This window comes from Spirosoma montaniterrae (assembly GCF_001988955.1).
In the GTDB taxonomy this organism is placed as follows: domain Bacteria; phylum Bacteroidota; class Bacteroidia; order Cytophagales; family Spirosomataceae; genus Spirosoma; species Spirosoma montaniterrae.
On the sequence record NZ_CP014263.1, the window covers coordinates 115344 to 230686 of the forward strand.

Below are 115343 nucleotides of genomic sequence, written 5' to 3' on the forward strand. Positions count from 1 at the left end.
TTTACCGTATTGATCGGCGGTAAATCAATTTTTTGGCAGTATTCTTGTTAGGCAGATTGCTGTCGACACGTTAATTTTGGTAGATTAGCCAGTCTAATCAGTTGAGTACATGCAGCATCTGGTCAAACTTTGGAGCAAAAGGCTTACGGAAACTAAATCCGCAGGCTCAATTACATACAATAACCAAACAGAATTTCGTTTCTAAATCGGTCTCGCACAAGAAGCAGGAAAAAATAGCCTACAATGATGAAGTATAATTGGTTTACAAATAGCTCGGCCCGTGTGGTGTTGGTTGCGGCAGTAGTTCTGCTAATGCAAGGTTGTGGCTTTGTGAAGTCAAAATTCGGCGGCAAAGGCGGCAAAGGCGGGGAGGTTGGTGTAACAAACGGCGAAGTTACGGCTACAGGCCGCAAAGGCTGGAAACAGCCGACGCCGTATGGTATGGTGCTGGTGCCGTCGGGATCGTTTGTTATGGGGCAGGCCGACGAAGACGTAGCGGCTACGCAGATTAACATGAACCGGCAGGTGACCATTAGCTCGTTTTACATGGACGATGCCGAAATTTCGAACCATGAGTACCGCCAATACGTAAACGCGCTCCTGGCCGACTCGGTAGCAACATTAGGTGAGGAAGAAATCATGTCGAAGTATTACCCCGATACGACGGTATGGAAAAACGACTTCACGTACCACAACGGCGACCCCATGCTGGAACACTACTACGCGCACCCGGCTTTCGACACATATCCGGTAGTGGGCGTAAGCTGGCTTGCTGCGAAGCATTTCTGCAAATGGCGTACCAACACGCTCGATGATTTCCGGAGCAAAGATGGTGGCTATCGGTCGTTCGGCTTCCGGTTGCCTTCAGAAGCGGAGTGGGAGTGGGCCGCTCGTGGTGGCAAACAGGGCGCAAAATACCCGTGGGGCAACCCCTACGTAGCCAATGGTAAAGGCTGCTATCTGGCAAACTTCAAGCCGCAGCGTGGTAACTTCGATGCCGACGGCTATCCATATACGGCTCCGGCCAATGCGTACAGCCCCAACGAATACGGTCTTTACAACATGGCTGGTAACGTGGCCGAGTGGTGCCGTGATGCCTACGCCGATAACTCGAACGCTATTGTATGGGACATGAACCCCGACAACCAAAATGCCGACGAGCCGCGCAAAGTGGTTCGGGGCGGTTCGTGGAAAGACATTGCCTACTACCTTGAAACAGGTACGCGTTATTACGAATACGAAGATCAGAAACGTTCATACATCGGTTTTCGCTGCGTGATGGATAACCTCGAAGGACGCACGGCATCGGGTCGGGCGGGCCGCGTAGGTGGTAGCAGCAAAAGCAAAACAAAAGCGTCTAAATCGTCTAAAGCCTCAAAGGGCCGGGCCTAATTAATTACATCACTAAATACCACACAAACCCAATTACCCATTACAATCAATAATCGCTATCATGGCAGCACAAAAAGTTAATTTCTTTTGGGATCGGCTGGTCCCGACCATCTACAGCGTAGGTGCCGCAATCGTTGTGACCGGTGCCATGTTCAAAATTAACCACTTACCGGGCGGTACTGAAATGTTGTTCATCGGTCTGGGAACCGAAGCCATTATCTTCCTGATTTACGCTGCCCAAAGCTTTCTTTTTCCGCCAACATCGTCTGATTATCAGTGGGAGCGGGTATATCCTGAACTGGCTGATGAGTATAAAGGGGAGGCCCGCAAGCCTGTTGCTCAACCCAATGGCCTGACCGCCAACATGGATCAGATGCTGGCGCAGGCGAAAGTTACGCCCGACGTGTTTGAGAAACTTGGTACGGGTTTCCGCAGCCTCAACGATACAGTGTCAAAATTGAGTGACTTGACTGACGCCACGGTAGCGACCAACGATTATGCGCGAAACGTGAAAACGGCTTCGCAATCGCTGACCGAAATGAATAAGTCGTACAATACAGCAATTACGGCAGTGAGTTCGATGGCCGACGCTACGGGTGATACGAAAGCACTTCGCGATCAGACGCTGAAAGTTACGAACAGCATGACCGCGCTGAACGCCGTCTATGAACTGGAATTGCAGGATGCCAACAAGCACCTCAAAGCCATGAACGCGTTCTATGGTAGCCTGACCTCGGCAATGGAAAACATGGCCGACGCCAGCCGCGATACGCAGCAGTTTAAGAGCGAACTGGCTAAACTTACCGGTAATCTGGCATCGCTCAACAACGTATATGGCAGCATGTTAACTGCCATGCGGGGAAATTAAGCACTTTACAACTCACCGAATAAAATGGCAGGAGTAAAAGAGACACCCCGTCAGAAAATGATCGGGATGATGTATCTGGTATTGACCGCTTTGTTGGCCTTACAGGTCACGTCGGCCATTCTGGAGAAGTTTGTCCTATTGAATAATAGCTTAGAACAGTCTACTGTATCGGCAAATCGGGTTAACCAATCTACGGTCGACAACATTCGGGCGACTGTTGAAAAATCAGGTAACCGGGCAACTGATTTAGTTATTGTTAAACAAGCCGACGAAGTGCGAAAGCAAACGGCGGACGTGATCGCCCAGATCGATGGCCTCAAACAGCGCATTATTGAGCAGGCTGGTGGCGGCTTAGACGAGACCGGAAACATCAGAAACCTGAGCGAGGAAGAAAAAGTAGCTCAGATTATGATTGCTGGTGGTCGGCGAGGTGAAGCCTACAAGCTGAAAAAGACATTGGACGATTATTTACAGGGCCTGACCAAGTACAGCCCCGCAAAGTACAACACGCTGGCAGCCGACGGAAAAGAAGATCCAATTTCGAGCCGTTCGCCTGAGCAGCGTCAGAAAGATTTTGCTGAACTGAACTTTGCTCAGACGCCCGTTCCGGCAGCGTTGGCCGTGCTCACACAGCGGCAAACCGACATCCGGCGCATTGAAGGTGAAGTGCTGAACGTACTCGCCAGCAAAGTAGGTGCGCAGGATGTGAAATTCGACAAAATTCTGGCAATGCTTAGTATGGAGTCGAAAGTGGTTGTAGCTGGTACGAAGTTCAAAGGACAGATGTTTCTGGCCGCGTCGTCGTCGGGAATTCAGCCACGCATGAGCCTGAATGGTGCGCCCGTGCGTATGCAGGATGGAACAGGTATCGTTGAGTTTACAGCACAGGGCGGGGCTTATGACAAAACGGGTTTAGCTCGTCGGGTGCTGACAGGTTCGATTTCGTACCAAACCGCTGCGGGCATGAAAACCGTACCGTTGCAGGCTGAATACTTTGTGGCGAAACCATCGTACCAGATTGAAACTGGTACAATGCCTCCGCTATATTTAGGTTGCGCCAACAAGCTGAGTATTCAAAGTCCGCAGTTGGGCGCACTCTGGAGTCCGAGCTTTTCGGCAGACGGAGCGAGTGTAGTCTCTTCGGGTGAGAAAGGGAAAATTACGATTGTGCCAAATTCGGCACAGGTATCGCTCAACATCAGCAACGGTGGAAGCCTGTTGGGTACAGAACGGTTTCGGGTGAACCGGGTGCCACGTCCAACGCTCGAATATTTTGTCGGTGGAACGAAAGTAGGCGACCCGCGTGGTGTGCCGGTAGGGCAAGCCCGCAGTGTGCGCGTACAGGCAGTTGCCGACGAAAGTTTCCGCAACTACTCGCCCGATGATGCTAATTTCCGGGTAACGGGGATTACGGTCATTCTGGCGCGTGGTACGCGTAAAGTTGGTCAGGTCAACTTAGGTCCGGGCGGTGGTTCGCTGGGTTCTTTGGCGGCTGAGATTCAACCGGGCGACCGAATCGCGATTACAGTTGACGGTGTGCAACGGCGGAATTTCCAGGGTAACATCAGTGATGTGCCGATGGGTAATCCAATGCAGAGTGTGCCACTGTACTAAACATAACGCAACTGCGTTAATTAGTGGAACAGAAAACGCAGCAAAACGAGAATGCAACCAATGAAACAGGCAAGAACGATGGCCGTAGCCGCAGCCATGCTGGCGGTGGCTGGTGGAGGAGCGATGGCGCAGGAGAAACCAAGCACCGGCACAAACGCGCTGTCGGTACGGGCCATTAATGAGAACGACATTATGATGAAGAAGACCCTTTGGCGTCGAATCGACCTGAAGGAGAAACAGAATCAGTCGATGTTCTCAAAGAACAACGAAATCTCGAAGTACCTGATCGAAGCTGTAAAAGCAGGGCTTTTAGATGCCTATGAAAATGATTCGGTAGCTACGAAACTTACACCGGAGAAGTTTCAGCAGCGCATGATTATGCCCAACTCGGCTCCGCAACTGTCGGCAGAAGAAATTGCCGCTGGTTTTGGCAATGAAGCAACCAACAATAGTGGCGACGGTTGGGGCGACGCAAAAAAGACTGATCCCAAGAAGCCTGCTGCCAAGCCGGCTGAAGATGGCTGGGGCGCACCGAAAACGGCAGCCAAACCTGCTGATGATGGCTGGGGAGCACCTGTGAAGAAGAAAGCAACGGCGAAGAACAGCAAAGGTAAAAAAGGCGCGAAAACAGCCGCGCCTATCGAAGAACCTAAAGTTGACACTGTTGCGGTGGCAAAAGCTCCGGCTGTACCGGCTGGCGATGAGTACTTTGCGAAGGAGTTCAACGTCATGGAGATTAAGGAAGACTGGATCTTCGACCGTAAGCGTTCGCGTTTATATTACGACGTTCAAACGGTTACGATCTACCTGCCCTCCGACAAAAACACAGCGGGTGTAGAAACACCTTTGGCTACGTTCAAGTACAAAGATTTGGATAAGCTGTTCCGGTCAGACCCGAAAAAATTTATCTGGTACAATCCACAGAATCAGGCTCAGCACAAAAATCTGGCTGATGCATTCGATTTGCGCCTGTTCTACGGACGGATTACGAAAGTTGCCAACCCAGCCGATCAGGCTTTGGTTGATATGTACGGAGACCGCGATGGTCTTCTGAAATCATACCAAACCGAATATGAGCTGATGGAAACCGAACACGGTTTGTGGGAGTACTAAAATAAAGCAGTCAAGTAACGCGGCTGGAAAGCCGCCCTGGATTGAGTCAGTATTTTGCTGACGCACAGGGCGGCTTTCCAGCCGCGTTACTGTTCTACCGTATCAAAATATTGCTTCAACTTCGTAGCCCGGTCTTTGCCAACGACCTCAACCACTTCGTCGAACGACGCTTCGCGTATTTTGGTAACTCCTTTGAAGTGCTTTAGAAGCTTTGCGGCTGTTTTTTTACCGATGCCCTCCACGTTTTCGAGTTCGCTGATAAGGCTGTTACGGCTGCGCTTGTCGCGGTGGTAGGTAATAGCGAAGCGGTGCGCTTCGTCGCGAATACGCTGAATTAACTTTAGAGATTCCGACTTTTTGTCGATGTACAGCGGGAGGTTATCTTCCGGGAAATAGATTTCTTCGAGCCGCTTGGCAATGCCAATAATGGGCACTTTGCCGTATAAATCAAGTGCCTTCAGCGCGTCGCAGGCGGCACTCAGTTGCCCCTTCCCACCATCGATCACAATCAAGTCGGGCATGTCGGTGCCTTCTTCCAGCACACGAGTATATCGGCGCGTTACAACCTCGTGCATACTGGCGAAGTCGTTGGGGCCAATAACTGTCTTAATCGAAAAATGCCGGTACTCCTTATTTGCCGGTTTGCCGCCAATAAAGCACACCATTGCTGATACCGGATTTGTACCCTGAATATTCGAGTTGTCGAAACACTCGATACGGTTCGGGATAGTTTTTAGCTGCAAGTCCTGCTTGAGCCGAATAAGTACGCGGTCTTTTTTGCTGGCGTTGGCCGTAGCTTCAGCGGCTGCACGTTCCTGTCGTTCACGCCGAAAATACAGCACGTTTTTCAACGACATATCGAGCAGTTTTTTCTTGTCGCCGATCTGCGGAATGGTGATTTCGGCTTTTAAATCAACGTCGAGCGGGATATTGGTAATGATTTCTTTTGATTGACTACCATACTGTTCACGAAACTCTACAATCATTATCGTCAGCAAATCAGGGTCGGTTTCGTCCAACTTCTTCTTGACTTCAACCGTATGCGTCTGTACGATAGTGCCGTTAACTACTTTCATAAAGTTGATATAAGCACAAGCTTCATCTGAGGCAATCGTAAATACATCGGCGTCGGCAATTTTAGGATTTACCACTGTCGACTTGCTTTGGAATCGCTGGAGTACATCCATCTTTTCCTTGTATTTCTGCGCCTGCTCAAACGCCAATTCACCGGCAGCCTCAACCATTCGATTTTTGAAGTACTCCTGCGCCGGTTTCAAATTACCCTTCAGGATGTGATGAACCTGCTCGATGTCTTTGTTGTAGTCTGTTTCGTTTTGTTTGCCTTCGCAGGGGCCTTTGCAGTTGCCGATGTGGTATTCCAGGCAAACTTTATATTTGCCAGCTTCTATATTTTCGGGAGCCAGATTGTACGTGCAGGTGCGAATGGTAAACAGTTGGCTGAACATATCCAGCACCGTGTACATCGGTTTCAGATTGGCGAACGGGCCATAAAACGTGCCAAGTTTCCGGTCGATGCGCCGGGTCGTAATCACGCGTGGAAAATGCTCATTCGTAACACATACGAACGGATATGTTTTGTCGTCGCGTAATAAAATATTGAATTTGGGCTGGTATCGCTTGATAAGCTGGTTTTCCAACAGCAAGGCATCAAATTCAGTATGTACAATAGTAAATTCAAGCTTCCGAATCTGGCTGACCAACCGAAGCGTTTTGCGGTCATGGCCTTTCGAGTTGGTGAAATAGCTGCTGACCCGGTTTTTCAGGTCTTTGGCTTTTCCTACGTAAATGACTTCGCCCGACGCATCGAAATACCGATATACACCCGGTTCATGCGGCACCTTGGCTAACTCTTGTTTATAGTCGAATTCTGGCATAGGTAAAGCCGCCCGTACCAGCCGGCGGTTTGACTTTCTTTACGAGACAGCCGACCGGGACGGCGGCTCTACAAAAACAACCGACATACGTTAAAGGTTGCCCGAACCACATCATCGTAGGCTGTTTGCATGGCTTCACGAAGCGATTGTGGCTGATTTAGTACAGAGAAGGCGGCTTTTAAACCCATTTGCCGAATAGCCTCAGGGGCAAGGTCGAGTGTGCCGCAAAGCGCGATAACCGGCGCATTGGCGTGTTTAGCCCGGTCAGCAATGCCTTGTATTAATTTCCCCTGTGTAGTTTGCCGGTCGAGTTTGCCTTCGCCCGTTAGCACGAGATCAGCGTTTGCCAGATTCAGATCAAAATCGACGGTTTCCAGTACCAGGTCGACGCCCGGCTGTAGGGCTGCATTCAGGAAAAAAAACGCCCCTGCGCCCAAACCACCAGCCGCTCCCGCACCCGGAATCTGCGCAAGGGCTATGCTGTATTGCTCGTCGACCAATCGGGCAAAGCGACGAAGGCCAGCATCTAACGTAGCAACTGCCTGCTCATCGGCTCCTTTCTGCGGACCGTAAATATAGGCGGCACCTTCGGGGCCAAACAGCGGGTTTGTCACGTCGCAGGCAACGGCTACCCGAATGCCATCAGCTATGTTTGTATCGGGCCGAATTAGTTGGGCAATGTGCAGAAGATTGGCCCCTGTCGGCTCAAGAAGCTGACCGTTGGCATCCAAAAACTGCCAACCTAATGCTGCGGCCATACCAATACCGGCATCTGTCGTGGCACTGCCGCCAATGCCTAATACAATCTTCTGAACGCCTTTTTTTGCAGCTTCCCGAATCAGTTCGCCCGTTCCATACGTGCTGGTATAGAGTGGGTTGCGCTCTTCTGTTTTTAACAAACCCAACCCCGACGCCAGTGCCATTTCGATGAATGCTGTAGTGCCATCACCCGAAATACCAAATCCGGCTTCGACAGACCGACCAAGCGGATCGTAGACAGTGGCCGTGTGCCAGATGCCTTCCGTGGCTTCGGTCAGTACCTGCGCCGTGCCTTCGCCCCCGTCGGCTAATGGCAGGGCCGTAACCGTTGCCGTGGGCAGGGCCAGCCGTATGCCCTCGGTCATGGCGTTGGTTACTTCACGAGCCGTCAGGGAACCACGAAATTTATCGGGAGCGAGCAGGATATGCATGTGAGGTAACTACTGTAAAATTTCTTCCGCGTCTTCGGGAGCGACTTTGGGCGGGATGTATCGCTGCGAGGAGTCGATGTGGTAGCCGCCACAGTCGATGCGGAAGTTATTGGGTTTGCGAAACGGCTCAGGCCGATACTGCGTCAGGGTCGGGTCTTTGTACACTTTCTGCATATACATGGCCCAGGCGGGCATTGCCTGTCGGCCACCCTGCCCCAGTTCGATGGTACGGAAGTGAATGCTCCGGTCGTCGCCACCCACCCACAAACCCGAAACGAGGTGCTGTGTCAGGCCCATAAACCAGGCATCCGAATAGTTAGACGTTGTACCCGTTTTGGCCGCAATTTCATTGCCTCCTTCCAGCAGTTTGTATTGGGTCCGTAGCCGTTGGGCCGTACCATTAGGCTCCTCAACCGCCCCGCGCATCAGGTGCAGCATTTCATAGGCCCGGTTTGAACTGATCACCTGATTGGCATCGGGCGTGAAGGTTTTCAGCATGTTGCCGTTTTTGTCGGTAATCCGCAGTAGCATCATAGGTCGAACCCGAATACCACCATTCGCAAAGGCACAATAAGCTGCCACCATTTCATAGACTGAAACGTCGCCTGTCCCGAGGCAGAGCGTCGGATTTTCAGGCAGGTCTTCGCTCTGAATACCCATCTCGCGAGCGTACTTTATCACCGCAGCCGCACGCGTCTTCTTAATCAACTGTGCGCTGACGGTATTGATGGATTGCCCCAATGCTTCGCGCAGCGATAAACTTCGACCACTATAACGGCCCGTCGAGTTCTTAGGCATCCAGGCCGGGCCGCCGTTGTTGTCTTCACCATGTGCAAATACAACCGGGCGGTCGACCACATGGCTACAGGGAGTCACAAAGCCCTGATCCATAGCCGTTAAATACACAAACGGTTTAAACGTTGACCCCGGCTGTCGGCGGCTTTGGCGCACATGATCGAACTTCATGTGTTTGAAGTTGATACCACCTACCCACGCTTTTACGTGCCCGTAGCGCGGGTCCATCGACATAAAGCCCGTGTTCAGCAGTCGCTTGTAATACCGAATCGAATCCAGCGAACTCATGGTGGTATCTTTCTCATTGCGCTTGCCGCCGTACACGAACACCTTCATTTTCACTGGCTTGCGCATTTCACGCCAGATGGCTTTTTCGTCTTCGCCGTATTCGGCTTTGAGCTGTTTGTAGCGGGCCGTTCGGCGGGCTACGTTCTCGATGAAGCCCGGTATTTCAACGTATTTTTTCGTGCGTCTGTCCTGCTGTACCCACGGATTGCGGCCCCGCCAGTGTTCGTAAAATTTACGTTGCTGATCGCGCATATTCGTCATAATGGCCTCTTCGGCATACGCCTGCATCCGCGAGTCGATGGTGGTGTAAATTTTCAGACCACTCGTATAAAGGTCAAGCTCGGCGCCGGGATTCTCTTCGTTATACTGCCGAATCCATCGCTTGATGTCGTCTTTGATAACCGACCGAAAATAAGCCGCCATGCCTGTATTCTGGTTCTCGATATTAAAGTCAAGTTTAAGCGGCTTACGCTTGTAGGCGAAAAACTGTTCGTCGGTCAGGAATTTGTATTTTTTCATTTGCGACAGTACCACATTCCGGCGTTCGCGGGTGCGGTCTTCATACAGGCGCGGGTTATACAGCGTCGGGTTTTTGAGCATACCGACCAGCATAGCCGCTTCTTCAACGTCTAACTGCCAGGGTTCTTTATCGAAATACGACTTAGCCGCTGTTTTGATACCATACGTATTATTGCCAAACGACACCGTGTTCAGGTACATCATAATGATTTCCTGCTTGGTGTAATTGCGTTCGAGTCTTACGGCCAGAATCCACTCTTTCGTTTTGGCAATTACCAGCCCAATAACCGGAATGCGGCCCAGCGGCCCACGCAGTTCTTCCCGGCGTGTATCGAACAGGTTTTTGGCCGTTTGCTGCGTCAGCGTACTGCCCCCCCCGAACTCGACGCATTCCGAAACGTCAGAAAACCACTCACTGCCCGAAACAGCGAGCGTGGGTCGATGCCGGAATGTTTTACAAAACGGGCATCTTCAGTAGATAACAATGCCGACACCACATTGGGAGATACCTGCGAAATTTCGATGGGTGTCCGGTTTTCAACGTAGTACTTGCCGAGCAGTTGATTATCAGCCGTATATACCTCCGATGCTTCTTCGCTTTTCGGGTTCTCAAGTGCCTTCAAACTGGGCATTCCGCCAAACAGCCACAGAAAATTATAGCTGACGGCCAATATATACAGCACCAGTAAACCAATGCCAATCAGCGTATACCGCCAGATATTTCGAATAAAATTGCGGTATGTACCAGAAGCAAAGTCGAACATTTGAAGAGAGTGATGTAAAATATCGAATACTGATTACCTGCGTCGGACTGATTCAATAGTCAGCGTTCAACAGTTTATAATTCATTTTCTATTGGCGGTTGGCTGATCGGCTGCTGCCTGCATTTCTTTGGCACGCGACAGTAGCGCACTCGCCGGGTAGTCACGAACGAATTCGTTGAGTGCCTGCCGATAAGGCCCAACGCCCTGCACCTTACCAATCAAAATAGCGCGTAACAAGGCCAATTTATCTTCAAACTGCGTACCGGCCAACAGGCTCATCGACGTCTCGGCGCGGCCAGGGCTTCGGTTGGGTTGTTGCCTTTATACAGTTCGTAAATGTCGGTGTAAACCCTCAGTGCTTTAACTTCCGAGTCGTTGGTATGTTCGGCGGGTTTGCCCACCAGCCGGGCGTAAGACGTGTTTGGGTAGTCGACAATCAGCTTATCTTTCCAGACGGATGTTTTTCCCAACTGCTCATTCGACAAATGGAGCAAATAATACACCTCTGGCTTTTGAATCGTATTGGATAGCTGCTCAATAACCGTTCAAACACCGGGATAGCATCGGCAGGTTGATTCAACTGAAATTTGTAGAGCTTTCCCAATTTGTAAAGCGCGTTTTCGATCTGCTGATGTGCCTGCGCCTGTGCAGCCTGACCAAACGGAATCTGCGCCATCAACGCATCTTTCTGTGCGCGTCGGCCCGTAGTAGCTCCACCCGGCAGACCCGGCGTAGCGTTGATGGCATCGGTCTGCCGAAGGGGAGCGTTAGGATTTTGTGCGTTAGCGGGTGAGTTGCCATTAAGAGGGCTATTCACAGCGGCCACTGCATCGGCAGCTTCTTTGTTACTCCGTCGCCAGTTGTCTTCGAGCGGACGATTGCCCCAGCGCACCGAAAACTCCTGCCGCCCCTGACTCAGCGCAACCGGATTATAGAGCACCCACCGTTCGTTGGGCGGGAGATTGGAGTTCACTGCGCCCGGCACCATGCCAACATTGCCACCCGATGCACGGTCAACGATTTGCTGCGCCAGTGCGGCCTGTTCTTTATCGCGTTTTGCCCGCTCGTCCAGCACATTGTCTAACGCTTTGTCGAGTGCTGCCGGGCTTAGCTGCGCCAGTGCCAGCAGACTGTCGTTAGTACGGATGGTGTTTTTATACAGTACAAACTCATCCAGCGTTTTCTTACGGGCGAGCAGCGTTGCGTAGTTGGGCGATTGTTGCGGCAGCAGGGCCAACGCGCTATCGTGATATGCTTTCGCATTGGCGTAGTCGGCTTTCTTCTCAAAATAGAGCCGACCAATTTCCAGGTACGTACCCGATACCTGCGCCGAGCCCGGCCCCGCTTCCCGAATAGATTGCCGATAGTAATCAATGGCTTTATCGATGCGTCCGCTACGGGCTTCGAGCAAACCCATCGTATAATAAATTTTATCTTTCAGGTCGGCGTTTTTTTGATCGTTCAATAGCCGCTCGAATGTTTCGGCTGACTGCGCCATACGTTTCTGATCGCCGGTCAGGCCATTGCTTTGAATGGCATACAGATTGGCGTAAAACGTCTGATCGTAGGAGGGGTGGGAGCGAAGCACTTGCCGGTACTCGTCAACGGCCTTTTGGGGTTGCCCAATCTGGTCATACAACTGTCCTGCAATCAGGTGTAATCGGGCCGTTGCTTCGTTCTTTTTCAGCATTGGAAAAGTGGCCTCCAAAATACCAGCCGCTGTTGGATATTCCCCTTTCTGCTGGTGCAGATACGCTTTGGTTAAATAAAAATCGCGGGTATTTTCTTTGTTGAGCGGTTGCGTACGCAAGTATTCGGCCACGTTCAGTGCGTTCGTGAAATCACCGGCTTCTGTATACGCCCGCATCAGATAGACCAAAGCCGTGTGTTTATCGTCTTCATTGGTGCCTTTGGTATTCACGTACTTGAACACCTCGATAGCGTTCGGTAAATCCTGTTTCAGCAACCGCGCCCGACCAATCAGAATATAGGCATTATCGAGCCATTTGCTGTTCTGATGCCGCTCTGGTATAATCGATGCTTTTTTGATGGCATCGTCTAACTGCGGCTTCACAGGCGTTACGGTGTTGGAATCGACAGGCAACAGAATCGGCAAAAGCTGATTATAGTTATCCTGCCGGGTTTTAAACAACATTTGTTCGGCACCGTCGATTTGGTCGAGGGCAATGTAGTAAGCGTTAAAATGGGCCGTCAGATTATGATAGCCTTTGCTAACGGGTTTGTTGCTATACTGCGAACACGAAACCAGCCCGCCGGTCAGCCAGACGAAGACCGTTGCACGTAAAAATGGGCGGTTACGAAAATTGAGAAGCATTTGAAAAAAACGCGTAGACACTATAGCCAAAACGTTGCAGACGGGTTCAGTCATATAGAACGTTAGCCCAAATTAACGAAATTTGCTCCTAACCAACATCAGTTACCCCAACGACATGGAAAACCAGCCGGAAAAGTCTGACATAAACAGTGCCAAAAAAGCGGGGCCTGAAACTGATGTAAAGAAAGAAGCCGAGCGCACAACCTCATTTGCGCAATACAGCGGCATCGCCTTTCAGATGCTGGGCACTATCGGGCTGGGTGTTTATGCGGGTCTGAAACTCGACGAATGGCAACAAAATGAACGCCCCATCTGGACCATTGTTTTGTCATTAACGGCAATTGGAGCGTCGCTGTATCTCTTCATCCGGCAATTGACCAATAAATAATGCTCTATTCTACACTCTTTACAGCTTTTGTGGCAATTGTATTTTTTGCAGTTGATCAATACGCACCCGTTGCCTGGCTCCACGCCAAATGGCCGGTGCTGCTGGTCTTTTACCTGACGATTTCGTTTCTGACGCACCGGCTGGTCGATACGGGTTTACAGGGGAATCGGGAGCGATTTATACCCCTGTTTTTAGCCAGCACCGTAGCACGGTTGGTACTCGGGTTGGCTTTTGTCGGTTTTTTCCTCTATCAGGGCATCGATGCCCGCCGAACGTTCGTACTAAACTTTCTGGTGCTTTATATAATTTATACTGGCTTTGAGATGTGGGCCATTAATCGTAAATTGCGCCAAAATTCGTAAAAACGATCAGTACCATCACATGATGCGTTCGACTCTTCATAGATTGTTATTAGCTATTGCGCTCATTTTGAGTCCGGTAGCTTTCTCGCAGGCGCAAGAACACGGGCACGACGACCACGCAGCGGCTCAACACGGCGAACAGAAAGGGAAATTTGATGTGGGTGGAATGATTATGCACCACATTAAAGACGACCACGGTTGGGAATTTGCTCATGGCGTTACGCTGCCGTTGCCAATTATTTTGTACTCGCAGGACCGGGGTCTGGAAGTATTCTCATCGTCGCGGCTGGCGCATGGTCAGGTTTATAACGACTATAAACTTGAGCACGGCAAAATTCACCGGGTCGATGCGGCTGGTAACGAGAATCACGAAGCGCATTTTTATAATTTTTCGATTACGAAGAACGTAGCGTCGCTCATGTTGAGTGCCGTTATTATGTTGCTAGTATTTACGTCGGTTCGGCGGGGTTATGAGAAGAACAAAGGCAAGGCACCCAAAGGATTACAGTCGTTCTTAGAGCCAATTATTCTGTTTGTTCGCGACGAAATCGCCAAACCGAGCATTGGTCCGAAATACACGAAGTTTTTGCCGTATTTGCTGACGCTGTTCTTCTTTATTCTTATCAACAACCTGCTGGGGCTGCTGCCTGGCGCGGCCAACCTCACAGGTAACATTGCCGTTACGCTCGTACTGGCCCTGATTACGTTCCTGATTGTGACCTTCAGTGGTAATAAACATTACTGGATGCACATTTTTAAGCCGTCGGGCGTTCCGGTGGCGTTGTTGCCAATCATGGTGCCGGTCGAAATTGTGGGCGTGTTCATGAAACCGCTTTCACTGATGATCCGATTGTTTGCCAACATCACGGCGGGGCACATCATTATTCTGAGTTTGCTCGGCCTGATTTTTATGGCGAACAGCCTCGGCGGTATGACTACAAGCATCGCAATCAGCCCGGTTGTGCTGTTCTTTACCCTGTTTCTGAACCTGATCGAACTGCTGGTGGCGTTTCTCCAAGCGTTCATCTTTACGTTGCTGACGGCCATGTACATTGGCAGCGCGGTTGAGGAACATCACGAAGCCGATCACGGTATCGGTTACGAAGGCGCGGAAGCGCATTAATTAGCAATCTTTTGTTTCACTAATAAATAGTTAAGTACATGTTCGCAATGTTGTTTGCTTTGTTGCTGGAGGCCACGGGTAGCGTAGCCGTTATGGGTGCTGCCGTTGGGGCTGGTCTGGCTGCTATCGGTGCAGGTCTGGGTATCGGTCGTATCGGTGGTAGTGCGATGGAAGGTATTGCCCGTCAGCCCGAAGCTGCTGGCCGTATCCAAACCGCCATGCTGATCATCGCGGCTCTTATCGAAGCCGTGGCTCTGTTCGCAGCCGTTATCTGTCTGCTGGTTGCTACGGCCTAATTCGCCGTTGCTGCCACAGCAAATCAATTAGGTACGTCGGCTGCATTAGGCGTCGGCACCTGTACCGACCAAGTACACGATGCAGACCCGCCCGATTTGGGATTGCCAGCAGGTGGGTCTGCATCAAACAAAAGATTGATCAGAATCGTACATCATAAATCGTAAATTCATGGATTTGCTTACTCCTGACCTTGGCTTGCTGTTCTGGCAAGTTATTGTGTTTGTCGGTCTGTTCCTCATTTTGCGTGCGTTTGCCTGGGGGCCGATTACGGCCAGCCTGAACGAGCGCGAAAACAATATTCAGTCGGCTCTGGATCTGGCTGAGAAAACAAGGGCTGAAATGGCCGCGCTGAAAGCCGACAACGAAAAGCTGCTGGCACAGGCCCGCACAGAACGCGACGCTATTCTGCGCGGTGCAAAAGAAACCGCCGATAAAATGGTGGCCGATTCGCGCGAGAAAGCCGAAGCCGAAGGCAAGCGTATGCTGGAACAGGCCCGCGAAGCCATGCAGAACGAGCGGCAGGCGTTGGTAGCCCAAATGAAAAAAGAAGTGGTTACACTTTCGCTCGACATTGCGGAGAAAGTACTGCGTAAAGAACTGAGCGACAAAGGCGCACAGGCAAAATTAGTTGCGGACCTTGTGTCGCAGTCACGTTTAAACTAATCGACTATGGCTGTTGCTACCGTAGCATCCCGATATGCCAAGTCGCTGCTGGATTTGGCGAAAGAGCAGGGCATTACTGATACGCTCTATGCCGACATGAAGTTTTTTCGGAATACGCTGACCGATAATCGGCAGTTGAACCTCATTCTGAAGAACCCCATTGTACGGGCCGAAAAGAAGAACGCTATTGTAAAAAGCGTTTTTGGTAATCGGTTGAGTCCCGTTATGATGTCGTTTCTGGGCATTGTAGCTCGTAAAAACCGCGAAGCCATCGTTGATTCGATTGCTGATGAATTCATCAGTCAGTACGACCGAATGAAAGGCATTCAGCACGCGGTTGTAATTACGACCATGCCACTGACCGAATCACTGCGCGAGACGTTTAAAGCGATGATCGCTAAAGAAACGGGACTGACGCAGATTGAACTTGAAGAACGAATCGATCCTAAATTGATTGGTGGTTACGTGCTACGTATCGGCGACCGGCAAATCGATGGGTCAATTCGGAGCCAACTGAATAATATCCGGTTGCAGTTTATGAATTAATTTCCTGTAGAGAGGAACAGAAATGACAAAAGCCATTACTCGACGTAATGGCTTTTGTCATTTCTGTTCCTCTCGAACGTCAGCTCGTTTTGATAGATCGACAGATTAGCGAATGAATCATAATCTTCACCACCACTTTTCATGACCTACGGCTGGTTTCCAGGTGGACTTTGGTTCGAAATGCCGCCACAGCAGGGCCGAAACGGTACGGAGCAGTGTGAAGCCTTCGTTGGCGCGTTCCCAGCTTTCGTCCTGTTGGTTTTTGGTCATCAGGCAAAAAACGTACTCGCCGTGGGGCGCATGAACCAGCACCACTTCTGACCGAGACCGGTTTACGGCCCCGTTTTTAGTTGCCACTTTTATGTCGGGCGGTATCTGTGAAAGGGCGTCGTTGTCCCAATATTGTCGCCCCAGATTTCGGTACATTTCCTCGCTGGCGTCGGGGCTAATGGCGCGGCCCTGCCGGATATAGACCATCAATTCGGCTAACTCGCGGGGGGTGGTTTGGCCCCAGCCGTAGCGCGACCGGAAAGCTTCGCGGCCCGGCGTTCGGGAGTTGACACGCGTTTTCGGGAACCCGTTGGCATCGAGCCACGCGTTAATGGCTGTTCCTCCCCCGGCAAGTGCCTGACACCACAAACTGGCCGTGTTATCGCTTACGGTTTCCATCAGCATTACCACTTCACTCAGCGGAATTTTAGCCCCGTCGCGTAATTGGCCCGTAATGCCATCATCGTAATGCAGCGAGTCTTTGTAGACCAATTCCTGGCCGTATTTGAGTTCGCCTTTGTGAATTTTATCGAACAAACCGCACATGATTGGGACTTTGATAGTGCTGGCGGTTGGGAACAGTGTGTCGGCGTTGATGGCTACGGTTTCGCCTGTGCGCAGGTTGCGGACATACACGCCTGCGTCGCCCCGGAAGCCAGCGAGGGCATCCTTCAATTGCAGGTCGAGGTTGGTTTTGCGTTTGGTGTGTTGGGCTGAAATAGGGTTATTGACGAATGTTAAACAGCACAGAAACAGGTATGTAGATAAGTAGCGCATCAGATTTGAACGGGTTTGACAAGTTTGTAATGGGTTCGCTGAAAACCTTCACGTTCGTAGAATCGAACGGTATCGGCACGTTTTTGATTCGTCGTTACTTCCAGATTGATTAGGTTTTCACGATGCGAAAGTTCGGTTATGGCAGTTATTAATTGTCGCCCAATGCGTTCGTTGCGGCAATCGGGCCGGACATACAACTCCTGAATTTCGCCAACTTTGCCGACGTGGTGCAAGGCATATTGCACATAACAACTGACAAAGCCTACAACCTCATCCGCACGTTCGGCAATGAGATAAAAAGCCGCCGGATTTGTCAGATTGTACTGATATACCGCCATAAAACGGTCCAGGTCGAGCGTCTCTTCCTCCAAATCGCACAGAAACGTATAAATGGCGGGTGCGTCCTGTTCGATAGCATCCCTGATTTGTAATATCATATGTGGGGTAAAATAAGCTGGATTATTCTTTTAGACAACAGGAGCAAATAACGTCGCTGAATTGGCTTCTGCATCTCTTCACATTAAAATAATTAAAATATATGTGCTATAGGTACAATTTTATTGACCGTTTTAATAGATTTGCAAAGCAGTACTTAACCGTAATACTTGTTTTGTGTATGCTTCCTCTATCAGCCACTTCGCAGCCAGGCACTACGCGTAGGGTCGCGCTCAATCCGCCAGCAACACCCCTGATTACCATTGATCCCTATACCAGCATCTGGTCGTTTGGCAGTCAACTCAACGCCGACGTTACCCGCCACTGGACCGGCCAGCCGCACCAGCTCAACGGCTTGATTCGGGTTGATGGGCAAACGTTCCGGTTCATGGGCAATCCAACGTTTGCCGGGCAAACGCTAATGGCGTCGGCGCAGCGGCAAGCATATCAGGCTCGCTATGTGACCGATAAACCTCTTACCGACAACTGGACTAAACCCGATTTCGATGATAGCCAATGGGCCACCGGGCGCGGCACTTTCGGTAGTCGGGATAGTGACCCAACCAAGTGGACAACGCCCGATATCTACGTCCGGCGCGTGGTCGAACTCGATCAGGTGCCGGATGGCCGATTGTTGGTGTCGGCTATTCAGAACGACAATTATGAACTGTTTATAAACGGCGAACGGGTTGCCAAAGCGTCGGGGGTTTCGCCCGATTATCGGTTAACGCCCACCAATCGCAACGTGTCGGAGGTGCTTCGGAAAGGTAAAAACGTGATTGCGTTTCATAGCCAAAATTTCGCTGGTCCGGGTTTTGTGGATATTGGTCTGGTAGAAGAACGGCCAATGGGTTTTAAAACCGCTACGCAGACGAACCGGCAGATGAACGCTACCCAGTCGGAATTTACGTTTACGGCTGCTGGTATCGAACTGGTCATCACGTTCACGGCTCCGTTGCTGATGGATAATCTGGACGTGCTGTCGCGGCCTGTGCAGTACATTAGCTACCGTGCTCGGTCTACCGATGGCAAAACGCACGATGTTCAGCTATATACCGACGCATCGGCAGAATTAGCCGTGAATACGCCCAATCAGTTAGTGACGTGGCAGCGAGGCCGTACAACCGCCCCCGGCCCGCAACTCGATTATATGCGCGTTGGTACTGTTGACCAGAAGGTATTGGGCCGTAAAGGCGACGATGTTCGCATCGACTGGGGGCACATGTACCTTGCCTCGGCGGTGGAACCGGGTACGAGTCGGCGGATTGGTTCATTGGCGAGTACACTCAACCAATTTGAGCGCGAAGGCCGCGTAACCGACCTCCACGAGCGAATGCCACGCGTGGTGAGCGATAGTTTGCCGGTGCTGGCAACGAGTATGAACCTCGGCAATGTGGGCGAAAAAACCGTAAGTCGACACATGCTCATAGGGTACGATGATGTAAAGTCGGTCGAGTTTTTCGGGCAACCGCTCAATGCATGGTGGCGTCGGTCTGGCGACAAATCGATGGAGCAGGCATTGCAGGACGCCGAAACCGATTACGCCAAACTGCGGGCAAAATGTGATGCGTTCGATAAACAACTCTACAACGACGCCCTGGCGGCTGGTGGCCCAACGTATGCCGAATTGTGTGTGCTGACCTATCGGCAGGCCATTGCAGCCCACAAATTAGTGGCCGGTCCGAAAGGCGAAGCTTTTTTCTTCTCAAAAGAAAATTTTTCGAATGGTTCCATCGGCACCGTCGACGTTACGTACCCGTCGGCTCCGCTATTTCTGTTGTATAACCCTACCTTGCTGAAGGGAATGCTGGAACCAATTTTCCAGTATTCAGAAAGTGGACGCTGGACCAAGCCTTTTGCCGCCCACGACGTGGGTACGTACCCGCTGGCAAACGGGCAGACTTACGGCGAAGATATGCCCGTGGAAGAATGCGGTAATATGCTGGTACTAACGGCGGCTATTGCGGCTGTTGAAGGCAATGCCAACTACGCCCGCCAACACTGGCCCACGCTCACCACCTGGACTAATTACCTGATTGAGAATGGGTTTGATCCGACAAATCAGCTTTGCACTGACGATTTTGCCGGACACATCGCCCGGAACGCCAACCTGTCGATCAAAGCTATTATGGGCATCGCGAGCTACGGGTATCTGGCCGGAAAAATGGGTGATAAGGCTACTGAAAAGAAGCACATCGATCTGGCCCGTGAGTTGGCCCGTAAATGGATGAAACTGGCCGACAACGGCGATCACTACTCCCTGACGTTTGAAAACCCAGGCACCTGGAGCCAGAAGTACAACTTGGTCTGGGATAAACTGCTGAACCTGAACATCTTCCCGAAAGAAGTGGCGCAGAAAGAAATAGCCTATTACCTGACTAAGCAGCAGCCCTTTGGTTTACCCTTAGACAGTCGTAAAACCTACACCAAATCAGACTGGATTATCTGGACAGCTACACTCGCTGACCGCCCGACCGATTTTGAGACGCTGATTGCGCCCGTACTGAAGTTTGCAAACGAAAGCCCCGACCGCGTGCCACTCAACGACTGGCACGAAACTACCAACGGCACTAAAGTTGGTTTTCAGGCCCGGTCGGTTGTTGGTGGGTACTTCATCAAACTGTTGCAGGCAAAGAGATTAAAGTAACCCCGAGCTGCATAATCAGTATGCAAAAACAACTTAAAATTCTCAGAAATATATGTTGATTATAGCATATTACTGACTGATTGCGCTTAACTTTAGTGTATTGAAGGAGGGGGTGCGAACACCGGCACCCCGCTCTGAGCGATCTCCGCATGGAAACACACCTTTCTACAGACGCCCTGCTTCGTTCGGTTTTCGATACGGTTCCTTATGGCATCTTAGTCTTTCAGACAATACGTAATCAGCACACGAATGAACCGACAGATTTGCGTCTGACAATGGTCAACGCGCACGGCGCACGCGAGATGGGCAGCATACCGGCGGTAGTAACTGGAAAATTATATAGTGAATTGTTTTGTACGATCCAGGACGTCGAGCGATACCAGAAAACATTGGCTGTTGTAAAAACTGGTATGCCGTTTCGATACGAAATAAAACAGGTGTCGACGCGAGACGGTGAACTTCATTGGTACGACGTTTTTGTACAGAAGTTAGACGATGGCGTAGTCATGACGGTCATGGACATGAGTGGCCGAAAACGGGCCGAGTTGAATGCCAGTCGGCAAACGGCTCTGTTGCAGAACGTTGTTGATCAGAGTCCCGCCGGCGTAGTACTAACGGAACCCATCTACAATGCTTCGGGTCATATTGTTGATTTTCGCTATCAGTTAACGAATAAACTTAATGCTGAGCTTACAGGCTACACCATTGAGCAAATGGTAGGCCAGCCAATTTCGGCCCTGTTTCCGGGCTGGCAGCAACTCTCGCTATTCGAGTCGATGGTAAGTGTGCTCCAAACGGGGGAACCACGGCAGTACACCGAAGAATACAACAATTACGGTGTAAAAGGCTGGTTTGAGTACTATTTCGTAAAGATGGAAGACGCTGTTCTGCTGATGTTTCTGGATGTAACCCGGTTGAAAACGGCGCAGGTGGCTCAGCAGCAACAGGCCGATTTGTTACAAAACGTAGTGCGTAATTCGCCGACGGGTATTGTACTGTACGAGGCCGTTCGGGATGCCGAAACGGGCCATATCATAGATTTTATACACGCGTTGTCGAACCCTACCAATGATAACGTGACGGGTCGTCCGAACGGTGGCGTGGTAGGCTTACAGGTACTTGAATATTACCCCACCAACCGCACAAACGGTCACTTCGATATACTGATAGAGGTGGTAGAAACCGGCCAGCCTCAACGCCAGTTGCTCGACTATCGGGCGCACGGCATCAATGGCTGGTACGACGCCCAGTACGTGAAACAGGGCGACGGCGTGTTGTTTACCTACCTCGATGTAACGGAAAGTCAGCTTTATCGCAGCCAGCTCGAAATGGCCAACCGCGAACTGAAACGCTCGAACGACAACCTTCAGCAATTTGCCTACGTAGCCAGTCACGATTTGCAGGAACCGCTCCGCAAAATTCAGTCGTTTGGTAATCTGCTTCAGATACAGGCCGGGGCAGGGCTGGGTGAAACTGCCCGCGACTACATTACGCGAATGCAGCAGTCTGCCGAGCGAATGTCACTGTTAATCAAAGATTTACTATCCTATTCACGCTTATCCGTACAGCCAGATCAGCACGAGCCTGTATCGCTTGCCGAACTAATCTCCGACATATTCGATGATCTTGGTATAGTGATTGAGCAAACACAAGCCACCGTCTCGGCGGGTGATTTGCCGGTTGTGCTGGGTAATCAGCTTCAGTTGTATCAATTATTCCAGAATTTAGTGAGCAATGCATTGAAGTTTTCGAGTATCGACAGAACAGATGCATCGGCTCCCACCGTGTCGATAACGGCACGCAAACTAAGTGGCCCTGCTCTTTTAGAACCGGGTATTCCGCTTGAGTTGTCTACCGGGTCAGTCGACCAGTGCTTTCAAGAAATCAGCATACAGGACAACGGTATCGGCTTCGACGAAAAATACTTAGATCGTATCTTTCAGGTATTTCAGCGGCTGCATGGTAAAAGCCAGTTCGCCGGGTCGGGTGTGGGTCTGGCAATCTGTAAAAAAGTGGTCGAGAACCACGGCGGAGCCATCACTGCCACCAGTCAGCTTGGCAAAGGAGCCACGTTTCGCGTGTATTTGCCGGGATAATCAAAACGTCTGCAACGCGTCTGACTCAAAAATGTGCTTGCCCGTCAGGCCCTGCTGAGTGGTTTGAAACATGGCATTGGCGACCTTCGCAGCTTCTACGCCCTTGTATTTGGCGGGTATAAGTGGGTTGAACAACCGCATGGCTCCTTCGGCCAATCGCTCGCCTAACCGGTTTTCAGCGCGATTACCCAGCAGGAGCGACGGGCGGAAGATGAGCAGTGTTGAGTAATTCAGAGCGGCCAAATCGCGTTCAACCTCGCCTTTCACCCGGTTGTAATAAAACGTTGATTCGGTATCGGCACCCATAGCCGTCACAATGGCAAATTGTTGAGCACCATTCATCAAACCTAACCGGGCAATGTCGATAGGATATTGATAATCAACTTTCCGGAATGCATCGCGCGAACCTGCTTTCTTCATGGTTGTGCCGAGGCAACAAAAAATATCATCGGCCTGAATTAATAATCCATTTGGATGATCGAAGTCAAACAAGATTTCCTGTAAATGCGGGTGCTGCCAGCCTAAGGGCTTGCGGGCCAACACCTTAACTTTGTCGTAGGTAGATGAATTGACTAAGCGATGAGTTAACAAGTCGCCTATCAAGCCCGTTGCGCCAATTAGTAAGGCCGTTTTGTGAGAGAGTGGAGACATAGGTTAGGGGTATTTTCGCTAATTTAGTCGCTCCAATAACACACATTAACTGGATACGCCTAAAAATCTATTATATGCGCTTTATTCCACGGAAAACAGCCCTTTCCATTCTGTTCACAACCGCATTGCTGAGTCTGGCGTTTACGCTCAGCGACGATGCATTTATAAGCCAACTGGTCGAGAAATTCAAAGCCTACCATCAACAGCGACCCCTCGAAAAAACGTATCTGCACACCGACCGCGATACGTATCTGACCGGAGAAACCATCTGGCTGAAAGGCTACCTCTTCAGCGGCAATACCCACAATGCCGATACCATCAGCCGCGTACTACACGTCGATCTGGTAGATGTGGCGGCCAAACGCGTTCGGCTGCGGATACAACTGAAAGCCACCAACAGCTATGCCCCCGGCCAGCTCGCCCTGCCCGATACACTACCCGCCGGAACGTATCAACTGCGGGCCTACACTAATTATATGCGTAATGAACCCGACGCGTATTTTTTCACGAAAACGCTTGCGATTCTCAAGCCAGATGGGCAACTGACGCCAACGGCCCGCGCTGCGAGTAGCAAACCCGATGTTCAGTTTTTGCCCGAAGGCGGACAATTGGTTGAAGGCATCGATGGGCGCGTGGCGTTCAAAGCCGTTGACCAAACGGGCCGAAGCGTACCCATTGAAGGGTTTGTGCTGGGCGCGCAGAACGATACTGTTGTGGGCTTTTCGGCCATGCATCAGGGTATGGGGTACTTCTCGGTCAAACCCGAAAACGGCCAAACCTACAAGGTTTTTGCGCGGGTGCCGGGCGGTGCGTTCGCGCCTTATCCGCTGCCTGCCATTCAGCCATTGGGCGTTACCATGCAGGTCGATAATCTGTCGAATAAAGACAACATTCGGGTGTATGTCCGTCATAATAAAACCAGCAACGACCCGGCGGCAATGTTTACGCTGCTGGCTCAAACGCGTGGGCAGGTAGTTCAGGCCGCCAAGGTCTCGCTGGCGAAGAAAACAGCAGTGGTGCTGCTGCCCCGCGCCGACTTCCCGGAAGGCATTACCCAACTGACGCTGTTCGACGAAACGAACAAACCCGTTTGCGAACGACTGGCGTTCATCGACAAAAAAGATCAGATTGCCATTGCGCTAACAACCAGCAAAACCACCTACGCCAGCCGCGAACGTGTTGACCTGACGTTGACCACGACCGACGCCGACGGCAAACCCGTACCCGCCAATCTCTCGCTGGCGGCTGTGGATGCCCGCCTGGCTCCGCAACTCGATACCAACGCGGCTACCATCACGTCGCACCTGTTGCTGTCGTCCGATCTGGTCGGCACCATCGAACAACCCGGCTACTATTTCAACCCGGCCAATACCGACCGCTTCGCCAAACTCGATTTGTTGCTGATGACGCAGGGCTGGCGACGCTTTGCCTGGACCGACGTGCTGGCTGAAACCCCTGCCGTTACCAAATATCCCGTCGAACGTGGCCTGACGCTGTCGGGCCGGGTGCTGCGACCGAGCCAGAAAGGCGTAAACGGCAAAGTAAACCTAACGTTTATTGTGGCCCAGCGCGACAGTGCCGGTAACTACAGCAATCGTGATTTTCTGATGGGCGAAACCGACGAGCAAGGCAACTACGCAGCGTATGATCTTAACTTTACCGACTCAACAACCGTGTTGGTGCAGGCTACGAAAGGTAAAGGAAATCGTGACCTGAGCATTACGCTCGATCAGTTGCTGATGCCAACCGTAACCATTGTGCAGCCGCCCTACAACCCGCTCGAATTTGGACGCGACGAACTGGCCGAGTTCATCAAGCGCACCAACGAGTATATGGAAATTGAACGGCAGATTCGGCGCAACCGCGAGGTACTGCTGGAGAGCGTGACTGTACGGGCCAAAAAATACCAGGCTCCCGACACCCGCAAAATTTACAGCAACGCCGACGCCACGGTGAAGTTCGACCAGAACAATACCGCCGGGCGTATGAATATTCTGGAGGTGATTCAGGGGCGCGTGGCCGGGGTGCAGGTAACGGGTTCGGGCATGAATGTGTCGGTAAACATTCGGGGGGCGGCCAATTTTGGCGGGGCCGTCGGGCCGCTGTTTGTGCTTGATGGCACACCGATGGATTTGCAGGGAATACTATCGATTCCGCCGACGGACGTCGATCAGGTCGATGTGCTGAAAGGACCGTCGGCAGCCATTTATGGGTCGCAGGCGGCTGGGGGCGTCATCTCGATTCTGACCAAACGCGGCTCGCCCAATTACGACCTCACCAAAGAAGCCGCGCCCGGTGTGCTGGTGGCTAAACTGGCCGGTTACGCGCCCGTGCGCGAGTTTTACGCCCCGCGCTACGACGCAAAAAAGCCCGAACACATAAGACCGGATTACCGCGCAACGCTATTCTGGAGTCCGATGATTCAAACCGACGAGCAGGGTAAAGCAACCGTATCATTCTACACGTCGGACAACAAAACGGATATTCGCCTGCAAGCTGAAGGTGCTACGTTCAGTGGAATGCCGGGTATGGGCCGACGCACGCTGGCCGTTAAGTAATTAGGCAAGTAACGCGGCTGGACAGCCGCCTTTAGTTAGCAAAAGCGGTTTTCCAGGCTGCGAATCAGTCGATACACCCAACGCACTATTGGCAGCGGCTTTCCAGCCGCGTTACTTTGATATGAAACCTTTCCTTCTTTCGCTGTCTATTATAGCAGCATCTGCACTGCATCAGGCGGTGGCTCAGTCGCCTTTCCCAACTATCGGCCAGATTGTTCGGGTTGATGCCAAGTTGGATAAACTTATTCCGGCTGATGCCAAAATTGAGGTTCTTGCCAGTGGCTTTACCTGGTCGGAAGGGCCGGTCTGGGTAAAAAATGGTAACTACCTGCTGTTTTCCGACGTGCCGGAGAATACTGTTTACAAATGGACTGAGAAAGAAGGTATCAAGCCGTTTCTGAAACCATCGGGCTATACGGGCGTGGGTAATTACAGTCAGGAACCCGGCTCCAACGGCCTGACCATCGATGCACAGGGACGGCTCATTTCGTGCGAACACGGCGACCGGCGCATCTCGGCCCTGCCCCTCGATGGTAGCGGAGGCAAACGCACACTGGCCGATCACTACAACGGCAAACGCTTCAACAGCCCCAACGACGTGGTAGCGCACCCAAATGGCAGCTATTACTTCACCGATCCGCCCTACGGCCTGCCCAATCGCGAAAAAGAAGTGCCTGAAACGGGCGTGTACGGCGTGTATCGCATTGCGCCCAACGGCACCATTTCACTGGCCGTTCCTGACCTGACCCGCCCGAACGGCGTGGCCCTCTCGCCCGATGGCAAAACCCTGTACGTAGCCCAGTCTGACTGGCAGAATCCGGTAATTATGGCCTATCCGATTCAGGCTGATGGTTCAGTTGGGAAAGGCCAGCTGATTTTTGGGGCTGAAAACCTGAAAAAACAAAATCTGAAAGGCGGTTTCGATGGGCTGAAAACCGACCGCGACGGTAACATCTGGACTACTGGCCCCGGCGGTATACTGGTGCTGTCGGCGACGGGCGATTTTCTGGGGCATATCAAAACTGGCGTTGCCACCGCCAACTGCGCCTGGGGCGACGATGGCACTACGCTCTACATCACTGCCGATATGTATTTGTGCCGGGTGAAAACCACAGCCCGAGGCTGGTAGAAATTGCAGATATCGAATATTGAATAGTTAATTCTGAATGTTTATTATCGACCGATGAACATTCGATAGTCGACGGGCAATATTCGACACTACATTTTAGTATCTTTGATATGCTTTATTCGTCGTAGCTTGATTAGCAGTGGGTTATTCTCATGGTAGAGAATCGGAAGTGGGTTATTATTGGCGTTTTTTGCTTGGTTGGGCTGATTTATCTGGCCCGGCTATTTCATCTACAGGTGCTCGACGACACCTATTCACTCGGTGCGTCGAAAAACTCCATCAAGCGGGTTGTTGAAATTCCGTATCGCGGCCAGATTTACGACCGCAACAGTAAGCTGATTGTTTACAACACGCCCGTTTACGATCTGTATGTAACGCCGAAACAGGTACGCATCCCCGACACAACGGCGTTTTGCCGGATGATGGACATCAGCCAGTCGGATTTCGACAGTATCATGGGCATTGCCAAAAACTACTCGCCCGTGAAGCCGTCGCTGTTTATGCGGCAACTCTCGAAAGAAGATTTTGCCCGTATTCAGGACGCATTAGTCGATTATCGGGGCTTCGAGCCGGTCATTAGTTCCATGCGTACCTATCCGGCCCATACGCTCGCCAATGCGCTGGGTTATGTCAGCGAAATCAGTAAAAAACAGATCGATGAACAGGAAACGCCTTACTACCGGCAAGGCGATTACGTGGGTCATAACGGGCTGGAAGAGCAGTATGAAGAGCAGTTGCGTGGTCGGCGGGGCGTTAAGTTTATGATGCAGAATGTGCGGGGCGTTAACAAAGGCTCGTGGAAAAATGGAGCCTTTGACACACTCGCCGTGGCCGGGCAGAACCTGATTACGGGTATCGACGTGGAGGTTCAACGCTATGCTGACAGCCTGATGGTCAACAAGGTAGGGGCTGTAGTGGCCGTTGAGCCATCGACCGGCGAGATTCTGGTGTCGGTATCGGCCCCAACGTATGACCCCAATCTGCTATCGAGCCGGTTTTTCTCGAAAAATTATCGGGCATTGGTCAAAAATCCGTACAAGCCGCTGATTAACCGCCCGATTATGGCGAGTTACCGGCCCGGCAGCACGTTCAAGCTGATTCAGGCTTTGATTGCCCAGCAGCAGGGATCGCTGTTTCCGAGTACATTCTACGGCCACGGCGGTTCGCCGATGCGGTGCCACTGCCGGGGTGGCAATACACTGCGCGGGGCCGTTACCAACTCCTGCAACCCGTATTTCTACAACGTCTTTCGGAAGTTTATTTACCATAACGGGCAACCAAATACGTTCAGGGCGTCGGCAACGGGGCTGCAACAGTGGCACAGCATGGTCGAGAAGTTTGGCATTGGTCAGAAACTCGGCGTTGACATGCCCAGCGAACTCAAAGGCAATCTGCCCACGGTGAATTATTACGACAAAGTGTATGGGGGCGAACTGCGCTGGAAATTCTCGAACGTGTATTCGCTCAGCATCGGCGAGGGCGAACTGCTCATCAGCCCGCTCAAATTAGTCAACTTAGCCGCTACCATTGCCAACCGGGGCTGGTACATCACACCCCACTACATCAAAGGCTTTGGCAAGGCGGGCGTAGGCATACCCAATGAATACAAAGTCCGTCACGAAACGGGTGTCGACTATAAATATTACCTGCCCGTAATCGACGGAATGCGCGGTGCCGTGGCGCATGGCACCGTGACGCCCTTAGCCAACATTGCCGGTATCGACCTGTGCGGCAAAACCGGTACGTCGCAAAACGCCAAGTTCGGCCACAAGTACGACCATTCGATTTTCATTGGGTTTGCCCCGATGAACAATCCCAAAATAGCGGTAGCCGTATTTGTTGAAAATGCCGGTTGGGGTGGGGTAGCGGCTGCGTCGGTGGCAGCTTTGGTGGCCGAGCGATACCTGAAACGTAAAACCGAAGCTAAAGTTCTGGAAGCCAAAGTGCTGGCCGCAAACTACCTGCCGCCTGCCAGCCAACTGGCAAAGCCCAAACCAAAGGCTCCGAAAAAAGATACCACCCGCCCGCCCGACGAACTGCCCAAACCCGCACCCGCCAAGCCGTTGATGACAGCCACGCGCCCGAAATCAGTAACAATAGTTGCCGTTAGTGGAAACTGAAGCAAAATGTCTCGCTCAAACGATCCTTTTTCGCAGAATATCGACTGGCTTACGCTGGTGCTTTACCTCGGTTGCGTAACGATGGGGTGGCTCAACGTATATGCCGCCGTATATAGCCCCGAAGATCATACCAGCCTGTTCGACATGACCACCAACGCCGGGAAGCAAATGATGTGGATTGGCACAACGGTCATTCTGGTCATTTGCATTCTGGTGCTCAACCATAAGTTTTTCGATTCATTTGCGTACCTGTTTTACGCCTTTATGATTCTGATGCTATTGCTGGTACTCGTAGCCGGTACGAACATCAACGGGTCGCGGTCGTGGTTCAGGTTCGGCGCGTTTCAGATTCAACCCGCCGAGTTTGCCAAGGTTGCTACGGCTCTCGCGTTGGCAAAATACGTAGACAATCCGGGTATTAACCTCGCAAAGCAGAAAGATTTGATGTATATCGGCGGTATCATTGTGCTGCCGTGTATTCTGATTCTGGCCTCGAACGAAACGGGTTCTACGCTCGTTTTTGCCTCGTTCGTTATTATGCTGTACCGCGAAGGGCTACCCGGCTGGATTCCTGCTTTGGGCCTTACGGTGGCCGCGCTGTTTGTGCTGGCTCTCATTTTTCCTCCACTCTATATCTTCGCCGGTATTGTGGCTCTGATGGCGGTTATTGTGCTGCTGATGCCGCGCTACAACCGCACCGTCAGCAATTTTATTTCGATGGGCCTGATCGTAGGGGGTATGATGGTGGTAGTGCTGGGCGTCGATTTCTTCGTGAATCACGTACTGCAAAAACACCAGCGCAACCGCATCAAAGTACTGGTCGACCCCACCATCGACCCGCTCGGCGTGGGCTGGAACGTGACACAGGCCAAAATTGCCATCGGCTCCGGGCGGTTGCAGGGCAAGGGATTTCTGGAAGGCACCCAAACCAAATTCGACTTCGTACCCGAACAAAGCACCGACTTTATTTTCTGCACCATTGGTGAAGAACACGGCTTCATTGGCAGTGCAATCGTGATTGCGCTGTTTGTTGGGCTGTTGTCGCGGATTGTGATTCTGGCCGAGAAGCAGCGCAGCAAGTTTGCGCGGGTTTATGGCTACTGCGTGGCCGGCATTATTTTCTTCCACGTCATGGTAAATATCGGCATGACCATCGGGCTGATGCCCGTAATTGGTATTCCGCTGCCATTTTTCAGCTACGGCGGCTCGTCGCTCTGGTCGTTTTCGATACTGCTGTTCATCTTCCTCAAACTCGACTCACGCCGAACGGCTCTGATGCGGAGGTGAACGAGGCAGTTCGCCGACACCCTCGACGCTGTTCACAACTTACGATGTGGTGTTTTCCAGCACGTGTACAGTGCGGAAACGGTAGCTTCATTTTACAGCGGGCATATATCGGTCGCGCAGGGCCAGAAACGAAAATACGGTTCGGTGGTAGGGATTGAACTCCGGGTCTGGAATGCCCGACGGTGGCACGGCAGATGAGCCGTATCCGGTCTGGAACATATCGTGGTGGTAGATGACGTAGCCGCCTGCCTGCCACACGGCCCCAATTTGCAGAATGTGGTCGTGTGGGTCGGAGCCGTTTTTGGGGCCACCGTGCGCGGGCGTACCGTTGCGGGCCGGTTCATCGTCCACTACGGGCTTTTTGTAGCGTTTCAGCAGGTACGTAATTTCAGTAGGGGCCACTTCCCAGTGCCGCCCGCTATATTGTCGACTGGTGTGCGGGCTAAGATAGTCGAGCGTTTCGTTCTGTTTACGGTCGCCCAGAATACCGCTTATGCCCGGCGAATTCGTTACAAGCCGGCTTGGGTCAATGGCTTTCACCGTTTTGTAATGATCGATTACCCGCTCCGACAACTCATTCCAGATTTGAATGGTGAGGTTGCGATGGGGCAGCAGTTCGCGCGTTACGGTCGACACGGCACGGTTGGCCGCCAGCGAGTCGAGCCGGATGTTGCTGTAATAACTTTCCTGCGAAAACAGAGCCAGCTCAACCACCATGCCCATCTGATCGGCATCGGTCAGAATGGCCTTCAGCGTGGCGAGGTGCTGCGGCTGTAGGGAGCCATCGGGCCGGTAGAGCGTGGTAGTCAGGTCGCTGTCTACGAACTTGCTTTTGTTGTCCCACTGGCACCAGATACGCAGCACGTTGATACCATATTTCTGAAACTTCGCCAGCCACTGTTTCCGGTCGGCACTGCTTTTGTTGAACGTCGGGTTGTAGATGGCGTTGAAAAAGCTGACGCCCGTAAACGGGAACGGTCGGCCATCGCGGTAGAAATTCGTCCCTTGAATAGTCAGGTCGCCGTAAGGCTGAGCACACAGTGAAAGAGTGAAAGAGCGAAAGAGTGAAAGAGTGAAAGCTAACCGAAGCAGGAAGTGGGTCATGGTTCAGGTTGTTAGAAGTCATTCAGATTAGTACTTCACGCCTGACCTTTCTGCTCAGGGCCAGGCGGGCGGCTTTGGCAATGTCGGTGGGGGTCATCAGGTGCCGCGCAAACAATTCGTCGATGCCGCCACTTTCCACAAACTTGTCTCGAACGCCGATGCGCTGAACCGGTGCAGGCCATTCGTCGGTCAACACTTCGCTAACGGCGTCGCCCAGGCCGCCGTAAATGCTGGCATTCTCGGCAGTGACGGCGCAACCCGTTTTGCTTAGCGACTGCACAATCAACGTCCGGTCGATGGGTTTGACCGACGCCAGATGAATCACCTCAGCGTCGATGCCTTCGCGGGCCAGTTGGTCGGCGGCATCCAAACAAAACCAGGTCATAATACCGGTGCCAAACAGCGTTACGTCGGCTCCTTCGCGCAGGGTTTCGCCCCGGCCCCAGACAAACTCGTGGTCAGGCCCGAACAGTTCCGGCACGGCATAGCGCGTGACGCGGAAATAGACCGGGCCGGGCGTATTCATGGCCGTATGCATCACGGCCCGCAGGTCGGCGTTGGAGCCGGGGTCGGCCACGAGCAGGTTGGGTAGCGAACGCATCACGGCCAAATCTTCGATGCAATTGTGCGAAGCCCCAGCCCGGCTCGTCGGAATGCCGCAGTACGAACCGGGAATTTTGACGTTCAGTTTGGGGAAGCAAATCGAAATAGCCAACTGATCGAGGGCACGCCGGGCCGCAAAAGCCGCGAAGGTCGATGGCATGCTCGTGAAGCCTTCGAGGGCCAGCCCGGCGGCCATGCCAAACAGGTTTTGTTCGGCAATACCTACCTGCACAAACCGGTCGGGAAAGCGTTTTTTAAAACCAGTGGCTTTGGTGGACGTATGCAGGTCGGCATCTAAAAAAATCAGATTGTCGTGCCGGTGGCCCAGTTCGAGCAGCGTGTGCCCGAAGGCGTCGCGCAGCGAAGCGTCGCCCGATTCGTTGTCGTTATTCTCCGCCATAAAAAACGTCTTTTTGGAATTGTTTCGTTAGTCGACTATAGCCTTCTTCGGGATACCCGTAGGTTCTTGACACCTCGCGCAGCATGGCATCGGCGGTATCGGGGTCGGGCGCGTGCGTGTGCCATTTGTAGTTGAACTCGGCCTGCTCGATGCCTTTGCCTTTTACGGTATGGGCGATAATGACAATTGGTTTGCCGTTGGGCATGAGCCAGCGTGCCTGATGCAGGGCCGAAGCCACGGCGTCGAGGTCGTGCCCGTCGATTTCCAGCACCTGCCAGCCAAATGCCCGCCATTTGTCGGCAAAGGGTTCAATGCTCATCAAATCCCAGACAAATCCCTTTGCCATCGCTTTGTTATAATCGACTATGGCAATCAGATTATCTAAGTGGTAATGAGCCGCCGACATGGCCGCTTCCCAGACGTTGCCCTCGTTGCATTCGCCATCGCCCAGCACACAAAACACCCGCGAGCGCGGATTTTCTTTTTTGCGCAACCCCATCGCCATACCCACAGCCACCGATAGGCCCATGCCCAGCGGCCCACCAGAATTCTCGATGCCCGGTGCCGAGTCGATATGCGTGTGGCCTTCCAGCCCGTCGGGTTCGCAGTACGTATAAATGCGCTCGGTAGGCATGAACCCGCGCAGGGCCAAAGCCGCATACAGAGCCGGCGAACCGTGCGCTTTCGACAGAATCAGCCGGTCGCGGGTGGGCAAGTGGGGCCGTTGCGGGTCGAGCGTCATCTCGTGGAAATACAGCACAGCCAGCAGTTCGGCCATCGAAAACGAACCGCCGATATGCCCCCACTGGCTAAAGGCAATCATTTCCAGCGATAACCGACGAATCTGATATGCCTGAAAAGCCAGGTCTTGCTGTTGTTGTGAGGATAAATGCATAATAGCATACAATTTTCTTTGCAATTGTACACAATTAAGTAGAAGTTTGCAAGACAATACTTTTTATTTTAGCGAAAAAAAGCTGAGCTTCTCCCATGTTTACGCCCTATACCGTGCCAACTGCTACAATTACTACTCCGCCGGGCTGGTTTACGCGTACCCGCCACTGGTGGATTCTGGCAACGCTGTTCGGTGCTACGTTCTTAAACTATTTCGACCGGCAAACGCTTAGTGTTGCCATCGAACCGATTAGCCGCGAATTTGGCCTGACCACCGCCGACCGGGGTACGTTGCTGGCGGCTTTCGTGTATGCGTATGCGTGCGCCCACCTGTTCATTGGCTTTATCATCGACCGAGTCCAGAATATTCGCCGATTTTTCGCGGTGATGGTCGTTGGCTGGAGTGTATGTACGGTGCTGGTTGGCTTAACCACTAACTCCACGCAGATTCTGTGGCTTCGCTACGCGCTGGGTGTGTTTGAAGCGGCCAATTTTCCGCTTTGTCTGCTACTGATTGCCCGGCTGTTTCCGGCCCGTCAGCGGAGTTTAGCTGCCGGTATTTTCAACAGCGGGGCTGTATTGGCAACGCTGACGGCCCCCAAATTAGTCATTTACTTCTCGACCGAGTTCAACTGGCGATACAGCTTTTACGTCACTGGTGGGCTGGGTCTGGTATGGCTCGTGTTTTGGTTGCTGGTGTATCGAAACCCCACCCCCGGCCCCTCCCCAGTAGGGAGGGGAGAAAACCATCCGGGTCCTGCTCCCCTCCCTATTGGGGAGGGGCCGGGGGTGGGGTTTGTGGGGTCACTTTTTCGACTGCCCGCTTTCTGGCTGATTACGTTTATTGGTATCGGGTTGTTGCCGGGCTGGTATTTTATGTCGCAGTGGTTGCCAACCTACCTGACCCAACGCTGGAACGTGGCCTACAACCAATCATTGGGCGACCGGCTTACGCTGGTTTATCTTGTACAGGACGTGGGCCTGTGGGTTGGCGGGGGGCTTGTGTGGTGGTTGAGCAAGCGCATGAATGTGCTGGCGGCCCGTAAAAGCGTGATTGTTGGTGCTTACGTACTGATGATGGCAATTGTGCTGCTGCCACAGGCTGAAACCATTGGCAGTACGCTGGCAATTCTGTGCGTATATGTGTTTGGTCTGGCAGCCTGGCAGGCTAACCAACAGGCGTTTAAGCAGGACGTACTGCCGGGTCGGGTGGCAACGGTAGCCGCGCTGGTAGGCTTTGCCGAAACGCTGTCGAGCGCGTTTCTGGTGCAGAAAGTGGGGCAGGTGGCGCAGGAGACGGGCGGATTCAACGCTATTTTCTGGTTGCTGGCCGGGTGCTTTACAGTGGCGATAGTGGCCGTGCTATGTTTACAAAAAAAGTGGATTCTAACGAATGGTTGAGTGATTGAATGGTTGGATGATTGAGTGGTTGAATGATTGAATGGAGTGCAAGGATTATACTCAATCATTCAACCACTCAATCACTTAACCATTCAATCACCCAATCATTCAACCATTCAATCATCCAACCATTCAATCACTTTTTATGATTTCTCTCTTCAGCGAATACATGCGCCTGACAGGTACGCCGACGCTCGGTAGCGAGCCGTCGGGAGACCCGGCATTGGTCGGTAAGAAACTCGGCGTAGTCAACGGGTCGAACTGGGTTAGTTTATGGTCTACGTATTTCGGGCGAACGGTGCTGCCGGGGGTGAAAATCGTGCAGGTGGGCAATGAGGGCGTTCAACTTAACTTTATGGATGCCCACCACCGGGGCGATACCTGCCCACCCCAATTGAACATCGACCTGACCATCCGCTACGCCAAAGACCTTATTGATCTGGTGGGCGTCGATGCCATCTTACTGTCGTGTTCAACCATGAATCGGGCGGCTCCGGCAGTTCGCGAAGCACTGGCTCCGCTGGGCGTGCCGGTGGTGCAGATTGACGAAGCCATGATGGAAGAAGCCGTGCAAACCGGTACCGCACCGGCGGACCGGACGGAGCGGGTTCGTGATGGAAAAATTCTGGTTGTAGCCACGCACGGTCCAACGGTGGCAAGTACGCAGGCTCTCCTTCAGGAAACAGCCGACCGTATGGGCAAGTCCGTTCAGTTTGCCGGAGCCACGGTAGAAGACGCCTTTCACCTGCTTGGCGACGGGCGTATCGAAGAGCACAATGAACTTATTGCCAACGTCATACGCGAAGCCCAGCAACACGATTCCATCGACGTAGTGGTGCTGGCGCAATTGTCGATGAGCGTGTTTTGCTTTTCGTATCCCGACCCGATAGCCGCGTTCGGCATACCCGTGCTGAACAGTGGCGAAACGGGCTTTCGGCGGGTAGGTGACGTATTAAACTCCTAAAACTTTATGAAAACCATCTTACTCCTCCTCTCAACCTGTCTCGCGGCATTGGCCGACGTACCGCGCTGGTCGGTGCAGGAAATTACCCTGACGGCGTCGGGGCGTTACAACAACCCCTACACCGACGCCCGCGTGTCGGCTACGTTTACCGGACCGGGCGGTGTCTCGCACGAAGTGGGCGGATTCTGGTACGAAGGCAACACGTTTAAAATTCGGTTTACGCCCACTGCCGAGGGCCGCTGGACCTACGTAACGCGCTCTGCCGACAAGGGGCTGAACAACCAGAAAGGAAGCCTGACCTGCAATGCCCCGAAGGCTGGCAATCACGGGTTTATTCGGCGTGACGCCGACCATCCGCACCATTTTATGTATGACGATGGGACGCGATATTTCATGCTCGGCACAACGTATTACGGCATTCTCAGCACGGCCATTGCCGGAGATACGTGGAAACAGGCTATCGACAGTTGCGCCCACTATGGCATTACGAAAATCCGGTTTCGGGTCAATATAAAGCTCTGCAAAAACAGCACCCAGCCCGGCCCCTGCTCGTCGGTGTGGGGCAGCGACGGCAAAGACCATGACCAACTTAACCCGGCGCATTTGCGGCTGGTCGATGAGGTGCTGACGTATATGAACGAGCGGGGCATTGTAGCCGATCTGATGCCGTTCGATTCGCAGGAGAGTTTTTATGGGACCGACGAGCAGGACTTGCGCTACCTCCGTTACCTGATGGCCCGATACGCATCTTACCCGAACGTAATCTGGTGTTTGACGAACGAGTTTCAGCGGGTGCCCAATAAACCGAGGGAGTTCTGGAACACAGCCGGGACAATTATCCGGCAGCATGACCCTTACGCAAGCTATAAACAAAACCTGCGCCCGCTGTCGATTCACCCGTTTGGTGGGCAGAGCAACGGGGCTCAGTTCCAGTTTCACGACCAGCCGTGGCCGGTTCATGTCATTCTGCAATCGGGTCGGTTCGTGCCTGCCGATACGCTCAACGTGATTACGCTCCGCAACCGGGGCCATAATATGCCCATAGTCAATGATGAGTTTGGCTATTTCGACGACGACATCCGCGAGTGGGGTAAGGGCGGCTATAATCAAACTGTGCATCGCAACGCCCTCTGGAGCATCTATTTAGCAGGCGGTTATGCCACTATTGGCGACAAGGCGCAATACGCCGACGGTAAACCGTATCACTCGGCCATCTGGCACCCGCGCCCCGAATACGCTGACCTGAAACACCTGAATACCTTTTTTACTAAAACCGGCCTGCCTTACTGGGCAATGGAACCGGCCAATACGTTAGTTTCGGCGGGCGAACGTACCTACGCGCTGGCTACCGGCGATGGTAAAATGGGCATCGTCTACGCAGCCGCTGGCGGAACCGCTCAACTGCTATTGCCCTACGGCACCTACACGGCTCACCTGCTCGACCCGCGCACAGGCCGCGATACCGCCCTGCCCAACTGGACTGGCGGACAACCCGTTACACTGACATGTCCTGACACGCAGGATTGGGTTGTGTATTTCCGACGTAGTGGGCAGGGGCTTGCCCAGCAGGTTAGTAAAACGGTAAAAGATTGAACACCATGAAGATACTCCTTTTCCTTCTCCTTTCCGTGGCGGTTCACGCCCAGATTCAGACGCTCACATATCCCTCGGCCCTCAATAAGCAGGACGTCCCGATTATGGTGTACTTGCCGCCCGGCTACGAAAGCAGCGCGGGACGTTACCCAGTGGTGTACAACCTGCACGGCGGGGGCGGCACACCCGAACGCCAATGGGATCGCACCCGCAAAACCCTGACCGATGCCATGGATAACCGGAAGGCCCGACCCATGATTTACGTGTATGTCAACGGCTTGGGCAATACCAACTTTGTCAATAACGCAGCCGGGAAGATGATCGAACGTAGCATCGTGACCGAGTTGATTCCATTCATCGACGCGAAATACCGAACCATTGCCTCGCGCGAAGGGCGTGCCGTCGATGGTTTCTCCATGGGTGGCTACGGTGCGCTGATGCTGGCGTTCAAAAACCCCGAACTTTTCTCGTCGGTTGTATCGTATGGGGCCGCATTGGTGATTGGCGCAACCGATAAAAATTACAAAGATGCCGCCGATTTCGCCCAATATGACCCCCGTGCGCTTACGGTAAAAAATCGCGGGGCCATTCTGAAAAACCTCCGCGTCCGCATGGTTTGTGGCGACAGCGACTGGCTGTTTACGAGCAACGTAAAGTTTCAGGCGCATTTGGATAGCCTGAAAATTCCGTCGGATTGGGTGGTAGTGCCGGGGCTGGCACACTGTACGCAATGCCTGTACGAAAACGTAGGGGTTGAGAGCCTGAAGTTCATAGAAGAAGGCTTCGCGCTGGCAACCAAAAAGAAGCCAATGAACGGCCCCTGGCAACGGCGCAAAAATGCCCCAATCGTGGCTAAGGTGAGCGGCTTTGGTAACGAACCCTTGCCCTACCGCCCGTCTGGAGCATTGCCGCGCCTGAAAGTGAGCGAGAACAAACGGTTTCTGGTGACAGAATCGGGGCGTCCGTTTTTCTGGCTGGCCGATACGGGCTGGATGCTGTTTCACAAACTCGACCGCGAAGAGATCGACAAATATTTCGAGAACCGGGCCGCGCAGCAGTTTTCGGTCGTGATGGGAATGCTGTTGCCCTGGCTTCCGGGCCAGACAAACGTGTATGGCGAAACCGCTTTCGAGAACAGCGACTACACCAAACCCAATAAAAAATACTGGCAGCACGTCGATTACATCGTCGAACAGTCGGCGGCTAAGGGGCTGTATCTGTGCATGGTACCGGCCTGGGCGTTGAACTACGTAGAACCCAAAAAAGGCACGACCGACACCACCAACCGGCTCGATGCCAGGACTGCCTACGCTTACGGCAAATTTCTGGGCAACCGTTACAATAAGGCTCTCAACATAGTCTGGATGCTGGGGGGCGACATCCGGCCCACACGCTACGCGGTCTACGACGCCCTTGCCAAAGGCATCACCGACGGCGTTGGTGGCGACCCCGATATGGCTCTGTTCACCTACCATCCGCCCTCTGGTCAACCGTCGTCGGTGGGGTTTTGCCATGATCGGCCCTGGCTCGATGTCAACTTAGTACAAACCGGCCACGATTACTGGCGGCTGGGCTACAACATCATTGCCGCCAATTACGCCCTCACACCGCCGAAACCCACCGTCGACGGCGAACCGTGCTACGAAAATCACCCCGTTCGGCACAAGTTCGATAACGGCGTTTTCACGGACTGGTACATGCGGATGCGGGCCTACTGGTCGTTGTTTGCGGGTGCGTTCGGTTATACCTATGGCGGTAACGGCGTCTGGCAGATGGACAAAAAGGGTCAGGAACCGTTTCTGAAAACGCACGCTAATCTGAGTTGGGACGAAGCCCTTCACCTGCCCGGTGCCGAACAGATGCGGCACGTTCGCTCCCTGATGGAATCGCGCCCGTTTTTGAGCCGCCTGCCCGACGACGGCTCTATACTGCGTTCGCCGGTGGGCGAAAAAGCCGAACGTACCCAGGCTACCTTCGGGGCCGACCGGAGCTGGGCCATGATTTACCTGACGAGCGGGCAGAACGTAAAGCCTAACCTGACCAACCTGCGCGGGAAAACCCTCAACGGCTGGTGGTTCAACCCGCGCACGGGGCAAGTGTGCGACGAAACCGGGCAACCTACGGGCAAACCCTTCCGGCAGTTCACCCACGCCGAAGACAAAGTTGAACTGAACCCGCCCGGCGACCCCGGCGAAGGCAACGACTGGGTTTTGGTGCTGGACGATGCCGACCGTGGTTATCCGGTGCCGGGTACGGCAGTTGGGGCCGTAGCGGCAACGAAATAGGATTACTCAACGGCAAAGACGCGAATTATCACTTCATCTGCCCGCCGTTCGCCCGTGGCAACAAACACGGTGCGGCCCAGCCAGTCGTGCGGGCCGGGGGCCACTTCAAACATTGGCGTGGTGCGGAAATAGTACTCGGCAGGATCGACCCATTCACCGTCGGCTACCCGTTTCAAGACCTCAGCCGGGCCGTGTCGGTAGCCCCGGTTGGTAATTAGAATCAATGTACCATCGTCGGTTTGCAGTGTATAGCGGGCTTCTACTTCGGCCACGCCATCGGGCCGAACTATCTGCCAGTCGGCCCCGCCGGGTAGCACATTCCCGCGCAACGGCGTACCGTCGGGCATGGTGCCGTTGAAGGTGCCGCCCGTAATTGGTATAATGCGCCGATGGCCGCGTGTGGTAGGGCCGAGGTCCTGCATCGGGCCGAGCGTTGCCGTAATAACGAAGGCGGGGCTTAGGCGCATTATACCTGACTCAGTTTTTCGCGCTCAAACCCTGCTATCTGTTTGTAGCGTTGGGCGATAGTTTCCAACTCCCCGCGCGTAATCACGTCTTCTACTTGCTGAAAACCCAGTGGGGCGCGTTCTTCAGCCAGTTGCATCACTTGTTCAGGGCCGTTTTGCCGGTTCATCAACACAATCTGCGCCGTTGGGGCAAGCCGGGCTGTTTCGTAGGCTTGCAAAGCCGCCGGAATGTCGTCGGGCGAATTTGTTAGCGCGTCGGTGAGTGCGCGGGCGTCTAAAATGGCTTGCGATGCGCCATTGGAGCCGATAGGATACATGGGGTGGGCCGCGTCGCCCAGTAGCGTCACACGACCGAATGTCCAGCGGGGCAGCGGGTCGCGGTCAACCATTGGGTAAGCGTACACGGCGTCGGTTGAGTCGATCAGGGCTGGCACGTCGAGCCAGTCGAATTGCCAGTTGGCGAAAGGCGGGGCAAACGTAGCCGGGTCTGCTTTGCGGTTCCAGTCTTGCCGAACGGGCATCGTATCGGTGCCCACGTTTAACTCAGCAATCCAGTTAACGCGCGAACGGCCCTGATACGCCAGCAGCGGGTCGATGGGGTAGGCCACAAACTTCTGGTCGGCATGACCGATCATAACCATCGAGCGGCCCGTCAGAAACGGCTCGGCCACCGAAACGCCCCGCCACAGCATCCGCCCCGACCAGCGCGGCAAACCTTCGTCGGGGTAAAACGTGCGCCGAACTACCGAATGAATACCATCGGCCCCAACCAGCGCGTCGGCCCATTCGTCGGCTACGGTTTCGCCCGTTTCGCGATTTACAAACCGTGCCCGAACCTGCTCGTCAAACGTCTCGAAGTCAGACAGGTGGCAACCCGTTCGCACGTTATCGGCACCCAGCCGGGCAATGGCTTCATCGAGCAGCAACATCTGCAACCGGCCCCGATGAATGGAGTACTGCGGCCAAGCATAGCCCGCAGCCCGACCACGCGGCTCGGTCCAGATGAGTTGCCCAAACTTATTGTAATAGCTCAGGTCGGCAGTCGGAATACCGGTGGTTTCCAATTGGGCTTGAAGCCCGAGCCGCGTCAGTTCGCGCACGGCATGGGGCAGCAGGTTGATGCCCACGCCCAGCGGCTGGAGCGTCGGCACCGATTCATAGACCCGAACCGAAATACCTGCGTCGTGTAGGGCGAGGGCCGTAACCAGCCCGCCAATGCCGCCCCCGGCAATTGTGATATGCATACTGATTGACTGTTGAATGATTGATTTGTTGAATGAAATGTTGGTGTTTATTCAATCATGCAACAAGTCAATCATTCAATCATTGATTTATGCTGGATAGTGATACACGCGTAGTAACTTCACCAACTCGCGTTTGAGATTGTCTAAGTGGGCAATCATCTGTTCTTCAGCCAGATCGGCCTGTTTGACTAAGATGGTTTCGACAAACTGCTGATGTTCGGCCACGGTCTTGTCGATGCGACCTTCCATTGCCAGAATCCCGACTTTGAGCCGGTGCCACTGTACATTGAGGTTCTTCACGACGCTCTCCGACCGTTTGTTGTCGGCCATTTTGAACAGGTGAGCGTGCAATCGGCGGTCGAGTTCGAGCCACTGTTGCAGCCAGGTCTCTTCGTCTTTCTGGTCTGTTTGACGGGCGGCCAAAAACAACTTCATCTCCTCCTGAATTACGTGAAGTTCGGCGAAATCATCGTCGCTGCCTCGCAGGGCGGCCCACTTGGCTACGCGCCCTTCGATGGCGGCTTTAAGATCAAAAATCTCCTCTATCTCCTTGATCGACAGAATGTAAACTTTTTTTCGGGCATTGTGCGTCACAATCAGCCCTTCCTGCTCTAAACGTTTTAGAGCCTCGCGAACGGGCGTTCGGCCAATGCCAAACCGCTCCGACAGGGCAATTTCGGTAACAGCCTCGCCCGGCTTGATGCTCAGACTCAGAATGTTATCCAGAATTACTTCATAGGCTTCCTGCCAGGCTTTCTTGTTGGTCGATAATTCGGTGGCTTCCATAGATTGTTGTATTCGGTTGTACGAATATCTGCATACAATTTGGTTAACCAACGAAATGCAGACCCGGTTTAGATACTCCGCAAATACGCTATGCTGTTCGGCACCTGCTGCCGTGCATTTGGGTTCTCGTCTTCGATATAAAAATACTTGATGCTGGTCTTGCGGGCTGCTTTCAGCACCGCCGGAATATCGATTTGGCCCGTGCCAAGCGTCACGTCATTTTCGGGGGGTGTACCGCCCGACAGATTGCCCTCGACCCCCTTCTTCAGGTCTTTGATGTGCATCAGTTTGAATCGTTTCGGGTAGCGTTGCAGCAACTCCGCCGGATTCTGACCAGGGTGAAATACCCACAAAATATCCATCTCATACGATACGTCGTCAGGGTTGGTGTTTTGCAGCATGTAGTCGAAATACGTCAGAGGGGCGGCTTCCCGACCGGGATTCGTATTTTCCTTCCACGGCTGAAACTCGAAGCCGTGATTATGATACACGAACGTCAATCCGGCCTCGCGAAGTTTTTTGCCCACGGTATTGAACTCGCCCGAAATTTTCTGCGCCTGTGCCAGGTCGAAGGGGGCTTTGCGCGGGAACGAACCCAGCCGGACAAATTCGGCACCCAGCGTTTTGGCGTCCTGAATAATCTGGTCGGTTTTGTTCATAAGCGGGTCATAGCCAACACCGTAGCTCGTGCAGCGCATGCCTCGTTCGTCTAAAAGTTTCCGCAGTTCGGCGGGGGTTTTGCCAAACAGACTCGACATCTCCATGTTCGTCACCCCCAGCGACTTAATCATATCGAGTGTGCCGGGAACGTCTTTGGCAAACTCGTTGCGGAATGTGTATGACACCAGACCCGGATGCTCTTTGAGCGATTTACTGAACCGAGACGACGGAGAAAACGCCACGAGCACAGCAATTAGAATAAAACAGTTAATACGTTGCATACAGAAGTTTTTGGTCATGTTCACACAATCACATTCCAGCCCTTTTCATACTCACGTTTCCAGAGTTTTTGTGCCTCGCGGTTGTCGAGAATGCGTCCGTTAGCGGGGTTGCAGGTCAGGATACTGCCGGTGCGGTAGGCAATGTTGCCCAACTGCGGCAACAACGTCGATTTGTGGCCTTCGCTGATGGGGGCGGTCAGTTTGGTGGTGCCACGAACGGCTTCCACGAAGTTGGCTATGTGCAACGCGTCCATGTCGCCGGTCGCGCTCACGGTGTTGGTGGCGTCCATCTTGTCGCCCTTTTTCACCTCTTTTACCAGCTTGTTTTTACCGTCGAAGACCTTGTAATCGGCCCCGCCCGGAATAACCATCGTGCCGTTGTCGCCATAGAAAATTACGCCCCGACCACTGCCTTCGATGGGGTGGCTGTTGCACGAACGGCCCTCCCAGGTCATCATTACCCGGCCCGGAAATTCGTAGTTAATCACCTGCGTATCGGGCGTTTCCCAGTCGTCTTCAAAGTGCAGCCGCCCGCCCGTCGAGCTGACTTTGGTGGGGTAATCGACGCCCAGGCCCCAGCGCATTACGTCTAATTCGTGGGTGCCGTTGTTGAGAGACTCGCCCGTGCCCCAGTGCCAGAACCAGTGCCAGTTGTAATGCACGAGGTTGTCTTTGAACTCCCGACGGGGGGCGGGGCCTTGCCAGAGGTCGAAATTCAGGTTGGCTGGCACTGGAGCCGGTTTGCCCGTGCCAATGCTTTTGCGGCCCGCAGCATACCAGCCCTTCGCCAGATACACCCGCCCAATAATGCCCTCCTTCAGTGATTTTGTGGCCTCCTGTAAGGTCGGAAACGAACGTCGCTGACTGCCCAACTGCACCAGCCGGTTGTATTTCTGCGCGGCTTCTACCAGCATTTCGCCCTCGGCGGGGTTATGGCTGCACGGCTTCTCAACGTACACGTGCTTGCCTGCCTGACAGGCCATAATAGCCGCTGGCGCGTGCCAGTGGTCGGGGGCGGCAATGGCGAGGGCGTCGAGGTCTTTTTCGCGGAGCAGGTTGCGCACGTCGGGGACGAGCTTTGGTTTTTTACCCGAAATTTTTTCCACTTCAGCAGCCGCTTTTTCGGCAGCCGTTGTATCTACGTCGCAGATGTAGCCGACCACTACGTTGGGTAATTTGGCAAACTGCTGGGCCAGATACAACCCCCGGCTATTGACGCCCATCACGCCGATAACGACCGTATCGTTGGGTGCCCCGCGAAAGGCAAACGAAGGCGCAAACGACAGCGTCAGGCCCGCTGTGGCAGAGGTTTTGAGAAAGGTTCTTCGAGAGGTCATATTCAGCGTGTTTTCCATGTAGAGACGCAAGATTTTGCGTCTTTGACCGACAGCAAGATTTTGCGTCTTTGACCGACAGCAGGATTTTGCGTCTCTATCCTCTATTTGCTTAGGTCACTGTTGGTTAAAGACGCAATTGATTGTTGTTGGTCGAATACGTAACGGGTTGCTATCGGTCAAAGACGCAAAATCTTGCGTCTCTACTTAATATCCTTCGTTCTGATGGTCTTTATTCGTTGGATCGCTCAGGCGGTCGATGTGAACGGCCTGCGGAATGGGCATCAGTTTGTGATACGGTTGCAAACCCGTTGCCTGCGTGTTGTACCGCTTCACCCAGTCGTAGAACAGCTCGGTGCGGAGCAGGTCGTACTTCTCGTGACCTTCGCCCAGCAACTCACGCGCCCGCTCGTTCATCATAAACGTAACGATTTTTGTGGCCGAATTCACCGAATCAACCGGTATCAGCATCTGATTCACAGTACTTTTAGTCAGGTCGGCGCGGGAGCCGCCTTCGGTGGTCAGAAACTGCCCCGGCTTCACCTCGCCTTCTTTATAGGCCGCCCGCTCACGCACTTTGTTGATGTATTCTACCGCCTTCGCGTAGCGACCCATACGCCCATGTGCTTCGGCAGCAATCAGGTACGTTTCGGCCAGCCGGGCGTACCACCAATCGCGCGATGATACGATGGTGAGGTCGGCGCGGTTTGGGTCGAGCGATTTGAGCAGCACCGGGAACCGCTTCTGCGTACCCTGCACAAACTTGTTACGCGGAATCCAGGTGTACGACCGCCGGGCAATGGTGGCGTCCGAAACGCCCGCGTCCATCGACAGGTAAATAGCCGTGTCGCCCTCGGCGAAGCGGGCTTTCCCAACCAGCGAGGGGTTGGGCGCGTTGGCAGCGGTCCATTTCGGAATGGTGGCCGCGTTGTTGGCATAAAACACCCACTTGAAATTCTTGTAGAACCGCGAGTCCCACTTCCGAAATCCTTTGCCCCAGTCGAACATGTTGAGCGCGTAATCGGTCGGCACTGTTCGAATGCCCGGACGTCCGTTCGGAATGTCGCGTTTCATGCCCGCTACTACGTCGTAGCCCCACAGCCAGCAAACGTGCGTCCAGTTGCCGGTTTTGTCGAACCCGCCGAACCGAATATCCGGGTTGAACGTAATGGCAAAGATTACTTCGCTATTACGCTGATTACCAATGTCTATGAGCCGTCCGTAATCCGATACAAGCGAGTACGTACCGGAGTTGATAACGGCTTCGGCGTAGTGGGCCGCGCTGTCCATGTCGGTGGTTTTCTGGCCGCGTGCGTCGGTTATGGCACTACCGCGTGTCAGATAGACTTTGGCCAGCAGGTGGTTGGCCGCTCCACGTGTGGCGCGGCCGTAGTTGCGGGCCACGGCGGGTAAACTCGCCGATGCAAAACGCAAATCATTGATAATAGCCTGATAAACAGCCGCTACCGATGCACGCTGAAAATCCTTGCGGGCTTCGAGGTTCGGCGTCAGTTGCAACGGCACCCGGCCAAACTGCTGCACGAGGTGGAAGTAGTAAAACGCCCGCATAAACCGCGCTTCGCCAATCCACTGGTTGCGGTTGGCCGTTGTCGTCAGAAACGAACTCGCCGGTACAATCGGCGTTTTCTCGATTACGATGTTGGCCGTATTGATGCCCCGGTAATAGGCCGTCCAGAGCGTGCTGAGGTTGGCGTGGGTCGAGTTCAGGGTAGCGTTGTATTCGTTGAAGACCTTGCCGGTCGAGCCGTCGGTCCAGATGTGCGTACCGAGTACGTTCATGTCCACACCCACGTTTTCGGTCGCGTGGAAGTCACGTAGCGGAGCATATACGGCGTTAAGAGCCTTGCCGATACCGTCTTCGGTGTCGTAATATTCATACGACGTACCCGATACGATTTCTTCTTCGAGATAGTCTTTGCAGCCTGCCAACACGAAGGCAATCAGGAGAAAAATATAGATTGATTTCATAGTGATTTGAAGGTTTACCCCACCCCAACCCCTCCCCGTTAGGGAGGGGCTTTGAACCCGGATAGTTTAGCCCCTCCCTAACGGGGAGGGGTTGGGGTGGGGTGGGGTGGTTTTCACAAGCCCACATTCAACCCAAAGATGAATGCGATGCGGTTGGGTGTTTCGGCAGCACCCGCGCCTTCGGGGTCGAGAATGTCCCGGTTGCTGGTCCAGATGAACGGATTATCGACGGTGGTGTAAACGCGCATCCGGTTCAGCTTCAGTCGATTGGTCAGGGCCGAAGGCAGCGTGTAGGCCAGCGTGGCCGTGCGGATGCGGACAAACGACCCGTTGGAGTAGCGCAGGGCCGACGAGTAGAGCGGGCGTTCGCGGTCGCTGGGGCGGGGGAACGTACCGCTGGTATTCGTCGGTGTCCAGTAATCGACTTTTACGTGGTTGACCCGCCCGCCCAGAAACGCGCTCAGGTTATAAATGTCAGTTCCGTAGGTTAGTCCTTGCCGGGTAAAGGCAAACACCGACAACTCCAACCCTTTGTAACTGAACGTATTGTTCAGACTGGCGATGTATTTAGGCCGGTCGTTGCCCACAATAGTCAGATCGGCGGTGTTGATGATGCCGTCGTTGTTCACGTCTACCACTTTGATGTCGCCGGGCCGAAAGCCATTGCGCCCTTTGTCGTTGAACGCCTTCATCAGTTCGAGGTCTTCGGGCGTGTTTTGCCAGATGCGGTCAAACTTGTAATCGTAGAATACGCTCAGGGGTTGCCCGATAAACCAGCGGTTGCCGAGGTCATCGACCTTGCCTTTGTAGAGTTCGACAATGGCTTCGCGGTTGCGCGAGAACATCCAGTCGGTAGTCCAGTTAAAGCCGCCCGGTGTCCGCACGTTCACCGTCGAGAGGTTCAGTTCAACCCCGTCGTTGCGCGTGGAGCCGATGTTTCGCAGGTAGCTGCCAAAGCCCGATACGGTAGGTAGTTGGTCTTGTAACAGCAGATCGTAGGTGTTGGAGCGATAGACGTTCAGCGAACCGCTTACCCGCCCTTTGAACAGACTGAAATCCAGGCCGATGTTGGCCGAGGCCGTGCGCTCCCAGAACAGGTTCGGGTTGCGGATGTTGGCGGGCTGAAACCCAAACGCGGGCACTTCGTCCCACGAATACACCGTGCGGCCCAGCGACCCCTGCGTTTGGTACGGGTCGATAGACGTATTACCCGTTTCGCCATAACCCACGCGGAATTTCAGTTCGTCCAGGAACGTAACCCGGCGCATAAACGGCTCTTCGGAGAGGTTGTAGGCCAGCGACGCCGAGGGGAAGAATGAGAACTTGCGGCCCGGTGCCAGCCTCGACGAGCCATCCAGGCGGCCCGTGAGCGTCAGGTAATACTTACTGGCAAAATTGTAGTTGACCCGTCCCATGTACGACAGCAGCCGCCAGCGCGACAACTCACTGCTTACGCTCGTGATGTTCTCTGCCGTGCCAACGTTGTAAAATTCCTGATACTCATACGGTAAGCCCGTTACGTTGCTGCCCGACCGTTCAGTGCGCTCGTCCTGAATACTCTGCAACACGGTCAGGTTCAGGTCGTGTTTGTCGTTGAACCGGCGGTTATAGAACAGCAGGTTTTCGAGCGTATAGCCGTAGCGGTGGTTCTGATTGTACTGCGCCGAGGGTGCCCCGCCCTTGCCTTCCGACGATAGCGACGCGTAGAAAATGCCGCCCCGCGTCATACTGAAATCGGGTCCGAAATTGACGCGGTATTTCAACCCTTTTATCAGATCGAGTTCGGCGTACAGACTGCCGAAGAAGCGCGTGTTCCGGTCTTCGCGCACAACCCCCTCAATATCGTAAAGCGGGTTGTAGGTAAACGCGTCGTTGCCGGGGTTGAAAATCAGCGCACCCAGTGAATCGCGCGGTACGGCAATCGGAATCACCCGCGACGCCTGATAATACGTGTTGGTATTTTTGTTCTGGATGGAATAGGCAAACGTAGTGGAGAAACCCACGCGGGCGCGGGCCGATACCTGATGGTCGAGGTTGAAGCGGGTGGTATAGCGATTGAAATCCTTGCCTTTCATCACGCCGTTGTCGCTGAAATACGCTCCCGACAGCAGGAAACGCGTTTTTTCGTTGCCGCCACTGAGCGTTAGCTGATGACTTTGCAGAGCCGACGACTGGAGAATCATGCCCGGCCAGTCGGTGGTTTGGATGCGTTCGGGGTGGTACGAACCGTCGGGGTCGTAGGCGTTCCGAACGTTCTGCCAGGCGTAAAAATCCAGCCCGGCAAACATGGTTGAATCTTCGAGCCGATTCGGTGTTGGCGATTTATACACGAAACCGGTGCTGCGGTTGCGGTAGGCTTCGCGGTTCATCTCCACAAACTCCGGCCCGTTCATCAGCGTCAGCCGTTTCGAGGGCGATTGAATGCCGTAAAAGCCATCATACGTAATAGCCGTTTTGCCCGATTTACCGCGTTTGGTTGTAATCAGAATCACGCCGTTGGCCCCACGAGAGCCGTAAATAGCCGTTGCCGACGCATCTCTCAGCACTTCGAGCGATTCGATGTCGCCGGGGTTGAAATCGTTCAGGCTACCACCCGACAGCGGTACGCCATCGACCACAAAGAGCGGGTCGTTGGAGGCCCGAAACGAGCGATTGCCCCGAATACGAATGGCCGCCGACTCGCCGGGGCCGTAGTCGTTGGTGGCGACATCGACACCCGGCGCACGGCCCTGCAACGCCTGTACTACGTTCGTAACCGGCACCTGCTGAATCTGTTGCGACGATACCGTACTGATTGCCCCCGTTACGTCGCGCCGACGTTGCGTACCATAACCCACCACCACCACTTCGTTGAGCGATTGCTCATCGGGGGTCAGCGTTACGTCAATAGACGAGCGCGGTTGGCCGTTGCCATTGCCAACGGCCACTTCCTGCGGGGTGTAGCCTACGAACGAGAAAACGAGCGTGGCCGGTCCGTCGCCACGGTTCTGAGAAGCCCGAATCTGATACTGCCCGTTGGCGTCGGTGGTGGTGCCGGTAGATGAGCCTTTCAGCAGTACGCTAACGCCGGGCATACCTTTACCATCTTCGCCACGCACCTGCCCGGTCAGCATCGCGTCGGTTGGGTTACCCGATTGCGCCTGCAAATCGGGTGCATAGCTTATCAGCAGCAAGACCCATAACCATAGGCCCGACCCGCCAATAATCAATTGGTGGAGAGATGTTTTCATGCAGGTAACAGACTAATAGGTTCTTGAGAAAAGGCTAACTTCTCCAGCAAACGTACAAAAGAAAATATTATATCACACAATTAATCATAAAAATTGTACACAATTATTTTCTTAATTGTGTTATTACTCTCCCAAATCGGTTAGACGTGCCCGAATGAAGCGCATGCCGGGGAAAGTTGTCTGAAGTTCGGCGTCGATTCCGCCCAACCATGCATATCGCAAATCGCTGATACGCACGTCGTTACCCTGCTTGCCCGTGGTGCGGCATGATGCTTTGCTGCCATCGGGCAGGTACAAACTGGCGATCCCATCGTGCCACTCCATTTTTATATAGATACGCTGCCGCCCATCGGCTACCGGTTTCCACCAGGCGTAATCGCCCATCACCTGCTCTGTTTTCTCCGTCTCGCCCGCGTTGTTAGCTCCTAACACCACAATTTTCGACCAGCCGTGCCCAACGGCCATACCTTCGCGGGCCTGACCGAGCCGTAGCGCAAACACGTGTTTCTGCATCGATGCCAGATCGGCCACGCCCGATACGCCCGCCCAATGCACGTCGGGGTGGTGCGTTTTACCCCGGAACGTTTTCAGCGGTGCCACGGGTGGCTGATCGGCGGTGAGCCAAAACTCGAATGTGCCGTTGCGAACCGGATAGCCTGCATCCCAGACTAATCGCTGATCGTTGTCGGTTACGCGCCAGCCGTTGTCCCACACGCCCCCCCGAACCGTGCCGGAGAAAGCCGCCGGGCCTTTCGTCAGATCGGTATCGAACACAATGGTGCCGGTTTTTGATTCTGCCGAAAGCAGTACAGCCAACCAGATAAAATACAGACGCAGGCTAAAAAATAAGACGATGGTCATAGCGACAGGCCACAATCGGTGGCTTAAACGAATAGATGAATCGATAAACTACAGACAAAGATTATTATTTACACACAAATAAACCAAAAAATTGTACACAATTATTTTTGTTTTTGGATTTTTTGTCCGTATTTAGCCCCGTCATAACCCCTACTTCCTAAACCTGTTATGAAGCGTTGTCAACTGATTATCAGCTTTCTGCTCGGCTTGATAGCCGTCCAATGTCAACTTCAGGCGCAATCAGTTCCCGAACGGGTACTGGTGCAGGACGCCTTAGCCGGTCAAACAACGGGGAAACCGCAGGGAGCCGGAGCGTTTGTCGAAGCGGGCGGCTGGCGCAGTGCGGGCGGACGGATTATTTACGATGCAGGCGAAGCCATTGAGCGCGGCTATTTCGAGGCTACCATTCGGGGTATGACGCTACCGGCAGTCGGTGCGGCCAAGTCGAATATTCTATCGGCCTGGGAATCGGGCGAGCCATTCAAATCGGGTAAGGAAAAAGGCAGCAACTGGATGCTGCGGATTGGTACGTCGTGCCATCTTAAGATGCTGGCATTCAGCGACGGATCGGGCACGCGCTACGAAGTCAATGTACCCGACGTAACGGTGCGGGGTGAAGCACACCGTTACCGGATGGAGTGGAACCGGGGGCGGCTGACTTACACCATCGACGGAAAACGATTAGGCGAATTTCCGTTTGCCCGGATGAGCCTGCGGTACTTCGTGATTGGTCTCGACAACTCGTTTGTCAGCGACGCCCTCACCGACCCGGCTCCCATCATTAGCGACGTTCGATTGGTCAGCCAATCCGAACCCATGCCCACTACGCCCGTTGCTACCGAGGTCGTGGAACGATACGGTATTTTTGATAAAATCTTTATTGGTAATTCGTCACAAACCACTGATAGTCAAACAAAAGCGATGTTCACTCGCCATGCGGGCGGCACGTATGAAATTCCGCTTTTTCCTGACGGTGCCAACGGCTGGCGATTCCGCTTCTCACCGGATTCGCCCGGTCGCTGGACGTGGCGCATCCAGTCTGCCGATGCCCGGCTGAATGGGCAAACGGGCGTATTTACCTGCGTACCATCCGACAACCGGGGCGGGGTGATTGTGAAAGGCCACGCGCCCGGTCGCGAGCTGACCTACCAGAATGGGCGTCCGTACTGGCTGATGGGGGAGACAAACTGGGCCGCTTTCCGCGCTGAACCAACCGAAAATCTGACGTTTGACACGTTCCGGCAGTACGTCGATAAGCGGGTTGGTCAGGGCTTTACGTTCCTCCAAACAGCCCTGCTGCCGGGAGGGAGTAACGAAGGTGGTAAACCATTTTTAGACCGGGCCATGACCCAACCCAATCTGGCCTACTGGCAGGCCATTGACCGGCGTGTAAACTACCTGAACCAAAAAGGCATAACACCCCTGCTCGTGCTGGCCTGGGGCGACCGCCAGAACCCGCTCGGTGCTACGGCCTGGTCTGACTTTGCCGATCAAACCGCCCGCGAACGGTATGCTGCATACGTCATTGCCCGCTACTCGGCTTACAACGTAGCGTTTGGCATTGCCGCCGACTGGAACAAGACAGACGACAGCCCCACACAAGCGGCCCGCATGGACCGACTCGGCACGCTGATGCAGCAGACCGATCCGCACCACCGCTGGATTACCATTCTGGGCGATGCGGGTAAAGAGGCCGGGTCGGTGAGTCGGTTTGCCGGGGCATCGTGGATGAGTTTTTATGATTTCCGCAATAGCCTGCAAAACCTGTACGTCCGCAACTACACGTATCAAATCCCCCAGAAAATTACCGTGCATACGGGCTACGCGCCCGTCGATGCTACGCCCGATGCGTTTCGGCACGCCACCTGGGACGTAGTGATGGCCGGTAATTATCCCGTTACGGCTTTTGCCGATACGTACCTCGGCGGGTTGCAGTTCGGCGGCAAATTCGGGGCCGATTCGGCAGCACAACGAGTGAAATTCGAGCAGCTTGCCTTGCTGCGGCATTTTTTTGAAGAGGTAGCACCCAACGGCAACGGACGGGGTGAGTGGTCGTGGATAAAACCCTTCCACCGCTCGTTCCGGGCCGACACGCTGATTCGGGCCGCTATCGGACGTAGTGCCGACGGGCCGCGCCATACTCCGCCCACCGTGATGCACAGCGTATTGGCCAAAGAGGGCAAAGGCTTTACGGCGGTAGTGTATATGCGCGGGCAGGCCGGGCCGCACACGCTGACGCCCCTGCACGACCCCCTCGACCCGGCACCGAAGCTTACGCAGCGGCTCCATTCCATCCATCGCTACAACCCCCGCACGGGCGAGTACGTCCACGAGCGCGACGTAACGGGTACGTCGGCCACGCTCACGCTGACTCCGCCCGACGCGCAGGACTGGGTATTCGTGGTTCAGCGCAAAAACGTCTTCGACCCGCTGGCTGCCAAGTAATTTGTTTGAATCGATTGCCAGCGGATTTGTGCATGTATCCTCTAAACCTTAATCGTTATGAAGTCAGTTTTAGCGATTCAATTTCTGGGGTGTTTTTTTTACACCCTGTTCGTGTGCTTTCCGGCCATCTCCGTCGCCGAAACATCGGGCGCGCAAAAGGCTGCTGCCGCCGACCGCACGGTGAACGGGCGCGTGACCGACGAAACAGGAAGCGGTTTGCCGGGCGTGAGTGTGGCCGTGAAAGGCACCAACCGGGGCACCACTACCGATGCCGAAGGTCGCTACCGTATCGCTGTACCCGACAGCCCCGGAACAATACTTGTCTTTTCGTTTGTGGGGTATCTGGCGCAGGAGGTACGGGTTGGCAACCAGTCTGCCCTCAACGTCAGCCTGCAAATCGATACCAAAGCACTTAGCGAAGTAGTGGTGGTCGGCTATGGCGAACAGAACCGGCGCGACGTAACCGGCTCGGTAGCGTCGATTTCGGCCCGGCAAATCGAGAATGTACCCGTAACCGGCCTCGATCAGGCTCTGACGGGGCAGTTGGCGGGCGTGCAGGTGCAGGAAACTACGGGCGCACCCGGTGGCACCATCAACGTGCGGGTACGGGGCAGCGGCTCAATTGGCGCGGGCAACGAACCGCTGTACGTGGTTGATGGATTTCCGGGCGTAACGAACATCACAGCCATCAATCCCAATGATATTCAGTCGATTGAGGTACTGAAAGACGCCAGCGCGGCTGCCATTTATGGGTCAAGAGGGGCCAACGGCGTTGTAATCATTACGACCAAACAAGGCCGCAATGGACGCACTACGTTCCGGCTGGATACGTACACGGGCTTTCAGAACGTGCTCCGCAAGGTCGACGTGCTGAACGCAACCGAGTACGCTAAATTTCATATCGACTCTAAAAACAACGCCTACGCCGACGCAGGGGGCATTACCGACTTCACAAGGTTCAAAAACTCGCGTCGGCCTATCGGCAATCAGGTGTTGCCGTTGTATCTGCTCAATGATTCCTCGAACGTGATCAACCCGGCGTTGGGGGCTGGTACCGACTGGCAGGATGCCATTTTCCGCACGGCACCGATCAACAACGTTCAGCTAACGGCAACCGGTGGTAATGAACGTACCCGCTTTGCCGTAACGGGCGGCTATTTCAACCAGCAGGGCATTATTGTCAGTTCAGGTTTTCAACGGTACTCCGTCCGGTTAAACCTTGATACCGACCTGACGCGAACGGTAAAATTAGGCATCAATCTGGCTCCAACCTTCAGCCAGCGGCAGATCGTGAATTCAGATGATACCTGGTCGCGGGAGGGGGTGGTACTGACAGCACTGACCATTTCGCCCCACATTCCGCTACAGTTGCCCGATGGCACGTATCCGGGTCAGTATCAGCTTGGAACGCCCGGTTTCAACGCCATGATTAATCCCTATGCCATTGCTACTCAGTACAAGCAGGGTGAGAAAGAATTTACGACAACGGGTCGGCTCTACCTCGACTGGAACCCCCTGCCCGGACTTACGGCCCGCACGTCCATTGGCACCAACGTAGTCAGTTCATCGTATAACGGCTATTATCCGTCGTATCTGGGCCGGGGCGGGTCGGCACCACCGTCGCTGGCGCGGGCCGAAGCTCGCCCGTCGTTGCTATTCAACTGGGTCAATACCAACACACTAACCTATACGCGCTCGCTGGCTGGCAAGCATAATCTGTTGTTCCTGCTGGGCAACGAAACCCAGAAACAGGGCGTTGAGGACACGTATGTACGGGGGGAGAAATTCTCGTCGGATGCCGCGCCTTACGTTGGCGCAGCCGGGTTAATTACCGCTGGTTCGGGTGGTTTGTCGGAGTGGTCGCTGCTGTCGTACTTCGGGCGCGTCACCTACGATTACGCCGGTCGGTATCTGCTCACCTTCAACATCCGGCGCGATGGGTCGAGCCGGTTTGGGCCAAACTACAAATGGGGAACGTTCCCATCGGCTTCGGCGGGCTGGCAGGTGCTTGACGAGCCGTTTATGCAATCGGTAAAACCCGTTGTTTCGGCCCTGAAACTGCGGGCCAGCTACGGGCTGGGTGGCAACAACAACATCGGCAACTACGCCTATCAGGGCCTGCTCTCCGACCAAAACTATATTTTCGGGGCCGGGCTGGGTGAGTTGGTTACGGGGCTGGCCCCTGCCAGTTTGGTCAACCCCGATTTGCGCTGGGAAACCTCGCGGCAGGGCGACGTAGGGATCGATGCCGGTTTTTTCAACGACCGGCTGCAACTGACCGTCGATTACTACGACAAGGTAACGCAGGATTTGCTGTTGAACGTGAACGTACCCCGTATTACGGGCTACCAGCGCATTCTGACCAACATTGGGCGTGTGCGCAATTGGGGCTGGGAGTTTTCGCTCAACTCGCGCAACCTCAAAGGCGGCTCCGGGCTGGAGTGGACGACCAACCTGAACCTGTCGTTCAACCGCAACAAAGTGCTGGCTCTCGGCGCTACCGGCGACCGGATTTTGTCGGGCACGTCGCAGATTTTCGAGTCGCACGTAGTTGAAGTAGGGCAACCGCTGGGTAATTTCTACGGCTATCAGATTCTGGGCGTGTTCAATACGCAGGAAGAAATTAATAACCACGCCCGCTGGGGTTCAGGCCCCGTGACGCGGCCCGGCGATTACAAGTTTCAGGATACCAACGGCGACGGAATTATCAACGCATCGGATCGGACCATTCTGGGCAATGCGTTTCCGAAGCTCATTTACGGCCTGACCAATAATTTCCGCTATCGGGGCATTGAACTGAGCGTACTGATTCAGGGCAACTACGGCAATCAGGTTATTAACGGCACCTCGCGGTTTATGGCCACGCAGCGACCTGGCAACAACCAGTATCGGCGCGTCATCGAAGGCGCGTGGCAATCGCCCGAAAATCCCGGCACGGGATATGCGCGGCTGGGCGGTTCGTCGAACAACATCATCAACATGAACTCGATTTGGGTAGAAGATGGGTCGTTTCTGCGCATCCGAACCGTTTCGCTGGGTTATAACCTGCCCACGGCGTTGCTGAAACCGCTGGGCCTGCGCGGGGGGCGGGTATACGCGCTAATGCAGAACCCGCTGATGCTGAGCAACTACATGGGTTATAATCCCGACGTTAGTTTCAGTGGTCGGGCCGTGCTGAACCCCGGCGTCGATTATGGCACCTATCCGCTGGCCCGCGCCACTACGTTTGGTTTGACTGTAGATTTTTAACCGGCTATCACCATGAAATTCATCCGTTTTTCTTCGGCCCTGCTGTTGCTGACCCTGAGCGGCTGTAGCGAATCGTTTCTGGACCTACAGCCCAACACGCAGGTTTCTACGAATACGTTTTACCAATCGGCGTCTGATTTCCGGACGGCGGTCAATGCGGCCTACGCGGCTCTACAGGCCGACGGACTGTACGGTAGCGTTTACATCCATTTCTCGGAAGTACCCGCCGACAATGCGGGCGTTCAGAACCCCAACGGCGCGGGTGGCATTGCCCAGAACGAGTTCGATCAGTTTGTGGTGACGCCCGTAAACCCCAGCCTGCTGTCGTTTTATTCGGCCAGTTATGCGGCCATTCAGCGGTGCAACATTGTGCTGGGCCGCATCGAAGCCTCGGCAGTTACGCCCGCGCTGAAAAACCAGTTTACCGGTGAAACCAGGTTTATTCGGGGGCTGATGTATTTCAATCTGGTACGGTTTTTCGGCGGGGTGCCGCTGGTACTGAACGAAATCAACGCTGCCGAAGAGGGTTACACCTACACGCGGGCCTCGGCGGATGACGTGTACAAACAGGTTCTGGCCGACCTGACCGATGCCGAAACCAAACTGCCCGTTTCGTATACCGGAGCCGATATTGGCCGGGCCACGAGCGGAGCCGCCAAAGCCCTGCTCGGTAAGGTGTATTTGACCCAGAAAAATTACGCGCAGGCTGTTGTGAAACTCAAAGAGGTGATCGACCTGACCGGTACGGGTGGGCGCGTGTATGACCTGGCTCCCCGTTACATCGACAATTTCGACCCGGCCCGTTCTAATAATTCAGGGCACAAAGAATCCCTATTTGAGATTCAGTACAAAACGGGCGGTATCGGCGAAGGCAGTGGCTATACCAACGGGTCGGCCCCACCCAACGGGCCGCTTACGCTAACGGGTGTGGGTAACGGCAATGGGCAGTTTATCTGGCCCACCGTGCAGGTATTCAACGCGTTTCCGCGTTCTGACCCGCGCCGGTCGGCCAATCTCGATTCGCTGATTATCAATGGGCAGTTGCAACGGTACGTTAAAAAATACCTGCAACCCGTTTACGGCTCCATTCCGTTCAATCAGGCGGATTCGGACATGAACTTTCCGGTGCTGCGCTTTGCCGATGTGCTGCTGATGTACGCGGAGGCACTCAACGAAACCAATAGCGGTCCCAACGCCGTAGCTTACGACGCCATCAACCGCGTTCGTCGGCGGGCACACGGTGTTACAACGTCGGCCTTCGACATACCCGCCGGGCTGAACAAGGCGGCTTTTGCGCTGGCAGTCGAAAACGAACGACGGCTCGAACTGGCTTTTGAGGGCCACCGCTGGCCCGACCTGGTTCGGACCGACCGGGCCATTCCGGTCATGACCGCGCTGGGCTTTCGCGTACAGCCGCACCAATTGATTTTTCCGATTCCGCAGGCCGAAATTGACATTAATCCGGGTAAAATGACGCAGAATCCGGGGTATTAGCCGTAGTTTTTTCATAGGTTGGATGTGAATCCTCCGGTGGCTCTGTCAGCGGAGGTATTTTTAGGCCAACCGTCCTTTCCCTTATTCCCCATGCGTTTTTTCCTTTCATTACTGCTTCTGCTATCGGTTGTTGGGTCTGGTTTCGCCCAAACGCCCCTCAACCTCGCGCGGGCCGTTGTTTACTGCCCGACCGGCGCCACCACACCCGAACGAAAGGCCGCTCAGATGCTGGTCGAAGAGATTCAGAAACGAACCCGAATTCGGTTGGCGCAAGCGACGCAGTGGCCCACCAGCAACTCGCCCGTTATTGCCGTAGGGCAGGCCGTCGCGCTGAAAAAAACAGGCCGAAAAGCACCTCCGGTCCAAACGCCTAAAGACGGTTTTCAGGTACGTGTCGATGCTGCGCCGGGGCAACCAATCATCTGGGTGCAGGGCAACGACCCACGTGGCACAGTCTTCGGTGCTGGCTGGCTGCTGCGGCAGCTAACCCTGATGCGGGATACGGTTCTGGCGGATAATTCGCTGGCCATCAGCACAGCCCCGCAAACTCCGCTCCGGGGGCATCAGTTGGGCTACCGGGCCACGCCCAACTCCTACGACGGCTGGGACCTTGCCCAGTGGGAGCAGTACATCCGCGATTTAGTCGTGTTTGGAGCCAATGCCATCGAACTGATTCCACCCCGCTCCGATACCGACCGCGACAGTCCCCATTTTCCGTTGCCACCCATGGAAACCATGATTGGTATGTCGCAACTGGCGGCTGATTATGGCTTAGACGTGTGGGTGTGGTATCCGGCCCTGGACGATGATTACAGCAAGCCCGAAACGGTGCAGTTTGCCCTCAACGAGTGGGGCAACGTGTTGAAGCAACTGCCGAAACTAAACGCCATTCTGGTGCCCTGTGGCGACCCCGGCCATACCCCGCCCCAACTGCTGGTGCCGATGCTGGAAAAACAGGCGGCTCAGTTGAAAAAATACCATGCCAATGTACAGTGGTGGATGTCGCCCCAGGGGTTCGATGAGAAGCGGCTCGCTACCTTCAAAGCCCTGATTGAGCAAAACCCGCCCTGGCTGACAGGACTGGCTTATGGCCCCTGGATGCGGCTGTCGCTGCCCGATTTTCGGAAGTGGACGCCCGCCCGTTACCCCATCCGGCAATACCCCGATATTACGCACTCGCACCGCTGCCAGTATCCCGTGCCCGACTGGGACTATGCCTACGTGCTGACGCAGCACCGCGAACCCATCAACCCGCGCCCGCAGGATATGGCAGCCATTTATCGCTATTCCGCCCCGCACACCATCGGCTACATCACGTATTCGGAAGGCTGCAACGACGATGTGAACAAAGCCATCTGGAGTGCGCTCGGCTGGGATCCAAACCAGCCCGTTGACCAGATTCTGCGCGAATACAGCCGCTACTTTATTGGCCCCGCCGTAGCCGACCGTTTTGCCAGCGGATTACAGCGTCTGGAACAAAACTGGCGCGGCTCCGTTCGGACCAACACCGGGATTGATAGTACGCTGGCTCTTTTTCAGCAAGTAGAACAGCAGGCCGGGCCGCATTTATTGCAAAACTGGCGATTTCAGCAGGCTCTGTTTCGGGCGTATTATGATGCTTATGTCCGGCAGCGGGTTTTGCACGAACAGCACCTCGAAACCGATGCACTGGCAATGCTGACAAATGCACCCGTATTAGGGTCGGCGGGGGCCATGCAACGGGCTGTTGAGCGGCTGGCAGAGGCCGAAACACAACCGGTAGCGTTACCGCTGAAAATGCGGGTATTGGAGTTAGGCGAAGCGTTGTTCCAAACCATAAACATGCAGTTGTACATGAAACGCCACGCGGCTGTACGCTCCGACGGGGCCACGCTCGAACGGCTGAATACGCCCCTCAACAACCGTTCGTATGTGCTCCAACGTTTTAGTTCAATTGCTACGTTGACTACTGAAAACGAACGACTTGTGCAGCTCCGGGCGTTGCAGGCCGAACTACAGCCGCATGAAAATCAGCCCGGCGTACTGTATGACGATCTCGGCAATCCGGCCCGGCAACCGCATCTGGTAAAAGCCGACACGTACAAAAATGATCCCGATTTTTTGAAAACGCCATTGACCATTAACGAGCAGCGGGCACCCGGTTCACTACGTTACCCGCTATCGTGGTACAGTCATGTCATGGGCCTCTACGACCAACCCATTCGGCTGCATTACGACGGTCTCGACCCGGCGGCCCGCTACAAAGTACGGGTTGTATATGCCAGTGGCCCGGTGCGCATGGTGGCGAATCAGAACACAGAAATCCATCCACTGCAAAAAAAAGAATTTACATTGCTGGAGTACGACTTGCCCGCCGAAACTACCCGCACGGGTACGCTCGATCTCTCGTGGACGGGTACGCCCCGTGCGGGCGAGTCGGGTCGGGGGAATCAGGTGAGTGAGGTATGGTTGATAAAGCAGTGAAAAGATGTCTATGACGACGCACGACGAATTCGTACCAGCAGGCTCCATTCCGCTGGGGGTTTACGAATGCCCGGTGCCGTACAAGCGGCTACTGACCCCGGTTATGCTGGCGCACCTGAGCGCGACGTGCCGGATCAAGTACCACAAAGACACCTCCTGTAATACGGCGGACGTAGCAGCCAAATTAGTCGTTGTACCCCGCCCGGACTTTGGCTTTTTCGACGCGCATCTGCCCAATGCCGTGGCATCGTTGCGGCTGGGAGCCAGTGGGTTATCGCCCATCGCGGCCAATTACTTTCCGGAAGTTGTGGCCTGGTTGTGTCAGCACGTTCACGACCCGGCTGAACAGGAAACCGTCGATTGGCTACAGGCTGAACTAACCCGCATCAACGCCCTGATTCATGAACAGTACCCGACCAGTGCCAAACAGTTTTTGCGGAACCGGGGCTTACCCATAACCACCGTTTGCCGAACGGCGTCGAGTACGTTGCCTGCCAAACATCACACCGCCCTCAGCGCATTACACCGTAACGTGGCCGAGTGGCACGAACGGCTGAACCTGAATTAACACACGCAACGCCAATGCAACCGAATCTGCCCGCATCTTCCACCGATCTACCCGGAACACTCCGGCAGCCATCAGTCGCTACCCTGGGTCGGTTTCGCTGGCGGATTGGGGCACTGATTGCCTTCGCCAATACCATCAATTACATCGACCGGCAGGTGCTGGGGCTGCTTGCACCCGACCTGCAACGGCAGTTTGGCTGGTCGGAGGTGGAGTACGGTTATATTGTCACGGCGTTTCAGGGGGCGTTTGCGGTGGGGTATCTGCTGTTCGGCTGGTTTATCGACCGTTACGGCACTAAAATCGGCTATGCTTTGGCCTTGACACTCTGGAGTCTGGCCGCTATGGGTCACGGGTGGGCGCGGTCGGTAGTTCAGTTCGGGCTGGCGCGGGCGGTGCTGGGGTTGGGCGAAGGCGGCAATACTCCGGCGGCCATCAAAGCGTTCTCCGAATATTTCCCGAAGCGGGAGCGGGCGTTCATTACGGGAATTTTTACGGCGGGGTCGAGTCTGGGGGCGGTGCTGGCCCCAATAGTGGTGCCGTTGCTGGCCGTTACGTTCGGCTGGCCAATGGCTTTCTTCGTAACGGGCGGGCTGGGGCTACTGTGGCTCATCGGCTGGTGGGCCTGGTACGAACGACCCGAAGCTCAAAAACGGCTGTCGGCAAGCGAACTGGCGTACATCCGCAGCGATGGCGACGTAGCGACTGGCCCCGCACCGACCTGGGCAAGTTTGCTTCGTTATCGGGCCACCTGGGCATTTGTGCTGGCCAAGTTTCTGACCGATCCCATTTTCTGGTTTTACCTCTACTGGCTCCCCAAATTCTTACAGAAACAATATGGCCTGAACATCACCGCATCCATTGGTCCACTGGTGTTCATCTACAGCGTTGTAGCCATCGGTGGCACGGTTGGTGGCTGGCTGTCGTCGCGGCTGTTGCAGCGCGGCTGGTCGGTGAACCGAAGCCGAAAATCCGTTATGCTCGCGTCGGCCCTGCTGATTACGCCCATTATTGGTGCGGCCTTCACGCAAAACCTGTGGCTGGCCGTTTGCCTGATTGCCCTGGCCGCAGCGGCTCACCAAAGCTGGTCGGCGGTGCTGTTCACGACCGTTTCCGACCAGTTTCCGCAGCAGGCCGTCGCGTCGGTGGTGGGTATTGGCGGCATGGCCGGGGCAGCAGGCGGTATGCTCATCGCCACCGCTACCGGCTACCTGCTCGATGCCACGGGTAGCTACCTGCTCATCTTCGCCGTAGCCGCGTCGATTTATCTCGTCGCGCTGGGGCTATTTCAATGGTTAGTACCAACACTAAAAGGCAACATTCAAGGACTATGACTCATTCCGAACTGCTTAAGCTCAAACGCTGGAACACGCCTACCGTTTATAACGGCTGGGAGCAAATTACCCGCCACGACACAACACGGGGCCATTTTAACCTCGACGAAACCCGCGACTACATGCCGCAGATGGGGCCGATGGTTGGCTACGCCGTAACAGTCGTGTGCGAACCGAGTAACCCGAAACACCTGCGCGAGAACCCCGACAACCTGCGGGCTTACCGCGAGTACATCGCCAGTGTGCCCGGCCCCAAAATCGTGGTCGTGCAGGATTTAGATAACCCGCACATCGGCTCGTACTGGGGCGAGGTCAACGCCAATATCCACCGGAGTCTGGGTTGCGTAGGCACCATCACCCACGGGGCCATCCGCGACGTGGACGAGATGACCAATGCCGGCTTTAAAGCCCTTGCCAAACGGATGTGCGTAGGCCATGCGTTTAGCTGGCCCGTGCGCTGGGGCGTCGAGGTCGAGGTGTTCGGTTGCCCGGTGAAGCCCGGCGATCTGATTCATGCCGATAAACATGGTTTCTTAGTGATTCCGCCTGAAGATCAGGACCGGATTTACGAAGCCAGTTGCTTTATGGATGCCAACGAGTGCAACACGGTCATTGCAGCCGCCCGCGACGTAGCCGGACGACCCATGCCCGAGGTGCTGGCTGCCATGAATCAGGCTGGGGCCGATTTTGGCAAAGCCGCGCTGGAGAAATTTGGTCGAAAAGGTGAGTGGTGAATAAATCGCGTATTCGGCAAAACATTTTTTACCGTATACGCGATTCTGGCAAACATTTCGCTACCTTACTAACGTTATCGCAATAGAATACAACCCGATAGCGGAGGAGATAACGAATGGAAACAACAGGACACCAACCGGAAGAAGAAAGAAACGGAATAACCCCCATCGGCCACACAAAACCGGTTATTCAGAATGACAGAGCCACTGTACGGCTACCCATGCTGCTGGGCATTGCGCTGGCGGGTGGTATGCTTGTTGGTGCCACGTTTTTCGGCGGTACGAAAAGCCTGAATACGATTGGTAAAGGCTACACCAAGTACCGTGAAATTCTGCAGCTTATCGAAAACAACTACGTCGATACGGTCAATACAGAGGAATTGGTCGACTATTCGATTGAGAAGATGTTGCTCAAACTCGACCCGCATACGTCGTATATGAATCCGCAGGATGCTATTGCGGCCCGGTCGCAGTTAGAAGGCGGCTTCGATGGCATTGGCGTTGAATTTAACATCTACAAAGACACTGTCTATGTGGTAACGCCGTTAGCTGGCGGACCATCAGAAACGGCTGGTATTCAGAGTGGTGATAAAATCATCAAGGTCGATGAAACACCACTGGCAGGCGGCAAAGTCGATAACAGCAAAGTGTTTAAAACCCTGCGCGGTAAACGCGGCACAGAAGTAAGATTGACCATTCTACGCAAAGGATCGACCGAACCCAAAGTGTTCGCTATTACGCGCGACCGTATCCCGACCTATTCGGTCGATGCCGCTTACATGGTTGATGGGCAAACGGGTTATATTAAAGTTAACCGATTCTCTGAAACTACCTACGACGAGTTCAAGACCGCGCTGACCTCGCTCAAACAGCAGGGTATGAAGCAGTTGCTACTCGATTTGCGGAATAACCCCGGCGGCTACATGGACCGTGCCACCAACATGGCCGACGAGTTTATTTCGGGCAATAAACTGCTGGTTTATACCGACGGCAAAGACAATCGCTACGACCGACAGACGTTTGCCAAACTGCCGGGTCAGTTTGAAGATGGTCCGCTCGTGGTACTGATCGATGAAGGTAGCGCGTCGGCGTCGGAGATTGTGGCGGGTGCGTTGCAAGACCACGACCGCGCCCTGATTGCTGGTCGGCGGTCGTTTGGCAAAGGATTGGTTCAGATGCCCGTACAACTGTCCGATGGTTCGGAACTGCGGCTGACCATTTCCCGCTATTTCACGCCCAGCGGTCGCAGCATTCAGAAACCGTATGTGATGGGGCAGGAGGGCGACTACGAAAAAGAACTCGAACAACGCTCGAAACGGGGTGAGTACTACGTGGCCGATTCAATCAAAAATGATCCGAAGCTGAAATTTAAAACCGACGCCGGGCGTGTGGTATACGGCGGGGGAGGCATTACGCCCGACTATTTTATTCCGCGCGATTCGACCTGGCAAACGGCGTATTTGGTGCAGTTATATGGCAAGAATATCATCCGTGAATTCGCCATGGAATTCGCCAACGATAATCGGAAGAAGTTGGAGAAGATGCCTTTCGCTGAGTTCGACCGCTCGGTAGTTATCGGCGACGATCAACTGGCTCGGTTGGTGAAAGAGGCTACTGCTGAGGGGATTAAGTTTAACGAGAAAGAATACAATCGCTCGAAAAACTACATCCGTACTCAGATTAAAGCATTGGTGGCCCGCAATATTTATCAAAAAGCTAACAAGGCCGGGCAGAACAATGAGTTTTTCAAAGTGGTCGGGGAGTCTGACGACACGTATCAAAAAGCACTCAAACTCTTCGACCGCGCCGACAAACTCGCCCACGGAGCAGTGAGTTACAATAAATAGGGTTGTAAGGGGCAGGGTGTAGGGTTGGAAAGGCGTTTTGTTTGCTTACGCCCTTTCCAACCCTACTCCTTACAACCTTACCCCTTTTTCCCCTACTCCTTTTTCTTAAACTGATAGGTCAGCCCCAGCAGCGACTGGAACGCGCCGATTTTGAAATCTTTACGCGAGTAGGGAGCTAACTCAACAGCCGCCCGCAAACCCGGCACAAACGGCACCTGTACGCGAACGCCCACGTGCAGCGAATAACCTTCCAGAATGTCGCGGTTATCGATGCTGTTCAGGGCATTAAACCGAACGCCCAGACCGGTGTAGACGTTGTATTGCGTTTTGCGCGATACATTCACGAGCGGGCAAAGCGTAGTGGCAAGCGAACCGAACGTAGTGTTGGTTTGCAACCGCGTGTCGAGCCAGAATGCCCGGTTAGGATTTGTACTTACCGAGATAACGTTGTTGAATGGGTAGTAGGCCACAGAAGCCTGACCGAATGCCGACATAGAAAGGCCGATGAGTAAAACTGTCAATGCGTGTTTCATGGCCGCAAAACAACAACTTTCCGGTTATAAACAAGACGCATCGGCCAGAAAACGACCACCCGGTTTATACTACATCCGGGTTTCGGTTGATGTACATATATCGCGCAGGGTAATCAGGCGTTGGGGCAATTGCTCCTGCAAACCCGGCGTACTGAGCCGGAACGTTTGTTCCTGGGTTTGGTGACCGTCGGAAATAACGAGCGTATAGGCACCGTCGTTTATTTGGCTGAAGTCGAATTTTTGCCGGAAACGCAAATTACGTTTAGGCAGCACTTCAGTGAAAAGTTCACGCCCTTTTGCGTCATAAACCGCTACGCGAATCGGCCCGGCAAATTTCAGCCGCTCAATGTTTACCCACAGTTTCGACGGTTCCTTAGCCGCATAGGTGCCTACGGCAAACGTTTTCTCTTCATAATACGGTGCCTGCTGCGCCACACCCCACGACGATGCCAACAGAGCCGCTCCCAGCAGCAACGCCTTCAGTCCTGAATTCCAACCTGCTTTCATGATGTTTGTTGTTAGCGTACCCCGACTTGTTCGGAGTACGCCAGAAAGATGCAGGCAGGCAAAGCCGCGTTTCAGGAAATAGACGAGCGGCTGATTTTCCGGGGTGAAAGGCGAAGGGTTAGCGCATCATCTTGTTGAGCTTGCCCGATGCCTGCATTGTGTTCATCTTCTTCATCATCTTACGCATCTCATCGAATTGCTTCATGAGGTTGTTCACCTGCGTAATGTCAGTGCCGGAGCCTTTGGCAATACGCTTCCGGCGACTTCCGTCGATGATGTCGGGGCGTTGGCGTTCGAGCGGTGTCATCGAACTAATGATGGCTTCGATAGGCTTGAATGAATCGTTGTCGATGTCCAGGTCTTTGATCATCTTGCCCATGCCCGGAATCATGCCGAGCAGGTCTTTCACGTTGCCCATCTTCTTGATCTGCTGCAACTGACTCAGAAAATCGTCGAAGTCGAACTGGTTTTTGCGCATCTTGGCGTTGATGCGCTTGGCTTCATCTTCGTCAAACGCCTGCTGTGCCCGTTCAACCAGCGAAATCACGTCGCCCATACCCAAAATCCGGCTTGCCATCCGGTCGGGGTAGAACACGTCGAGGGCTTCCATTTTTTCGCCCGTGCTGATAAACTTAATCGGCTTATTAACAATCGTTTTAATCGAAAGCGCGGCCCCACCGCGTGCGTCGCCGTCGAGTTTGGTCAGCACAACACCGTCGAAATTGAGCCGGTCGTTGAAGGTCTTTGCCGTATTTACAGCGTCTTGCCCGGTCATCGAATCAACTACGAACAGCGTTTCGGCAGGCGTAATGGCGCGTTTTACGGCTTCAATTTCCTGCATCATCGCTTCGTCAATCGCCAGGCGACCGGCGGTGTCGACAATCACGATTTTCTTACCCGTTTTGCGGGCGTGGGCAATGGCATTCTGCGCGATGCTGACCGCATTTTTGTTCTCCGGCTCGCTATACACCTCAACGCCAACCTGTTCGCCCAGTACTTTCAACTGATCGATAGCTGCCGGGCGGTAGATATCATCGGCTACGAGCAGCACATTACGGCCCTGTTTTTTGAGATAACTGGCAAGCTTACCCGAAAACGTCGTTTTTCCTGACCCCTGCAAACCTGCAATCAGAATTACGGCGGGTTCGCCTTTGAGGTTGATGCTCTGCGCTTCGCCACCCATCAGGTCGGTCAGTTCTTCCTGCACGATCTTGACGAACAGTTGACCCGGTTCTACCGAAATCAGCACCTTCCGGTCAATGGCTTTTTCTTTGATGCGGTCGGTAATGTCTTTGGCGACCTTATAGTTTACGTCGGCATCGGTAAGTGCCCGGCGCACCTCTTTGATTGTGGCGGCCACGTTGATGTCGGTAATGCGGCCTTGCCCTTTAAGGGTTTTAATGGCCTTATTAAGCTTATCCTGAAGATTCTCGAACATTGGTTTATACGTCGCTCCGGTCAATACCGGCTTGTTTTAGAATGGAGAAGAACGTTCCTTTCGCCATATCCCTATTCCCATGCATCGGCACTGGAATGGTGCGGTTTAGTTCTTCACTGAAATAGATATGGTGGCTACCTTTGATCCGCTGGAGTTGCCAGCCTCGTTCCTCCAGCAGCGTAATCAGTCGTTTCGGCGAGTAATTCATGTACTGCCTATGCGGCTTGATTTGTCAAATGGGTACTGGGTAGATAGATTGAATACTCAAACGTTTCACTATCATCCATAATTGAAATACCTTTTTCGGCATACACCTCCAGGCATCCTTCAGCCGCTTCACGCGCCATTGCGATGGCTTCTTCAATGGTTTCGCCCCAGGTCACGCAACCGGGTATGGATGGAACCATAGCAGTATAAAGGCCCTCAGGTTCCCGACGTAATAAAACGCGATACGTTGCCTGTTGCATCGAACTTTTTGTTAAGAAGTACAAAGATAACAGTTTCTGGCGGGCCTTATTAGAAAAGTCTAACAATCAGTTTGCAAATCGGGCGGGTAACACGTTTTTATCAATTTTTAATCGTACCTTTGCGGCCTGAAATCAATCGTTTTAATCTCATCCTATACATATGGAATCCGTAAGACCCGACGAGATATCAGCCATCCTGCGCCAGCAACTGGCCGGAACTCAAACCGAGGCTGAACTCGAAGAAGTCGGTACGGTGCTGCAAATCGGCGACGGCGTAGCGCGTATCTACGGCCTCTCGAAAGTGCAGGCCGGTGAATTGCTGTCGTTCGAAAACGGCCTTCAGGCCATGGCTCTGAACCTCGAAGAAGATAACGTAGGGGCCGTATTGCTGGGCGACTACTCCGAAATCAAAGAAGGTGACACCGTAAAACGGACCGACCAGATTGCCTACGTGAACGTGGGTGATGGTATTCTGGGCCGGGTTGTGAACACGCTCGGTCTGCCTATCGATGGTATGGGGCCAATTCAGGGCGACATGTTCGCGATGCCTCTGGAGCGCAAAGCACCGGGTGTAATTTTCCGCCAGCCCGTAAATGAACCGCTGCAAACAGGTATCAAGGCTATCGATGCCATGATTCCCATCGGGCGCGGTCAGCGCGAGCTGATTATTGGCGACCGTCAGACGGGGAAAACCGCTGTGGCTATCGACACGATCATCAACCAGAAAGAATTTTACGACAAAGGCCAGCCCGTTTACTGCATCTACGTAGCCTGCGGTCAGAAAGCATCGACGGTGAAGCAGGTAGAGGCCACGCTCCGCAAAGCCGGTGCGATGGACTATACCGTAATTGTGTCGGCCAATGCATCGGACCCTTCGCCGATGCAGTTCTTTGCGCCGTTTACGGGTGCTGCCATTGGTGAATATTTCCGCGACACGGGCCGTCCGGCATTGGTCGTTTATGACGATCTGTCGAAGCAGGCCGTGGCTTACCGCGAGGTGTCGCTGTTGCTGCGTCGTCCGCCCGGTCGCGAAGCCTACCCGGGCGACGTATTCTACCTGCACAGCCGGTTGCTGGAGCGGGCCGCCAAAATCAACGCCAACGACGATATTGCCAAAAATATGAACGACCTGCCGCCGAGTCTGAAAGACAAGGTGAAAGGGGGCGGTTCGCTGACGGCTCTGCCGATTATCGAAACGCAGGCAGGCGACGTATCGGCCTATATTCCGACCAACGTAATTTCGATTACCGACGGGCAGATTTTCCTTGAATCGAACCTGTTCAACGCGGGTATTCGTCCGGCCATCAACGTAGGTATTTCGGTATCGCGGGTGGGTGGTAATGCTCAGATCAAGTCGATGAAGAAAGTAGCCGGTACGCTGAAACTCGATCAGGCGCAGTTCCGCGAACTGGAAGCCTTCGCCAAGTTCGGCTCCGACCTCGATGCATCGACCAAACTGACCATCGAGCGGGGTCGGCGTAATCAGGAAATGCTGAAACAGCCACAGTACTCGCCGGTGCCGGTTGAGCAGCAGGTGGCTATCATCTATGCATCGACCAATGGCCTGCTCGACAAAGTGCCGGTTGAAAAAGTGAAAGCCTTTGAAAGCGCATTCGGTTCGGTACTCAGTGCGCAATACCCCGCTGTTCTGGCTGACCTACGCGCCGGTAAACTCAGCGATGAAGCCACATCTACGATTCGGAAAGTAGTGGCCGATTTGGCCGCGAATTACTAAACTTTAAGTAGACTATGGCATCTCTTAAAGAAGTACGCAGCCGTATCACGTCGGTGAATTCGACGCAGCAGATTACCAAAGCCATGAAAATGGTGGCGGCTGCCAAGTTGCGTCGGGCGCAGGAAAACATCACGCAGTTTCGGCCTTATGCGCAGAAATTGAAACAAATGCTGGGTACGGTATCGGCAGGTGCCGAAACAGCCACCGATAGCCCGTATAAGCAGGCGCGGCCCGTTGAGCGCGTACTCCTGATTGTTGTTACGTCTGACCGGGGTTTGTGCGGTGCCTTCAACACCAACGTAGTGAAAGGCGCGCTTACCCTGATCGATGAGAAGTACGCAGCACAGGCGCGTTCGGGCAATGTCGAGATTATGGCAATTGGCAAGAAAGGGGGCGAAGCATTCATCCGCCGGGGCTTCCGGGTCAACACGGCTCACATGGACGTGTTTACATCGCTGAGCTTCTCGAGGGTGAAAGCAGCCGCTGAAGAAGCCATGAACGGATTTGCCAGTGGTCAGTACGACGCTGTCGAGATTGTGTACAACGAGTTCCGCAATGCTGCCGTTCAGATCGTGCGCACCGAGCAGATGCTGCCTATCGTGCCTACGCCCCCGGCTGCGGCTGCGGGTAGCGCAACATCGGTTACGAACTACCTGTTTGAGCCATCGGAAGAAGAAATCGTTACAGAACTGATTCCGAAGACGCTGAAAACGCAGTTGTACAAAGCCGTGCTGGACTCGAACGCATCGGAACACGGTGCCCGGATGACCGCGATGGACAAAGCGACCGAAAACGCGGGTGAACTGCTGAAAGAACTTCGGCTGGTCTATAACCGCACCCGTCAGGCCGCTATCACAACCGAGATTCTCGAAATCGTTGGCGGTGCCGAAGCATTGGCTGCTGCGTAAGACAAATACAGATTTTTTTATAAAAAAACACCGCCCCGAAAGCGGTGTTTTTTGTACCCCACCCCCAACCCCTCCCCATTAGGGAGGGGCCAAGCGATAACGCTTACGTAAGTAAGCCCCTCCCTAATGGGGAGGGGTTGGGGTGGGGTATTTACCGCTGCGCTTCGGTAACGGCGATGGCAACCATATTCACGATTTCGCGCTCCGACGAACCGACCTGTAAGACGTGAACGGGCTTGCGCAAACCGAGCAGTACCGGACCGATGGTGTCGAAATTGGCAACTTTCGAGAGCAGGTTATAGGCAATGTTTGCCGACGACAGATTCGGAAAAATCAGCGTGTTGGCCCCCTCATCGACCAGGCGGCTAAGCGGGTAGTTCTGCCGAAGCAGGTCGGTGTCGAAAGCGAGGTGAGCCTGCATTTCACCATCTACGAGCAGGTCGGGGCGTTTGGCGTGCAGCAGTTCAACGGCCCGGTTCATTTTTTCAGCATCGTCGCCTTTGGCACTGCCGAAGTTGGAATAGGTCACGAGTGCGATGCGGGGTTTTACATTGAAACGCTCGACGGCGTGGGCCGTTAGTTCGGTGATTTCAACGATTTCTTCGGCGGTGGGATCAAAATTTACCGTCGTGTCCGACAGAAAGAGTGGGCCGCGTTTGGTCAGCATGATGTACATACCGGCCACTTTCTTTACCCCGTGTTGTTTGCCAATCACTTGCAGCGCGGGCCGGATTGTATCGGGATAGTTGCTGTTCAGGCCCGAAATCAGCGCGTCGGCCTCACCGTTTTCCACCATCATTACGCCGAAATAACTCCGTTGCGACATGCGCCGGTGTGCCTCGCGCATCGAAATGCCTTTCCGGTAGCGTTTCTGGTAAAATAAGTCGGCGTAGGTCTGTACCGGCCCGGCCTGCTCTGGCGAACGCGGGTCGATAATGGGGGAGTTGCCCAGATCAAGGTTATTCTGCGCCAGAATAGAGCGGATGAGGGCTTCGTTGCCAAGCAGAATAGGGTAGGCAATGCCTTCATCCAGCACTTGCTGGGCGGCTTTCAAAACAGTCGGATTTTCGGCATCGGCAAACACAACCCGGCCCGGATTCGACTTTGCCTTCGTATGCACGACCCGCGTTAGCCGATTGTCTTTACCCTGTCGCTGAGTTAGTTGCGTTTCGTAGGTGGCCCAATCGGTAATGGGTTGCCGCGCTACCCCCGACTCTATGGCAGCCCGTGCTACTGCCGGAGCCACGTAGGTGAGCAAGCGCGGGTCAACGGGTTTCGGAATAATGTAGTTCCGGCCAAACATCAGATTGGCTTCGCCATAGGCTAAATTTACCAGATCGGGTACGGTTTTCTTAGCTAAGTCGGCCAGCGCATGAACAGCGGCTAATTTCATGGCTTCGTTGATTTCCGTGGCCCGAACGTCGAGTGCGCCCCGAAAAATATAGGGGAAACCCAGCACATTGTTCACCTGATTTGGATAGTCTGACCGGCCCGTTGCCATGACTACGTCGGGGCGGGCGGCCATCGCGTCGTCGTAGCTGATTTCGGGCGTGGGGTTCGCCATCGCGAAGACAATCGGATTGTCGGTCATTGACTGCACCATTGCCTGATTCACGACATTGCCTTTCGAGAGACCCACAAACACGTCGGCCCCAACAAATGCTTCTTCGAGCGTTCGTAGATCGCGTGAGGTGGCAAAAACTGCTTTGCGGGCATCGAGATCGGTACGGTCGGCCCGAATGACACCCTTGCTGTCGCACATGACGATATTTTCGAGTTTAGCCCCCAGCGACACGTACAGCTTCGTGCAGGAAATGGCCGACGCTCCGGCTCCATTGACCAGAATTTTTACCTTATCGATGTCTTTGCCAACCAGTTCGAGTGCGTTGAGCAGGGCAGCCGCGCTGATAATGGCCGTGCCGTGCTGATCGTCGTGCATGATTGGAATACTGAGTTCCTGCTTCAGCCGCTCTTCGATCTCGAAACATTCGGGGGCTTTGATGTCTTCGAGGTTAATGCCGCCGAAAGTAGGTTGCAGAATTTTCACCATCCGCACAAATTCATCGACGTCTTTGGTGTCCAATTCAATATCGAACACGTCGATGTCGGCATAAATCTTGAACAGCAGCCCTTTACCTTCCATAACGGGTTTGCTGGCTTCAGGGCCAATGTCGCCCAGACCCAGTACTGCTGTTCCGTTCGAGATTACGGCTACGAGGTTGCCTTTGGCCGTGTATTTATACACGTCTTCGATGTTGTCGGCAATGGCTAAGCACGGTTCGGCCACGCCCGGCGAGTAGGCAAGCGTCAGGTCGCGCTGGGTGTTGTAGGCTTTGGTGGGTACGACTTCTAATTTGCCGGGTCGTCCTTCGGCATGGTAGTTAAGGGCATCTTCGCGCCTAATCTTCTGGTTCATAGCGGGCAAAGGTACTAATTGCCACGAAATTTGTTTTTCTGAACCTGCTCAGAACCGCACCCCTACCTGAACGGCTCCAACGTAGATGGGTGTTTCAGCCGTTTGCCCAACAATAGGATGCCGGTTCGACTGGTAGGCAACATAGGAAAAGCCGAGAGGTTGCAGATTGACATAGAGGGGCAGTTTTCGTTGCTCATTGAAACGAACGGTATAGCCTACCAGCACGCCCACTTCGTAATCAGTGCTGCGGTAGCTGCGGCCATCGACTACCGAACCTTCCAGCCGACCCGGCCCAATGGCGTTGTACCATTCGGCGTTCAGGCCCTTCCAGACGTATTGCCGGTAGCCAAACAGCAGGGCCGAGTTGGAAAAACGCCCTTCTTCTGCCCGAAATTCATAAGGTCGGTGCAGCAGACCCACGTAAGCTTCGCCAGCCGTTCGGCCTTTGCTGTAGAGGGTTCGCAATACTTTGGCCGAGTAGATGTTGCCCGGAAAAATGGGCCAGAGCAGGTTGGCTTCTACACTCCATCGGCGAACTGGCGCGGGCTGTTCGTTCGGTGTTGGGCGGCCCGGTTGAGGTGCTGAGTCGAGGGTTTGGGCGGGCGTTGCCGAGCAGGCAGCGAGGGCGAGCAGAACCGCAGTGGTCAGGTTGGGAAGCTGGCAGAATGACATCGTCTTGGCTTGTTTAAGTTGACGATACAAAGTTCGGCCCTCCGGCGTAGCGGCTCCTTGATGTACAATAGGAAGCGCGGGTAGAATGCTGACCTGCATCAAGAAAGAACGCCCAACCCTTGACCTGCATCAAGTGGCGGCTTCATTGGGCAGAAAAGTCAGTTTTAGCGATGTCCCGGCGCAGGCGGCTCAGGGCTTCGGGCGTGATGTTCAGGTAGGAGGCAATCATATGGAGCGGAACCCGGCTCATCACTTTCGGGCGTTCGTGCATGAGTGCAAGGTAGCGTTCTTTGGCCGAGGTTGTTGCCAGCTCAATGTTGCGGTTAATAACGAATATCGCCGTCTGATCGGACATGAGTTTGCCAAACTTCAGGAAACTCGCGCTTTTCTCGTATAGGTCGTTCAGGTCGGCATAGCTGATTGACAGGAGCTTACATGGCTCTACGGCGTCGATGTTGTAGCGCGATGGCTGCTGAGTCAGAAAGCTGCCGAGTTCGGTTACGAAGGCCCGCTCGAAGAAAAATTGACGACTTATGTCTTTGCCATCGTAGTTGAAGAAGATGCGCAAAGCCCCTTCCGCAATGAAGTCGATGGTATGGCAAACCTGCCCGGCCTGTAGTATCTGTTCGCCTTTTTTCACCGCCTGATACCGGAACATGGGTAGCATCAACGCCCATTCGGCTTCAGAAAGTGGCTGTACCGATTGAACCGTAGCTTTGAGCGTGTCGTACATGATAGCTGTTGCATTGACGATTGCCCGAAGATAGAGTATTCGGGCCATATTGGGTCTTTTCAATCAATAGCGAACAGGCTGAAGCATAAGAATCTATGAAACAAACCGTTGTGTGTCTGATCCTGCTTGTCGGGCTGTCGGCAGCGTTGCCAACGATACCGCATACGCAACAGCGAACACCCCCGCCCAACATTATTTACATCCTCATGGATGATCTGGGCGTTGAGGAGATCGAGATATATGGCCGAAATTTGCTTAAAACGCCCCACCTGAGCCGCATGGCCCGCGAAGGGTTAGTGTTTACGCAGCACTACGCCGGTACGTCGGTTTGCGCCCCGTCGCGCTGCGCCCTCATGACGGGGATGCACACCGGCCACTGTGAGGTGCGGGGCAACAAACAATGGGAACCGTCGGGGCAAATGCCGCTCTCGCCCGAAACCGTTACGGTGGCGGAGGTATTGAAACAGGCAGGCTACGAAACGGCTTTGTTTGGCAAGTGGGGGCTGGGCAGCGAAGGCACTACCGGCGAACCAACCCGGCAGGGATTCGATCAGTATTATGGCTACTTAGATCAGGTGCTGGCTCATAACAACTTTCCGGCGTACTTAGTCCGTAACGGACAGCGCGAAAGCTTGCCTAACGAGGTGATTTGGGAGCCTAAAACGTCTTTTTTTAAAGGACTTGGCAGTTTTACGCCCCGGCCAACCGTGTATAGCAACGACCTGTTCACGAAAGAGGCCGTGACGTTTCTTCAGAAACGACGCCGAAATCAGCCATCGGAGAAGCCTTTTTTTCTGTATCTGAGCTACACGCTGCCTCATAACAATGGCGAAGCTCCGAAAGAGCAGCGGTTTCAGGCACCAACGCTGACACCCTACGAAAACGAACCGCCCGGCGGCCCGGCCTGGACACTGCTCGAAAAGAACTATGCCGCTACTATTGCCCGCATGGACGATTACGTGGGGCAACTGATGACCACGCTCAGCCAGCAGGGGCTTGCCGAAAACACGCTGGTGCTGTTTAGCAGCGACAACGGCTCTACCGAAGACATACCGGCCCGATTTGCGGCCCGTAATCAACTGCGTGGCATGAAGCGCAGCCCCTACGAAGGCGGTATCCGCGCTCCGCTGATTGCCTGGTGGCCGGGGCAGGTAAAACCCGGTACGAGCGACCATCTTACCGGCCAATGGGATTTCTTCGCTACCGCAGCCGACCTGGCCCGAGTAAAGCCAGCCAGCAAAACCGACGGGCAGTCGATTGTGCCAACCCTGCTGCGTAGAAAGCAGACCCCGGCTCCGTATCTTTATTGGGAATTTCACGAGCAGGGCGGCTGGCAGGCCATTCGGCAGGGGAATAACAAACTGATTTACAAGGTCCGGGCCGACGCGTATGAACTGTATGACCTAAGCCGCGACCCCGCCGAGCAAACCAATCTGATTACCCATACCCCCGACGTAGCAGCCTATCTGAAAACGTTGCTGGCTTCGGCCCGAACCCCCTCCCGTGATTTTAACTTCGGCAAATAAGGAGTGGTCCGGTTAAGTTGCTGTCGAAACACGAACGGGGTCTGCTGCTGACACCTCCGAAATGTTTGTACAAAGTGGGAGACATTGTCAAAGCCGACCCGCTCGCCCACTTCGGTCACGCTAAGGGAGGTACTGATCAGCAATTCTGCCGCATACCGAACCCGAAGATCGGTTACGAACCGGCCTAACGTGTACCCGGTTTGCTGGCGGAAATAGCGACAAAACGAAGCCGGATTCATGTTGGCTATACCGGCAACCTGCTCCAGTGAAATAGGCTCCGTAAAATGATCGTGCAGGTAGGCAATCACCTTGCTCATTCGTTCGCTCTGCTTTTGCCACTGCTGGGCAGACACGTAACCGGGCGACACGGCCACCAAAGCCGTTGAGTGGGCCAGTTCATGCAACAGCGTCAGGAATGCCATCAGTTGAGAAAACCCGGACTGCTCCGTCAACGCCCACAATGTTTCGGCTACTGAGGCCACCATTGGTTCGTTCACCTGCAATCCTACCACCGCCCGATCCAGCAGCCCTTGAATAGCCCGCGTTTCGGGCAGCGTAAAAAAGGAATCCCCGGCAAAATCAGGCCGGAATCGGACCACAATTGCTTCAGACAGTAGGCTACTATTAGGTTGGTAATGAACCGGGTCGCTTTTCCAATAGTGGGGTACGTTACTGCCCAGCAACAGAATCTCCCCCGGCCCAAAGCGAGCTACGCTTTGCCCAATGAACCGTGTCCCCGTGCCGGCTACGATGTAGTTTAATTCCAGTTCGGGATGGAAGTGCCAGGGATTGGTGAAGTAGGCCGATTGTTCGTGGCGCAGGTGGAAAGAGGCATCCGGGGGCTGGGGCACCGTCAGTCGGTTGGGGCGCATACAGATTGATATATGATTTGCAAATTATACCAAAGAACGATTTATCAGGCTAATTTCAGAACAGAAATGGCAAATTGACTATCAAAATAAGTAAAGTGAAAACCGGAATTTTGCCAAAACGATGAATGTATGCGGCTTTTGTTGATTACGCTTCTGGTGCAAATGACCTATGTTGGCCTGGCGCAACCCGTTAACACGCTCTCCGCCCTGGAGCGGCAGGAAGGCTGGCAACTGCTCTTCGATGGTAAAACGACGGCTGGCTGGCGCGGAGCCTATGCCAATACATTTCCCCGACAGGGCTGGCAGGTAGTCGATGGCGAACTGCGGGGTGAACATAGCAAATTCAACAACTACGCGGGCTTCGCCACCATCGCCGAAGGCCATATTCTGTTGCAGGATCACGGCCATAACGTTGCCTTCCGAAACCTGAAAATCAAACCGTTACCATGAATCGTCGTCAGTTTCTCCAGACCGGTAGCGCAGCAGCTCTCACCGGACCAGCTCTCGGTTTTCCGACCATCATACCGGCTTCGGTGCTGACAGGCAACCGCACCGGTCGACCGGCTCCGTCGGATCGCGTGACCGTCGGATTAATTGGTACCGGTCGGCAGGGGTATGGGCAAAATCTTCAGGGAGCCGACTTAAAAAGCATTGGTGCCCGCGTACCCGGCCTGCTCGACGTGCCCGAAGCCCAACTTGTCGCCATCTCCGACGTAGATAGCTGGCGCATGGCGAAGGCAAAAGCCACCATTGAGGGGCACTACGCCAAAGCAACGCCGGGTAGTAGCTTCAAGGGGCTATCGGCTTACCGTGATTTTCGGGAGATCATCGCCCGTAAAGACATCGATGCCGTGATGATCTCAACCCCCGACCACTGGCACGTACCGATGGGCATACTGGCGGCCCGCGCCAAAAAACACGTCAGTTGCGAAAAACCCCTTAGCCTGAGCGTACAGCAGGGGCGACTGCTGGTCGATGCACTGACGAAGTACAACGTCGTTAACCGGACCGACAGTGAGTTTCGGTCTGTTCGCCCACAGAATCAGGCAGTTGAACTGGTGCGAAACGGGCGCATCGGGCAATTGCAGAAAATCGAGATTTCGTTCCCGTCCGACCCAACCCCCGTGCCTGCTCAGGCCGATATGCCCGTGCCGAAGGAGTTGGATTACGACCTGTGGCTCGGCCCGGCTCCCTACGTACCCTACACCGATATGCGGGTGCATACGCCTTTCGACATTCTGAAACGACCCAACTGGATGCGTGTAGACACCTATGCGCAGGGCATGATTGCCAACTGGGGTGCCCACTATTTCGACATGGCCCAGTGGGCCAACAACAGCGAATACTCGGGGCCGGTAGAGGTTTTTGGAAAAGGGGAGTTTCCGAAAAGTTTGTGGAACTCGATGATCAATTTCCAGGTAATGTATCGCTATGCCAACGGGGTTGAGATGACCTGCCAGCAAACGCTCACCAGTAAGCCGGGTATCAAATATACCGGTTCGACGGGCTGGATTCTGGTAGAAGGTTTTCCCGGCGTATTGACCAGCAGTAACCCGGCCCTGCTTACCTCAAAACCGCAGGAAGGCGAACTGGACCTCTCGAAAACGCTTTGGGACAAACCCGATTTTATCGACGCGGTGAAAACAGGCCGCAAAACGCTCGAACCCATCGAAGTGGGCCACCGAACCATTTCCATTTCGCAGATTGGTCTGATTGCCTGCCAATTAGGTGCGTCTACCGGCTCGCCGGGCGAGAAGTTAGTCTGGAATCCTGAGAAAGAGCAGTTTGTGGGCAACAACGCGGCCAACGCCCTACTGACCGCTCCGCTGGCCCGCAAAGAGTGGATCATGTAACCCTGATAGTTATGAGACGAATTCAATTGTTGCTCGGCCTGCTCATTGTCTGCCTGACAACGACTGCCCACCCGCCAAAACGGATAAAACGGGCTACCGAGTGTCGAACCGTTGAGCGTCGAACCGTCCCCAACGATTTTTTCGTATTGCACAATGCCATCCGGGGCGATTCGACGTACAAAACGTTCGATCAGCAAGTTGCGCTGATTAAAAGTCTCGGTTACGATGGCGTGGAGATCAACCAACTGGAGTCGTTCGAGGGCATGAAAACCGCGCTGGACAAGCACCGATTTACCGGCTCGTATTTCTACATCCGTGTCAACCTCGACCAGCCGGAGTTAGACCCGCGTATTGAACCCTACATCCGGGCGTTGGCCGGGAGCAAAACCATATTGGCCCCCTTCATCGTCGGCGATAAAACCCGGTTTCCTCCTGGGCGGCATTCCGCTGGGCGGCATTCCGCTGGGCGGCATTCCGCTGGGCGGCATCCCGCATCGTCAGGCGTGGCCGATAGCGTGGTGGTGCGGCACCTGCGGCAGATGGCCGATTGGGCCAAAGCCGCCGGGCTGACAATTGCTCTCTATCCCCATGTAGGTTTTTATGTGGAACGGGCCGACCACGCTTTACAACTTGTGGAGCAGGTGGCTCGCCCAAACGTGGGACTGACTTTCAACCTCTGTCATTGGTTGGCCACGCGGGAAGGCGGACCGGTAGCTTTTCGTTACGACTGGAAGCCGCTGCTGGCCAAGCTGAAACCCCACCTGAAAATGATGACCATTTGCGGAGCCAACGATGTGCCGCTGACTCAGGCGGCAAAAGAGCCGGGCGGACTCTGGAACGACTATATCAAACTACTCGGAACGGGCAGCTTCGACACCTACGAACTGGTTCGATACGCCGTGCAGGAACTGGGATTTCGCGGCCCCATTGGGGTGCAGTTCTACGCGCTGAAAGGCGATAAACCCACCAACCTCCGCCAGACAATGGCGGTCTGGCAAGAATACCAAACCCGTTTCCCGCGACTTCGCTGACCATTTTTTGTCATTATGTCGTTTACAACCGAACATCTGGAAACCTACCAGCGCGACGGTTACGTTATCGTCCGCAACCTGTTCTCACCCGCCGAAGTCGAGCGGCTTTACGCCGTAGCGGTGAGCGATGATGTGCTAAGCCAGAAAACCTACGCCCGTGTCGATGCATCGGGCCTGAAAACCCGGCTGGCTCTGTGGTACGCCTTAGACGACAGTCTGTACAGCAAATTTGCCCGCTCGGCCCGAATCGTGCAGGCTGTGGAGCAGATTCTGGGCGGTCGGGCTGCGCATTACCACTCCAAACTGATGCAGAAGGAACCCCGCACGGGCGGTGCCTGGGAGTGGCATCAGGACTATGGCTACTGGTATAAAAACAACGGATTCCTGTTTCCCGATATGCTATCGGTGCTGACGGCCTTGACTCCGGCCACTAAGGAGAACGGCTGTCTGCAAATGATTAAAGGCTCCCACCGGATGGGCCGGGTCGAACATGGCTTCTCAGGTGGGCAGGTTGGGGCCGATATGGAAAAGGTGAACGAAGCCCTGAAAATCATGCCGCTGGAATACCTGGAGATGGAACCGGGCGACACGGCCTTTTTTCATTGCAATACCCTCCATGCGTCAGCGGCCAACCTGTCGGACAAGCCCCGCTGGTCGATCATTACGGCCTATAATCTAATCAGCAACAAACCTTATAAAGACATTCACGAGAGTAGTTATATGCCAATCGAGCCATTCACGGGCGATCTGCTGACCGAAGCTAAAATGGGCATTACCGAAACCGCCGATTTCCTGGCTAAGTAGCAACCTCCGTTTCCAACGCCGATGTGTTGGCAGTTGGGTTGGCGGCTTTGATGCTCAGGGTTTGGTTAGTAAACATACCTACATAGGCTTATAGAGGGCTTTTCGCGACAGATGCAATGCATCTATTAGTGACGAGCAGTTAATTCGTTTGTATGTAATAATTATTTTATTCTTGTCTATAGGCTGTCTAAATTTTATATTTCCCAGTCATCAAGGATGCGCCCCGCCGAAGCGTCGGCCCGGCCTAAAGGGGACTTCTACGGTCGCGCGAAGGCTCCCTTTAGGGGTGAGGTTTACCCACACTTTTATGCAATCTATTCGTCGCGTAGCGACCTAATGTTTGTAGGCTATTGGCAAAATTAAGAAGCGTTCCGTCGCGTAGCGACCTAACAACCTTGTGGGTAAACCTCACCCCTTTAGGCCGGGGGTAAAGTGCAACAACTGAAGAATGGCTAAAATGTAAACAGTCTTTTAGAATCCGAAAAAGAGCGTTATATTGAGATGTAAGCCGCTACCGCTGTTTATCCGGTTTGCCACCCAGACCGTTGATTCTGATCTTGATAGACAGCTTTAACCCCGACAAAAACCATGCAAGGACTATCAGTAATCAATGACCCACAGGGCAACCCCAAGATTTTAACGCTTGACCTGCAACAGCATGACCAACAGCTAAACCCGTTGGTTGATACTCTGTTAAACCTTATTCGAGGTCAGCAGGAAGAAGCCGAGGAACGCGCTGAATGGCGGTTATTCAGTCATGCCGCGCTCAACCGCGCTTACGGCGAAGATGAACCCGATTATGACGACGTACCCGCCTTAGAACTCTCGAAAAATCATGAATGAGCAGATACCCGGCTTTGATGAGGTGCTAATCCCTACTTCTACCAACGCACTGAAACAAACGTCAGTCGTTCGATTAAGTAATCTGGTAGCTATTCCGCCCACTGATATAGTACAAATTATTGGCCGGGTGCCAGCCGCTACTCTATCGGCACTCAAACAGCGATTAGCCGACCATCTGACCGGTTAATACCCTCAACAGGAAAAACATGAAAGACGAACTAACAGCAGCTATGCACGAAGAATTTAACCTTGACCCCGAAACCGAAAAGAAGCACATAGCCTTTGCCGTGTTCCGTATGCTAAATCTGGGTATGTCCCTTCCTGATGCTATGCGGAATTTTGGCGTTACGGACATGGAACAGTTGCGTCCCTACGTGACTGAATTTAACGGCATAGTATCGAAAGATGAACAGATAAAACTCTTTCGATGATGAGTAAATCAACAAAAAACTACCGAGACTTTATCAGGCAGTTTGGGCAAGTGAAATTCCCATTTAAGTCTCTTATCGAAAGCGATAGACAGTTCAGAAACGACCTTTATACTGAATTTATACAGACCGAGCAAAAGCCTGATAGTTACCTTTACACAGCACAGTATTTAACTGACAAGGAAATTAATAATGGGTTTGCAGAAGCGAACAAAAAAACTGCCGTTTCGAGTAGTCAGAAAGTTGTAGCGGCACAGTTTATACCAACCATCGACATTGAAAAGCGGCTATACGACATTGAAGCGGAATTTCACCAGAAGCTTAAGGAAGGGTTGTTGTCAAACTCATTTTATAGCCATGACCTCAGCCAAACGCACAACGTCAAAACCCTGATTGAAATAGGCGAAAATTTCGACTTGTTACAGAAATTAGTTCTGAGTGATTTTCACACAGAACAGTATGATAATAGACCGGATGCCAAATCGATTGCAGGTGATATATGCACCTTGCTTGCCCGGCTTAAAAGTCGGAATCTCACAAACAACATTCGTAATACTATACTCGAAGACAGAGAAAATAGGCATTTAGCTATTGAATCTATTTTGGGTAATCAGAGCCCGATTGTAATCGAAAACTATAAAACGAAGTACGCCATTCTGAAAACCCATTTTAATAAACATCTATCTAAATGTTCTCCCCCTCCTTCTCCCGCTATACCAGCCAGTACCACCCCGTACCTTGTGACACAATCTGTTAATTATAAGATGCAGCCGCAAGAACCTACCTACGATACCGAACGACTACGTACTGACCTCGCCTATCGTTATGCAATGGTTGATACATTTACTGAGTACATGAACAGCCTTGATGAGGATGCTGACCGCACAGTTTACTATATTGATATGTGTCATGCAATGGGTTATCCCTTATATAATCCCCTGATTTTATGCGGCTTTATAATACCTGAGAGACAATTTGTTGAGGGTTCTAATGGAGATACATTTTTTGATGAGGAAGGTAATGAAGTGCCATACAAACATTGGCACTTACCTGTATACAAGACAACTGAGGAAAAAGCCAACCGGAATAAGCTGTACTTTTTTCATTGCTTCCTGAAACAAAAGTTTATTATTCCGCTAAACCGTCCCTTTCTCAAGCACCGCCCCGATTTTGACGAACTGAAAGCGGACTATCTGTCAAAGGAGCGAACCGAACGAAGCAGAGCAGTACACCTAAGTTGGGTAAGGGATGAGATTCAGGTAAATCAGACATTAGGTATTATGGATATGAAAAAGAATCCCATAATGCCTAATGTAAAAGAGCAGATAGAGAAAGCAACTATTCTAATCGAACGGGAATTAGAGGGCATACACGCCATCAAATGGGGGGAGTTTTATAGAAGTCGTCAAATGGAAACGTTCGCTATGTTATGGGGACTGGTCGAGTTCAAGCGATTTTTAGAGCAAGAGCCAACACACACCATCCCGCCCCTGCAACCTGCCCCCGTATCGGATAAGCCGGATAAGCCATTACGAGACACATTGGAAAAGTGCTTTGAGCATTCAAGCAAGTACGCTACTGTGATGGGTTTACTAGTTAAAAAGCAATGGTGCCAACCGGGTACGTTTTTATGGATTGACGAATCAGTGGGAGCAAAAGGGACGTTAATAGCCCTGATAAAACATCTTCACGCGCAGGGCTTCTACCACAACAACACGAAGCCTTCAAACGCGCAAATTGTCAGCATAGCAAAAAATACATTTGGTCTTGACGTAAGCATAGACCTTGTAAAAAAGACAAAACTACAGACCGGCCATACAAATAACCTTGCCTTTATTCAGCCAGCAAGTACGTACTAATTGCACCAAATACCCTGTTTACACCCGGTGCAAACAGGGTAACGCGCCCTTGCTTTTGTCGGTAAAATCACTACTTTATTTGTAGCCGAAACAAAAAAATATCGGCTATGAACGACATTCTTTTAAGCCCCACACAGCTATCTGAGTTAGAAAACCTGATTGAGAAATCAGTATTACGGGCAATGGCTAAAACCAGCCCAGCCGTTCTGCTCCCCACCGCCGATGCCGCGCCAGTCCTGAGCGAGAAGCAGGAGAAAGAAACTACGGATTGTTCTGAGGCCAACGTTGCCCAGATGCCCGAAGGCGTTGTAATCAGGGGAAAATCAGAACGGCTTTTATTTAGCCGCGATGCCTTCAGCCGATGGGTAGATCGGATGCTGTCAATGACCGAGATTGAAAGCATTCATCGGCGCGACATGGAAATGGCTTCAATAAAACGTCAATTCGGGCTGGCCCAACTTCGCGTCAGATTAGGGTTCGCTGCCATCTGTTTAGTCGTAGCCCTTTGCGGTTATCTTGTTTATGAGGGACACCCGACGGCTGCAGCCACAATTGCCTGTACGGTTTTAAGAGCGTTGGCCTACGTCTTCCGAATCGGCCAAAAGCAAAAGGCTGACGAAGACTCAGACAAGCCAACTGAAAACGGGTAGGGCAGGTTGACATAGCCCGACTTCGGCGGCTCATCTAACCGAAGCCAGCGCAACGCTATTTTGTATGCAGAATTGGCTAACAAAAAAGCACTTACCATTTCTGATAAGTGCTTGATTTTCAATGGTGGGAGTTGACGGGTTCGAACCGCCGACCCTCTGCTTGTAAGGCAGATGCTCTGAACCAGCTGAGCTAAACTCCCTTGTTTACTTTATTTTCCCGCCCGTTGTTGTCGTTTGGGAGTGCAAATATAGCAGGCTACTTTATCGTTTTGCAAGAAATCTGGCGAGAAATTTTCAAGTTTTTTGTAAGTCTTTGAAAACCAAACCATACGAAACAGCCATTACTCAAAATTTAAGTAGAGCGTAACGGTGTGCGTGGTTAACCGGTCGATGCCGATACCGGCGGCATTGGTGGTGGGGCGATACAAATTGACCAACCCATGCGAAAAGCGCAGTTCGGGTGCAAGTTTGAAGTACTCGAAAAACTGCTCGAAGCCGAGGCCGTACTCAACAGAGAAATCCATTGTACCCGTACTGAGCCGACTGACACCGATGTTTTCTTTCCGGCGTACATTCGATTCAATGCTGAACATACCGCCCGCCAGCAAATACATCCGCGAGTTGTTTCGCCGTTCAGACTTGTATTTCAGCAGCAGTGGCAAATCGACCCAGGTCGATTCGCGCCGTTCAACCTTCGACGCGCTGTTCGGATAGTCATACTGTACCTCGCGGCTAAACAGTGATACCGAAGGCGTTAGCCGAACGTCGAAGCGGTCGTTGAGCCGGGCGTTAACCACAAAACCAACGCGGAAACTGCCTTTGTTGGGCGAGTAAATCCGGTAGGCCGAATCCTGCTGCATAAACGCCGGGCTGTGCCGAATGCTGAAGCGCGTAACGGGCAGTGCGAAGAAAAAGCCGTAGTGAATATCGCGGTCGTCGTAGCGTTCGAGGTGTTTGCGGACGTATTTGTAGCCCTGTGCCTGTGCCTGAAAACCCATCAGTGCCAATAGCCCGGCAAAGACTACCGTTTGTGGCCGATATAAATAGACGCAACGCCGAAGGTAAGCGGTATACATTTCGTATTCGTAAAACCAGCCGCTTCGTAAATGCGCAGAAAGTCAGAACCGTCGGGAAACGCCTGCACCGACTCGGGCAGGTAGGTATAAGCCGACGAATCTTTACTGACCACGCGCCCAATGAGCGGCAGGATGGTTCGGGAGTAAAAACCGTATAGTTGTTTAAACGGAAACTGACGCGGGTTCGAGAACTCCAGCACCACACACACGCCACCGGGGCGCGTTACGCGGTGCATATCGGTCAGCCCTTTTTGCAGGTTCTCAAAGTTACGTACACCAAATGCAACGATGACAGCATCAAAATCATTGTCTGGCAGGGGTAAACCTTCTGAATCCCCCAGCCGCATCTCGATGATCTGATCGACCCCGCGTTTCTTCATTTTCTCCCGTCCTACGCTCAGCATGCCTTCCGAAATGTCCATGCCGACTATTTTTTCGGGCTTCAGCGCGAGGGCTTCCAGCGCGAAATCGCCGGTGCCGGTGGCAATGTCGAGTATGCGTTTGGGGGCGTTGGGTGCCAACGCTTTACGCAGTTCGCGGATGGCCCGTTTGCGCCAGAGAATGTCGATACCACCACTCAGAACATGATTTAACAGATCGTACTTCGGCGAAATATTGTCGAACATCTCGGCAACCTGCTCGCGCTTGGAGGTAGCTTTTTCTTTATAGGGAACTATCATAAAGAGTGAAAGAGTGAAAGAGCGAAAGAGCGAAAGAGCGAGAGAGCAACTTCGTGACAGGCTCTTCCGCTCTTTCACTCTTTCGCTCTTTCACTCTTTGCCCAAACCTCTTGTTTTGCAGGAAAGTTTCGGCAGACCGGACATTGCGTTTGGGGGCGGTTCTGCGTAGTTTGCTGATGTCTTATACAATCAACGCAATGCCGAACCCGATTCTGCCCCTGTTACTTTCTTTTCCGCTGCTACTGTTGCCCCCCAAAACCGTTCACCAGCGTATGCTTACGCTCGATACGCACGCCGACGCGCCAATTATGATGCAGAAACCCGGCTTCGACGTGGGGCAGCGGCACGATACCCGGCGCGACATGTCGCAGATTGATTTTCCGCGCATGAAAGACGGCGGCATGGATGCCATGTTCTTCGCCGTGTACACCGCGCAGGGGCCGCGCACACCCGAAGGCCATGCCGAAGCCAAACGCAATGCCCTGCACCAGTTCGAACTGATTCACGACGCCCTGAAAAAATATCCGAAACTGGCCGAACTCGCTACCACGCCCGCCGATGCGTACCGACTCGAAAAAGCCGGGAAACGCGCCATTTTTATTGGCATGGAAAACGGCTATCCGGTAGGCGAAGACCTGAGTCTGTTGAAGACCTACTACGATTTGGGATGCCGGTACATTACGTTGTCGCACTTCGCCAACAACGCCATCTGCGATTCATCGACCGATCCCGACGGGCCGGAACATAACGGCCTGAGCGCGTTTGGGCGGCAGGTGGTGCAGGAAATGAACCGGCTCGGTATTATGATCGATATTTCGCACACATCCGATAAAACGTTTTACGACGTACTCGAACTCTCCAAAGCTCCGGTGATAGCGTCGCATTCCAACGCCCGCGCTCTCTGCGATTTCCCTCGAAACATGACCGACGACATGATTCGGGCCATTGCTGCCAAAGGTGGGGTAGTGCAGGTCAATTTCGTGAGCGATTATCTGCGTAAACCCTCCGAAGCGCACCGGCAGGCGTTAACCAAAATTCGGATGGCGAACGTAGGCCGTGTAGCCTCGCCCGAACAGGAGGCCCGGCAGCAGGCTCTGACCGACTCCGTGAAGCGCGTTTACGCCCAGGAACGCGCCAGCCTGACTGACATCGTCAACCACATCGATCACATTGTAAAGCTTACCAGCGTCGATAACGTGGGTATCGGGTCTGATTTCGATGGGGGCGGGGGCGTCAATGGTCTGGAAGACGTAAGCCAGATCGAAAACCTGACCGCCGAACTCCTGAAACGGGGCTATTCAGAAAAAGACGTCGCCAAAATCTGGGGCGGCAATCTACTGCGCGTGCTGAGTCAGGCGAAGCGGTTATAACCGCTGCATCAGCCGGACCACCATCTCGTTTTTCCACGATATAAAATCGCCCGCTGCGATATGAGTTCGTGCCTGCCGAACCAACCAGAGATAGAAGGTCAGGTTTTGCAGACTGGCGATTTGCCCGCCCAGCAGTTCGTCGGCTTTGAACAGGTGGCGCAGATACGATTTGCTGTAAAACGTACTGGCATAGCCGCCCAACTCCGCGTCGATGGGGCTGTAATCACGGCTCCATTTTTCGTTTTTGATGTTGATAATGCCTGCTGTAGTGAACAACAGGCCGTGCCGGGCGTTGCGGGTTGGCATCACACAATCGAACATATCGACGCCCCGCGCAATGGCTTCCAGAATGTTGGCGGGTGTGCCAACGCCCATCAGGTAGCGGGGTTTGTCGGCGGGCAGAATCTCGTTCACTAACTCAATCATGGCATACATTTCCTCGGCGGGTTCGCCCACGGCCAGCCCCCCAATGGCGTTGCCTTCGCGCTCTTTACTGGCGATGACTTCGGCAGACTGTCGGCGCAAATCGGGGTAGGTGCTGCCCTGCACAATCGGGAAGAGCGTTTGTCGATAGCCGTAATAGCCGTCGGTGCCGTCGAAGCGGGCAATGCAGCGGTCGAGCCAGCGGTGCGTCATCTCCATCGACTGTCGGGCGTAGCCGTACTCACAGGGGTAGGGCGTACACTCGTCGAAAGCCATGATGATGTCGGCCCCGATTGTGCGCTGAATGTCCATAACTCCTTCGGGCGTGAAGCGGTGACTGGAACCGTCGATGTGCGATTTGAACGTAACGCCTTCTTCTTTAATCTTGCGTGTATTCGACAGTGAATACACCTGATACCCACCCGAATCGGTCAGAATAGGCCGCTGCCAGCCGTTGAAGCCGTGCAGTCCACCGGCTCCGTTCAGCACGTCGAGGCCGGGGCGCAGATAGAGGTGGTAGGTATTGCCGAGGATGATTTCGGCGTTAACGTCGGTTTCGAGTTCGCGCTGATGAACGGCTTTTACGGTTCCCGCCGTACCAACGGGCATGAAAATTGGTGTCTGAATTGGCCCGTGATCGGTGGTCAGCGTACCCGTGCGGGCCTTTGACTGCGGATCATGGGCAGTAATCGAAAAAGTCATAGCACAAAGATAAGGATGGAACGCGGATGACGCGGATTGTGCGGATCTACACGAAATCGGTAAAATAAATCGGTGTAAATCTGTAACATCCGTCCAATCCGTGTTCCATCCTTATCTTTGCGGTTTCATGCAGAAAATCAATCAACTACCGGGTAAACGTTTCCTCTTTTTGTGATTACGGCATTGCTGATCGCCTGGCTGGTGACACTGAGTGTCCAGCTCTTTTTTATTCTCTTTGTATTTTCCCGAACGGCTTTTTATAAACAACCGGAGTATGGGTCTGGCGAGTCCACGCCGGGCGAATCCACGCCGGGCATAACTGTGGTTGTTTGCGCCCACAACGAACTCGCTAACCTGACCGAACTGCTGCCGCTGCTGAATGCACAACAGTACCCAGAATTCGAGGTGCTGGTAATGGACGACCGCTCGACCGACGGCACCGATACCTACTTGGAAAACGAAGTTGCTGGCCTGGAACATGTCCGGTTTATTCATATCGATGGCGAGCATGAACACGTTACGCCCAAAAAATACGCGCTGACCATCGCGCTGAAAAAAGCCAGATACCCTACCGTACTGCTCACCGACGCCGACTGCCGACCCGCGTCTGATGGCTGGCTGGCAGGTATGGTAGCCGGGCTGACCAATCCTGCTAAATCGCTGGTGCTGGGTTTTTCGCCCTACGAACGTCGGGCTGGTTTGCTGAATCTGCTGATCCGGTCCGAAACGTTATTCACGGCGGTGCAGTATTTCTCGCTGGCACTGGCCGGTCGACCCTACATGGGTGTGGGGCGCAATCTGGCGTATCGAACAAAATTATTCTTCGACAATAAAGGCTTTTATACCCACAAAAACGTACTCGGTGGCGACGACGATCTGTTTGTCAATGAGGTAGCTACGTCTCGAAATACTGCCGTTTGCCTCGACCCCGACACGTTTACGTGGTCGCAGCCGAAAGAGACCTGGGCCGCGTGGCGGACGCAGAAACGGCGGCACCTGAACGTAGGACAGTATTACAGACCCGGCCATAAACGGCGGCTTGGCCTGCTGGTTGGCTCGCACGTGTTGACGTGGGTGCTGGCGTTGGTTGCCGGGGTGGTGCTGCTGGTAAAAGAACTGCTCCAGCAACCGTTTACACCCGACGAATGGCTACTTTTGCTTATTGCAGCGGGCTTGTTCGCATGTCGATGGCTATTATTCTGGGGTATCGTCGGGCGCATCAGCTACCGGCTGGCCCATACGGTTCACTGGGGGATCATGCCCGTTGTTGACACAATGCTTGCCATTTATTACGGTTTCGCCGGGCTGCGAACGCTATTTCGCCGAAAGAAGAAAAAATACGCCTGGTGAGGTAGCCAAATGTTTTGCTTTTACAAAATGGAGTTGATCTTAAAATACTTCCCTAATCTAACCGAGCGGCAGCGTGAGCAGTTTGCGGCTCTCGATGGGCTTTACCGCGACTGGAACGCTAAAATCAACGTGATTTCGCGGCAGGACATCGATGCGTTATACGAAAAGCATATAGTGCACTCGCTCGGTATCGCGAAGGTGGTTGCATTCAAGCCTGGCACCGAAGTGCTCGATGTTGGTACAGGGGGCGGGTTTCCAGGCATTCCGCTGGCGATTCTATTTCCACTGGTCGATTTTCATCTGGTCGATAGCATCGGTAAGAAAATAAAGGTAGTGCAGGAAGTGTCCGATGCACTCGGTCTGACCAACGTAAAGGCCGAACAGGCCCGCGTAGAACAACTTGATACCACCTACGATTTTGTGGTAAGCCGGGCTGTTACGCGCCTGAAGCCGTTTCTGGGCTGGGTGCGGTATAAGATTCTGAAAAATGGCAACAACGACCGGCGGAACGGGGTTTTATACCTGAAAGGGGGCGATTTAGCTGAAGAACTCGCCGAAATACCCGACCGTTACCGGGTTTTCGAGCTTTCTGACTACTTTAGCGAACCGTTTTTCGAGACTAAAAAAGTGATTTACATACCAAAAAAGTGAACTGTGATTCGTGGGATTAGGCTGACTGACTTTGATTACTTCGCCTTCGGCGATGAATTGAAAATAATCAGAGTCAGTCAGCCTAATCCCACGAATCACAGTTCGAGACACATATGAACGAGCGTTTTTCTTCCAGCAGTTTCAAGGACCCCATCCGGCGTGATGTGATTGAGTTTAACGACAAGGGTGTTACGTTCCGCGTCAAAAAGCTCATTGGCGGTACCGACAACTTCGTGTTCTACTCCGACATTTCGGGCGTAGAAATCGACAATGGTATATTCTTTTCAACGATCCGCATCATTCCGCGTGCCCGGCCCGAAATTATCATCCAAAACTTCACCAAGGGCGATGCTCGCCGGGTAAAGGAACTGATTCTGCAAAACGTACCGAGCAACCGCCCCGACGCATTCGGTGGCCCTACCAACGGCAATTATCCAGTCCGCTGATTGTCAGGCGCGTTGAAAGCTACCGGGTAAGTAAGCCCATTTTTTTATCATTTTTTGCGGGACAAACTTGCGCAGTATCACTTTCAGCCCTACTTTTGCACCCACATTAACCGACACACTCCCGAATAGCTCAGTCGGTTAGAGCATCTGACTGTTAATCAGAGGGTCGCTGGTTCGAGCCCAGCTTCGGGAGCAAAAGCCGCAAAACAGCCTGTTTTGCGGCTTTTTTGTGGTACAATTGTAACATTTTTGTAGATCGATACTGATATGATTGTTAGCATAACCCCTGTTGTTGAGTTATTTGATAATTATGTTGGCGATCAATACAACAAGCGCATATTATTTTCAGGGAAATTTGGTTCAGGTAAATCTTACTTTCTAAAAAGTTTCTTTAACGAGCGCGAGCTTAAATATTCTTGCTTTTATATTTCTCCCGTTAATTATGTAGTTAGCGGGAATGAAAATATCTTTGAATACATTAAAATAGATATTGTTAATCAATTGTTAAGATACCCTTTACTTGTTGATAGTACGAAAATTAAATTAGGCGATGATAAATTTATTTATGAATACATAAAAAGCTCTCCTGTTAAGGCCGTTGAATTATTGTTGAGTATAGTCAGTCCAATAGTTCCATTTGCGGAGAGTATTAAAGGTGGGCTTATAGGTCTAAAAGATGGCTTAGATAAATTTAATGAGTTCAAAAAGAAATTTGAGCCATTACATAAAACTGATCTTAGTGTTATCGAAGATTATATAGACAACTCTATGCAGTTGAAGGGTAGTATTTATGAGGATGATATTGTGACAAAGATAATTCGAGGTTGTATTGAATATTTAAATTCCAAAAATCAAACTGTACTTATTATTGATGATTTAGATAGATTAGACCCTGAACACATTTTCAGAATTTTAAATATTCTTAGTGTTCATAATGAGAACTTTGATTCTGATAATAAATTTGGTTTTAGTAAGGTAATCGTTGTGTGTGATATTGATAATATTAAAAAAATTTTTGAGCATAGATATGGAGCTGAAGTAGATTTTGAAGGCTACATTGACAAATTCTATTCGCAAGATATTTTTAGGTTTGACAACGAAAAGGCAGTAAACTTTTTCTGCGATAGCGTTATTGCTCCTTTGTTAAATGATGATGGATGTGAGTTTATTCTGAAATCAATTCTTAGAGAATTAGTCGCACAGGAGAAATTAACTGTGCGAAATCTAATCAAAGCGAAAGTATTCTTAAAAAAAGAACTTTTTGAACCTTTCGACATAACAAGAAATACTATTAACACTCGTTACCCTTTTCCGCGTAGTGAATCTGAAGGAATGTCCATTTTAAAGCTTGGAAGGGTAGCTAAAATCCTTGATGGTAAGACTGTTGGCTTATATGTTAGTTCAGGTGATCTGCCAATTTTGAAAGTTATAAAAATGCTTTCAATAATGTGTGGTGATTACGTTAGATTGAAGAGAGATATTGAATATTTATCTAAAAATAATTCAAACGTAAGTTTTTGGGCGCAAGATGATATTGATAAAATAATCAGTGTAGTGTGTATAGCGAGCAAAGTATTGTTTAACTTGCATAATCCTATTAATATTTTTTTTAACAACGATGCCGCAAGCTCCGGCGATCAGAATTCAATAGAAGATCCCAAAGCACATGTATTTAGCAATGTTATTGGTATTAGACTTGGTTGGCAGCAGTACGACAAAGATATATCGTATTATGCTAACGCCACGCATTTTATACCTGAATCAAGTGATTTAGGAAGAAAAGGCATAAAATTATGTGATATTTTAGATTTGATGAGTGCTTTCTTGTACAGCTTAGAAAAGCATGGTTTGCATAACAAATTAGGACTTAGTGGAAAGTAATTTTTATATAAAGAAGAACAAAACCCAATTGCAGCAACTCTGAGAGAAGAAGGCCGTATCAACCCGCTTTGCTTCAAAATTTCGCTCACAATACAGGTACTTTTGGGTGTAAAAGAAGTTTGTAAATTCTTGATACGAACCCGGAAACATCGGGTCGTAAATACGCTTACTTTTTACTTTACTGTTGGCCTGGCATAACTCAGCGAACTCGATCAGATTGAGATGGTATCTGAATCCAGTGGAGAACAAGATTGAATCAGCCTGATTACTCCAACACGTTTTTCAACTGTTTTGCGCGGTCTTTGTGCGTGTTGTCGTCGGCCAGAATTTTCTTTGCTATGTCGCGAACCTGATCGGTGGGAGCGTCGTCGCGCAGGTCTTTGGCAAGGTCGATGGTCTTGTTGTTAACGGTCCCCATCTCTTTGAGGTATTGAATATCGAAGGCAGTGCCTGCTTTTGTGTTCTGCAACTCGCTAACACGATCTTCGCCATCGTCCGACAGCCCGGCGGGCAGCGTCACGTTAAGTTGCCGGGCCGCGTCGCGCAGGCTTTTTTCGCTCTGCTGATGGGCGTTCATGGCCTGTTGCGCGTATGATCTGACTTCGGGGTTGGTAGCCTTCTGGAGGGCTATCTTGCTCAATTCATACTCGGTAAGGCCCATGCTGAACAAATCGACCATGTAGCCAGCTACTTGTTTGGCCTCTTTCTTGGCATCGTCGCTCATGGCCGTAGCCTGTTTGTCGATGCGGGCTTCGTTTTGTTCCTGCGCCTTGTCTTTGGCGTCATTGCCACAAGCCGTCAGTAAACACGCAGCCAATAATAGGGTTCCCGCTGTACTTGTTTTCATAGTCTGTTGATCTATTCGTAGAAAGAACGGTTTGCCCCGCGCGTTGTTCACCGACAAAGCCGCTTTTCAGTGGTGGGATACCGGAATAAGTTCTTAAATTTCTGTTAGTGAAGGGCTTTGTGTGCTACGGCCTTCGCTGACAGCTATGCGTTTACGCCTATTTCTGGTAGTTTCCATTCTCGTCTGCGCCGGGGTTTCGTCGTTGCTGGCACAGCCTGATGCCGCACGGAATACAGTAGATCGGCACCTCGCACGAGCTGAGCAACTCACTTCTTCCCAACCCGAACAAGCCCTGACTGCTGCGAAAACCGCCCTGACACTGGCAAAAAGAAATCACCTCGCATTATCTGAAGGGAAAGCGTACCAACTCCTGACTCGCATCCATGCCGAACGTAGTGAATATACCCGCGCCCTTGAAGCGAGCAAGGCGGGAATCGCTATTTTCATAAAGCTGGGCGAGCACAAGGAAACCTGCAAAATGTACATCGGGTTGGGCATCATAAACCGGTATCTCAAGCAGTATTCTGCCAGTGTCGAAGCCAACGTGCGGGCGGAAAAAATAGCGCAGGAGCATGGATTTAGCCCGCAATTAGCGGCTATTTATGGCAACCTCGGCAATGTTTACTTCGACCAGGAAGACTACGACCGTGCACTGCAATACCATCTGAAATCACTCCAGATCAATCAGACGCTCGGCGACGAACAGGGAGTGGGGAATACGTTCCATAACCTGGGCATGGTCTATCGTATCCGAAAGCAGTACGACAAAGCACTGGAGTACTACAACCGGTCGCTCGCCGTTGACCTTAAAAATAATGATAAGCGTAACATAGCCATTTCGTATCTCGACCTTACCCGGCTGTTTCTTGAGCAGAAACGCTTTGGGGAGGCACTGCCCTACGCACAGAAAGCGTTGACGACAGCCCGCCATTTCCAGGCGAAACACCTTGAAGAACAGGCACTATCGCTACTGCCTATTATCCACGCAGCCTTAAGCAATCAAGAACAGGCCCTGAGCTTTTATGAGCTATATAACCACCTGTCAGACAGCTTACGGTCGGCGGAGTTATCAAAGCAGATTGCGGATATGCAGGCGCGATATCAGGGCGAACAGAAAGACCGCGAACTGAGCGTGCAGAAACTCCGTCTGGAAGCCCAGCAGGCGTCGCTCAGCCAGCAGCGCACGCTCATCGTCGCGCTCATTGCCTTAGCCCTGCTGAGTGGGCTGATTGGCTATCTGCTGTTTAATCGGTATAAGCTCCGGCAGCGCAATAAGCAACTTTTGCTGGAAAACGAACAATACCAGCTTTCGCGAAGTCTGCAACTCCGGCAGGAAGTTGACGAAACAATCAACTACTTCGCTACGTCGCTCTATGGCAAAAACACGGTAGACGAAATACTGTGGGACGTGGCTAAAAACTGCATTGCCCGGCTGGGCTTCGTCGATTGCGTAATCTACCTGCTCAACGATGACCAAACGGCCCTCATTCAGAAAGCCGCCTATGGCAATAAAAACCCGGAAGCTTACGCTATTTTCAACCCGATAGAAATTCCGCTTGGCGAAGGCATTGTAGGGAGCGTAGCCCGAACGGGCAGGCCCGAAATTGTAGCTGATACTACGCATGACCCGCGCTATGTCGTGGACGACGAAATACGCTACTCGGAACTGGCCGTACCGCTGTTGCTTCAGAACAAGGTTATCGGCGTAATCGACTCGGAGCATCCTGAGAGAGGTTTTTTTAAGGAATACCACCGGGAAGCCCTGCAAACCATTGCGGCCATCTGTAGCAGTAAAATTGCGCAGGCTCTGGCCGATGAAGAAGCGAAAAAGGCCAAAATTCTGCAAATCGAAGCAGAATATATGCGGAAATTAGACCAGGTAAAGTCGCAGTTTTTTGCCAACATTTCGCACGAGTTTCGCACCCCACTTCAACTGATTCTGGCCCCGCTGCAAAAACGGGAAGCCATCAGCCCCGAAGAAACCCACATGATGGAACGTAACGCCAACCGACTGCTCCGGTTGGTGAATCAACTGCTCGATCTGGCAAAGGCCGAAATGGGGATGCTCACCCTGAACCGGCAACGGGGTCATCTGATTCGCTTTCTTCGGCAGACGGCGCAGTACTTCCAGCCGATGGCTGCGAGTAAGCAGATAACGTATCAAATTGACTTGCCCGACACCGAATGGGTGGCGGATTTCGACCGCGATAAGCTCGAAAAAATTGTGTATAACCTGCTGTCCAACGCCATCAAGTTTACCCCGGCGGGGGGAGGGGTAACGCTATCTGCCAACATAGAACCGGCTACCGGCCTTCGGCTGGTGGTCAGCGACACGGGCATCGGCATTCCCGAATCGCTGCAAACCCGCATCTTCGACCGCTTCTACCAGGTTGATCCCTCACGAACGCGAACGTTTGAGGGTAGCGGCCTGGGGCTGGCGTTGACCAAAGAATTGGTCGATTTGTGCGAAGGCTCGATCAACGTAGCGAGTCAGCCCGGTCTGGGCACCACCTTCGTAGTCTGGTTGCCGCTGAAAGGCGACGTAGCACAGGTGGCAGACGGCCTACAGGTAACGATGCCCGCTGCGTTTACCGGGCAACCCCTCCACAGCGACGTAGCTGCTTCTGAATCATTGGCAGAGAACCAGCAAACCGATGTCAGTCAGGAGGATAAGCCCACGCTGCTGCTGGTGGAAGACCACCCTGAATTGAACGATTACCTCCGCCAGCAACTCGCCGACCGTTTCCGGGTTGTGCAGGCCATGCGGGGCGACGAAGGATTGCAACTGGCTCGTCAGGTAATTCCCGACCTGATTATCTCCGACGTAATGATGCCGGTGATGGACGGTTTTGCGATGACCCGTCACCTGAAAGAAGACGATCTCACCAGCCACATACCAGTTATTCTGCTGACGGCCAAAGACGATGTCGATTCGCGCAAAGAAGGCTTTGAGGGCGGGGCCGAGCAGTACTTAGCCAAGCCGTTTGCACTGGACGAACTGGTAGCCCGTATAAACAGCCTGCTTACCCAGCGCGATGTGTTGCGCAAGAAATACAGCCGGGAAGTGATCATGCAACCGACAGGCGCACCCATCCGCGACCGGGAGGCCGAGTTTCTGGAGAAAACCATCCGCATCATCGACGAACACATGGCCGATGAGCGGTTCAGCGTGGAGACCCTTCAGAGAGAAATGGGCATGAGTCGGATGCAGTTGCACCGCAAGCTGAAGGCTCTCACCAACCAGTCGGCCTCCGATTTTATCCGCTACATCCGGCTTCAACGGGCCGCCGACCTGTTGAAGCAACCCGGCATTCAAATTACTGAAGCCGCTTATCTGTCTGGGTTCACGCACCTTTCCTACTTCGCCAAATGCTTTAAAGAACAGTTTGGTGTGTTGCCGTCTGAGTACGTCAGGCAGAAGGAAGTGAAGGCTACAGATTTGTAATGAACCTATTTAGAATTATAGCATCTCGTAAGGAAATCTGTTAATGTATTATGCCGTATGTATGGCTGGCGCAAAGGAGACGCAAAGGGTTGCGTCTGTACACGGGACGATCAAATGTAGAGACGCAACCCTTTGCGTCTCCTTTGCGTCAGCCATCATCCCCTTTGCGTCTCCTTTGCGTCAGCAACACGCCAGAGGTAGTTTAGCTGGATATAAAGTGTTAATAATCAGGTATTTATAATTATGAACTTCTCGTGTTACATCCGTGCTATTTTTTGGGAAATCCGTGTTAGCCCCCGCCTGAGAGCTGGCAATACCTTTGTCACCGTAAGGTAATCGCCGAATCACCTGTAAGCAGAAGGCAGCTAATTTCTCGTTTTTTTACACACATTATCATGAAAGTTGTGAGAGTATCCATCGCTTTTTCGCTCTTGCTGATGGCACTCAGCGGATGCGAAGAACGCTTTATCCAGCGACAAGACCTGACGGCACGGGCCGACGGGTTTGTGCCCAACACGCCCCCGGAAGGTCCCGGCGGCTACAAAGACAGTCCGGGAGGGCAACCCCTGCCATACCCGACCATTACTAAGCAGACGTTTGTTCCTGAAGATAGTAAGTATGCCCAGCTCAAAACGCTCACCTGGCGGATCGAATGGCCGAACTATCCGGGCGGTACCGACCAGAACAAGATTCCGACGGTGTTTACGCTATCGAACGGGGTGCTCAACAGTTTCGACTTCCTCAACAGCCGACCGGCTGCCACTACGTATAAGACCAATTTCAATTTGTATCACAACACCAAATTAGAGACGTCTACTACGCTGCTGGACGAAATGCCTCGCGTGTGCTGTTCTGGTGGTCAAATGGAAGCCACCTGGTTCAACCAAGTCTATTTTTATAATCCGGTTCAGACCATCCAGCATTAGTGACAGAGAGGCCAGATAAGTTTGAAACCTACTGGGTAGATAACAGCAACGAGCCTCCGGTGTATCAGCAGGGTGATTTATTCCTCTTCAAGCTGACTGAGCAGCATCTTTACGGCGGCATCCGCATCGTCTCCATGACGCCCCGCATTATTGAGGTCTATCTGGCCGTACCGAACATCTGATTTGGCCTAACCGCCTTCCCACAACGTAGTAATGCCGTATGGCCGGAGCAGGAGTCTGCTCCGGGTTGGGGAAGCCATATCCTACATTTTCCAAACCAATACACTTAACAATCATGCGTACTTCCTTTGCACACCTCTCTGTAAAAGTCTGTTTAGCAGGCTTTCTGTTCAACCCCACTCAACTGCTGGCCCAGCAATGGCAAACATCCGGCAATAACCTCTACACGGCGACCAATGTGAAAGTCGGTATCGGCCTCACCGGACCTGCGCGGAGCTTAGAATCATTTCAATTAGGAGAAAATTACATCCGCGTCACTTCCTATGGCGGTGCATCCCTCTCCAGTCACGCAGCAGGTCTCGAACTGCGACGAAGTTTAGGGGCAACGTCTAACATCTGGTCCATCAACAACGAAGACCACTTTCGCATCCGGCACAACGGCGACCTGATGTTTGCCATGTCCCCTGATATGGCCCGGTTGGGCATCAATCTCGACAACCCGGTCGAATTTACCATCTACGGAAAAAACGTGACCAAATCGGGCAATTCTGTGGTGGACGGTGCCCTGCGCCTGCACTCGCGAGTAGGCGGCAATATCCACATGCTGGCCCTCGATGGCAACCAGATGGAAAGCAGCGACCCGCTGTACCTGAATAATGAGTCGGATAAAGACATCCTGCTGGCCAACGGCGGAGGGCGCGTGAAAGTCGGCACCACCGACAACGAAGCTCGGTTCAGCGTAGCGTCGGAGAGCGATATGCAGTTGAAACTGATCAATCCCGGTGGCAGTGGAGCGGCCTGGCGGATTGGCGTGGCCAACAGCAACTGGGGGGCCGGTGCCGGTAAGCTGGTGTTCTCGAAAACGGCCAATTCCAGCGACGCCACAATGGTCATCACGCCCGCCGGGAACGTAGGTATCGGCCTCACAACGCCCTCTAAAACCTTGCATGTAAATGGTACGACCAGCACGAAAATCCTCGAAATTACGGGCGGTGCTGACTTTGCCGAACACTTCGATATCGAAGCAGACGAAACACTCGTGCCGGGCACGGTGGTCAGCATCGACCCTAACAAACCGGGGCAACTGCGAGTAGCGCGGCAAGCCTACGACAAAACGGTGGCCGGTATCGTGAGCGGTGCGGGCGACGTACAGCCTGGTATGCTGATGGGGCAGGCTGGTACGCTCGCCAGCGGGCAACACCCGGTGGCCCTGACGGGACGCGTTTATTGCCGGGTCGATGCGCAGTATGGAGCCATCCGCCCCGGCGACCTGCTTACTACATCGCCCACGGCGGGCCATGCCATGAAGGCGTCGGACGGCGGGCGGGCGCAGGGGGCCATCCTCGGCAAAGCCATGACGTCGCTGGAAACAGGTACGGGGCTGGTGCTGGTGTTGGTGAGTCTTCAGTAAGGTACGTTAACCACACAGCAATTATGAATCCAATCAAACTCTTGCTCTTCATTCTGCTCTGCCCGGTCGGTGTGCCGGTGCTGGCTCAGAAAATGGTGCCGCATTCGTTTCGGTATCAAGCCGATACGTCGGACCGTGCCACGACAGGCCGTGACCAACTCCGGTTTCTGACGCGGGTGACGCAGCCCAACACGACCTTTCTGCGGCTGTATTTTGCCGGTACGCAACTCGGCGAAGGCAGTTATCTGGTGCTCGACGGCACCGATGGCACCCGGCAGGAACTCAGAAAACAGGACCTCGAAAACTGGCGGTACAGCTCGGCCTATTTCAACGGCCAATCGGTGAATGTATCGTTGTTCACAGCTCCCGGCGACCAAAACATGGTCAGTATCAGTGGTATGAAAGTGAGCGACGAATTGGCACGCTTAGCCAGCAATGACCGTCAGCCAGCGCAAACGCAGCCGGGTGCGCGGCAGGCGGTTTCTACCCCGGCGAGCCTCACCGAAACCTACTCCCACGCAAAGGCCGTGGGGCGGTTTACTGACGGGGTGGAGGCCGCCGGTACGGGCTGGATTGCGCCCAACGGGGCCATCGTGACCCTAAGTGGTGGCTACGATGTGATTGAATTCAACGTACCCCCTTCAGTTGGAACCACCGTCCAACACCCGGCCCCTCAGGACCAGTACCCGGTAAATTACGGTAATACCGCTGAAGGCACTCATAAGTTTGTCTTTAAAGGAGAGGGTTGGATCTCGAAAGTGAGTTGGAAAGTTGTGGAGGCACTTCCAAATAACATCACAGGGCTAAGGCCGGGCGAACGCCAACAGGAGTACTTTCGGATTGCCAAAAACCCAAGCAATTATATCCTTGACAAACTGAAGGACGCGTCGGTCGACCTGTTTCATTATGGAACTTACAATGGCCCTGTTCTGGAAGGCAATTTAAATTTCAAAAATCTACAGTTGACGCAAACGTCCCTGCAGAAGCAGAACAACTCCCTGGACTATGACCTCCCCTACGCAAGTGACGACCGTGACCTGTTCGTGGTGTATTCCACGAATTACCTGGCCTATGGTGCTCCTATTGCTTACGAGGGTTCCAACGTAGCCATCGGTGTACACGACCGCAGCAACGAGGGAAAAAATCCCGCCGTTGGCCCTGGTTTTCAGAGCGACAGTTTTCGGAATGGCCTCGCCCGGTTCTTTTCCGACAAATCAGCTTATGTGGACCTTGAAGGTCTATATGACCAGCCTACGGGCGAGATTCACAGGCCCTACCTCACGGTGCAGCAGGCGGCTCAACACACACCCGACGATTATACAGTGTATATCGCCAAGGGTACGTATCCGGGGGCGGTCACGTTCAACCAGCCCCTAACGCTACGGGCACCGGTCGGTAAGGTCGTCATCGGTTCGGCGAATGGCAGGGGTCGGCGGGCGGCTGAATCATCCGTTGCCCGAAACGTAGCGATGGCTGAAAGCATGGGCAACCAGTCGCGGCTCGAAAACCCGGAAATGATTGCGCGGGTGCGGGCGTATCCGAATCCGTTCCGCGAGCAGACCGAAATAAAATACCCGTTTGCGGAGGGAGGCCCCGTTTCGGTGAACATACTCAATACGGCGGGTGTATCCGTCGCAACGTTCAACCTCAGCAACGTAGCAACAGACTCGAATGGCGTACAATGGAACGGTACTGACCAACGTGGAATGCCAGTACCCGCCGGGTTGTATATCATTAACGTGAACAACGGTCGTCAGACGTTCACGACCAAGGTACTTAAACAGTGAACTTTCCTCTTACTCTTTACAAAACAAAAAAATCATGAAGAATTTAGTTGCAGTAGCTATTTTGGGTGTCGCGCTGACGGGCGTGGCGTTTGCTCAGGCTCCGTCGAAAAAAGTGGTGGGAAACAACGACAGGACGCGGGTGGCGGTGGTCGAATTTACGCCCGGCCCGAAGGCGTCGGGCATGTCGGCAGAGGCTAAGCGGCAGCTTCAGGCCAGCATTGCGTTCCGGCTTATGAAAACCAACCAGTTTGACATTTACGATGTACGGCACACGAGGGAAGCGTCGCAGGCCGACCTGGAAGCGGTGAACGGTGCTTCGACAGCCGCTGCGGTGCGCGTTGGCAAGCAGCTTCAGGTCAGGTACGTGCTGACGGGGACAGTCGATGAATACAATACGCAAGGTTCCGCCACGCTCAAAACCCGGCTCGTGGAGGTGGCTACCGGCAAGGTCAAATACGCCGACGAGCTATCGCACCAAAGCACGAAAGAGATGCGCACGGGTGGAGATGTTGAAATGAAGACGAACGTACTGCTCCCCATAACGCTAAAGCTGGCTGATACGCTCGCGGCAGAGGAGCTTTGATGCTAATCACAAAACCCTATCCCGATGAATGTCGAAATCAGAAAATTGATGCCCGATGACGTAGCGTCGTTTATGGAACTCATTCATCTGTTCCGCGACGTTCTCGAAACCGATAAAGTAACGAGTGCCCGGCCCGAACACCTACAACGTCTGTTGGCCCGCCCCGATTTTCTTGTTTTTGGGGCGTGGTCCGACAAGCAGGTCGTTGGTGGGCTAACGGCCTACGTACTAACGCAGTATTATTCGGAAAAGCCAGTGGTTTATCTGTATGATATTGCCGTTAGCGAACCGTTTCAGCGGAAGGGAATTGCTACGGAGTTACTGACGAAGTTGACTCAATACTGCCGTAGTCTGGGTGTGGAGGAAGTATTTGTACAAGCCTATCAGGAAGACACAGAGGCCGTTAGCTTTTACCGGGCAACGGGCGGTGCTGCCATGTCGGTCATTCATTTTACGTATCCACTGCATGAACATATATAACTTCTCGTATTTTAAAGACGAACGCACAGCATAAGCCTGGTGAAAGCAGAGATATGCCTGTTCGGCCCTGGAAAACTAAGCCGTAATCGACAGTAGCGTCAGCCACGCTTCCTGAACGTTGTTTTCGGCCAGCAACTGTTTAGCGCGAAGGTGCAGCAGGTCAGGGAGGTACTGACAACCCGTGCGGGCTTCGTCGAACAACTCGTTCAGCACACCCGATGCACGGTAGGCGGCTACGTCGTCGGCGGTGGGGAGTGTCCTGATGCTGCCGAGCTTACCGAGGTCGTTGCCGGTCAGAATGTTGCTTTGGCGGACGTTGGCGGGCAGGGCATCGACGCCTGCGCCCATCTGCGGGCGACCTACTTCAAACAGGGCGTCGTGGCTGGCCCGCACGTACCAGTCGCCCCCAAGCCGCCCAACCAAATCGAGCCTGTGCGGGTCGATGGTGCCTTTCTCCGTTAAAATGGCGGGATTGACGTGCGCCAGTATCACCTCACAGATGACGAGCGTTCCGGCACCGGGGCCGTCGCCTACCGGCAGCAACTGCCTCACCCGGCACTCGAACGACACGAGTGCTTCGGCCACGCGGGGCGGCTTCACGCGCTCAGAAGGCAGTTCGGTAAATCCGGCTTTGGTAAACTCGCTCACGTGCCGGTCGAATTCCGCGCTCGCCAGCGACGTTTGCTCTACCATTGCATGACTGACCACGTTGATAACCACTTCGGGTACTTCTTCGACGTTGAGCAACGAATGCTTCTTATGACCGTGCCGATTGCGGGTGGGCGAAAACACCAGAATCGGCGGGTTGAACCCGAACATATTAAAAAAACTGTACGGAGCCAGATTAACGTGTCCTTCCTGGCTAACGGTACTGACGAAGGCAATGGGCCGGGGAGCTACGGTACTGTTGAGCAGCCGATAAAATTCCTGCGGTTGTAAGTCGGCGGGGTCGATGGTTTGTGTCATTACATTAGTTGGTGGATACAGCGAAAAATGCACTATTGGATAGCCTGTGGGTGTTTAGCAGGTCGAAACACAGGCAAAATACTACCTGTCACTTCGTCGAGGTCAATCCGAACCCCGTTTTTATTTCCCCAGCCGCGCAGCGTCACAGTGTCGCCGTCCTGCAAAAACGTGCGTTGTGAACCATCGGAGAGCCTGAGCGGGCGGTTGCCGTTCCAGCTTAGTTCAAGCAGCGAACCATAGCCGCCGGGGTCAGGGCCGGAGATAGTGCCGGTTGCCAGCACGTCGCCGATGTTCAGGTTGCAGCCGTTGACGGTATGGTGCGCCACCATCTGCGCGAAACTCCAATACAGATGCCGGGTATTGGTACGACTGATTATCATTTCATCACCGTCCAATGGCCGGAGAGCTACTTCTACCTGTAAATCAAAATGCCCGTCGCGGGCGGTTTGCAGGTAGGGTAGGGGCGTTGGCTCCTGCACGGGGCCAGCCACCCGAAACGGCTCCAGATCGATCAGCGGCACCACCCACGCCGACAAACTCGACCCGAAGTTTTTACCCAGAAACGGACCCAGCGGCTGATATTCCCACCGCTGAATGTCGCGTGCCGACCAGTCGTTGAACAGGGTAATGCCAAAAATATAGTCTTCAGCTTCGGCAATCGGCACCGGCTCGCCCAGCGGGTTGCTTTTGCCAATAATCAACCCTACTTCCAGTTCGAAATCAAGAGCCTGAGATGGTCCGAAAACGGGTTGCCCATCAACCCCCGACATCTGCCCCGACGGTCGGCGTATGGGTGTGCCGGATACGACGATGCTCGATGCACGACCATGATACGCCACAGGCAAATGCCGATAGTTGGGCAGCAGCGGTTCGCCGTTGGGCCGGAACATGCGGCCTACGTTTTCGGCGTGGTAGATACCCGCGTAAAAATCAGTGTAATCGCCGATGCGAACCGGCAGGTGCAGCCGCGCCCGGTCTTCGTGAATTAGCACCTGCGCCCGAACGTCGTTCAGGGCCGACTCATCGTCGCTAAGCAGGTGCCGGATTCGTTCGCCCACGGCCTGCCAGATGGGTTTGCCCAACGCAATAAATTGGTTGAGTGCGGGCCGGGCAAATACTGCCGGGTCGAAACCGAGGTCTTTGAAAAACCCTAATAGCCCTACAATTTCCAGATCAAGAATCTGCTGACCGTGTTTATAGCCCACGCGCGGGCTGCCGATGTCGTAACTAAAAATGCCGTACATTCACTCGCTAAAATTCTGATAAATCTGATCCATGATGCGTACAAAGTGCTGGTAATCATCGTCGCTTAGATCGCCCCAGCCTTTGCGCCGAATAGCCGATACCACGGGCAGCACCTCACTATATTTAGCCTCGCCCGCTTCGGTCAGATACACCGAAAACTTGCGCCGGTCGTCTTCGGCCATGCGCCGTTCGGTCAGGCCCTTCTGACTCAGCAGGTCGATGATGCGCGTTACCGTCGGCGCGTCTTTGGTGGTCATCTCGGCCAGCATATTCTGGCTGATACCGGGATTCCGGTAGAGGTGGTCGATTAATACCCACTGATCGACGGTCAGGTCGAAACCAGCGTCGTTAAACTGTTTTTGCAGGGCATTTCGAATTTTCTTGATTGTGGTGTCAATCTTGAAAAAGTAGGCACGTTTGTCGGAGGGGTGCGTCATTTCTGAGAACAGTAGGCAGCCAGCAGCCAACAGTGTTTGGCTATGACTGAAATATTTTCAGCAAAGTAAGCATACAGAGCGGCACTTCAACGGTTACCTGTTAGCACTTAGATGTTCACTGTTGGTTGCTGGCTGTTCACTGCTAACTGTCTTTCAAGCGTTTCCTCAATTTCCGGGATGGAATGGAAGAGTTGTTCAAACGAGTCGATGACAAAATATCGCTCCTGAAAACGGTCGATGATGTACGGCGTTTGGAGCAGCGTTGCCACGTCATACGGGTGCCGCTTCGGCACGTCGCTTTCCAGACTATACACCGTCTCACCCGGCGACGACAGAATGCCCCCGCCATAAATCCGCAGCCCCTCCGGTTCCCGAATCAGCCCGAACTCGACCGTGTACCAGTACAGCCGCGAAATCATGTCGATGGCGTCGGGGTTTTCAACGTGTCCGAGTGCGATACGGCTCAATTCCTGCAAGAAATCGCAGAAATGCTGATTCGTCAGTACCGGCACATGGCCGAAGGTGTCGTGAAACATATCGGGTTCGGGCAGGTAATCGAGCTGATCGCGGGTGCGGAGCCAGGTCGTGGCCGGAAACTTGCGGTCAGCCATCAGCTCGAAGAAATCGCGATTGGGAATCAGGCCCGGCACGGCCACCACCTGCCAGCCCGTAATGGGTTGCAAGCGCGGATTCAGCATATTCTCGAAATCGGGAATACGCACGTCCGGGAATCCCGACGCCAGAATCCCGTCCATGTATGTCTGACTCGCCCGCCCCGGCAGCAGTTCCATCTGCCGCTCGTAGAGCGTCCGCCAAACCGCCTGATCGTCGGCTGTGTATTTAGAATAGTTTTGGATCATGGTATGTATTTGTAGAGACGCAACCCTTTGCGTCTCCTGTGCGTCAGCAACAACCCATCCGGTTGTAGAGACGCAAAATCTTGCGTCTCTACGCGTGTTCATAACGTTCCTCGTAACGCCTGTTCGCGCTCGATGGCTTCGAAGAGGGCTTTGAAATTGCCTTTTCCGAACGAACGGGCACCTTTGCGCTGAATGATCTCGAAAAATAACGTCGGGCGTGGGCAGATTGGTTTGGTAAATATCTGGAGGAGGTAGCCCTCGTCGTCGCGGTCGACCAGCACACCAAGCGGACGGAGCGTAGCAATCTCTTCGTCGATTTGCCCAACGCGGTCGAGCAGATTGTCGTAATACGTGTCGGGGACGGTCAGAAATTCAACCCCCCGCTCGCGCAGCGTCAGCACGGTTTCCACGATATTGTCGGTTGCTACGGCGATATGCTGTACGCCCGGCCCGCCGTAGAAATCGAGGTATTCTTCGATTTGCGATTTCTTCTTGCCCTCGGCGGGTTCGTTGATCGGGAACTTCACGCGCCCGTTGCCGTTGCTCATCACCTTGCTCATCAGAGCCGTGTACTCGGTCGAAATGTCTTTGTCATCGAACGATACGAGTTGCTGAAAGCCCATTACGTCCTGGTAGAACTGCATCCACTGGTTCATCTCGTTCCAGCCTACGTTACCTACCATGTGATCAACGTATTTCAAGCCTGCATCAGCGGGCCGGTACGTAGGATTCCAGGCTTCGTAGCCGGGCAGGAAAATCCCGTTGTATGCCCCGCGTTCCACAAAAATATGCACCGTGTCGCCGTAGGTGTGAATGCCCGAACGCACTACGTAACCGTGCGTGTCTTCCTCACGCGTGGGCGGCATAAACGGTTTGGCTCCGCGTTTGGTGGTCTCGTCAAATGCCCGCGTGGCATCATCGACCCACAACGCCACCACCCGAACGCCATCGCCGTGCCGGTCGATGTGGCGACCAATTTCCGTATCGCCGTGCAGGGGCGAGGTTAGCACAAGCCGGATTTTGTCCTGCTGCACCATGAATGATTCGCGGTCGCGCAGGCCGGTCGATAGCCCTGCGTGGGCCACCGGCTGAAAGCCAAACGCGGTCTGAAAGTAGTGTGCCGACTGCCGGGCATTGCCTACGTACAGTTCGAGGTAATCGGTGCCATTGAGCGGCAGGAAATCAATGCCTTCGGCGGATTGGGGTTTGAGAAGTTCGAGTGTTTCCATCGGTTAACAGTGTTATGTGTAGAGACGCAAGATTTTGCGTCTCGTTGGCGAGATTTTGCGTCTCGTTAATAGCAAGATTTAAAAAACCATCCGGTCATGAGACGCAAAATCTTGCGTCTCTACGTTACAGCCACGACTGCCAATACTTTCCGTCGTCAATTTTCAATGCCTGTTCGGTAAGCATCAGCGGGCGGAATGTATCGACCATTACGGCGTATTCTTCGGTGCCGGTTTTGCCAATGCTGCGTTCCATTGCGCCAGGTGCGGGGCCGTGCGGAATGCCGCCGGGGTGTAGCGTAATGTGGCCGGGGGCAATGTCGTTGCGGCTCATAAAATCGCCATCGACGTAGTAAATAACCTCGTCGGAGTCGATGTTCGAGTGGTTGTAGGGAGCCGGAATCGCTTTCGGGTGGTAGTCGTACAGGCGCGGGCAGAACGAACACACCACAAACGTATCGGTCTGGAACGTTTGATGCACCGGGGGCGGCTGATGGACGCGACCCGTTATCGGTTCAAAATTCTGAATATTAAAGGCATACGGATAGTTGTAACCATCCCAGCCTACCACGTCGAACGGGTGCGTGGCATACACGAGCGTGTGCAATGAACCCTGTTTTTTGATTTTCATCACAAACTCGCCCGTCTCGTCGTGGGTTTCGAGGTTCTGCGGACGGCGGATGTCGCGCTCACAGAAGGGCGAATGTTCGAGCAGTTGCCCGAAATGGTTGCGGTAACGTTTGGGCGTGTAAATGGGCGAATGCGACTCTACGTAGAGCAGCCGCGTGTCGGCATTCCCTGAAGCGGGCCGATCAAAATCAATCTGGTAAATCATCCCGCGCGGAATCACCAGATAATCGCCGTACCCGAATGGAATCTGCCCAAACAGTGTGCGCAGCGTACCCGACCCGCGATGCACAAACAACAGTTCGTCGGCGTCGGCGTTTTTGTAAAAATAAGCGGTGAGCGACTGGCGTGGAGACGCCACCCCTACGGTCAGGTCGTTGTTGAACAGCAATGGTACGCGACTATCTAAGAAATCATCTGCCGGTTCGGCCTGAAAACCAATCAGTTTACGAGCCAGCATATTCTTCTGCACAGCGGCTTTCGGTGCCACGTCTACGCTCTCCAGCACGGCCCGCACCTGTGTAGGGCGGTGAACGTGATACAGCAGCGACGACATGCCATCGAAGCCAATGGTGCCGAACAACTGCTCGTAATACAGCCCCGAACCGTCTGGCTTCTCGAACTGCGTATGCCGCTTGGGCGGAATCTGACCGAGGGTATGGTAAAACATATATTGTTGTTATGGCAACTATTGTTATGCGCAAAGTTATAATAGCAACTAAATGAATAGCAAATTGTTGGGAAAATATTTAATGAAATGCTGATCGGGGAGATGAAAACGCACTTGGCTATCTTTCCATAGGCAACAGTCGGGCTTTTGCCTAATTTTGAACCGCACAGTTGACTGAACTCTGAAAAAATGCAACCAACGCTTTTAATTCTGGCTGCCGGTATGGGTAGCCGCTACGGTGGGATTAAACAACTCGATCAGTTCGGGCCGAACGGCGAGACCATCATCGACTATTCGCTGTTCGACGCCATTCGGGCGGGCTTCGGTAAGGTCGTGTTTATTATCCGCGAAGAACTTCGCGCCGACTTTGAGGAGATTTTCGCGCCGAAATTAGCCGGTAAAGTTGAGGTCGATTATGCTATTCAGGCACTTGATTCCTATGTTCCCGAAGAACTTGGCGAGGTGCGCCGAACCAAGCCCTGGGGTACGGGCCATGCCATGCTCTGTGCCAAAGACCACACACACACGCCGTTTGCGGTCATCAACGCCGATGATTTTTACGGTCTTGAAGCGTTTCAGCTTATCGGCGATTTCCTGACGACCGATACGCACGATGACCTGCACGCGATGGTAGGCTACGAAGTGCAGAAAACGCTGTCTGAAAATGGCTCCGTATCGCGGGGCGTTTGCGCCGTTGATGCCTACGGCCATTTGACGTCGGTTATTGAACGGACGAAGATTTATGAAAAAGACAGCGGGCCGACGGGTCGGCGCATCGTCTTTGAAGAAGGCGACGACCTAACGCCACTTTCGCCCGATACGCCCGTGTCGATGAACTTCTGGGGCTTCAAGCCATCGGTTTTTCCGCTGGTGCAGAAACAGTTCGAGAGCTACGCCATCGCCAACATCGATTCGCCCAAAGCCGAATTCTACATCCCAACCGTGATGACCAACCTGATTCAAACTGAAACGGGCCGCTGCAAAGTTTTCCGCAGCGCATCAGAATGGTTCGGCGTCACCTACCCCGACGATAAGCCGACCGTACAGGCCGCGCTTGCCAAACTGCACGAAACGGGCGCGTATCCGGCGCAGTTGTGGTAAAATGGAACACGGAATCTTTTCGTAATTTCGGTGTTTGGTAAACAGACGATTACACGGAATCATGATAGAACGACCCATTACCGACTGGCTCCCGCTGACCAAAGACGAAGTTGAAAAACGAGGCTGGGATGAAGTCGATATTATACTCGTTTCGGGCGATGCCTACGTCGATCATCCGGCGTTTGGCACGGCGGTAATTGGCCGCATCATGGAAAGCGAAGGATTCCGCGTTGCCATCATCGCCCAGCCCAACTGGCGCGACGACCTGCGCGATTTCAAAAAATTTGGCCGACCCAAATATTTCTTCGGCGTAACGGCGGGCTGTATGGATTCGATGGTGAACCATTACACGGCCAACAAACGCCTGCGTTCCAACGACTCTTACACGCCCGGTGGCGAAGCCGGTTTCCGGCCTGATTACGCCACTACGGTATACAGCAAAATCCTGAAACAGCTTTATCCCGACGTGCCGGTGCTGCTTGGCGGCATCGAAGCGTCGCTGCGCCGGGTTACGCATTACGACTATTGGAAAGACGAACTGATGCCGTCTATTCTGGTCGATTCGGAAGCCGACATGCTTGTGTATGGCATGGGCGAGCAACCCCTGCGCGAGATTCTGAAACTGGCGCGGCAGGGCGTTCCGTTCTCGTCGATGCGCAACATTAATCAGGTGGCGTTTCTGCACGACACCCGCACGGGCGACCTGCGCGACTACAACAACTGGGATACGGTTGAGCTGGCAAGCCACGAGGTTTGTTTGCAGGACAAAATCAGATATGCGGCCAACTTCAAAATCGTGGAAGTTGAGTCGAATAAGTGGCAGGCGAACCGGATTACGCAGCAGGTGAGCGATAAGGTGCTGGTCATTAATCCGCCGTTCAAAACAATGGACGAAGCCGAAATCGACAAGTCGTTCGATTTGCCGTATACGCGGATGCCGCACCCGAAATACAAAAAACGCGGGCCGATTCCGGCCTACGAAATGATCAAGTTTTCGGTGAACATGCACCGTGGCTGTTTTGGCGGCTGTAGTTTCTGCACCATTTCGGCGCATCAGGGCAAGTTCATTGCGTCGCGGTCGGAGAAGTCGGTGTTGCGCGAAGTAGACGAGATTACGAAGCACCCGGAGTTCAAGGGCTATATTTCGGATTTGGGCGGACCCTCGGCCAATATGTATAAGATGAAGGGTAAAGATGAGAGCATCTGCGCCCGCTGCCAAAGCCCAAGCTGCATTCACCCGGTTATCTGCTCAAACCTCGACACGTCGCACAAGCCGCTGACGGAGCTTTACCGCAAGGTCGATGCGAATCCGAACATCAAGAAAGCGTTTGTAGGGTCGGGCGTGCGGTACGATTTGCTCGTTGACGATTTTAACAAGAACAACGAAGACGGCAACCACGACGAGTACATGGAGCAGTTAGTGACGCGCCACGTATCGGGTCGGTTGAAAGTTGCCCCCGAACACACCGCCGATGATACGTTGCGGGTGATGCGGAAACCGTCGTTCAAATATTTCAAGCAGTTCAAGAAAAAGTACGATCAGATTCAGGACAAGCACAACCTGAATCAGCCGCTGATTCCGTACTTCATCTCGTCGCACCCCGGCTGCGAAGAGGCCGACATGGCGAACCTTGCTGCCGAGACCAAAGACATGGGTTTTCAACTCGAACAGGTGCAGGATTTTACGCCTACGCCCATGACGGTAGCCGAGGTGATCTACTATTCGGGCGTTCACCCGTATACGCTGAAGCCGGTGAAAACTGCCAAAACGCGCGACGAGAAATTAGCACAGAACCGCTATTTCTTCTGGTACAAACCCGAACATAAAGACTGGATTCGGAACCGGCTCACCAAGTTAAACCGCCCCGATCTGGTGGAGCGGCTGCTGGGTATGCCCAAGAAAAAAGCCAACGGCAAGCCTGATTATCAGAAGCATAAGCCGGGCTGGAAACGACGGCGGTAGCTGTTGGTGTTGTACTTTTCAGGGTTTGGCTGTGCTGGTGGAGGGTCGTACATCAGGAAATATTTTCATGACATAAAAAACGTCTATAAAACCGCCCTCCGAATAACACAACGTCCGGCCACTTTTTGGAGATGGCCGGACGTCGTACTTCTCCGCTGTTTTAAAAAGATACGGGAGAACTCTGTATTATCCCATTGAATGGAATCCAACTTTGTTTCCTTCTGTGTCGATAAAAAGTGCAATAAAGCCGTTGCCACCAATAGCAGTTTTCGGCAGAATAACTGTTCCACCGGCCCTTTCTATTCTGCCTAATGGAACTGAAAGGTCATTTCCGCCATCCAAGTAAACAGTTGTGCCGGTCATTGCAGGAACAAAGTTTTCACCACAAGCAATTGCTCCGCCAAATGCGCCTTTTTGTGGATCAGACGGTAAATAGGCATATTGCCTATTTGGGTCGTCATGAATTTGAGCATCTAACACTGTAGCATAAAATGCTTTCGCTCTGGCGAAATCTGTTGCCGGGATTTCAAACCAATTTAGAGAGTTTACCATTTTATTAAAGTTTATTTGTTTTTGTTCCTTAGTTGTTAAGGAATTAGCACAATTTTACCTGTTGTTTTTCTGTTTTCCATTTGTCTGTGTGCTTCGGCAGCGTCTTCCAAACTAAAGGTTTGCCCGATGTAAACCTTTAGTTTCCCAGTTGCAGCTTGCGAAAACAAATATTGATAAGCTTCCTGCATCAATTCTGGTTTTCCAAAATAAGGTGCTAATCCAAAAACCTGCAGTATGTTGCTGCCCATCGCAAATAGTGAAAAGGGTTCTTCAATTGTTGTAGATCCACCACTACTTCCATAGATTACCAGCCTACTAAAGGGCGCAAGGCAACTAAAGCTATTTCGCAAAATTTCACCTCCTGTACCACTTAAGATTAAATCAACACCTTTTCCTCCTGTAGCGTCCTTCACTTTTTGAACCCATTCAGATTCCGTATAATTTATTAATTCATCGGCACCCAATGATTTGGCGACAGCCAATTTTTCAGCATTACTTGCGGCTGCAATTACTTTACCTGCGCCCATTTGTTTTGCAATTTGAACGAGTAATGTACCCACACCACCCGCTGCTGAGTGTATCAGCACAGTTTGCCCAGCTTGTAGTTTCGCTCCGTCTTTCAACATCAGGTATGCGGTTAGTCCTTGAACTTGCAATGCCAAAGATTCCTGGGCAGAGATAGTAGGCGGAATAACTGCTGCCAAAAAAGAGGGAGTAACAGCATATTGAGCATATCCTCCGCCCTCAGGAAGCATAGCAACTACACGATCTCCTAAGGAAATATTTTCGACACCTTTTCCAAGCTCGGTAACTATTCCTGCCACTTCATAGCCAAGTACATAAGGTAAAGGGGTGGGGAGTACATTTGTATTTTGTCTATGCAAGCTGTCAGAAAAATTCACCCCTGATGCTTCTACTTTAATTAGAATTTGCCCATCACCGGCAGAAGGCATTGGTGCATCCTGTAAAAGCAATTTTTCAGGACCGCCAAATTCATTTACTATTATCTGTTTCATTGTTTGCCTTGTTTTTACATGGATTATTTCGCCAATACCACTTCTACGAGGATGTTTCCGCGGGTGGCATTAGAATAGGGGCATATCTGATGCGCCTTTTCTGCAAGCTCCTGAGCGAGGGCTTGCTCAACACCTGGTATCTCTACTTCCAGGCGCACTGCAAGGCCAAAACCGCCCTCTGGCGTTTTACCAATGCTTACGTGTGAATGCACTTTAGGAGTACCGGTTTTAACTTTAGCCGTTCCGATTACCACGTTCAGGGCTCCACCGAAACAGGCCGCATAGCCGGCTGCAAATAGTTGCTCCGGGTTGGTATAGGGGCCACCCGGGCCTCCAAATTCTTTAGGAACCCGTACCGGCAGGTCAAGTACATTGTCAGAGGAGCTTACATGTCCTTCTCTGCCGCCGATGGCAGTTGCCGATGCTGTGTACAATTTTTCAATAGTGGTCATGATGCGCCTTGTTTTTGCCATTGGTATCCCGCATAGTGGCATATACTGTATGCCCATTTTTGGCAAGTAGTTTGGCGGTGAGGTTGCCAAAGCCTGTACTTGCTCCTGTGATTAAAATGATTTTACTTGGCCTATTCATTAGTTTTATTTAAATTTGTACTGCAAATATTCAGAGTTAAAGTAAATAAAGCAAGTAGGACGTTTAAAACGTGTAAGTATGAAAAATAATACTAATATTGATAATCAAGAAGATAAAATCGGAAAAAATTTTGTTTTCGATGAAAATTCTTGCCCCGTAACAGCTACAATGAAAGTTTTGGGCGGAAAATGGAAGCCAATACTTATTAATGCCATCTACCTAACTGCTCCTGCGAGGTTTGGGGAATTGAAGCGAAGTGTAAAGGGGATAACTCAATCTATGCTTACTCAGCAGTTGAGAGAGTTAGAAGATGATGGGTTAATAAGCAGAAAAATTTATGCAGAAATTCCCCCGAGGGTAGAGTACACATTAACCGAGTTTGGGCTTACGTTGTCGCCAATAATGCAGGCTATGGCGAAGTGGGGAGAAGAGTATAGAATAAATAAGCAAAAGGCGTGAAGTGCTAAAATTCCTAACGCTTTATGTAAGATTACGATATATAATTTTTTGCACCCTGACGTACTTAGAGACAATCAGAATAATATTTGGCAACTCCGGCCAAAATGGACAAGCCACGGGCAGAGTTTTCGCCCGATTTGATCCGTTCCCAACAGTTAAGGCCCCTCGGTCTAATACCGTATGAATTGTGATATATCCCGGCCTATTCTGCACACATACTGCGAAAAAAGGCGGCTGAACTCGTTATGGGTTCAGCCGCCTTTTTTCGCATGAACTTGGTGTTGTATTGGCGTATGGCTGGCGCAGGTGAGACGCAAAGGGTTGCGTCTCTACTTCTTCGCTACCCGAACGGCAATCCGGCGATTTTGCTGACGACCTGCTTCAGTGTCGTTGCTGGCAACCGGGTGTTCGGGGCCGTAGCCTTCCGCTTCCAGCCGCGCCTTGGCGATGCCGCGCTTGATGATGCCATTCATAACCGTTTCGGCCCGGTCCTGCGATAGTTTTTTGTTTACGGCTGCACTGCCGGTGTTGTCGGTATAGCCACCGATTTTCAGGTTTACGTTCGGGTAGGCTTTCAGGATTTCGGCAATGTTGTCGAGTTCCTTGTCGGAGCCAGCTTGCAGCGTGCTCTTTCCGGTGTCGAACAGCAGGTTGTTGAAATTGAACCACGTCGTTTTGTCAACCGGCTTGCTGGTATCTTCAATAAAGGTAATAAGCTGGTTTTCAATGCCCAGTTCAGGGATGTTCAGTTCAATGCCGTTGGGCAGTTTGCGCTTGAAGAACGCGCCTAATTTGGCGGCTGCGTCGCTGACTGCACTACCCGCCGAATCCATTGCTGCTCCCAGTGCGCTACCTGCCGAATCGGCGGCTGCTCCCATACCCGACGCGGCTTCACCAGCGGCTGTGCCGATGCTGTCTGCCGTTGCAGAAGCAGTTTCTTTAGCTTTATCACCGTTGCACGAACGCAGCAGGAAGAACAGACCCAGCACGCCGAGGGCCAGCAGCAGCCACGGCAACCACCGGTTTCCACTGCCCCGATTATCGTCGTCGCTGTAGACCGGCGAACTCACAGGCGGTATCGATGCTGCCGGTTGCCGAACCGTAGCACCGGCACCCGCTACCGCGCTGCCCGCCAGACCACCCAGCAAACCCAGTCCCGGAATTCTACTGAGCAGTGTACCCAATCCTGTAGGCATAGCCCCCTGAATAGCCCCTGTCTGGCTGCTCAGCAAGCCCGCCAGACCCGAAACGCCCGTGCCTTCGTCGGCCATTTTCCGGCCCAGCACGGCCAGCAATACCGGCCCGGCCAGGCTCATCAGTGAGGATGCCGACGACTGCTTTACCCCGCCATACGACGCCAGCGCACTGGCAACACCACCGGCTTTTTCACCGAACAAACTCGAAACAACGCCTAATCCCATCGACAGTAAACTGTTTATCTGATTGGCCGACGCGTCTGAAGCACTGCCACCCGCCAAATTGCTGAGCTGCCCCAGAATGCCGCCTGCCGGTTCGATAACGTCGCCAGCGGCCCGGTTGGGGGTTGTTACCTGACCAATCAGATCCATGATGCTGCTGCTGCCACCCGGCTCCGACGATTTCTGTACCAATTGGCTCAGAATTGTGGGCAGAGTACCGTTGAGAGTCATCTGCGTATTGGCCTCGCTCTCGCCGAGCATGTTACTAACGCGCTCTACAACGCCCTTGCTCAAGTAACCTTTAGCAAGGTCTAACAGGTTTGTGTTCATTTTGGAGTTTGTTTAATAGT

General features: G+C 53.1%; 98 protein-coding genes, 2 tRNA genes and 1 pseudogene. 56 read left to right on the top strand and 45 right to left on the bottom strand.

Annotated features, from left to right (window positions below; all coding sequences use genetic code 11):
• Positions 1-243 precede the first annotated feature (243 nt).
• The 4 genes from porK to porN all read left to right on the top strand — a co-directional run bounded on the left by porK (position 244) and on the right by porN (position 4987).
• On the top strand, positions 244-1392 hold the full coding sequence (porK, locus tag AWR27_RS00470; protein ID WP_077129381.1) for a T9SS ring complex lipoprotein PorK/GldK: 1149 nt from the start codon (positions 244-246) through the stop codon (positions 1390-1392).
• A 61-nt stretch (positions 1393-1453) separates the two neighbouring features.
• Positions 1454-2260: a type IX secretion system motor protein PorL/GldL gene (gene porL / locus AWR27_RS00475; protein ID WP_077129382.1), complete on the top strand. Its 807-nt coding sequence runs from the start codon at positions 1454-1456 to the stop codon at positions 2258-2260.
• A 24-nt stretch (positions 2261-2284) separates the two neighbouring features.
• Positions 2285-3874, top strand: coding sequence for a type IX secretion system motor protein PorM/GldM (gene porM, locus AWR27_RS00480; RefSeq protein WP_077129383.1), 1590 nt, complete (start codon positions 2285-2287; stop codon positions 3872-3874).
• Between the two features lie 60 nt (positions 3875-3934).
• Positions 3935-4987, top strand: coding sequence for a type IX secretion system ring subunit PorN/GldN (gene porN / locus AWR27_RS00485; protein WP_077129384.1), 1053 nt, complete (start codon positions 3935-3937; stop codon positions 4985-4987).
• An 86-nt stretch (positions 4988-5073) separates the two neighbouring features.
• Here porN and uvrC read toward each other — a convergent pair whose 3' ends face one another.
• From uvrC to porW, 6 genes and pseudogenes are all read right to left on the bottom strand, one after another.
• Positions 5074-6882 carry an excinuclease ABC subunit UvrC gene (gene uvrC, locus AWR27_RS00490; protein ID WP_077129385.1) on the bottom strand — a complete coding sequence of 603 codons (1809 nt, stop codon included), beginning with the start codon at positions 6880-6882 and terminating at the stop codon, positions 5074-5076.
• A 68-nt stretch (positions 6883-6950) separates the two neighbouring features.
• Positions 6951-8072, bottom strand: a complete 1122-nt coding sequence (locus AWR27_RS00495; protein ID WP_077129386.1) for a glycerate kinase — start codon at positions 8070-8072, stop codon at positions 6951-6953.
• A gap of 9 nt (positions 8073-8081) precedes the next feature.
• A pseudogene (locus AWR27_RS00500) lies at positions 8082-10438 on the bottom strand (penicillin-binding protein 1A).
• An 81-nt stretch (positions 10439-10519) separates the two neighbouring features.
• Positions 10520-10717 carry a hypothetical protein gene (locus tag AWR27_RS26010; protein ID WP_335695403.1) on the bottom strand — a complete coding sequence of 66 codons (198 nt, stop codon included), beginning with the start codon at positions 10715-10717 and terminating at the stop codon, positions 10520-10522.
• Entirely contained in the window at positions 10714-10908 is a 195-nt protein-coding gene (locus AWR27_RS26015; RefSeq protein WP_335695404.1) for a hypothetical protein, read from the bottom strand. Before AWR27_RS26015 ends, AWR27_RS26010 begins: the two co-directional genes overlap by 4 nt.
• Positions 10875-12773 (bottom strand): type IX secretion system periplasmic lipoprotein PorW/SprE, encoded by a 1899-nt coding sequence (gene porW, locus AWR27_RS00505; protein WP_335695405.1) that lies wholly within the window; start codon positions 12771-12773, stop codon positions 10875-10877. The genes AWR27_RS26015 and porW overlap by 34 nt, the downstream gene beginning before the upstream one ends.
• 115 nt (positions 12774-12888) lie before the next feature.
• On the opposite strand from porW, the gene AWR27_RS00510 reads away from it, so the two are divergent.
• From AWR27_RS00510 to atpH, 6 genes are all read left to right on the top strand, one after another.
• Entirely contained in the window at positions 12889-13161 is a 273-nt protein-coding gene (locus AWR27_RS00510; protein ID WP_077129387.1) for an AtpZ/AtpI family protein, read from the top strand.
• Positions 13161-13523, top strand: coding sequence for a hypothetical protein (locus tag AWR27_RS00515; protein WP_077129388.1), 363 nt, complete (start codon positions 13161-13163; stop codon positions 13521-13523). The genes AWR27_RS00510 and AWR27_RS00515 overlap by 1 nt, the downstream gene beginning before the upstream one ends.
• A 19-nt stretch (positions 13524-13542) precedes the next feature.
• The gene (gene atpB, locus AWR27_RS00520) at positions 13543-14646 is read left to right on the top strand and encodes a F0F1 ATP synthase subunit A (RefSeq protein ID WP_077129389.1); all 1104 of its coding nucleotides are present in this window, start codon (positions 13543-13545) and stop codon (positions 14644-14646) included.
• Between the two features lie 38 nt (positions 14647-14684).
• A complete protein-coding gene (gene atpE, locus AWR27_RS00525) occupies positions 14685-14942 on the top strand; it encodes an ATP synthase F0 subunit C (RefSeq protein ID WP_083732707.1) in 258 nt (85 codons plus the stop codon).
• A 169-nt stretch (positions 14943-15111) separates the two neighbouring features.
• A complete protein-coding gene (locus AWR27_RS00530; protein WP_077129390.1) occupies positions 15112-15606 on the top strand; it encodes a F0F1 ATP synthase subunit B in 495 nt (164 codons plus the stop codon).
• Between the two features lie 6 nt (positions 15607-15612).
• Positions 15613-16152: an ATP synthase F1 subunit delta gene (atpH, locus tag AWR27_RS00535; protein WP_077129391.1), complete on the top strand. Its 540-nt coding sequence runs from the start codon at positions 15613-15615 to the stop codon at positions 16150-16152.
• Positions 16153-16278: 126 nt separating this feature from the next.
• On the opposite strand, the gene AWR27_RS00540 is transcribed toward atpH, so the two are convergent.
• Together AWR27_RS00540 and AWR27_RS00545 are read right to left on the bottom strand one after the other, a co-directional pair.
• Positions 16279-17199, bottom strand: a complete 921-nt coding sequence (locus tag AWR27_RS00540) for a serine hydrolase (protein WP_077129392.1) — start codon at positions 17197-17199, stop codon at positions 16279-16281.
• Positions 17199-17636 carry a GNAT family N-acetyltransferase gene (locus AWR27_RS00545; RefSeq protein ID WP_077129393.1) on the bottom strand — a complete coding sequence of 146 codons (438 nt, stop codon included), beginning with the start codon at positions 17634-17636 and terminating at the stop codon, positions 17199-17201. Before AWR27_RS00545 ends, AWR27_RS00540 begins: the two co-directional genes overlap by 1 nt.
• Before the next feature lie 179 nt (positions 17637-17815).
• On the opposite strand from AWR27_RS00545, the gene AWR27_RS00550 reads away from it, so the two are divergent.
• Together AWR27_RS00550 and AWR27_RS00555 are read left to right on the top strand one after the other, a co-directional pair.
• Positions 17816-20281 (top strand): glutaminase family protein, encoded by a 2466-nt coding sequence (locus AWR27_RS00550; protein WP_077129394.1) that lies wholly within the window; start codon positions 17816-17818, stop codon positions 20279-20281.
• Positions 20282-20430: 149 nt separating this feature from the next.
• The gene (locus AWR27_RS00555; protein ID WP_077129395.1) at positions 20431-22377 is read left to right on the top strand and encodes an ATP-binding protein; all 1947 of its coding nucleotides are present in this window, start codon (positions 20431-20433) and stop codon (positions 22375-22377) included.
• Here AWR27_RS00555 and AWR27_RS00560 read toward each other — a convergent pair whose 3' ends face one another.
• Positions 22378-23028, bottom strand: coding sequence for a Rossmann-fold NAD(P)-binding domain-containing protein (locus AWR27_RS00560; protein ID WP_077129396.1), 651 nt, complete (start codon positions 23026-23028; stop codon positions 22378-22380).
• A 74-nt stretch (positions 23029-23102) separates the two neighbouring features.
• Here AWR27_RS00560 and AWR27_RS00565 point away from each other — a divergent pair, with 74 nt between their 5' ends.
• From AWR27_RS00565 to rodA, 4 genes are all read left to right on the top strand, one after another.
• Positions 23103-25586 (top strand): TonB-dependent receptor plug domain-containing protein, encoded by a 2484-nt coding sequence (locus tag AWR27_RS00565; RefSeq protein WP_077129397.1) that lies wholly within the window; start codon positions 23103-23105, stop codon positions 25584-25586.
• 121 nt (positions 25587-25707) lie between these two features.
• A complete protein-coding gene (locus tag AWR27_RS00570; RefSeq protein WP_077129398.1) occupies positions 25708-26715 on the top strand; it encodes an SMP-30/gluconolactonase/LRE family protein in 1008 nt (335 codons plus the stop codon).
• 152 nt (positions 26716-26867) lie between these two features.
• Complete coding sequence (locus tag AWR27_RS00575; RefSeq protein WP_077129399.1) at positions 26868-28835, top strand: penicillin-binding transpeptidase domain-containing protein; 1968 nt, start codon at positions 26868-26870, stop codon at positions 28833-28835.
• Between the two features lie 6 nt (positions 28836-28841).
• Entirely contained in the window at positions 28842-30122 is a 1281-nt protein-coding gene (gene rodA, locus AWR27_RS00580) for a rod shape-determining protein RodA (protein ID WP_077129400.1), read from the top strand.
• Between the two features lie 87 nt (positions 30123-30209).
• Here the strand turns inward: rodA and AWR27_RS00585 are convergent, their stop codons facing one another.
• From AWR27_RS00585 to AWR27_RS00595, 3 genes are read right to left on the bottom strand one after another with little or no spacing between them, the layout of a single operon-like run.
• On the bottom strand, positions 30210-31226 hold the full coding sequence (locus AWR27_RS00585; protein ID WP_077129401.1) for a glycoside hydrolase family protein: 1017 nt from the start codon (positions 31224-31226) through the stop codon (positions 30210-30212).
• Positions 31227-31248: 22 nt separating this feature from the next.
• The gene (locus AWR27_RS00590; protein WP_077129402.1) at positions 31249-32229 is read right to left on the bottom strand and encodes a transketolase family protein; all 981 of its coding nucleotides are present in this window, start codon (positions 32227-32229) and stop codon (positions 31249-31251) included.
• Positions 32216-33124, bottom strand: coding sequence for a transketolase (locus tag AWR27_RS00595; RefSeq protein WP_083732969.1), 909 nt, complete (start codon positions 33122-33124; stop codon positions 32216-32218). The genes AWR27_RS00590 and AWR27_RS00595 overlap by 14 nt, the downstream gene beginning before the upstream one ends.
• Before the next feature lie 95 nt (positions 33125-33219).
• On the opposite strand from AWR27_RS00595, the gene AWR27_RS00600 reads away from it, so the two are divergent.
• The 4 genes from AWR27_RS00600 to AWR27_RS25015 all read left to right on the top strand — a co-directional run bounded on the left by AWR27_RS00600 (position 33220) and on the right by AWR27_RS25015 (position 39366).
• Positions 33220-34524, top strand: a complete 1305-nt coding sequence (locus tag AWR27_RS00600; protein ID WP_077129404.1) for an MFS transporter — start codon at positions 33220-33222, stop codon at positions 34522-34524.
• 145 nt (positions 34525-34669) lie between these two features.
• Positions 34670-35488, top strand: a complete 819-nt coding sequence (locus AWR27_RS00605; RefSeq protein WP_077129405.1) for an aspartate/glutamate racemase family protein — start codon at positions 34670-34672, stop codon at positions 35486-35488.
• Between the two features lie 6 nt (positions 35489-35494).
• Complete coding sequence (locus AWR27_RS00610) at positions 35495-37081, top strand: DUF5060 domain-containing protein (RefSeq protein WP_083732709.1); 1587 nt, start codon at positions 35495-35497, stop codon at positions 37079-37081.
• 5 nt (positions 37082-37086) lie between these two features.
• Positions 37087-39366, top strand: coding sequence for an apiosidase-like domain-containing protein (locus AWR27_RS25015; protein ID WP_157579020.1), 2280 nt, complete (start codon positions 37087-37089; stop codon positions 39364-39366).
• Between the two features lie 2 nt (positions 39367-39368).
• Here AWR27_RS25015 and AWR27_RS00625 read toward each other — a convergent pair whose 3' ends face one another.
• The 8 genes from AWR27_RS00625 to AWR27_RS00660 form a co-directional block, all read right to left on the bottom strand.
• Positions 39369-39833, bottom strand: coding sequence for a DUF3237 domain-containing protein (locus AWR27_RS00625; protein ID WP_077129407.1), 465 nt, complete (start codon positions 39831-39833; stop codon positions 39369-39371).
• Positions 39833-41077, bottom strand: a complete 1245-nt coding sequence (locus AWR27_RS00630) for a flavin-dependent oxidoreductase (RefSeq protein WP_077129408.1) — start codon at positions 41075-41077, stop codon at positions 39833-39835. Before AWR27_RS00630 ends, AWR27_RS00625 begins: the two co-directional genes overlap by 1 nt.
• An 87-nt stretch (positions 41078-41164) precedes the next feature.
• A complete protein-coding gene (locus tag AWR27_RS00635; RefSeq protein ID WP_077129409.1) occupies positions 41165-41863 on the bottom strand; it encodes a GntR family transcriptional regulator in 699 nt (232 codons plus the stop codon).
• Positions 41864-41931: 68 nt separating this feature from the next.
• Entirely contained in the window at positions 41932-42804 is an 873-nt protein-coding gene (locus AWR27_RS00640; RefSeq protein WP_077133715.1) for a sugar phosphate isomerase/epimerase family protein, read from the bottom strand.
• A gap of 20 nt (positions 42805-42824) precedes the next feature.
• Complete coding sequence (locus tag AWR27_RS00645) at positions 42825-44141, bottom strand: Gfo/Idh/MocA family protein (protein ID WP_077133716.1); 1317 nt, start codon at positions 44139-44141, stop codon at positions 42825-42827.
• Positions 44142-44345: 204 nt separating this feature from the next.
• Positions 44346-46127, bottom strand: coding sequence for a RagB/SusD family nutrient uptake outer membrane protein (locus AWR27_RS00650; RefSeq protein WP_077129410.1), 1782 nt, complete (start codon positions 46125-46127; stop codon positions 44346-44348).
• Between the two features lie 113 nt (positions 46128-46240).
• A complete protein-coding gene (locus AWR27_RS00655; RefSeq protein WP_077129411.1) occupies positions 46241-49357 on the bottom strand; it encodes a SusC/RagA family TonB-linked outer membrane protein in 3117 nt (1038 codons plus the stop codon).
• Positions 49358-49480: 123 nt separating this feature from the next.
• Entirely contained in the window at positions 49481-50218 is a 738-nt protein-coding gene (locus AWR27_RS00660; protein WP_077129412.1) for a hypothetical protein, read from the bottom strand.
• Between the two features lie 168 nt (positions 50219-50386).
• Here AWR27_RS00660 and AWR27_RS00665 point away from each other — a divergent pair, with 168 nt between their 5' ends.
• The 8 genes from AWR27_RS00665 (at position 50387) to AWR27_RS00700 (ending at position 64349) form a co-directional block, all read left to right on the top strand.
• Entirely contained in the window at positions 50387-52663 is a 2277-nt protein-coding gene (locus tag AWR27_RS00665; protein WP_077129413.1) for a DUF5060 domain-containing protein, read from the top strand.
• Between the two features lie 57 nt (positions 52664-52720).
• Positions 52721-55912 (top strand): SusC/RagA family TonB-linked outer membrane protein, encoded by a 3192-nt coding sequence (locus AWR27_RS00670; protein ID WP_077129414.1) that lies wholly within the window; start codon positions 52721-52723, stop codon positions 55910-55912.
• 12 nt (positions 55913-55924) lie between these two features.
• Entirely contained in the window at positions 55925-57406 is a 1482-nt protein-coding gene (locus AWR27_RS00675; RefSeq protein WP_077129415.1) for a RagB/SusD family nutrient uptake outer membrane protein, read from the top strand.
• Between the two features lie 90 nt (positions 57407-57496).
• Complete coding sequence (locus AWR27_RS00680; RefSeq protein ID WP_077129416.1) at positions 57497-59869, top strand: hypothetical protein; 2373 nt, start codon at positions 57497-57499, stop codon at positions 59867-59869.
• A 10-nt stretch (positions 59870-59879) separates the two neighbouring features.
• The gene (locus tag AWR27_RS00685; RefSeq protein WP_077129417.1) at positions 59880-60437 is read left to right on the top strand and encodes a dihydrodipicolinate synthase family protein; all 558 of its coding nucleotides are present in this window, start codon (positions 59880-59882) and stop codon (positions 60435-60437) included.
• A gap of 14 nt (positions 60438-60451) precedes the next feature.
• Positions 60452-61768: an MFS transporter gene (locus AWR27_RS00690; RefSeq protein ID WP_077129418.1), complete on the top strand. Its 1317-nt coding sequence runs from the start codon at positions 60452-60454 to the stop codon at positions 61766-61768.
• The gene (locus AWR27_RS00695) at positions 61765-62502 is read left to right on the top strand and encodes an RraA family protein (protein ID WP_157579026.1); all 738 of its coding nucleotides are present in this window, start codon (positions 61765-61767) and stop codon (positions 62500-62502) included. Before AWR27_RS00690 ends, AWR27_RS00695 begins: the two co-directional genes overlap by 4 nt.
• A gap of 221 nt (positions 62503-62723) precedes the next feature.
• Positions 62724-64349: a S41 family peptidase gene (locus AWR27_RS00700; protein ID WP_232326078.1), complete on the top strand. Its 1626-nt coding sequence runs from the start codon at positions 62724-62726 to the stop codon at positions 64347-64349.
• A gap of 92 nt (positions 64350-64441) precedes the next feature.
• Here AWR27_RS00700 and AWR27_RS00705 read toward each other — a convergent pair whose 3' ends face one another.
• The 5 genes from AWR27_RS00705 to AWR27_RS00725 all read right to left on the bottom strand — a co-directional run bounded on the left by AWR27_RS00705 (position 64442) and on the right by AWR27_RS00725 (position 67294).
• A complete protein-coding gene (locus AWR27_RS00705; RefSeq protein WP_077129421.1) occupies positions 64442-64882 on the bottom strand; it encodes a hypothetical protein in 441 nt (146 codons plus the stop codon).
• Between the two features lie 69 nt (positions 64883-64951).
• Positions 64952-65389, bottom strand: coding sequence for a T9SS type A sorting domain-containing protein (locus AWR27_RS00710; protein WP_077129422.1), 438 nt, complete (start codon positions 65387-65389; stop codon positions 64952-64954).
• A gap of 118 nt (positions 65390-65507) precedes the next feature.
• Positions 65508-66827 carry a signal recognition particle protein gene (gene ffh, locus AWR27_RS00715; protein ID WP_077129423.1) on the bottom strand — a complete coding sequence of 440 codons (1320 nt, stop codon included), beginning with the start codon at positions 66825-66827 and terminating at the stop codon, positions 65508-65510.
• Positions 66828-66831: 4 nt separating this feature from the next.
• Positions 66832-67035, bottom strand: a complete 204-nt coding sequence (locus tag AWR27_RS00720; RefSeq protein WP_077129424.1) for a type II toxin-antitoxin system HicA family toxin — start codon at positions 67033-67035, stop codon at positions 66832-66834.
• 7 nt (positions 67036-67042) lie between these two features.
• Positions 67043-67294, bottom strand: coding sequence for a type II toxin-antitoxin system HicB family antitoxin (locus tag AWR27_RS00725; protein ID WP_077129425.1), 252 nt, complete (start codon positions 67292-67294; stop codon positions 67043-67045).
• Between the two features lie 160 nt (positions 67295-67454).
• Here AWR27_RS00725 and atpA point away from each other — a divergent pair, with 160 nt between their 5' ends.
• Both atpA and atpG read left to right on the top strand, forming a co-directional pair.
• Positions 67455-69029, top strand: a complete 1575-nt coding sequence (gene atpA, locus AWR27_RS00730; protein ID WP_077129426.1) for a F0F1 ATP synthase subunit alpha — start codon at positions 67455-67457, stop codon at positions 69027-69029.
• 14 nt (positions 69030-69043) lie between these two features.
• The gene (gene atpG, locus AWR27_RS00735) at positions 69044-69937 is read left to right on the top strand and encodes an ATP synthase F1 subunit gamma (RefSeq protein WP_077129427.1); all 894 of its coding nucleotides are present in this window, start codon (positions 69044-69046) and stop codon (positions 69935-69937) included.
• Between the two features lie 151 nt (positions 69938-70088).
• Here atpG and AWR27_RS00740 read toward each other — a convergent pair whose 3' ends face one another.
• The 3 genes from AWR27_RS00740 to AWR27_RS00750 all read right to left on the bottom strand — a co-directional run bounded on the left by AWR27_RS00740 (position 70089) and on the right by AWR27_RS00750 (position 73806).
• Positions 70089-72353: an NADP-dependent malic enzyme gene (locus AWR27_RS00740; protein ID WP_077129428.1), complete on the bottom strand. Its 2265-nt coding sequence runs from the start codon at positions 72351-72353 to the stop codon at positions 70089-70091.
• 48 nt (positions 72354-72401) lie between these two features.
• Complete coding sequence (locus AWR27_RS00745; protein WP_077129429.1) at positions 72402-73025, bottom strand: hypothetical protein; 624 nt, start codon at positions 73023-73025, stop codon at positions 72402-72404.
• Between the two features lie 142 nt (positions 73026-73167).
• A complete protein-coding gene (locus AWR27_RS00750) occupies positions 73168-73806 on the bottom strand; it encodes a Crp/Fnr family transcriptional regulator (RefSeq protein ID WP_083732711.1) in 639 nt (212 codons plus the stop codon).
• 47 nt (positions 73807-73853) lie between these two features.
• Here AWR27_RS00750 and AWR27_RS00755 point away from each other — a divergent pair, with 47 nt between their 5' ends.
• Positions 73854-75284, top strand: a complete 1431-nt coding sequence (locus tag AWR27_RS00755; protein ID WP_077129431.1) for an arylsulfatase — start codon at positions 73854-73856, stop codon at positions 75282-75284.
• On the opposite strand, the gene AWR27_RS00760 is transcribed toward AWR27_RS00755, so the two are convergent.
• The gene (locus tag AWR27_RS00760) at positions 75221-76156 is read right to left on the bottom strand and encodes a helix-turn-helix domain-containing protein (RefSeq protein WP_077129432.1); all 936 of its coding nucleotides are present in this window, start codon (positions 76154-76156) and stop codon (positions 75221-75223) included. The two genes, AWR27_RS00755 and AWR27_RS00760, sit on opposite strands and share 64 nt — an antisense overlap.
• Before the next feature lie 129 nt (positions 76157-76285).
• Here AWR27_RS00760 and AWR27_RS00765 point away from each other — a divergent pair, with 129 nt between their 5' ends.
• The 9 genes from AWR27_RS00765 (at position 76286) to AWR27_RS00805 (ending at position 83624) form a co-directional block, all read left to right on the top strand.
• On the top strand, positions 76286-76606 hold the full coding sequence (locus tag AWR27_RS00765) for a LamG domain-containing protein (protein ID WP_077129433.1): 321 nt from the start codon (positions 76286-76288) through the stop codon (positions 76604-76606).
• Entirely contained in the window at positions 76603-78009 is a 1407-nt protein-coding gene (locus AWR27_RS00770; protein ID WP_077129434.1) for a Gfo/Idh/MocA family protein, read from the top strand. Before AWR27_RS00765 ends, AWR27_RS00770 begins: the two co-directional genes overlap by 4 nt.
• A gap of 11 nt (positions 78010-78020) precedes the next feature.
• Entirely contained in the window at positions 78021-79040 is a 1020-nt protein-coding gene (locus AWR27_RS00775; RefSeq protein ID WP_077129435.1) for a sugar phosphate isomerase/epimerase family protein, read from the top strand.
• Positions 79041-79055: 15 nt separating this feature from the next.
• The gene (locus AWR27_RS00780; RefSeq protein ID WP_077129436.1) at positions 79056-79844 is read left to right on the top strand and encodes a phytanoyl-CoA dioxygenase family protein; all 789 of its coding nucleotides are present in this window, start codon (positions 79056-79058) and stop codon (positions 79842-79844) included.
• A gap of 588 nt (positions 79845-80432) precedes the next feature.
• Positions 80433-80687 (top strand): hypothetical protein, encoded by a 255-nt coding sequence (locus AWR27_RS00785; RefSeq protein ID WP_077129437.1) that lies wholly within the window; start codon positions 80433-80435, stop codon positions 80685-80687.
• Complete coding sequence (locus tag AWR27_RS00790; protein ID WP_077129438.1) at positions 80680-80874, top strand: hypothetical protein; 195 nt, start codon at positions 80680-80682, stop codon at positions 80872-80874. Before AWR27_RS00785 ends, AWR27_RS00790 begins: the two co-directional genes overlap by 8 nt.
• 19 nt (positions 80875-80893) lie before the next feature.
• Entirely contained in the window at positions 80894-81118 is a 225-nt protein-coding gene (locus AWR27_RS00795) for a hypothetical protein (RefSeq protein ID WP_077129439.1), read from the top strand.
• Entirely contained in the window at positions 81115-82974 is a 1860-nt protein-coding gene (locus tag AWR27_RS00800; protein ID WP_077129440.1) for a hypothetical protein, read from the top strand. Before AWR27_RS00795 ends, AWR27_RS00800 begins: the two co-directional genes overlap by 4 nt.
• Before the next feature lie 107 nt (positions 82975-83081).
• Positions 83082-83624 carry a hypothetical protein gene (locus AWR27_RS00805; protein WP_077129441.1) on the top strand — a complete coding sequence of 181 codons (543 nt, stop codon included), beginning with the start codon at positions 83082-83084 and terminating at the stop codon, positions 83622-83624.
• A 122-nt stretch (positions 83625-83746) separates the two neighbouring features.
• Here AWR27_RS00805 and AWR27_RS00810 read toward each other — a convergent pair.
• The 3 genes from AWR27_RS00810 to ubiE all read right to left on the bottom strand — a co-directional run bounded on the left by AWR27_RS00810 (position 83747) and on the right by ubiE (position 85380).
• Positions 83747-83824: transfer RNA gene (locus AWR27_RS00810), tRNA-Val, on the bottom strand.
• Between the two features lie 141 nt (positions 83825-83965).
• Complete coding sequence (porT, locus tag AWR27_RS00815) at positions 83966-84700, bottom strand: type IX secretion/gliding motility protein PorT/SprT (RefSeq protein WP_198045082.1); 735 nt, start codon at positions 84698-84700, stop codon at positions 83966-83968.
• Positions 84646-85380 (bottom strand): bifunctional demethylmenaquinone methyltransferase/2-methoxy-6-polyprenyl-1,4-benzoquinol methylase UbiE, encoded by a 735-nt coding sequence (gene ubiE / locus AWR27_RS00820; protein ID WP_077129443.1) that lies wholly within the window; start codon positions 85378-85380, stop codon positions 84646-84648. The genes porT and ubiE overlap by 55 nt, the downstream gene beginning before the upstream one ends.
• Positions 85381-85577: 197 nt before the next feature.
• Here ubiE and AWR27_RS00825 point away from each other — a divergent pair, with 197 nt between their 5' ends.
• Complete coding sequence (locus tag AWR27_RS00825) at positions 85578-86750, top strand: dipeptidase (protein WP_077129444.1); 1173 nt, start codon at positions 85578-85580, stop codon at positions 86748-86750.
• Here the strand turns inward: AWR27_RS00825 and tgt are convergent.
• The gene (gene tgt / locus AWR27_RS00830; RefSeq protein ID WP_077129445.1) at positions 86745-87875 is read right to left on the bottom strand and encodes a tRNA guanosine(34) transglycosylase Tgt; all 1131 of its coding nucleotides are present in this window, start codon (positions 87873-87875) and stop codon (positions 86745-86747) included. The genes AWR27_RS00825 and tgt overlap by 6 nt on opposite strands.
• A 171-nt stretch (positions 87876-88046) precedes the next feature.
• Here tgt and AWR27_RS00835 point away from each other — a divergent pair, with 171 nt between their 5' ends.
• The 5 genes from AWR27_RS00835 to AWR27_RS00855 all read left to right on the top strand — a co-directional run bounded on the left by AWR27_RS00835 (position 88047) and on the right by AWR27_RS00855 (position 92203).
• Positions 88047-89225 carry a glycosyltransferase gene (locus tag AWR27_RS00835; RefSeq protein WP_077129446.1) on the top strand — a complete coding sequence of 393 codons (1179 nt, stop codon included), beginning with the start codon at positions 88047-88049 and terminating at the stop codon, positions 89223-89225.
• A 27-nt stretch (positions 89226-89252) separates the two neighbouring features.
• Entirely contained in the window at positions 89253-89876 is a 624-nt protein-coding gene (gene rsmG, locus AWR27_RS00840) for a 16S rRNA (guanine(527)-N(7))-methyltransferase RsmG (RefSeq protein WP_077133717.1), read from the top strand.
• Between the two features lie 113 nt (positions 89877-89989).
• Positions 89990-90322, top strand: a complete 333-nt coding sequence (locus AWR27_RS00845; RefSeq protein ID WP_077129447.1) for a hypothetical protein — start codon at positions 89990-89992, stop codon at positions 90320-90322.
• 119 nt (positions 90323-90441) lie between these two features.
• Positions 90442-90515, top strand: a tRNA-Asn gene (locus tag AWR27_RS00850).
• A gap of 74 nt (positions 90516-90589) precedes the next feature.
• The gene (locus tag AWR27_RS00855) at positions 90590-92203 is read left to right on the top strand and encodes a P-loop NTPase fold protein (protein ID WP_077129448.1); all 1614 of its coding nucleotides are present in this window, start codon (positions 90590-90592) and stop codon (positions 92201-92203) included.
• A gap of 265 nt (positions 92204-92468) precedes the next feature.
• On the opposite strand, the gene AWR27_RS00865 is transcribed toward AWR27_RS00855, so the two are convergent.
• Positions 92469-93050: a DUF4142 domain-containing protein gene (locus AWR27_RS00865; RefSeq protein ID WP_077129450.1), complete on the bottom strand. Its 582-nt coding sequence runs from the start codon at positions 93048-93050 to the stop codon at positions 92469-92471.
• Positions 93051-93195: 145 nt separating this feature from the next.
• Between AWR27_RS00865 and AWR27_RS00870 the strand changes: the two genes are divergently transcribed.
• The 7 genes from AWR27_RS00870 to AWR27_RS00895 all read left to right on the top strand — a co-directional run bounded on the left by AWR27_RS00870 (position 93196) and on the right by AWR27_RS00895 (position 101862).
• Entirely contained in the window at positions 93196-96495 is a 3300-nt protein-coding gene (locus AWR27_RS00870; RefSeq protein ID WP_077129451.1) for a tetratricopeptide repeat protein, read from the top strand.
• Positions 96496-96890: 395 nt separating this feature from the next.
• Positions 96891-97421: a hypothetical protein gene (locus AWR27_RS00875; RefSeq protein ID WP_232325937.1), complete on the top strand. Its 531-nt coding sequence runs from the start codon at positions 96891-96893 to the stop codon at positions 97419-97421.
• The gene (locus AWR27_RS25635) at positions 97421-97603 is read left to right on the top strand and encodes a hypothetical protein (RefSeq protein WP_232325938.1); all 183 of its coding nucleotides are present in this window, start codon (positions 97421-97423) and stop codon (positions 97601-97603) included. Before AWR27_RS00875 ends, AWR27_RS25635 begins: the two co-directional genes overlap by 1 nt.
• 113 nt (positions 97604-97716) lie before the next feature.
• Positions 97717-99012, top strand: coding sequence for a hypothetical protein (locus AWR27_RS00880; protein ID WP_077129452.1), 1296 nt, complete (start codon positions 97717-97719; stop codon positions 99010-99012).
• A gap of 23 nt (positions 99013-99035) precedes the next feature.
• Positions 99036-100799, top strand: a complete 1764-nt coding sequence (locus AWR27_RS00885; RefSeq protein WP_077129453.1) for a T9SS type A sorting domain-containing protein — start codon at positions 99036-99038, stop codon at positions 100797-100799.
• Between the two features lie 34 nt (positions 100800-100833).
• Positions 100834-101382: a hypothetical protein gene (locus AWR27_RS00890; protein ID WP_077129454.1), complete on the top strand. Its 549-nt coding sequence runs from the start codon at positions 100834-100836 to the stop codon at positions 101380-101382.
• 24 nt (positions 101383-101406) lie between these two features.
• Positions 101407-101862: a GNAT family N-acetyltransferase gene (locus AWR27_RS00895; protein ID WP_077129455.1), complete on the top strand. Its 456-nt coding sequence runs from the start codon at positions 101407-101409 to the stop codon at positions 101860-101862.
• A 75-nt stretch (positions 101863-101937) separates the two neighbouring features.
• Here the strand turns inward: AWR27_RS00895 and AWR27_RS00900 are convergent, their stop codons facing one another.
• The 6 genes from AWR27_RS00900 to AWR27_RS00925 all read right to left on the bottom strand — a co-directional run bounded on the left by AWR27_RS00900 (position 101938) and on the right by AWR27_RS00925 (position 107893).
• Entirely contained in the window at positions 101938-102828 is an 891-nt protein-coding gene (locus AWR27_RS00900; protein WP_077133718.1) for a flavin reductase family protein, read from the bottom strand.
• A 32-nt stretch (positions 102829-102860) separates the two neighbouring features.
• A complete protein-coding gene (fahA, locus tag AWR27_RS00905; RefSeq protein WP_077129456.1) occupies positions 102861-104072 on the bottom strand; it encodes a fumarylacetoacetase in 1212 nt (403 codons plus the stop codon).
• A complete protein-coding gene (locus tag AWR27_RS00910) occupies positions 104073-104510 on the bottom strand; it encodes a MarR family winged helix-turn-helix transcriptional regulator (protein ID WP_077129457.1) in 438 nt (145 codons plus the stop codon).
• Between the two features lie 107 nt (positions 104511-104617).
• Positions 104618-105472: a phenylalanine 4-monooxygenase gene (gene phhA, locus AWR27_RS00915; protein WP_083732713.1), complete on the bottom strand. Its 855-nt coding sequence runs from the start codon at positions 105470-105472 to the stop codon at positions 104618-104620.
• Positions 105469-106599, bottom strand: a complete 1131-nt coding sequence (gene hppD, locus AWR27_RS00920) for a 4-hydroxyphenylpyruvate dioxygenase (RefSeq protein ID WP_077129459.1) — start codon at positions 106597-106599, stop codon at positions 105469-105471. The genes phhA and hppD overlap by 4 nt, the downstream gene beginning before the upstream one ends.
• A 124-nt stretch (positions 106600-106723) precedes the next feature.
• Complete coding sequence (locus AWR27_RS00925) at positions 106724-107893, bottom strand: homogentisate 1,2-dioxygenase (protein WP_077129460.1); 1170 nt, start codon at positions 107891-107893, stop codon at positions 106724-106726.
• 189 nt (positions 107894-108082) lie between these two features.
• Between AWR27_RS00925 and AWR27_RS00930 the strand changes: the two genes are divergently transcribed.
• Together AWR27_RS00930 and AWR27_RS00935 are read left to right on the top strand one after the other, a co-directional pair.
• Entirely contained in the window at positions 108083-108994 is a 912-nt protein-coding gene (locus AWR27_RS00930) for a nucleotidyltransferase family protein (RefSeq protein WP_077129461.1), read from the top strand.
• Between the two features lie 61 nt (positions 108995-109055).
• A complete protein-coding gene (locus AWR27_RS00935) occupies positions 109056-110957 on the top strand; it encodes a YgiQ family radical SAM protein (RefSeq protein WP_077129462.1) in 1902 nt (633 codons plus the stop codon).
• Positions 110958-111143: 186 nt separating this feature from the next.
• Here AWR27_RS00935 and AWR27_RS00940 read toward each other — a convergent pair whose 3' ends face one another.
• Genes AWR27_RS00940 through AWR27_RS25125 form a run of 4 tightly spaced genes read right to left on the bottom strand, consistent with a single transcriptional unit; the run spans position 111144 to position 113116 of the window.
• Positions 111144-111509, bottom strand: coding sequence for a VOC family protein (locus AWR27_RS00940; protein WP_077129463.1), 366 nt, complete (start codon positions 111507-111509; stop codon positions 111144-111146).
• Between the two features lie 35 nt (positions 111510-111544).
• Positions 111545-112525 (bottom strand): quinone oxidoreductase family protein, encoded by a 981-nt coding sequence (locus AWR27_RS00945; RefSeq protein ID WP_077129464.1) that lies wholly within the window; start codon positions 112523-112525, stop codon positions 111545-111547.
• A 23-nt stretch (positions 112526-112548) separates the two neighbouring features.
• Complete coding sequence (locus tag AWR27_RS00950) at positions 112549-112977, bottom strand: organic hydroperoxide resistance protein (RefSeq protein ID WP_198045084.1); 429 nt, start codon at positions 112975-112977, stop codon at positions 112549-112551.
• Complete coding sequence (locus AWR27_RS25125; RefSeq protein WP_157579029.1) at positions 112964-113116, bottom strand: SDR family NAD(P)-dependent oxidoreductase; 153 nt, start codon at positions 113114-113116, stop codon at positions 112964-112966. Before AWR27_RS25125 ends, AWR27_RS00950 begins: the two co-directional genes overlap by 14 nt.
• A 78-nt stretch (positions 113117-113194) precedes the next feature.
• Here AWR27_RS25125 and AWR27_RS00960 point away from each other — a divergent pair, with 78 nt between their 5' ends.
• On the top strand, positions 113195-113575 hold the full coding sequence (locus AWR27_RS00960; protein ID WP_077129465.1) for a winged helix-turn-helix transcriptional regulator: 381 nt from the start codon (positions 113195-113197) through the stop codon (positions 113573-113575).
• Between the two features lie 329 nt (positions 113576-113904).
• Here AWR27_RS00960 and AWR27_RS25640 read toward each other — a convergent pair whose 3' ends face one another.
• Positions 113905-115323: an OmpA family protein gene (locus AWR27_RS25640; RefSeq protein WP_077129466.1), complete on the bottom strand. Its 1419-nt coding sequence runs from the start codon at positions 115321-115323 to the stop codon at positions 113905-113907.
• Positions 115324-115343: the final 20 nt, after the last annotated feature.

What these genes read in the sequence shown, in the direction of transcription:
- porN (WP_077129384.1), top strand. Translation starts at nt 3,935, where the DNA reads ATGAAACAGGCAAGAACGATGGCCGTAGCCGCAGCCATGCTGGCGGTG.
- AWR27_RS00605 (WP_077129405.1), top strand. Translation starts at nt 34,670, where the DNA reads ATGATTTCTCTCTTCAGCGAATACATGCGCCTGACAGGTACGCCGACG.
- AWR27_RS00510 (WP_077129387.1), top strand. Translation starts at nt 12,889, where the DNA reads ATGGAAAACCAGCCGGAAAAGTCTGACATAAACAGTGCCAAAAAAGCG.
- AWR27_RS00875 (WP_232325937.1), top strand. Translation starts at nt 96,891, where the DNA reads ATGAAAGTTGTGAGAGTATCCATCGCTTTTTCGCTCTTGCTGATGGCA.
- atpH (WP_077129391.1), top strand. Translation starts at nt 15,613, where the DNA reads ATGGCTGTTGCTACCGTAGCATCCCGATATGCCAAGTCGCTGCTGGAT.
- AWR27_RS00950 (WP_198045084.1), bottom strand. Translation starts at nt 112,977, where the DNA reads ATGACCACTATTGAAAAATTGTACACAGCATCGGCAACTGCCATCGGC.
- AWR27_RS25125 (WP_157579029.1), bottom strand. Translation starts at nt 113,116, where the DNA reads ATGAATAGGCCAAGTAAAATCATTTTAATCACAGGAGCAAGTACAGGC.
- AWR27_RS00585 (WP_077129401.1), bottom strand. Translation starts at nt 31,226, where the DNA reads ATGACCCACTTCCTGCTTCGGTTAGCTTTCACTCTTTCACTCTTTCGC.
- AWR27_RS00750 (WP_083732711.1), bottom strand. Translation starts at nt 73,806, where the DNA reads ATGGCCCGAATACTCTATCTTCGGGCAATCGTCAATGCAACAGCTATC.
- AWR27_RS25015 (WP_157579020.1), top strand. Translation starts at nt 37,087, where the DNA reads ATGAAGATACTCCTTTTCCTTCTCCTTTCCGTGGCGGTTCACGCCCAG.
- AWR27_RS00740 (WP_077129428.1), bottom strand. Translation starts at nt 72,353, where the DNA reads ATGAACCAGAAGATTAGGCGCGAAGATGCCCTTAACTACCATGCCGAA.
- AWR27_RS00560 (WP_077129396.1), bottom strand. Translation starts at nt 23,028, where the DNA reads ATGTCTCCACTCTCTCACAAAACGGCCTTACTAATTGGCGCAACGGGC.
- AWR27_RS00700 (WP_232326078.1), top strand. Translation starts at nt 62,724, where the DNA reads ATGCTGCTGGGCATTGCGCTGGCGGGTGGTATGCTTGTTGGTGCCACG.
- ffh (WP_077129423.1), bottom strand. Translation starts at nt 66,827, where the DNA reads ATGTTCGAGAATCTTCAGGATAAGCTTAATAAGGCCATTAAAACCCTT.
- AWR27_RS00495 (WP_077129386.1), bottom strand. Translation starts at nt 8,072, where the DNA reads ATGCATATCCTGCTCGCTCCCGATAAATTTCGTGGTTCCCTGACGGCT.
- AWR27_RS00960 (WP_077129465.1), top strand. Translation starts at nt 113,195, where the DNA reads ATGAAAAATAATACTAATATTGATAATCAAGAAGATAAAATCGGAAAA.
- AWR27_RS26010 (WP_335695403.1), bottom strand. Translation starts at nt 10,717, where the DNA reads ATGAGCCTGTTGGCCGGTACGCAGTTTGAAGATAAATTGGCCTTGTTA.
- AWR27_RS00940 (WP_077129463.1), bottom strand. Translation starts at nt 111,509, where the DNA reads ATGGTAAACTCTCTAAATTGGTTTGAAATCCCGGCAACAGATTTCGCC.
- AWR27_RS00550 (WP_077129394.1), top strand. Translation starts at nt 17,816, where the DNA reads ATGCTTCCTCTATCAGCCACTTCGCAGCCAGGCACTACGCGTAGGGTC.
- AWR27_RS00925 (WP_077129460.1), bottom strand. Translation starts at nt 107,893, where the DNA reads ATGTTTTACCATACCCTCGGTCAGATTCCGCCCAAGCGGCATACGCAG.
- AWR27_RS00710 (WP_077129422.1), bottom strand. Translation starts at nt 65,389, where the DNA reads ATGAAAGCAGGTTGGAATTCAGGACTGAAGGCGTTGCTGCTGGGAGCG.
- AWR27_RS00590 (WP_077129402.1), bottom strand. Translation starts at nt 32,229, where the DNA reads ATGGCGGAGAATAACGACAACGAATCGGGCGACGCTTCGCTGCGCGAC.
- fahA (WP_077129456.1), bottom strand. Translation starts at nt 104,072, where the DNA reads ATGTACGGCATTTTTAGTTACGACATCGGCAGCCCGCGCGTGGGCTAT.
- AWR27_RS00895 (WP_077129455.1), top strand. Translation starts at nt 101,407, where the DNA reads ATGAATGTCGAAATCAGAAAATTGATGCCCGATGACGTAGCGTCGTTT.
- AWR27_RS00845 (WP_077129447.1), top strand. Translation starts at nt 89,990, where the DNA reads ATGAACGAGCGTTTTTCTTCCAGCAGTTTCAAGGACCCCATCCGGCGT.
- AWR27_RS00685 (WP_077129417.1), top strand. Translation starts at nt 59,880, where the DNA reads ATGACGACGCACGACGAATTCGTACCAGCAGGCTCCATTCCGCTGGGG.
- AWR27_RS00545 (WP_077129393.1), bottom strand. Translation starts at nt 17,636, where the DNA reads ATGATATTACAAATCAGGGATGCTATCGAACAGGACGCACCCGCCATT.
- AWR27_RS00530 (WP_077129390.1), top strand. Translation starts at nt 15,112, where the DNA reads ATGGATTTGCTTACTCCTGACCTTGGCTTGCTGTTCTGGCAAGTTATT.
- AWR27_RS00650 (WP_077129410.1), bottom strand. Translation starts at nt 46,127, where the DNA reads ATGAAATCAATCTATATTTTTCTCCTGATTGCCTTCGTGTTGGCAGGC.
- AWR27_RS25640 (WP_077129466.1), bottom strand. Translation starts at nt 115,323, where the DNA reads ATGAACACAAACCTGTTAGACCTTGCTAAAGGTTACTTGAGCAAGGGC.
- AWR27_RS00760 (WP_077129432.1), bottom strand. Translation starts at nt 76,156, where the DNA reads ATGCGCCCCAACCGACTGACGGTGCCCCAGCCCCCGGATGCCTCTTTC.
- AWR27_RS00570 (WP_077129398.1), top strand. Translation starts at nt 25,708, where the DNA reads ATGAAACCTTTCCTTCTTTCGCTGTCTATTATAGCAGCATCTGCACTG.
- AWR27_RS00900 (WP_077133718.1), bottom strand. Translation starts at nt 102,828, where the DNA reads ATGACACAAACCATCGACCCCGCCGACTTACAACCGCAGGAATTTTAT.
- AWR27_RS00725 (WP_077129425.1), bottom strand. Translation starts at nt 67,294, where the DNA reads ATGCAACAGGCAACGTATCGCGTTTTATTACGTCGGGAACCTGAGGGC.
- atpA (WP_077129426.1), top strand. Translation starts at nt 67,455, where the DNA reads ATGGAATCCGTAAGACCCGACGAGATATCAGCCATCCTGCGCCAGCAA.
- AWR27_RS00770 (WP_077129434.1), top strand. Translation starts at nt 76,603, where the DNA reads ATGAATCGTCGTCAGTTTCTCCAGACCGGTAGCGCAGCAGCTCTCACC.
- AWR27_RS00870 (WP_077129451.1), top strand. Translation starts at nt 93,196, where the DNA reads ATGCGTTTACGCCTATTTCTGGTAGTTTCCATTCTCGTCTGCGCCGGG.
- AWR27_RS00935 (WP_077129462.1), top strand. Translation starts at nt 109,056, where the DNA reads ATGATAGAACGACCCATTACCGACTGGCTCCCGCTGACCAAAGACGAA.
- tgt (WP_077129445.1), bottom strand. Translation starts at nt 87,875, where the DNA reads ATGACTTTTTCGATTACTGCCCATGATCCGCAGTCAAAGGCCCGCACG.
- AWR27_RS00670 (WP_077129414.1), top strand. Translation starts at nt 52,721, where the DNA reads ATGAAGTCAGTTTTAGCGATTCAATTTCTGGGGTGTTTTTTTTACACC.
- hppD (WP_077129459.1), bottom strand. Translation starts at nt 106,599, where the DNA reads ATGGAAACACTCGAACTTCTCAAACCCCAATCCGCCGAAGGCATTGAT.
- AWR27_RS00775 (WP_077129435.1), top strand. Translation starts at nt 78,021, where the DNA reads ATGAGACGAATTCAATTGTTGCTCGGCCTGCTCATTGTCTGCCTGACA.
- AWR27_RS00800 (WP_077129440.1), top strand. Translation starts at nt 81,115, where the DNA reads ATGATGAGTAAATCAACAAAAAACTACCGAGACTTTATCAGGCAGTTT.
- uvrC (WP_077129385.1), bottom strand. Translation starts at nt 6,882, where the DNA reads ATGCCAGAATTCGACTATAAACAAGAGTTAGCCAAGGTGCCGCATGAA.
- rodA (WP_077129400.1), top strand. Translation starts at nt 28,842, where the DNA reads ATGTCTCGCTCAAACGATCCTTTTTCGCAGAATATCGACTGGCTTACG.
- phhA (WP_083732713.1), bottom strand. Translation starts at nt 105,472, where the DNA reads ATGAACACGCGTAGAGACGCAAGATTTTGCGTCTCTACAACCGGATGG.
- AWR27_RS00640 (WP_077133715.1), bottom strand. Translation starts at nt 42,804, where the DNA reads ATGCAACGTATTAACTGTTTTATTCTAATTGCTGTGCTCGTGGCGTTT.
- AWR27_RS00765 (WP_077129433.1), top strand. Translation starts at nt 76,286, where the DNA reads ATGCGGCTTTTGTTGATTACGCTTCTGGTGCAAATGACCTATGTTGGC.
- AWR27_RS00630 (WP_077129408.1), bottom strand. Translation starts at nt 41,077, where the DNA reads ATGCATATCACAATTGCCGGGGGCGGCATTGGCGGGCTGGTTACGGCC.
- AWR27_RS00855 (WP_077129448.1), top strand. Translation starts at nt 90,590, where the DNA reads ATGATTGTTAGCATAACCCCTGTTGTTGAGTTATTTGATAATTATGTT.
- AWR27_RS00745 (WP_077129429.1), bottom strand. Translation starts at nt 73,025, where the DNA reads ATGTCATTCTGCCAGCTTCCCAACCTGACCACTGCGGTTCTGCTCGCC.
- AWR27_RS00675 (WP_077129415.1), top strand. Translation starts at nt 55,925, where the DNA reads ATGAAATTCATCCGTTTTTCTTCGGCCCTGCTGTTGCTGACCCTGAGC.
- AWR27_RS00890 (WP_077129454.1), top strand. Translation starts at nt 100,834, where the DNA reads ATGAAGAATTTAGTTGCAGTAGCTATTTTGGGTGTCGCGCTGACGGGC.
- AWR27_RS00880 (WP_077129452.1), top strand. Translation starts at nt 97,717, where the DNA reads ATGCGTACTTCCTTTGCACACCTCTCTGTAAAAGTCTGTTTAGCAGGC.
- AWR27_RS00645 (WP_077133716.1), bottom strand. Translation starts at nt 44,141, where the DNA reads ATGACCTCTCGAAGAACCTTTCTCAAAACCTCTGCCACAGCGGGCCTG.
- AWR27_RS00930 (WP_077129461.1), top strand. Translation starts at nt 108,083, where the DNA reads ATGCAACCAACGCTTTTAATTCTGGCTGCCGGTATGGGTAGCCGCTAC.
- AWR27_RS00755 (WP_077129431.1), top strand. Translation starts at nt 73,854, where the DNA reads ATGAAACAAACCGTTGTGTGTCTGATCCTGCTTGTCGGGCTGTCGGCA.
- porK (WP_077129381.1), top strand. Translation starts at nt 244, where the DNA reads ATGATGAAGTATAATTGGTTTACAAATAGCTCGGCCCGTGTGGTGTTG.
- AWR27_RS00805 (WP_077129441.1), top strand. Translation starts at nt 83,082, where the DNA reads ATGAACGACATTCTTTTAAGCCCCACACAGCTATCTGAGTTAGAAAAC.
- porW (WP_335695405.1), bottom strand. Translation starts at nt 12,773, where the DNA reads ATGCTTCTCAATTTTCGTAACCGCCCATTTTTACGTGCAACGGTCTTC.
- AWR27_RS00910 (WP_077129457.1), bottom strand. Translation starts at nt 104,510, where the DNA reads ATGACGCACCCCTCCGACAAACGTGCCTACTTTTTCAAGATTGACACC.
- AWR27_RS00595 (WP_083732969.1), bottom strand. Translation starts at nt 33,124, where the DNA reads ATGCATTTATCCTCACAACAACAGCAAGACCTGGCTTTTCAGGCATAT.
- AWR27_RS00600 (WP_077129404.1), top strand. Translation starts at nt 33,220, where the DNA reads ATGTTTACGCCCTATACCGTGCCAACTGCTACAATTACTACTCCGCCG.
- AWR27_RS00795 (WP_077129439.1), top strand. Translation starts at nt 80,894, where the DNA reads ATGAAAGACGAACTAACAGCAGCTATGCACGAAGAATTTAACCTTGAC.
- AWR27_RS00705 (WP_077129421.1), bottom strand. Translation starts at nt 64,882, where the DNA reads ATGAAACACGCATTGACAGTTTTACTCATCGGCCTTTCTATGTCGGCA.
- AWR27_RS00885 (WP_077129453.1), top strand. Translation starts at nt 99,036, where the DNA reads ATGAATCCAATCAAACTCTTGCTCTTCATTCTGCTCTGCCCGGTCGGT.
- porT (WP_198045082.1), bottom strand. Translation starts at nt 84,700, where the DNA reads ATGTATACCGCTTACCTTCGGCGTTGCGTCTATTTATATCGGCCACAA.
- AWR27_RS00515 (WP_077129388.1), top strand. Translation starts at nt 13,161, where the DNA reads ATGCTCTATTCTACACTCTTTACAGCTTTTGTGGCAATTGTATTTTTT.
- ubiE (WP_077129443.1), bottom strand. Translation starts at nt 85,380, where the DNA reads ATGATAGTTCCCTATAAAGAAAAAGCTACCTCCAAGCGCGAGCAGGTT.
- atpB (WP_077129389.1), top strand. Translation starts at nt 13,543, where the DNA reads ATGATGCGTTCGACTCTTCATAGATTGTTATTAGCTATTGCGCTCATT.
- atpG (WP_077129427.1), top strand. Translation starts at nt 69,044, where the DNA reads ATGGCATCTCTTAAAGAAGTACGCAGCCGTATCACGTCGGTGAATTCG.
- AWR27_RS00690 (WP_077129418.1), top strand. Translation starts at nt 60,452, where the DNA reads ATGCAACCGAATCTGCCCGCATCTTCCACCGATCTACCCGGAACACTC.
- porM (WP_077129383.1), top strand. Translation starts at nt 2,285, where the DNA reads ATGGCAGGAGTAAAAGAGACACCCCGTCAGAAAATGATCGGGATGATG.
- AWR27_RS00785 (WP_077129437.1), top strand. Translation starts at nt 80,433, where the DNA reads ATGCAAGGACTATCAGTAATCAATGACCCACAGGGCAACCCCAAGATT.
- AWR27_RS00780 (WP_077129436.1), top strand. Translation starts at nt 79,056, where the DNA reads ATGTCGTTTACAACCGAACATCTGGAAACCTACCAGCGCGACGGTTAC.
- AWR27_RS00610 (WP_083732709.1), top strand. Translation starts at nt 35,495, where the DNA reads ATGAAAACCATCTTACTCCTCCTCTCAACCTGTCTCGCGGCATTGGCC.
- AWR27_RS00825 (WP_077129444.1), top strand. Translation starts at nt 85,578, where the DNA reads ATGCCGAACCCGATTCTGCCCCTGTTACTTTCTTTTCCGCTGCTACTG.
- AWR27_RS00790 (WP_077129438.1), top strand. Translation starts at nt 80,680, where the DNA reads ATGAATGAGCAGATACCCGGCTTTGATGAGGTGCTAATCCCTACTTCT.
- rsmG (WP_077133717.1), top strand. Translation starts at nt 89,253, where the DNA reads ATGGAGTTGATCTTAAAATACTTCCCTAATCTAACCGAGCGGCAGCGT.
- AWR27_RS00635 (WP_077129409.1), bottom strand. Translation starts at nt 41,863, where the DNA reads ATGGAAGCCACCGAATTATCGACCAACAAGAAAGCCTGGCAGGAAGCC.
- AWR27_RS00865 (WP_077129450.1), bottom strand. Translation starts at nt 93,050, where the DNA reads ATGAAAACAAGTACAGCGGGAACCCTATTATTGGCTGCGTGTTTACTG.
- AWR27_RS00695 (WP_157579026.1), top strand. Translation starts at nt 61,765, where the DNA reads ATGACTCATTCCGAACTGCTTAAGCTCAAACGCTGGAACACGCCTACC.
- AWR27_RS00555 (WP_077129395.1), top strand. Translation starts at nt 20,431, where the DNA reads ATGGAAACACACCTTTCTACAGACGCCCTGCTTCGTTCGGTTTTCGAT.
- AWR27_RS00680 (WP_077129416.1), top strand. Translation starts at nt 57,497, where the DNA reads ATGCGTTTTTTCCTTTCATTACTGCTTCTGCTATCGGTTGTTGGGTCT.
- AWR27_RS00655 (WP_077129411.1), bottom strand. Translation starts at nt 49,357, where the DNA reads ATGAAAACATCTCTCCACCAATTGATTATTGGCGGGTCGGGCCTATGG.
- porL (WP_077129382.1), top strand. Translation starts at nt 1,454, where the DNA reads ATGGCAGCACAAAAAGTTAATTTCTTTTGGGATCGGCTGGTCCCGACC.
- AWR27_RS00575 (WP_077129399.1), top strand. Translation starts at nt 26,868, where the DNA reads ATGGTAGAGAATCGGAAGTGGGTTATTATTGGCGTTTTTTGCTTGGTT.
- AWR27_RS00665 (WP_077129413.1), top strand. Translation starts at nt 50,387, where the DNA reads ATGAAGCGTTGTCAACTGATTATCAGCTTTCTGCTCGGCTTGATAGCC.
- AWR27_RS00625 (WP_077129407.1), bottom strand. Translation starts at nt 39,833, where the DNA reads ATGCGCCTAAGCCCCGCCTTCGTTATTACGGCAACGCTCGGCCCGATG.
- atpE (WP_083732707.1), top strand. Translation starts at nt 14,685, where the DNA reads ATGTTCGCAATGTTGTTTGCTTTGTTGCTGGAGGCCACGGGTAGCGTA.
- AWR27_RS00720 (WP_077129424.1), bottom strand. Translation starts at nt 67,035, where the DNA reads ATGAATTACTCGCCGAAACGACTGATTACGCTGCTGGAGGAACGAGGC.
- AWR27_RS00565 (WP_077129397.1), top strand. Translation starts at nt 23,103, where the DNA reads ATGCGCTTTATTCCACGGAAAACAGCCCTTTCCATTCTGTTCACAACC.
- AWR27_RS00540 (WP_077129392.1), bottom strand. Translation starts at nt 17,199, where the DNA reads ATGCGCTACTTATCTACATACCTGTTTCTGTGCTGTTTAACATTCGTC.
- AWR27_RS00945 (WP_077129464.1), bottom strand. Translation starts at nt 112,525, where the DNA reads ATGAAACAGATAATAGTAAATGAATTTGGCGGTCCTGAAAAATTGCTT.
- AWR27_RS00660 (WP_077129412.1), bottom strand. Translation starts at nt 50,218, where the DNA reads ATGACCATCGTCTTATTTTTTAGCCTGCGTCTGTATTTTATCTGGTTG.